Here is a 113,355-nt window from a genome sequence, read left to right as displayed (position 1 = left end):
GTGACGCGGACAGGATGATGGTGCGCTGGCCGAGGTAGACGGCTTCGTCGATGTCGTGGGTGACGAACAGTACGGTGACCCCGAGTTCGTGCCACAACCGCCGGATGAGGTCCTCCAGTTCGGCGCGGGTCTGGGCGTCGACGGCCGCGAAGGGTTCGTCCATGAGCAGGACCTTCGGCTCGAACGCGACGGCGCGGGCGATGGCGACGCGCTGCTGCATGCCGCCGGAGAGCTGCCAGGGGTGGGCGTCGTGGGCGTCGGCCAGGCCGACCACCTCCAGGGCGTGTTCGACGAGTTCCCGCTCACGGGCCTTGCCGAGCTTCTTGCGGCGCAGCGGAAGGGCGACGTTGTCGCGCACGTTCATCCAGGCGAACAGCGAGCGGCCGTACTCCTGGAAGACCACCGCCATGCCCGGAGGTGGCCCGCTGACCGGCCGGCCGTCCAGCATCACTTCGCCGCCGGTGGGGGTGAGCAGGCCGGACATGCACTTCAGCAGGGTCGTCTTGCCGCAGCCGGACGGGCCGACGAGGCACACCAGCTCGCCGGCATCGATGTGAAACGTCAGGTTCCGCAGTGCTTCGACGTTGCGGTTGCGTCCGGTGTAGGTCTTCTGCAGGTTGCGTACGTCGAGCATCGACGTCTCCTTGTCAGGGGGTGCGCTGGGCGCGGCGCAGGCCGTGGTACCAGGCCAGGACCCGGTTCTCGGCGAGCCGGAAGAGCAGTGACAGAACGAACCCGAGCAGGCCGAGCAGCAGCACACCGCTCCACATCTCGGGAATGGCGAACGACCGCTGGAACTGCACGATCGTGAAGCCCAGGCCGTTGCTGGCGGCGAACATCTCGCTGATGACCATGAGGATGATCCCGATCGACAGCGACTGCCGCATGCCCGTGACGATCTGCGGGCTCGCCGAGCGCAGCACCAGGTGCCACAGGCGGGCGGGGCCGTCGATGCCGTACGAGCGGCAGGTGTCGCTGAGCACCTCGTCCACGGCACGGACGCCCTCGACCGTGTTCAGCAGGATCGGCCACAGGCAGCCGCTGACGATGACGATGATCTTCATGGTGTCGCCGATGCCCGCGAACAACATGATCACCGGTACCAGCACGGGTGGGGGAACGGCCCGGAACAGCTCCAGGACCGGTTCCAGGACATCCCGTACGACGCGGCTCAGACCGACCAGCAGGCCCAGTCCGACCCCGGTGACGACGGCCAGGAGGTAGCCCGCGCCGAGCCGGAGCAGACTGGGCAGGACATCCGACTCCAGCCGCGCGCCCGTCCAGACCTCCCCGAATTTCTGCAGGATGGCGGACAGCGGCGGAACGTAGAAGTCGGTGCTGCCGGCGGTGGCGAACCACCACACGGCGAACAGGATCGCGGGCAGGCCCAGTACCAGCGAGACCCGCTTTCCCACGGTGAGGACGGTCGTCCGGAACATCCTTTCACCCCTCCCTGCGCACGGACGGGTGCCAGTGCAGCGCCCGACGCTCGACGGCCCGCGCCATGAGGTTGACGGCGACCCCCAGCAGCCCGGTGACCAGGACCAGGGCGTATACCTGCGGCACGGCACCGGAGGTCTGTGCGATGGCGATCTCGTGGCCCAGGCCCGGGGCTCCGATGACGAGTTCGGCGGTGATGGTGAGCACCAGCGCGACGGTGGCGGCCAGCCGCACACCCGTCATCACGTACGGCAGCGCGGTGGGCCACATCACGTACCGCACCCGCCCCCAGCCACCCAGCCGGTAGCTGCGGGCGGTGTCCTCGGCGACCGGGTCGACGTCCTGCGTCCCGGCCAGCACCTGGACGAGCACCTGCCAGAACGAGGCGTAGACCACCAGCAGGAGCACCGACCTCAGATCGGTGCCGTAGAGCAGCACCGCCACCGGGATCAGCGCCACGGACGGGATCGGACGCAGGAACTCGATCGTGGAGGCGGTCACCGCCCGCAGGACGGGCACGGAACCGATCACGATTCCGGCCACCAGCCCCGCCGCTACGGCGATGGCCAGGCCCAGGCCCCATCCGGTCAGGGTGTCACCGAGGGCGGTCCAGAAAGCGTCCTCGGCGAGCAGGTGCCAGAGGGCCCCGGCCATCTCCGAAGCGGGCGGAAGGTAGTCGCCGGACACCAGGCCGCTGTGCGGCAGCACTTGAAGGACCACCACCAGGCCGGCCAGACCGGCCAGGCCCCGCAGTGGAGCGGCGGCGCCGCCCAGGCGGCGCGGGTTTCGGGCAGCGCCGGGACCGGTGTCGGTCCCGGCGGGCTTCGTCGTCACGGACGCGGTTGCCGACGGTGTCATGAGAACAGCGCGTTCAGGTCCGGCTTCTTGCCACCGAAGATGCCGTCCTGCTCGCCGAGCGAGGCCAGCTTCCGCAGCGAGGCCATGTCGATCTCAGTCGGCCAGGTGGGCAGGGTGAGCTCCTTCAGCACCGGGCCACTGATCTTGGTGTAGCTGGTGAGCATCTGGCGTGCCTCGTCCGGGTGCTGGGAGGCGTATTCCAGTGACTCGGTCATGGCCGCGGTGAACTTCTTCACCAGGTCGGGCTTCTGCTGCAGGAGCTTCGTGGAGGTGAAGTACGTCGCCGCGGTGAGCTTCGGATCGGTCTCGGCGAACGGTGAGGCGACGACACGAGCGCCCTGGCCCTTGGCGATGGTCAGCGCGGGCTCGCCCATCCAGGCGGCGTCCACCTGTCCGCCGTCCAGTGCGGCCGGCATCTGGTCGAACGGCATCTCGACGAACTTGACCTTGGAGGGGTCGCCGCCGGCCTTGCGCACCGACTCGCGGACGGTGGTGTCCCCGATGTTCTGCAGGGTGTTGACCGCCACCTTCTTGCCGACGAGGTCCTTGGCGGACTTGATCGAGCTGTCCTTCTTGACGGCGACTCCGGTGACATCGGCCCCGACCTTGCCGTTGGTGGCCACTCCGTTGACCACGGACTTGATCGGCACGCCCTTGGTCTGGGCGATCATCAAGGAGGTGACATTGCTGAACCCGAACTGGAACTGATCGCTCACCACACCGGGGACGATGGCCGCACCGCCCTGCGCGGTCTCCATCTTCAGATCGATGCCGTGCTTGGTGAAGAAGCCCTTCTTCTGCCCCAGATAGAGCGGGGCGACATCCACGATGGGGATGACGCCGACCTTGACCTGCGTGGTCCCGCCGCCGGAGGAGGCCGAGTCACTGGCCCCGGACGACGAGGATCCACATCCGGCCGCGGCCGCGACCGTAGCCAACGTGATGGCAAGCCCGAAAACGCGCCTTTGCATAGGGCCCCTCCTGAGGGAGCAATGCGTGCGCCAAGCGCACAAAGTTTCGTGTGCCGAACACGACAGGCCGGACGCTAGGCCCCCGCCCGCACCGAGGTCAAGAGGCGGTACGGCAGCGGTTACGGAGGCTCGGCTTTCCGGCGTACGGCATCGGCGGACACGCGACCGGGACCCTCAGCATCCGGTTCGCGGGCCGGGCTACGCCGCCGTCAGAGGCAGCGGGGCGAAGACGTGGTGTTCCCAGATGCGGCGGGCCGCCTCTTCCGGGTACCTGGTGACCGCCGGATCGGCGTCGAGGAGTTGAACGAGGCGGCGCTCGGCGTCGTACGCGGGCCAGCCCGGGTCGCCCGTGGTGGCGAAGGCGGTCCAGGCGGAGCGGAAACGGGCGGAGAGCGCCTCGGTCTCGGGCGAGGGCACGGGCCCGGTCAGCATGGCGCCGAGGCCGCCGTACACACCGAAGGTCAGGGGCACGTCGAGTCCGTGAGGTCACCGTCGCGGGAGAGACGACCGCCGTCGTAGGCCGGGTCGTCGGCGGAGCCGAACTTGTAGGCGCCACCGTAGATCCACACCATCACCGGCCGTCGTGCGGCCGGGTCCGTCTCCGGTGTCCAGACGTTGACCGTCAGCCAGTCGTCACCGGCAGGAAGGCCGGCGGGGAGTTCCGCCTCGGGGCCCATCGGCTCCTGCGGGGGCGGCGGTCCGAACGCGAACGCCTCACGCACTCCGTCCCAGCGGTCCACCGGTCGCGGCGCCGCGAAACGCGCCGCACCCACCGGGGGCTGGGCGAACGGGATGCCCCGAAAGACCTCCAGGCCACCCTCGCGGCGACCGCGCACCGCGCCCGCCGCCGTCCTGACCTCAGGAAACTCGCTACTGCTCATCGATGACTCCTCAACGGACCGGCTGCCGGGCAGACGGTCCACGCACGGGATGCGAGTCGGGGGGACCGAGACGGAATACCGGTCGCTCCCATTGACACCGGCCGACCGTCGTCCGAGACTCATCTCGCTCTGAAGTGAACCATATTTCACCAGGCGAACCAGCTTGTCGACAGACTCGCGCTTCGAGGCCTCCACATCTCCAGGGACGCAGATGCTCTCTTCCCCCACGTCCGCCGCCTCGGCTCCCTCGCGCACGTTCCGCACGGTGTTCCCCGTGCTGGCTGGCCGCGAGTGCGGGCACCATCGGCAGTTGGACCAGGTTCGGCATGCTCGTGGGCGCGCTCACGGCCGGGCTGTTCTCCATCGGCTCGGCGATCTGCGCCACGGCGGGAGGGGCCGGACTGTTCGGGGCTGGGTCACCGGAGTCGGACGAACCGGCGCCGTCGTCGGTCCCTGGCTGATCGGCGCGCTCGCCACCAGCGGAAACGAGAGTTGGGGCTTCACCAATTTCGCACTGGCCGGACTCGTGGGCGCCGTCGCGATCTCCCTCACCGGAGTTGATGTTCCGACTCCCGTTCCCTCATTCCCACCCTGCACCCGACTCGAAGAGGAGTCAGGACAATGCTTCCGCGTACACGGCTGCACATACGGCGACCACGATCGAGACGCGTTCCGCTGGCGCTTGCGGCGGCCGCCGCAGGTGTGGCTCTGTTGATGGCCGCCGGCACCGCCGCCCCCGCCCCCGCACGAGCGGAAACGGATGTGGAGGTCATCAAGGACCTCGCCTACGCGCCCGCCCAGCCGGCCGGAACCCAGGGCCACCTGCTGGACCTATACGTTCCTCGGTCGAAGGAGCCGCTCCCGCTGGTCATCTTCACCAGCGGCTCGGGCTGGCTGGCCGACAGCGGTCGGAGCGGCGCCGACAAGGTGGCCGCCCAGCTCAACCCGCACGGATACGCCGTCGCGGGCGTGGCGATCCGCTCCAGCGGGCAGGCGCAGTTCCCGGCGCAGCTGCACGACATCAAGGGCGCCATCCGCTGGCTGCGCGCGCACGCGGCGGCGTATCACCTCGACCCGAACCGCTTCGCCATCATGGGCGACTCCTCCGGCGGCTGGACGACAGCGATGGCAGCCGTTACCGGGAACATCCCGGCGCTCGAAGGCGATGTCGGCGTACGGGGCCCCTCAAGCGCCGTTCAGGCGGCCGTGCCGTTCTACCCGCCTACGGACTTCCTTCAGATGGACGCCCACATGTTGGACAACTGCACGGAGTTCAACTCGGCGTTCGGGCTGACGGACTGCCACTCCGACGCCCGCTCCCCCGAGTCACGGCTCCTCGGCTGCACCATCACGGCCTGCCCGGACAAGGTCGCCGCGGCCGATCCGCTCAGCTACATCGGAGCCCGGCGCACCCCGCCGTTCCTGATCCTCCATGGTGAGCAGGACACGATCGTGCCCTACCACCAGAGCCGCATCCTCTACGACAAGCTGGCCGCCGCGGGCGACGACGCGCGCCTGATCTCCTTCCCGAAGGCCGGACACGGCACGGACTTCGCGATGCTCACCGACGACGCGACCCGCCAGGGTGCCTACCAGGAGAGTACGAAGAAAGGGCACAGCACACCGCCCCACCCGGTGACGCCGACGTGGCAGACGGTCCTCGCCTTCCTGGAGCAGCAGCTCGCCCGTCCTTCCCACTGAGGCGACCGCCCTTGCCGTCCGACGGATCGCCCTTCGTCGGACGGCAAGGGACGAAACGCTCCTGACGCGGCCGCCGAGGCGCGAGGCGATGACCCGATCGGCGAACTCGTGGGAAGCGTTCCGGAAGGGGGATCCGTCAGCGCACGCCCGCCGCGTCGAGCAGGGTGATCACCGTGGGCGCGATGAGCCCCGTCAGTTTGTCCGCGCCGATGCCGGCGCGCGCGCTGCCACCGTCGAAGACCAGACTGAGCTGCCGGGCCAGCAGACCGGGATCGCTCGCCCCGCCCCGCTCGGCCTCGGCACGGAAGAAGGCGGTCAGGTTCTCCTTGACCCCGTGGGCGACCCGACTGGCGGGGTGGCTCTGGTCCTTGAGCTCGATCTGCGCGGCCAGATAGGGGCAGCCGTAGAACTCGGGCGCGCCCGACTGTGCTTCCACCTGCCCGAAGACATGCAGGATCCGCTCCCGGGGGGAGCGGTCGTCGTCCGCCGCAGGCAGGAGTGCCGCCACATAGGTGGAAGTGCGCCGCTCCAGACTCGCCGCTATCAGTTCGTCCTTGCTCTCGAACAGCTGGTACATGGAGCGCTTCGACACTCCCGCCGCCTTGCACAGCGCCTCGACGCCGATGCCGACACCTTCCCGGTAGGTGAGCGTGGCCGCCGCCTCCAGCAGCCGCTCCCTGGGGCTTGGTTTCACTTCGGTGGTCATACCGCGAGGTTAACCCAAACAGAGACAAAAGAAAACCGATCGGTTTCTAGGGACGTGTGACACCCAGGGATGTGGCGAGGGTGGCTTGCGCTATGCCGGAGCCGCCATCTTCTCGGGCGTCGTCTCCACCGGGATGCGGTGCAGCCCCTTGCGGTCGTACCACCCCAGTACGCCGAGACCGAACAGTGCTGCCGCCACGAGGCCGGCCGCCATCATGACCCAGCCCCGCGTCAGGCCCGCGTCGCCCTGGGCGTCGTAGTAGAGGATCGAGCGGACACCACCGGTGATCTGCCGCAGGGGCTCGAACTCCGCGAGGAAGCGGTAGAAGCCGGGCAGCGCCTCGATGGGGGTGGTGGCGCCGGCCGTGGGTACCGCCATCCCGATGAAGACCAGCGTGACCACCAGCATGCCGGGCGTGCCGAAGACCGCGAGGAGGGTGAGCGCTCCGATCCCGGTGACGGCGACGGCGCACACCGAGTACAGCCACAGCAGGGGCAGATGGGAGGCGTCCATGCCCATGATGCCGACCGCGCCCGCCAGGACCAGTGTGCCCATCAGCAGGGACAGTCCGGCCACGAGGGTGCTGCTGATGGTGAGGGTCTGCACCCGGGTCGCCCGGATCAGCGGGCGGTGCAGGCGCAGCGGGCCCATGTCGTTGTGGGTGTAGCCGAGGGCGTGGTCGACCTGGCCGCTGATGACGTTGGCGGAGAGCATGCCGACGACCACGAGGGTGAGCGCGTAGTAGAACGCCGTCAGGCCCAGGCCGCTGTGCGAGTCGAGCGGGTGGCCGTCCTTCACCGTGACGGCGGCCGGGTCGGCGAGCAGGACGCGTGCCGCGGCGGGCAGCTTCGCCTGCTGGGCGCCGGTCTGCGCGGTCAGTTGCCTGCCGAGCTGGAGTGAGGCGTTCTCGGCCGCGGTCGTCGTCGCCGTCCGGGCCAGGCTGGAGCCGATGCTGCCGGCGGACTGGTTGGTCAGCACCGTCAGCGTCGGGCGGGCCGGGGTTCCGGCGGGCGCTGTGCCGGTCAGTGCGGTGGCGGACGCGGTGAAGTCGGCGGGCACGACGAGCGCGCCGAACAGCTTGCCCTTGCCGAGCTCCTCCTTCATCTCCTTCTGGTCCATCACCTTCCAGTCGATCTTGTCCCCACCGGTGGTGGACTTCTTGATCGACTCGGTGATCCGAGCCCCGAGGTTGACCTGCTTGCCGCCGACGGCGGCTCCCTTGTCGGCGTTGACCAGGCCGACCGGCAGCTTGGTCATGTGATCGACCGGGTCGATGTTGGCGCCGACGTAGAACACGGCGAACAGCAGCGCGAGGACGCCCGTGATGACGCCGTTGGCGATCCACAGAGGTTTGGCGCGCAGGACGCGGAAGGGGTGAATGCCACTCATGACGTACGTGTCTCTCGGTCGGTGGACGCGGAACGCTTGGCCGGGGGCTGCCAGCCGCCGGTGACTTCCTTGACGGGCTTGCGGGGGAAGCGGCGCCGGGCGTACTCCTGCGCGTGGGAGCCCGGAAGGACGTACAGGGTCTCCTTCTTTTCCTGGAGCGGTCGCAGCACGGTGTCCATGAACGACTTGCGATCACCCAGGTAGGGGCCGAGGACGTCCTCGCCGGCGGGGCAGACGGCCAGGCAGTAGCCGGACTTGTAGCCGGGGGGCGAGGACAGGCTCTGCCACATGGAGGCGCTCTCGGAGTCGGTGACCCGGGAGCGGTAGTCGGCGGCGCCCTCGCTGTCGGCCACGGTCTGTGCCCAGTCGGTGAACCCGCTCATGAACTCGCGGTAGTTGTGCGTGGTGCAGGCCAGGCCGCCGAAGGCGCCGTCCTTGGCGATGGCGCCGACCGGGCAGGTCGGGGTGGTCCAGGCTCACCGCGGCCGCGTCGTCCGCACCGGCCGCCAGGCACAGTTCGCGCAGCCAGGCCGCGTCGATCACCGCCGGCGGGCGCGCCGCGTCACCCGCCCTGCGCCGGGCGAGTACGGCCTGTACCGACGGGTGGGCGGCCAGCTTCGCCGGAAGCCTGGGACTCGGCGGTTGTCCCTCGGCGTCGCGCGCGGCGGTCATCCAGCACTCCTAGGAGTCTCGCAGGGAGACTCGCCCCCAGGGCGAGAAACTGATCAGTTTCACCACCGTAAACCGATCAGTTTTCCCACGCAAGCCCCACACTCGAAGGGGATTCCCGCCCCCCAGACCGACAGCGCGATGACCTCGAGGTCGGACGCGGAACCGGGTGCCGCGACCGGGTCCAAGATGCATGACGAAGCCCTCCGGCTCCGACCTCCGTTCCTCCGATGAGCTTGCGCCCGGAAACCGGTCGGTTTACTGTGATGAAAACCGAACGGTTTCCCCTTCTGGGGCGCTGGTGGAAGAGCTGTACGCCAAGCCGGCCAAGTAGGTCGCGGACCACAGCGGGGACCGTAGGCCCCTCACTCATTCGCAGTTCACGCACAAGGAGTCGGCGAGATGACCAGCCAGGAACCGCATCCCACGATCCACATCCCGGCGACCAGCAGCCACACCATCGCCCCGCGCGCAGGACGACACAGTCACGAGGGGACCCTGCGCTACCTCAAGGCAGGCACCGGTGCCCCCGTGGTCCTGCTGCACACCGTGCGCACCCAGGCCGAGCACTTCCGCTCCCTCATCCCGCTGATCGCGGACCACTACACCGTCTACGCCCTCGATCTGCCGGGAATGGGCTACTCCGAGATCGTGCCCGGCGCCTCCTACGACGAGCCGGCCATGCGAGCGGGTGTGGAACGCCTCCTCACCGAACTCGACCTGCACGACGTGACGTTGGTCGGCGAGTCCATGGGGGCGGTGCTCGCCCTGACCACCGCAGCCGATCTCCCCGAGCGCGTCCGGCGCGTCGTCGCGGTCAACACCTACGACTTCCGCGGCGGGATCGCCCGCTCCAGCCTCCTCGCCCGCGTCGTGGTCAGCGGAGTCCTCGCCCCCGGGGTGGGCCCGGTGATCGCCGGAGTGGAGCCCAAGCCCGCCCTCACCAAGATCCTCCAGGGCGGCCTGGGCGACAAGAGCACACTGCGCGAGGACTACGTGGACGAGCTGCTCCAGGTGGGCCGGCGCCCCGGCTACCCGACCGTCGCCCGGGGCGTGTATCAGGCCCTGCCCAGCCTCATCGCGGCCCGCTCGCGCTACCCCGAGGTCAAGGCACCCATCCACCTCGTCTACGGGGAAAAGGACTGGTCCCGCCCCTCGGACCGGGAGGCCAACAAGAAGCTGCTGCCCGCCGCCGACTTCACGCAGGTGCCGAAGGCCGGCCACTTCATCGCCCTGGAACGGCCCGACGTGCTGGCCGACCTGCTGAACGCTGTCGTGTGACGGCCCGCCCCGAAACCGCTGTGGTCACCCTCGATCGGGGTGTCGCGAGGGTAGGGCAGGTCGGTCTGCCGACGGTCGCCGATGTAGAACAGGTAGCCGAGGATGGGGACGCTGGCCCGCCTGCGTCCTTGGCCCAGGAGTTCCGCGACGGGGACGACGGTGGGTGTCTTCGCGTTCATGACGTCCGATTGATCTTCTCGATCAGTGCGGCGAGTTCCTCGCGCTCCTCGATGGTCAGGTCGGTCAGCGGCGGTCTGACCCGCCCGCCGTCGCGCCCGACGGCGGTGAGGCCGGCTTTGACGATGGAGACCGCGTAGCCTCGGGCGCGGTTGCGGATGTCGATGTAGGGGATGATGAAGTCGTTGATCATCCCGTAGACGGAGTCCTTGTCCTGGGCGCGGACCGCCTCGAAGAACCGCAGGGCGAAATGCGGGACGAAGTTGTAGATCGCCGAGGAGTAGGTGTTCACGCCCAGCTGCAGCAGGGGCAATGCGAAGGTCTCGGCGGTCGGCAGGCCGCCGATGTAGATGAGGCGGTCGCCGACCTTGGCGTACGTGCGGGTCATGCGCTCGATGTCGCCGACGCCGTCCTTCAGGCCGATGAAGTTGGGGTTGCGCTCCGCCAGTTCGGCGACTGTGTCGTCCTCCAGCACCGCGTTGGCCCGGCTGTAGACGATGACGCCGAGGTCGGTCACCTGGCAGACCGAGCTGATGTGCGCGATGAGCCCGGCCTGGCTGGCCTCGGTGAGGTAGGGCGGCATCAGCAGGATGCCGGCCGCGCCGGCGTGCTGCGCGGCGACGGCGTGAGCGGTCGCCTGGGCGGTGCCGCCGGTGGCCGGGGCGATGACCGGCACACGGGATCCGACCTCGTCGACGGCGCTGCGCACGACGTCGTCGATCTCCTGCGAGGTGAGCGAGAAGCCCTCGCCGGTGCCGCCGGCGGCGAACAGCCCGGCGACGTCGAAGTCGGCTTGCCATGCGAGATGGTCGCGATACCCGATCTCGTCGAAGGCGCCCTGGTCATCGAAGTGCGTCACAGGGAAGGAGAGCAGGCCGGTGGTCAATTGGCGGGCGAGTTCAGCAGGGGGAGTCAGCGTCACGCCGCCACGGTAAGAGCGGCCATGATGCCTGTCCAAGAGTGCTTACGCATTGTGTGATGCCGCTTCGGTATCGGTCGTCTCGCCGGCACGGGGCGAAATCACCGGCCCGCTCGGGTGCTCCCGCGGGGCCAGGTCCTCAAGCGCGGCCAGCACCTGCGCGAGGGCGGGATTGCGTGAACGCCGCGGCCACAGCAGATGCAGCTCCACAGGTCGGGGCACATGCGTGGCCAGCGGGATGAACGCGACATGGGGAATGCCGAGCAAGGTGGCGGAGGCGGGCACGAAGGCGACACCCCGCCCGGCGGAGACCAGCCACAGCATGGTGAGGATCTGACTCACGCTGTGCACCACCCGTTCCTGGGCCAGCGGGACCATGCTGACCATCAGGTCGTAGAAGTACCGGGCCTTGCGCTGCGAGTGGAAGATCAGCGGTTCGCCGGTCAGGTCGTCGGCGCGAGCGGGCCGGTCCAGGCCGCACAGCCGGTGCCCGGCGGGCACCGCCAGCAACAGCGCCTCCTTCTGGATCAGGCGCGAGTCGAAGTGTTCGGAGTCGAAGGGCGGGCGGGCGAGCCCGAGGTCGATGTCCTCACCGGCGAGGGCGGCGATCTGCTCGCGCGTCACCATCTCGAACAGCTCGATGCGGACCTCCGGCAGGCTCTGCTCCAGCCGGTTGAGGATGCGGCCGAGCATGCCGAAGGTCGACGCGGCGGTGAAGCCGAGCCGCACCACGCCACGGGAACCCGAGTGGATACGGCGGGCCAGGTCCGGGGCGGCCTCGGCGATCGCCAGGATGCGTCTGGCCTCCACCAAGAACGCCTCACCGGCCGGCGTGAGAGCCACATGCTGCTTGTCCCGCTCGAGGAGCTGCACGTCAACGGCCGCTTCGAGCTTCTGGATCTGACGGCTCAGCGGCGGCTGGGTCATGCGCAGTCGTGCCGCCGCCCGGCCGAAGTGAAGTTCCTCGGCAACAGCGACGAATCCCCGCAATTGCCCCAAGGTATACGTCATGCAAGGAAGGTATCAGCCCATGCGCTAACGGAGTTGGACAGGCATGACGGGCGGTCATAGGCTGCGCGACACCGCGGAGCGAGACCCAGATCACATCTCCACCCAACTCGCTTGAGGGAGACGCTCATGCACACCAGGCTTCGGTTTCACCGCCGCATGGCCGCGGTCGCTGTGTTCGCCGCCGTGATCGCGCTGCCCGGCTGCGGTGGCAACGTCGGGGATGAGGGCTCCAAGGACGAAGCCTCGTTCCCGGACAGGGCCATCACCCTGCTCGTGGGGCAGGACCCCGGCGGCAGCACCGACCTCATCGCCCGCGCGGCCGCCGAACCTGCCGCCGCCGACCTCGACGAGACCATCACCGTTGCCAACAAGCCCGGCGCCAACGGCGCCGTCGCCGCCAAGGAACTGGCCGGCGCCAAGGCCGACGGCCACACCATCATGCTCTTCGTGGGCTCGCTGGCCTACATCACGCCCTTGGCCGTATCCGCCGACGAAGCCGTCGACATCAACGACTACGAAGTCATCACCGGCCTGTCCCAGGACGACTACGTCCTGGTCGCGGGCCCCAAGTCCGGTTTCAAGACGGTCAAGGACATCGCCGACGCCGGCCGCTCGGTCAAGTACGGTACGACCGGCGTCGGCACGGGCAGCCACCTCAGCCAGGCGCTGCTGTTCTCCCAGGCGAAGGTGAAGGCGACCGCCGTGCCGTTCGACGGCGGAGCTCCCGCACTCACCGCCGTCCTGGGCGGTCAGGTCGACGTCGCCTCGATCCAGCTCGGTGAGGCCCAGCCCCAGATCAAGGCCGGGAAGATCACCCCTCTCGTCACCTTCGCGGAGAAGCGGCCCACGTACATGGCCGACATCCCCACCGCGGTCGAGGCCGGCTACGACGTCCCGGTGCAGCAGTCGCGTGCCGTCGTCGCACCTAAGGGCACTCCCAAGGAGGTTGTCGACCGGCTGCGGACGGCGTTCCGCAAGGCTTTCGAGGACAAGAAGTACCAGGACTTCAACACTCGGCGGCTGCTCACACCCAACGAGGTCGAGGGCGCCGAACTGCTCAAGCAGTGGACCGGTTCGCTGGAGAAGTACCGTGCCCTCGCCGACGAGTACCAGATCGACATGAGCGGGAACTGAGGACCATGTCCACCGAGACCCCGTCGACCGCCGGCGAACCCTCCGACGACACCCGGCCTCCGGCAGCGGGCATGGTGACCAACCTCGTCACGGCCACAGTCGTCGTGGTTCTCGGCGGCGCGGCGCTCGCCGGGGCATTGCACCTGGGCATAGGCAGTCCCTCGAAACCCGGGCCCGGCACCTGGCCGGCCCTGGTGAGCGCAGCACTGATCATTCTCGGCGTGCTCCTGGCCGCCGCTGCCCGACGCATGGACGACGCCGAGCAGTTCACCCGCACCAGCTTCCTGGTGGTCGTGGCGGTCGGGACCATGGTGGCCTACGTAGCGGTCATCAGCGTGATCGGCTTCGAGATCCCCACAGCCCTCCTGGCCTTCTTCTGGCTACGGATCCTGGGCCGGGAGAGCCTGCGGACCTCCATCGTCGTCAGCCTCGCCGCCACCTGCGCGTTCTACGCCCTGTTCGTCGGCGCGCTGAAGGTCACCATCCCGCACCTGTTCTGACCGCACACCACCACACGTTCGGGAGGAGCGTTGGACGTGTCCCCCGTGGTCAACGGCTTCGCCGTCGTCCTGGAGCCGACCAACCTGCTGTACTGCCTCATCGGTGTCGTCATCGGCATGCTGATCGGCGTCCTGCCCGGTCTGGGACCAGCCGCCACCATAGCCATCCTGCTTCCGATCACCTTGGGCCTCGAACCCGTCACCGCGATCATCATGCTGGCAGGCATCTTCTACGGCGCCCAGTACGGCGGCACCATCACCTCCGTACTGCTGCGCCTTCCCGGTGAAGCATCCTCCGTCGTCACCGTCTTCGACGGACACGCCCTCGCCCGCCAGGGCAAAGCCGGCACCGCCCTGGGCATCGCCGCCATCGGCTCCTTCGTCGGCGGCACCCTCGCCATCATCGCCCTCAGCCTGGTCGCCCCTCTGGTCGCCGAATTCGCCCTGGACTTCGGCCCACCCGAATACACGATGCTGGCGCTGCTCGGCATCCTGCTGGTGGCCACCGTCTCAGGCGGCGGCATGCTCAAAGCCCTCATCGCCGCCGCCGTCGGCCTGCTGCTCGCCACCGTCGGCCGGGACGGCTTCACCAGCGCCGAACGGTTCACCTTCGACAGCCTGTCACTCGCGGACGGCCTGGACTTCGTCCCCATCGCCATGGGCCTCTTCGGCCTGGGCGAGATCCTCTACACCCTGGAAGAACGCCACCGCGCAGCCCACGCCCCCACCAAGGTCGGCAACGTCTGGCCCAGCCGCTCCGACCTGCGCCAGTCCTCCGGCGCGATCGGCAGAGGCGGCGTCATCGGCTTCATCCTCGGCATTCTCCCCGGTGGCGGCGCGGTCCTCGCCTCGCTCGCCGCCTATGCCCTGGAAAAACGCCGATCACGCACCCCGGAGCGCTTCGGCCGCGGCGCCGTCGAAGGTGTCGCCGCACCCGAGACCGCCAACAACGCAGCCGCCACATCCTCGTTCATCCCGCTGCTGTCCCTCGGCATACCCGCCAACGCCACCATGGCGGTCATCTTCGGCGCCCTCCTGATCCAGGGCATCACCCCCGGCCCCCAGCTCGTCACCGAGCACCCCGAGCTGTTCTGGGGCGTGGTGAACTCGATGTACATCGGGAACATCCTTCTGCTCATCATGAGCATCCCGCTCGTAGGCCTGTTCGTACGCATCCTGCGCGTGCGCCCGAGCATCCTCGCCCCTCTCACCGTCCTCATCACCCTCATCGGCGCCTACACCGTCAACAACAGCGTGTTCGACATCGGACTCGTGGTCTTCTTCGGCGTCCTCGGATACCTCATGAAGAAACTCGGATTCGACCCCGGCCCACTCGTCCTCGCCTTCGTCCTCGGATCACTCCTGGAAAGCTCGCTCCGCCGCTCACTGCTGCTCTTCGAAGGCAACCCCGGGGGCTTCCTCACCCGCCCGATCTCGGGAACGCTGTTCGCGCTCTTCCTCGCCGTCGCGCTGGTGCCGGCCGCCCGGGCGATCTGGCGCAACCGCAGAGCCGACCCCCGACACAGCAAGGAACCGGTATGACCGTCCTCGTCGGCTAACTGCCCACCCCCGAAGGGGCCGCCGCGTTCTCGGCCGCCCTGGACGAAGCGGCACGACGACACGAGGCCCTCGTCGTCCTGAGCTCCCCGCGTCGGGCTGGCTGGTGGTGCTGGGTGTGTCTACCAGGCGGCCAGTGAGCCGTCGGTGTTTCGCCAGAGCGGATTGCGCCAGCGGTGGCCGCGTTCGGCGCCGGCGCGGACTGGCGCACGCCGGCAGTACCGGGAGGCCACTTGCACCTGTACCGGTAGGGCGGCGTTTCGGGGTCCTGGCAGCGTCAACCGGTAGTCCGGGGTTCAGGATCCGGTGCTGTAGCGGCTGAGCATGAGGGCGACGGCTTCGTCCACGATCGCGGCGTCGGTGGGGTTGGGCGGGACGAAGTCGGTCCGTACGAGCTGAGGCCACAGGAACTGGCTGCAGATCATGCCGAGGAACTGTTCGGCCACTGCGGATGCCGACTGCGGCTGTCCGTCGGCCGCACGGAAGTCGAGTGTGCCGGCCTGTGCTTCGGCGTCGAGGTAGTCGCGGAGCCGGTCGAAGAAGGGTCCGCGGTCGATGGCGAAGCCGGTGCCGACGATGTCGGCGAGTTCCGGCATCTGGGGCAGCTCGGTGATGATGAGGCGGCACAGCGCCGCCGTGCCCGGCCGTGCGACCAGGCAGGCGTAGTCGCGGCCGATGTGGTCCAGACCGTACCGGGGATCACCGGGCGGGGGCGGCGCGGCGTACTCCACGTCCAGCTGCCACTGTTCGGAGGTGACGGCCGCGAACAGCGCAGCCTTGGTGGGGTACCGCTTGAAGAGGGTGCCGGTGGAGACGCGGGCCTCCTTGGCGATCTGGGCGAGGGAGGTCTTGTCGTATCCCCGGGCGAGGAAGAGGTCGCGGGCGGCGCGGATGATGCGCGCGCGGTTCTCCTCTTTGATCTGTGCGTGATACCCGGTCTGGCACGCAGCGCCACCGCTTTCCGCTCGGTCACGGTCCGCCACCGACATACCCACGCCCCTCGCCCGTCTCCCGGCCGCATCCTCGCTGTCAGAGGACGGTCTGGCCTCCGTCCAGGATAAGGTCCTGGCCCACAGCGAAGGCGGAGGCATCGGAGGCCAGGTACACGACGGCTTCCGCGACCTCCTCGGGCGTGCCCATGCGACCCAGCGGGATGCTGGAGCTGATCGCGTCCAGAACCGCCGTCTGCTGCGCGGGGTCCTCGATCCCGAGCTTGGAGGCGGAGTACAGCGGGGTGTCCACCGGGCCGGGGCTGACCGCGTTGAACCGGATGCCGTGCGACCTGAGCAGGTCCGCGTTCCACGACCGCATCAGGGAGCCCAGAGCCGCCTTTGTCGCGGCGTAGGCGTTCGAATTCCCGTAGCCGCCGTGCGCGCTGTTGGACGCGTTGAGGATGACCGAGGACGGGTTGGCCAGCACGGGCACCAGGGCCTGCGTGAGGAAGAAGACGCTCTTGACGTTGATGTCGAAGAGCCGGTCGTAGCTGTCCTCCGTGTGGTCCTCGAACGGCCGCCAGTCCGAGACGCCGGCGTTCAGGAAGGCCACGTCCAGCTCCCCGAAGTGCTCACCCACCTGCTTGGCCAGGCCGCGCTGCGCATCGAGATCGCGTGCGTCGGCCTGCACCACCGGCACCTTCTCCCCGAGGATCTGCCGCGCTCTGTCGATGCTGGCCGGGGTCACGCCCGTGACCAGCACGTCGGCCCCCTCCGCAATGAAACGCTGCGCGGTCTCCAGACCGATCCCGCTCGTGCCGCCGGTGATGAGGGCGCGCTTGCCCGCAAGACGATTCATGGTCACTGTTCCTTGCCGAGTCGAAGGTAAGTCGATGGACTCACCATGGGAAAGTAACTCCCGCACCACCCGTAAGGCAAGTCGATCCACTTACCAATGGCGGCCTGGAGCGGTTTGGTCACGCCGGAGAGCCGCACGCAGGACGCCAGCGATGACAGCCGCCCGGAGGAGCCCGAGGCATTGGCCCTGCAGGGCGGACCGTCGCGCTGCCAAGCACTCGGGCCAGTTCCCGCCGGCGAGGGTGGCCCAGCGTTCGGCTGTCTTGGGGTGGATGCCGAGCAGGTCGGCGAGGACCATGGGCGGCAGGTCTACCAGTGCGTCCACCTTTGGACGGGCCGTGGGCCGCGCCGAGCGCGTCCGTCTACAACTTTCCCGTCCTGAAATCCGCGCTGCTCTTGAGGACCGCGGAGTCCATGGTCCAGTTCTCCGGCTGAACCCTCTCCCAGAGACTTCCCTTGCCGAGTTCCCTGCCCAACTGGTCTTCCCGGCGGAACCACTCCTCAGCGCTTCGGATCCTGTTGGGGTGGATTTCGTCGAGCAGGGCGTAGTCCCTGGTGATGATTCCGTGCTTCCACACATTCCAGAAGCCCGTGAAATTGTCACGGAAGCTCATCGTGCTCTTGTCGTTGGGGTCGGCATTGTATCCGGCAGGATGATCAGCAATATTCTTCAGGTCTGGACTGTTCCAATATGTTTCCAGATCCGTGTCGATGTACTGCGCAGGATGCCCGGTGACCTTCTCGAATGCCGCAGCCATATCGGCATACGTCATGTGCTCGATGGCGACTTCGAGGTCCATGCCATTGGCCCGCTCCGGGTGATCGAAGAGCCAGCGGACATAGAATCCGCAGTCTTCGAGCGCCACGTGCGGAACAGCTCCCTCACCCAGCGGGACTCGCCACGTGACGACACCGTCCTCGATACTGGGCGTCATGGGCGTGAGCGGCGAGATCACCATCTCGATGTAGGGACCTGACGTGAAGACCGCCGCTCCCATCCGGTCCCTGTTCTTTTCGTTCTGGAACAGCACCCATTCAGCCATGCGGCCTTTGCCGTCATAGTGGCCGGTGCGGAACCTGGAGTCATAGCCTGACTTCTTGAGGGCGTAGTCGAGATTTCCGTAGACGAAGAACTTGATTCCTTCTTCGATCGCGATCTCATAACTGCGGATGGTTCCAGTAGGTCTCGGTTTTCTCGCCGGTGTTGAACCCGTCGATATTGACGAACGCCCCGTCGCAGCTGCGAAATCCTTCGCGCAGCACGTCCTCGTCGGCGAATGACCCTTCAAGGATGGAGACGTTGCCGAGGGCGAGGAGTTCCTGGGCCCGGGGGGAGGTGGCATCCCGGGTGAGGACCCGGACGGAGTACTTCTTGTCTGCGACAAGAGCGCGGACGATGGGCATCCCTTGGGCACCTGTACCGCCGATGACGAAGATGGTGGAGGTGGCATGAGAAGACATGGTTTTTGACTCCAGAGGTTGAGTACGCACGCGATCAGCGCGCGCCGGGCGCGGCACGTTCGGGGCTGATCTCTGCATCAGCTTGGCGATCAACGGCGATGACCGGCCGACACTGTGCCGCTGTCCGTAGGCCACGAGACTCGGAAACCGATCGGTTTCCAGCACCGTACACCGATCGGTTTCCAGGCGGCAAGCCCCCGGCGCCGGCACTCAGGTGGCTCTCGTGGCACCCAGCGGTCTGATCGGGTTGGGGTTCCTGGACGCGCTGCACCACTCCGGCATGGAAGCCCGGGTGTGCACCGCCGCCGGCCTTGCATGACATCGGCGACCTGGCCTACGCCGGGCCGGACACCATGCGCTCAACCAGACCACCTGCGCGACACCTCAAGGCTCCCGGGTGCCATGGCAGCGTTGTCGAATCACTCACAGGTCAGAGGCCCCCCGTTCACTTGCGCCGATGAAACCGATCTGTTTCCCTATGCGGAAACAGATCGGTTTCCAACCGGTGCTCACCTATGACCAGCAACAAAGGGAAGAGTTGGTGCTTGTCGTGCTGGGCGTGGCGCAGCTCATGGTCACGCTCGATGCGACCGTCGTGAACATCGCGCTGCCCGAAGCGCAACATGACCTCGGTTTCAGTGACGGCAGCCGGCAGTGGGTGATCACGGGTTACGCCCTGGCGTTCGGCAGCTTGCTGCTGCTCGGGGGCCGCCTCGGTGACCTGTTCGGCCGACGTACGACCTTCGTGACCGGCCTGATCGGTTTCGCGGCCGCATCCGTCGTCGGCGGCGCGGCCGGCAGCTTCGAAATACTCGTCGCGGCACGCGTGGCCCAGGGCCTCTTCGCCGCGCTGCTCGCGCCCGCGGCGCTCTCGCTGCTCAGCGTGACCTTCACCGACCCGGCCGAGAGGCCGAAGGCGTTCGGCATCTTCAGTGCGCTGTCCGGTGCGGGCGCCGCGGTCGGACTGCTGCTCGGCGGCATGCTCACCGAATGGGCGTCGTGGCGCTGGGTGATGTACGTGAACGTCGTTTTCGCGGGCGTCGCGTTGGCCGGTGCGCTGCTGTTGCTGGCCAAGGCCGCGGTCACCGAGCGCCCCAAGATCGACATCCCTGGCACCGTCGTGGTGAGCGCCGCGCTGTTCGGCATCGTCTACGGGTTCGCGCACGTCGAATCCACCAGCTGGACCGACCCGGTCGCGCTCGGCTCCATGATCAGCGGCGTGGTGCTGCTAGCGGTATTCGCATGGCTGGAGCTCCGGGTCGCGCATCCGCTGCTGCCGCTGCGAGTCGTGCTGGACCGTACCCGAGGCGGTTCGTTCCTGGCCGTGTTCGTCCTGGGCATGGGGATGTTCTCGATCTTCCTGTTCCTGACCTATTACCTGGAGGCCAGCATCGGCTACTCGCCGATCGAGGCCGGCCTGTCCTTCCTGCCGATGGTCGGCGGCATCGTCGCCTCGTCGACCACTGTGCCTTCACTGCTGCTGCCCAAGGTCGGCCCGAAGGTCGTGGTCAGCGTCAGCTTCCTGGTCTCCGCATCCGGTATGGCCCTGCTGACGCAGCTCACGCTGAACAGCACCTACGTCGCCGACATCATGCCGGGCATGATCCTGTTGGGTCTCGGTATCGGTGGGGTGATGACCACCGCGTTCCAGGGTGCGACCGCAGGCGTGCACCACGAGGACGCGGGCGTCGCCTCGGCGCTGATCAACACCAGCCAGCAGGTGGGCGGCTCGATCAGCACGGCGCTGCTGACCACCGTCGCCTCATCGGCCGCGACCGACTACCTGTCCTCACACAAGCCCGGCGCGCTGACCGTGGCCCAGGCCGGGGTCGAGAGCTACACGGCCACCCTGGCGTGGGGCGCCGGGATCTTCGTGGTCGGCGCGGCACTCACGGCGCTCCTGATGCCGAATTCAGCTCTGGCGCCGTCGGAGGGCGAGCCCGTGATCGCCCACTGAGCCCGAACCCACCGAGGATACGCCCTGGTCACAACGCGTGGACTGCGGGAAACGCCCTGCTGCCTACGATGATTCGGTGTCCTCAAGGCACGGATCATCGCAGGTAGCGGGGATGGACGCCTTTTGTCCGCCGCAGCTGTGGCTGTACTCGGTGTGCGCCATCGCGGCCTCCGGGATCGGTGCGCTCCCCCGCCTTGCCGTGTTCGCCACGCCTGCTGGTGGTCACGTCGGTCGACCATGGGCGGCGCGAAGATCGCCCCGGAAAGGCGTCGAAAACCGATCGGTTTTCATTTCGTCGTAATCGAGTTAACCTCGCGGTATGACCACCGAAGTGAAACCAAGCACCAGAGAGCGGCTGCTGGAGGCAGCAGCCACGCTCACCTACCGAGACGGTGTCATCATCGGCGTCGACACGCTGTGCAAGGCGGCAGGGGTGTCGAAGCGCTCCCTGTACCAGCTGTTCGAGAGCAAGGACGAACTGCTCGCGGCGAGCTTGGAGGAGCGCTCCGCCGCCTTCGTGGCGACCCTCCTGCCCGCGGCGGACGACAGCCGCTCACCCCACGAGCGGATCCTGCACGTCTTCGCCCAGTTGGAGGAGCAGGCGGGTGCGCCCGACTTCCAAGGCTGTCGGTACCTGGCTGCTCAGATCGAGCTCAAAGACCAGAACCACCCCGCGAGCCGGGTGGCTCACCGGGTCAAGGCGAACCTGACAGCCTTCTTCCGTGCCGAGGCCGAACAGGGCAGGGCGAGCGATCCCGACCTGCTGGCCCGGCAGCTGATCCTGGTCTTCGACGGCGCCAGCGCCCGCGCGGGGATCGGAGCCGACAGACTGACCGGGCTGATCACGCCCACGGTGGCCACCCTGCTCGACGCGGCCGGCATGCACTGACGCGCCCCGTCTTCGGCAGGAGTCTCCGCGGGCGGACGGGGGTTGCTGCGGTCGCTGCCTTGAAGCCCTGCCAAGGCCATGGCCCTGAGCCTCACGACGACCTCCGCACCGCACTGGCTGTTGGGCACGCCGACGAACCCTCCCCCTCCGTCACCGTCCCGTCGATCCAGACGACGGCAACTGTCACTCCGGACGCCGGAGGCGCGCGGCTGCGTCCCCGCAGAACGGGGTTTCGAGCTCGACGGCGCGGGCCCGACCACCTCCAGCGCGGACGCCAACCTCAAGTCGCCCGAGAGCCCGGGATCTGGAGCCTGTGACTGCCGGCCGAGTGTCGCGATGCTCCGCAGCAGATCAGAGGTCGAGGACCAGGCGGTTGCCCTTGGCCCGGGAGACGCAGATCATCATGGTGTCGCCTGCGGCGCGTTCCTGGTCGTCCAGGACCGAGTCGCGGTGGTCTATCTGTCCGGACAACACCTTCGTCTCGCAGGTTCCGCAGATTCCCTCCTCGCAAGAGGTCATCACCGGCACACCGGCGGCTTCGACGGTCTCAAGAACGGACATGTCCTCAGAGACCAGCAGGGTCTTGCCGGACTGGGCCAGCTCGACCTCGAAGCTGCTCTGCGGCCCGGCGATGAGGTCCTGCTTCGGGGCGAAGCGCTCCAGGTGCAGAGATCCGCTCGGCCACTTCTCGCAACCGGCCTCGACCGCCGCGAGCAGCGGTTCCGGACCGCAGGCGTAGACGGCTGTCTTGCGTTGCGGCTTGCCGAGCAGCGAAGGCAGGTCCAGCAGCCCGTATTCATCCTGCGGCCGCAGGCTCACCCGGTCTCCGTAGGCTCGCTGCAGAGTCTCTCCGAACGCCATCGAAGCGCGGGTGCGACCCCCGTAGACGAGGCGCCAGTCGGCGCGGGTCGCGTTGACTGCTGCCACCATGGGCAGGATGGGGGTGATCCCGATTCCGCCCGCGATGAACAGGTATTTCTTGGACTTCACGAGCGGAAAGTGGTTGCGTGGCCCGCGAATGCGCACCGATTCACCTTCCGTGAGCACGTCGTGCACGTGGCTCGACCCGCCCCGGCTTTCCGGTTCGCGCAGCACCGCGACCTGAAAGCGGGACCGGTCCCCCGGGTCCCCGCACAGTGAATACTGCCGGACCAGGTCGGCTCGCAGTACCAGATCGATATGCGCTCCCGGCTGCCATTCCGGCAGCGGACGGCCCTCCGGGTGGCGCAGCGTCAGCAGCACGACGCCTTCGGCCATCGTTTCCTTACGTTCCAACACGAGGTCGAGCTCGACCTCGGTGCTGAGAGTGCTCATGATCCGCCTTTCATTTCTCGCAGTGATGTGCGGTGATGGGTTCTTTCCTGAGATGGGTTCTTTCCTGACCGATCAGGACGGGAAGCAGCGCCCGAAGTCGCGCAGCAGTCGGGGTGGGCCCTGCAGCTTGATCTGGCGACGCACCAGTGCCCACGCCAACAGCGACGGCTTGCTGAGGAAACGCAGCCAGGTGCGGGTGTCGGCGGTGATCCTGAGATCCGGCTCGCCGTGATGTCCGGCAGCGACATCGAGTTCGCGGTCGCGGATGGTCACGGTGATCTGCCGGGACTCGTCGCCGGTGAAGGTGAAGTGGTAGGTGGCGGACATGTCCTTGGCCTGTTCGCGCTGGAAGATCAGCGGCAGGCCTTCCACCAGGCCGTCGATGCTGTTCGCTCGCAGGCTCATGGCCACCTGCTTCGTGCGCTTGTTCGGGAACCGGTCGGTCACGTGCTGCTCGGCGTCGGAGCCCGGGACGACGTAGACGGTCTCTTCCTTGTCCATCAGCGGGCGCACGACCTGGGTCAGATGCGCCTTGCGGTTGTCCAGCCAGGGGCCGATGACGTCCTCACCGGCCGGGCAGACCGACATGCAGTAGGCCGCTTTGTAGTTGGCGCCGAAGGACAGGCTCTGCCACATGGAGGCGCTCTCGCTGTCGCTCACTCGCGCACGGTAGTCGTGGGCGTCGCGGCTTTCGGCGACCTGTTCGGCCCAGTCACCGAAGCCACCCATGAACTCGCGGTAGTTGTGCGTGTAGCAGGCGGAGAAGTTGAAGTGACCGTCGGAGGCGATCGCCCCGGTCGGGCAGGCCGTCACGCACAGCTTGCATTCCAGGCAGGGGTTGTACTCGATGGGCCGGGTGTATTCGCTGACCTCGGCGTCGATGAGGATCGTGCCCAGCAGGATGAAGTTGCCGAATTTCGGGTGGATGACGTTGCGGTGGATACCCATCTTGCCGAGCCCCGCCGCCACGGCGACCGGCTTGTGCGAGACGACCCACGCCTTCCTGGGGAACTTGTCCATCTCCATCGGAAAACCCATCGCGGGGTTGATGGCGCGCACGCCCATCGCTTCCAGCTCGCCCACCACATGCCGGCCGACCTCGTTGGTGTGGTCGCCGGTGTGATGGAACTCCAGGTTGGCGACCGAGCGCGCGGGAGTGCGGATGTTCTCCCGGTTCATTCGGGTCACGAAGCTGATCAACGTTCGGACACCCGGCAGCGCGGCGCTCAGGTCCTCTCGCTGGTCGGCGATGTCCGGCCGGTCGATCTCGACGAAGCCGACGTCGTCCGCACCTGCGTCGAGACACAACTGGCGCAGCCACGACGCGTCCAGCGGCTCGGCGGTCCGGGCGGCGGTGCGGTCGCGTCGGCGGGCTTGGACGACGGTGGGATGGTCTTCGAGCTTGTTCCTGGCCATCGAGCGTCACCTCACGGGGGCGGGATGCTTGCGAGTTTCATGAAGCAACTCGAACTCTAGACGCCCAGAGTTTCGTGAAGCAACTTGCCGGTCGAGCTGCGCCACTCGCAGCTACGGCAGCGGCAGGAGGGTGGGCTCCGGCGGTTCACGCCCTGCGGGCAGGGGTGGGAGATGCCGCTGGAGTTCGCCATCCGGTCGGCCGCACACCACCGCTTCCGCCACGAAGACGGAAGAAGGCCGGCTCACCGCGGCGTCGGCAAAGCCAAAGCTCGTAGCGGCGAGTCCGCCGAAGAACGTTCGGATGTCAGGCCGGCGAGTCGGTGAGTGCCGGGCCGGGAAGCAGATGAACGGCGTCCGGGCCCACCACCTGTCCGCAGTGGGTGCACACGAGCTGTTCCCGCACGTTACCTCCGCATCCCACATGGCTCGTGATCCGCGGAGGGCCGGCCGGATCGCCGACGTACTCATCGCCCCAATGCATCAAAGAAAGCACTGCGGTGAGCAGGTCCTTGGCCTTGCTCGTCGGCCGGTACTCATAGCGGGCAGGCCGCTCCTGGTAACAGACCCGCTCCAGCAGCCCGTCGTCGACCAGCTTGGAGAGGCGGTTGGTGAGTACATTGCGGGCGATACCGAGGCTGTCCTGAAATTCCTCGAACCGGCGCAGGCCAAGCTGCGCGTCGCGAATGATCAGCAAGGTCCAGCGCTCGCCCACGACCTCCAGAGTCCTGGCGATGGAGCACAGTTGACTGTCGTATGTTCGGCCCAGCATGCTGCGAATTTTACACGTTGCGTCAAGCAACTGACGGCTTCGAAGAGCGAGATCACTCACCCTCGGACATCCCGGCCGAGGTGATGGCGACGGCGAAGGTTCTCGCGGCGTGCTTCGCCGCCGGCGTCGGCGGGATCCTGCGGCCGGCGGGCTGAGCCGTTCCCTCCTGCGCGCCGTCGCCGGCAGGCGGGGGCGCGGGGAGAGTGAGCACTGCGGGCGCTGAGTCCGACGGCCCGGCCCCCCGCGGCGCGACTGGGATAGGGACGGGAACCCCATCGGCGTGGCGCCGGGCGCAGGAAACGGTATGTGCGGTGTATGGCTTCAGGGCTTGGTGAGGCCGTCGAGGACCGGTAGGAACCCGAGTAATGCTCTTGGCCGTAATGGGAGTCAGCCGGTCCGGCGAATGAGGGCCAGGTACATCGCGTCGGTCCCGTGCAGATGCGGCCACAGCTGCACGTCGGGCCCCTCTCCCAAGTCCGGTACGCCGGGCAGCAGCGGACGGGCGTCGAGGAGATCGGTCTCCGGGTGCTGCTTGAGCACGTCGGCGACGACGGCCCGGGTCTCGGCGAGGTGCGGCGAGCAGGTCGCGTAGCCGACGACACCGCCGACCCGCACCGACTCCAGGGCGGTGCGCAGCAGGCCGCGCTGCAACGGCGCGAACCCCTCCAGGTCCTCCGGCCGGCGCCGCCAGCGTGCCTCTGGGCGGCGCCGCAGGGCACCGAGCCCGGTGCACGGCACGTCGACCAGCACGCGGTCGAAGCTGCCGGGCCGCCAGGCCGGACGCGTCCCGTCCGCGGCGATCACCTGGTACGGCCCGGGGTTCCCCTCCAGCGCCCTGGCCACGAGCCCGGCGCGGTGAGTCTGCTTCTCGGAGGCGACGAGCAGCGCGCCCCGCTGGGCCGCGAGGGCACCGAGCAGCGCGGCCTTGCCACCGGGCCCCGCACACCCGTCCAGCCACCGCCGGTCGGGCCCGTCCAGCGGTGCGCCCGCGAGGGCGAGCGCCACGAGCTGGCTGCCCTCGTCCTGCACGCCCGCACGTCCGTCCCGTACGGCCGCGACGGCGCCCGGCTCACCGCCCTCGGTCAGCCGCACGGCGTACGGCGACCAGTGCCCCGGCACGGCGGCGTCCTCTTCGAGCAGTTCCTCGGCGGTGGCCCGCCCGGGCCGCGCCACCAGGGTGACCTCGGGCCGCTCGTTGTCGGCGCGCAGCAGGTCCTCGATGCCGGCGCGACCGCCGCCGAGGGAGTCCCACAGCGCCGACACGACCCACCGCGGATGCGAGTGGACCACGGCGAGATGGTCCTCCGGATCGTCGTCGTAGGGCGGCGCGACCCGCTCCAGCCAGCCGTCCAGATCGTGCTGCGCGACCTTCCGCAGCACGGCGTTGACGAACTTGGCGCGCCCGTCGCCGAGCACGACCCGGGCGAGCTCGACAGTGGCGGACACGGCCGCGTGCGTCGGGATCCGCGTCCCGAGCAGCTGATGCGCGCCGACGCTCAGCACGTCCAGCACCGGCGGGTCGACCTCTCCCAGCGGCCGGTCCACGCAGGCCGAGAGGACCGCGTCGTACGTCCCCTGCCGCCGCAGCGTGCCGTACACCAGCTCGGTGGCGAGCGCCGCGTCACGGGCGTCGAACTTCTCGGGTCCCTCCTTCTCCCGCGCCTTGCGCAACAGGGGCGGGAGAACGAGGTTGGCGTAGGCGTCCCGCTCGTCCACGGCCCTCAGCGCCTCGAAGGCGAGGATGCGGACGGGGTCCTTCTTGGGCCGCCGGTAGGGCTTGCCGGACGTACGGGGCCGACGGGGCTGGTCGCTCACGAAAAAGGTGCTCCGGGTGTGAGAAGAAGTGCGCCGTCCAGCCTACGCCGCCCCGGACGTGTCGCCGCGTCAGCCCCCGAGCCGCTCGCCCTCGGTGATCCGCACCCCGCGGGCCCAGTCCGCTGCCCGCATCGGCTTCTTGCCCTGGGCCTGCACCCAGAGCAGCTCGACGGCGTACGACCCGGTGCCGACGTACACGTTGTTCTTCCCGGCGGAGATCTGTCCCGGGGCGAGGTCCGTCCGGTCCGGCACGGGGGTGACCTGGATGAGCTTGAGCCGCTCACCGCGGAACGTGGTCCAGGCGCCGGGAGCCGGAGTGCAGCCCCGCACCATCCGGTCGACGCGCAGCGCGGGCGCGCTCCAGTCGATGTGGGCGTCCTCGACGTTGACCTTCGGGGCCAGGCTGACACCGTCGGCCGGCTGCGGTACGGCCTTCAGCGTGCCGTCCTCGATCCCGTCCATGGTCGCCGCGAGCAGCCCGGCACCGGCGAAGGCCAGCCGCGTCAGCAGATCCCCGCTGGTGTCGGTGGGCCGGATCTCCTCGGTGACCGTCCCGTACACCGGCCCCGAGTCGAGCCCCTCCTCGATCAGGAAGGTGGAAGCCCCGGTGATCTCGTCCCCGGCCATGATGGCGTGCTGCACGGGCGCGGCACCGCGCCAGGCAGGCAGCAGGGAGAAGTGCAGATTGACCCAGCCGTGCGCGGGGACGTCGAGGGCGACCCGGGGCAGCAGCGCGCCGTAGGCGACGACGGGGCAGCAGTCCGGTCCGATCTCCCGCAGCCGCTCCAGGAACTCGGGGTCCCTCGGCTTCGCGGGCTTCAGCACCTCGATGCCGGCCTCCTCCGCCCGCTCGGCGACGGGCGACGCGACGAGCCTGCGCCCCCGCCCGGCCGGTGCGTCGGGCCGCGTGACGACAGCGGCCACCTCGTGCCGCTCAGAGGCGAGAAGAGCGTCCAGAGCGGGAACGGCGACCTCGGGTGTACCGGCGAAGACGAGCTTCATGGGGTGGTGGGGGCCTCTCGGACGGGGGTCGGTGACGGGCAACGCCCAAGTCTATGAGCCCGGAACGGAAAGCCGCCGACGGTGCTCGGCCCCCACCGGGAGAGCCGGGCCACTCGGCGGAGAGTTACGGGTGCGCGCGGGTGGGAGAACAAAGCCGAAGGCCGAAGACCAAAGGCCGAAGGCCAAAGGCCGAGGCGCACGCCCCGCGCAAACAGGCGCACGCACATGCTCCCACGCCCCCACCCCGTGACCCGCGGAGCGAATCCGCGTTGGTCAAGACAGAGTTGACCACAACGGGCCGCGATCGCGGCCCATTCCTTTCAACGCCGGTTCGAGAGGCTTGTTCATGGCCGACCACGCAACCCACGACGCCCAGGCTCGGGCCAGCCTGCACTTGCTGGTGCGGGACATCGAGCGGGTCCGCCGGCAGGTGGACGCACTGCGCACACTCACCGCCCAGCTGGGCAACGTCTACCGCCCGCGCCGCTCCGGCCCCTCCACGGGCTTCGTCGTCTACGGACGCGCCCCCGCCCCGACGGTACGTCTCGCCCAGGAGCTGCGGGACAGTGTCGAGACCCTGGTCACGGCGGCCGTGGACTTCGACCGCTCACTCGGCTTCTCGTGGGACGCGGTGGGCTCCGCGCTCGGAGTCACCAAACAGGCGGTCCACCGCCGTTACGGCGCACGCCGGGCCACGGCCCAGCCGGCCGCGGCCGAGGCGGAGCGCACACCGGAGTCGTCGGGCCCCCGCACGGTCAGTGTGAACACCGGCCTCCCCACGGTCCCGGCGGCCCGCTCCATGCCCACCCAGCCGACGGCGGGCAGCCCGGCCCTCCGCGACGAGGCGAGGCCGACGGCCTTCCCCGGGCCCCGCAACGGCTGAGCCACCCCCCTGTCCCCTGCCCTCCCGGAGCACCTCCGGGAGGGCAGCGACGTATCCGGACGCTGCCGTCTCGGTGTCCTGCGAAAGCCGCCCCGCCGGACCCCGGCAGTGGCTCACCCGATGTCCGCCGGATCGATCCGCACCCAGACCCCACTCCCGCCGCTGCTCCCGCTCCCGCTCCCCCGCGCCATCCGCGCGGCCTGCGCGGCCTTCAGTGCGGCGGCCAGCGCCGCCCCCTTCCCCGGCGGCACCCGGACCAACGCCCGCTCCCACTGCTCCCCGGGCGGCGGCGCCCCGGCCCGCCGCGGTCGGCCCGCCGGGGGCACGGGCAACGGCACCGGCCCCAGCACTTCGGCCTCCGGCGGCAGCTCGGCCGCACGGAGGAACTCCGCCACCGCCTCCGCCGGCCCCGACACGGCGGCCATCCGCGACACCGGCGGAAACCCCAGCTCGGCCCGCTCGGCGAGTTCCCGCACCGCGTGACCGACGGGGTCCCATCGCACGAGCGCCTGGACGGGCCGCAGCGTCGGCTCGGCCACGACCACCACCGTGCCGCCGGCCGGCTGCGGCCGGACGAGCGACCCGGCCGCGATCCACCGCCGCAACGCGTCCTCCCCGGCCCGCAGATCGGGCCGCCCGAGCATGGCCCACCCGTCCAGCAGCAGCGCCGCCGCGTATCCGCCCTCGGCGACGGGCTCGGCCCCCGGCGTGCTCACCACCAGCGCGGGCGCCCCCGGCACGGTGTCGAGCACGTGTTCACGGCCCGAGGTCCGCACCGGGACGGCGGGGAAGGCCCGTCCGAGTTCCTCGGCGGTCCGCCGCGCGCCCACCACCGAGGCGCGCAGCCGGAACGCACCGCACTCCGGGCAGTGCCAGCCGTTCTCCTCACGACCGCACCACCCGCAGCACAACGCGCCGCCGTCCCGCGTTTCCAGCGGCCCTGAGCAGTGCCGACACCGCGCCGGCGCCCGGCAGTTGGCGCACGCCATGCGCGGCACATATCCCCGCCTTGGCACCTGCACCAGCACCGGACCGTGCCGCAGGCCCTCCCTGACGACCTGCCAGGCGAGGGTCGGCAGCCGGGCGGCCCGGGCGGCCTCGTCTCGTGCGAGGTCCCCGTCCCCGACGGTGCGGACGAGCGGAGCGGTGGCGCGTACCTGGTCGCGCCCGGCGACCAGCGGACGGGCCCACCCGCTCTCGACGAGCTGCGCGGCCTCCACCGTGCAGCCCCAGCTGCCCAGGAGGAAGCCGCACTTGTCCTGGGCGGCCCGCAGCAGCAGCACCTCACGTGCGTGGGGCTGCGGGGCGTGCTGCTCGCTGTGGCTGTCGTCCCCGTCGTCCCAGATGGCGGCCAGCCCGAGGTCCTGGACCGGTGCGAACATCGCGGCCCGGGTCCCGATCACGGCCCGTACGGCGCCCCGCCGGACCGCGAGCCACTGCGCGTACCGCTTCTCGGGCCCCGCGTCGGCGGTGAGCACCGCGTGCCGCCCCTCCCCCAGCAGAGCGGTCAGGGCGGCGTCGACCCGCGCGACCGCCCGCCCGTCGGGCAGGACGGCGAGCGCCCCGCGACCGGAGGCCAGCGTCGCCCCGACGGCCCGGGCCAGCTCCTCGCTCCACTCCGGGCCGGGCAGCGCGTTCCACACGGCCCGGGGCGCGGCGCCGGAGGCCAGCGACTCCAGGAAGGCCGCTCCCCGCTCGTACCGCTGCCAGGAGCCCGCCTCGGGCGCCGGGGGCGGCGGCAGCGGTGCGGGCGAGGGTCGCTGCTCGGCCCGGGCGTTGCGCGGCGGCACCGCGAGTTGCAGGACGTCGGCGAGGCTGCCCGCGTACCGGTCGGCGACCGCGCGGGCCAGCCCGAGCAGTTCCTCGCTCAGCACCCGCTCGGGCGACACGACCTGGGCGAGGGCGGCCAGCGGCCCGGAGTAGTCGGACTCGGCCAGCCGCTCGACGAGGAACCCGTCGATCAGCCCGCCGCCCTCGCGCCGCCCGTCCCGCACCCGGTGTCGCCCGGCCCCGAACCGGACCCGCACCCGCACGCCGGGCTGGGCCTGCTCGTCCAGTTCCTCGGGCACGGCGTAGTCGAAGTACCGGTCGAGATGGAGCACGCCCTTGTCGACGAGCACCCGCGCGACGGGCAGGTCCTTGGCGAGCGCGGCCCCCCGCCAGGTCCGCGGCTTGGCCCGGGGCGTCTTGGCCTTTCGCACATTCTCCCGGATGAGCGCGAGCTGCTCGGGCGGCGCACCTTCCGCGCCGCCGCCCGCCTGTCCGTTCTCGCTGCTCACGCTTGCATTCTTACCAAACGCCACTGACATCCGGCGGCCCCCGAGTACCCGTCGCCCGCACACCGGACGCACGACGAGGCCCGGCGCCCCGAAGGGTGCCGGGCCTCGCGAGGCAGCGCGGCGGCGCCGGGCCTGTGGCCCCGCCGCCTTGCCGGGACTTACAGCCCCGCGGCCTTGCGCAGCGCGTCCACGCGGTCCGTCCGCTCCCAGGTGAACTCGGGAAGCTCACGGCCGAAGTGGCCGTACGCCGCCGTCTGGGAGTAGATCGGGCGGAGCAGGTCGAGGTCGCGGATGATGGCGGCCGGACGGAGGTCGAAGACCTCGTCGATCGCCTTCTCGATCTTCTCCGTGTCGACCTTGGCGGTGCCGAAGGTCTCGACGAACAGACCGACCGGCTCGGCCTTGCCGATGGCGTACGCCACCTGGACCTCGCAGCGGGTGGCGAGACCCGCGGCGACCACGTTCTTGGCGACCCAGCGCATGGCGTACGCCGCGGAGCGGTCGACCTTGGACGGGTCCTTGCCGGAGAAGGCGCCGCCGCCGTGGCGGGCCATGCCGCCGTAGGTGTCGATGATGATCTTGCGGCCGGTCAGGCCGGCGTCACCCATCGGGCCGCCGATCTCGAAGCGGCCGGTGGGGTTGACCAGGAGGCGGTAGTTCTCCGTGTCGATCTTGATGCCCTCGTCGAGCAGCGCCTTGAGCTCCGGGTCGACGACGAACTCCTTGATGTCCGGAGCCAGGAGCGAGTCGAGGTCGATGTCGGAGGCGTGCTGCGAGGAGACCACGACGGTGTCCAGGCGGACGGCCTTGTCGCCGTCGTACTCGATGGTGACCTGCGTCTTGCCGTCCGGGCGCAGGTACGGGATGGTCCCGTTCTTGCGCACGTCGGACAGGCGCTTCGACAGGCGGTGCGCCAGGAAGATCGGCAGCGGCATCAGCGTCGGCGTCTCGTCCGTCGCGTAGCCGAACATCAGGCCCTGGTCGCCCGCGCCCTGCTTGTCGAGCTCGTCCTCGTCACCCTCGACACGGGACTCGTACGCCGTGTCCACGCCCTGGGCGATGTCCGGGGACTGCGCGCCGATCGACACCGAGACGCCGCAGGAGGCGCCGTCGAAGCCCTTCTTGGAGGAGTCGTAGCCGATTTCGAGGATCTTGCTCCGGACCAGCGTCGCGATGTCCGCGTACGTCTTGGTGGTGACCTCGCCGGCCACGTGCACCAGGCCGGTCGTGATCAAGGTCTCGACGGCGACCCGGGAGGTGGGGTCCTCGCGGAGCAGCGCGTCGAGAATGGTGTCGCTGATCTGGTCAGCGATCTTGTCGGGGTGACCCTCGGTCACGGACTCCGAGGTGAACAGGCGACGGGACACAACGCTCCCTGGGGTTGCAGCGGCTGCTGGCTGATCATTGGCGGACGGCGGGGGCTGCACCCGGCGCCGTCCGTGGAACAGTTTATCGGTCACGCTTCGGCCACGGTCCCCCCGTCTCGACACTCGGGAGTGCTGTGACCTGCGGCACGGGCATTCTGCCCAATGCCGAGCTGCGTTGGCCAGAGGCGCCACGCCCCGATCGGCCGGGTTTCACGGGGGCGCAGGGCGACTGAAACATCAGCGGAGGCGCTCGGCCACCAGGCCCCATACGGTTTCGGCCAGGGCTTCCTTGGGGCCGTGCGGCACCGCGGTCTCGCTGCCGTCGGCGCCGAGGACGACGGCCTCGTTCTCCTCGGAACCGAAGGTTCTGCTCTCCCCGACCTCGTTCACCACCAGCAGATCGCAGCCCTTGCGCTTGAGCTTCGCGCGGCCGTTGGCGAGCACGTCGTCGGTCTCCGCCGCGAAGCCGACGATCACCTGGCCGGGGCGGGCGCGCTCGGCGGAGATCTCCGCGAGGATGTCCGGATTCCGCACCAGGGTGATCGGCTCGGGCTCCTGGTCGTCCTTCTTCTTGATCTTCCCGGCCGCGTACACCGCCGGGCGGAAGTCCGCCACCGCCGCCGCCATGACCACCGCGTCTGCGTCGGCGGAGGCCTTCAGCACCGCCTCGCGCAGCTGCACGGCGGTGCCCACAGGGACGACGTCCACGCCGGCCGGGTCGGGCAGGGCGCTGTTGGCCGCGATCAGCGTGACGCGGGCGCCGCGGGCGGCCGCGGTGCGGGCGAGGGCGTAGCCCTGCTTGCCCGAGGAGCGGTTGCCGAGGAACCGGACGGGGTCCAGGGGCTCGCGGGTTCCGCCGGCGCTGACCACGACATGCCGGCCCTTCAGGTCGGGCTCGGTCACGCCCCGGGCCAGCACCCGGCGGCAGACCTCGAAGATCTCGTTGGGGTCGGGCAGCCGGCCCTTGCCGGTGTCGACGCCGGTGAGACGGCCCACGGCCGGTTCGATGACGAGGGCGCCACGGCGGCGCAGCGTCGCCACGTTCTCCTGGGTGGCCGGGTGCTCCCACATCTCCGTGTGCATGGCGGGGGCGAAGACGACCGGGCAGCGGGCGGTGAGCAGGGTGTTGGTCAGGAGGTCGTCGGCGAGGCCGTGGGCCGCCTTGGCGAGCATGTCGGCGGTGGCGGGGGCGACGACGACCAGGTCGGCGTGCTGTCCGATGCGGACGTGCGGGACCTCGTGCACGTCGTCCCACACCTCGGTGGAGACCGGGTTCCCGGAGAGGGCGGACCAGGTGGCGGCGCCGACGAAGTGCAGCGCGGAGGCGGTGGGCACCACGCGCACGTCGTGGCCCGACTCCGTCAGCCGCCGCAGCAGCTCACAGGCCTTGTACGCGGCGATGCCGCCACTGACCCCCAGAACGACCTTCGGCTTGTCCACGTCTCTCCCCGGACCTCGGCAACCGGCACACCGTACGACTCCATGACACACCACAGGCCCGGCAGTCGGCCTGCCGGGCCTGTGGAAAAGTCAGCGTCAAGCTGCAAATAGTACTTACTGCGCCGGGCCCTCGACGGCCTCGGACGTCAGCAGCCCCGCGTTGATCTCGCGAAGGGCGATCGAGAGCGGCTTCTCATGGACGTGGGTGTCGACGAGAGGACCGACGTACTCGAGGAGACCCTCGCCGAGCTGCGAGTAGTACGCGTTGATCTGGCGGGCCCGCTTGGCCGCGTAGATCACGAGGCTGTACTTCGAGTCGGTGGCCTCGAGGAGCTCGTCGATCGGCGGGTTGATGATGCCCTCGGGCGCGGAGATGGAAGAGGACACGCTCTACCTTCCGATGGATGGGAAAGATTCTGTCGGGGTGATCAGCGAGACCCGGAATCGATCAGCGATGGTCACACGACGTCCACCAAGGCTAGCAGCTCGCGAGCCACGTCCTCGACGGAGGTGTTGACCAGGGTCGTATCGAACTCCGGCTCGGCGGCCAGTTCGGTCTTCGCCGCCTGGAGCCGACGCTCGATCACCTCGGGCGGTTCGGTGCCCCGCCCGGTGAGTCTGCGCACCAGCTCCTCCCAGGAGGGGGGAGCCAGGAACACCAGCTGGGCCTCGGGCATCGACTCCCGGACCAGACGGGCGCCCTGGAGGTCGATCTCGAGGAGTACGGGCTCGCCCTTCTCCAGGCGCTCCTGCACGGCCGCACGCGGCGTGCCGTAACGGTTGCCCGCGAACTCGGCCCACTCCAGCAGTTCGCCGTTGGCGATCAGCTTGTCCATCTCGTCGTCGGTGACGAAGAAGTAGTGGACTCCGTGCTTCTCGCCGGGGCGGGGCTTGCGGGTCGTCGCCGACACCGAGAGCCAGACCTCGGGATGTTCCTTGCGCATATGGGCGACGACCGTGCTCTTGCCGACCCCGGAGGGGCCGGAGAGCACGGTCAGCCGCGGACGTACGTCCGGGGGCACGGGGGTGGTCCCCCGGGGTGTTGCAGCCATGCAGCGATTATCCAGCAATCCCGGAGTGCCCGGGACTCACTCCCCCGGACTTCCCGGTTCAGGAGCCCGTGCTGCCGAACTCACGCTCAAGGGAGGCGATCTGGTTGGAACCGAGACCACGCACGCGGCGGCTCTCGGAGATACCGAGTCGCTCCATGATCTGCTTGGCGCGGACCTTGCCCACGCCCGGCAGGGACTCGAGGAGGGCGGAGACCTTCATCTTGCCGATGACGTCGTTCTCCTGGCCCTGCTTGATGACCTCGTGAAGAGAGGCGCCGGAGTGCTTGAGTCGATTCTTGACCTCGGCCCGCTCCCGGCGAGCCGCGGCGGCCTTTTCGAGCGCGGCTGCGCGCTGTTCAGGGGTAAGGGGCGGAAGAGCCACGCCTACGTCACCTCGGATGTCGAACTGTCGGATACGGACCGGTGAGGAACCTAGTCGCCCCACACCTGGGGAGCTACGAGCAACACGCTTGCCCGTTCACTCTCGTCGGAGACTAGCGGGCAAGTCCGCCAGAGTCAGCGAGAACAGCGGAAAAGTCCTGGTCAGCCTTCATCTGAACGGACATTTAGGACATACTGCCCCGGATTTGAGGATGTATTCAGACTCAAGCGCGCCCCGGACCACTCATCGGAGGTCTCCGGAAGAGGTCAGGACGGCGCCACGGTGTGACGGATCTCCTCCGCGAAGCGCTCCGCTGCGTCACGCAGAGCGACCGCGTCGGGACCGTGGCGCAGCACTCCCCGGCTGACGTTCGGCACGACGTTGCGCACCGCCGCCCCGAAGACCCCGGGAAGATCGGCCGGCGTCGCCCCCTGGGCACCGATGCCGGGCGCCAGGAGCGGGCCGTTGATGTCCAGGTCGTACGACGACAGGTCACCGAGGGTCGCGCCGACGACCGCGCCGAAGGACCCCAGGGGCTCCTCCCCCGCGTTCTCGGCGGCGAGGTGGGCGAGCATCGTCGCTCCGACGTTCCGGCCGTCGGAGCGCACGGCGTGCTGGACCTCGCCGCCCTCCGGGTTGGAGGTCAGCGCCAGCACGAACAGCCCGGCCCCGCTCTCCCGGGCCAGCGCGACGGCGGGGCTCAGCGAGCCGTAGCCGAGGTAGGGCGAGACGGTGAGCGCGTCGGAGAACAGCGGCGCGTCCTTGTGCAGGAAGGACTCGGCGTACGCGGCCATGGTCGAGCCGATGTCGCCGCGCTTGGCGTCCATAACGACCAGGGCGCCGGCCGCACGGGCCTCGGCGACGGACTTCTCCAGCACCGCTACACCGCGCGAGCCGAAGCGCTCGAAGAACGCGCTCTGCGGCTTGAGCACGGCGACCCGGTCGGCGACCGCCTCGACGACCGTGCGGCTGAACCGCTCCAGCCCCGCCACGTCGTCGTTGAGGCCCCACTCGGCGAGCAGGGAGGCGTGCGGGTCGATGCCCACGCACAGCGGGCCGCGCTCGTCCATGGCCCGGCGCAGACGCGCGCCGAACGGCTCCAGGTTCATACGGAGGTCCTCACGTCGGCGCCCACCGCGTCGGCGAGCGTGGCGTACGGGCTGGTGCGCAGGCGCGCGGCGAGCCCCTTGTGGAGGGCGCGGGCGTAGAACGGCCCCTCGTAGATGAAGGCGCTGTAGCCCTGGACCAGCGTGGCACCGGCCAGGATGCGCTGCCAGGCGTCCTCGGCGTTCTCCACGCCCCCGACGCCCACCAGGGTGATCCGGTCGCCCACGCGCGCGTAGAGGCGGCGCAGGACCTCCAGAGAGCGTTCCTTCAGGGGCGCGCCGGACAGGCCGCCGGTCTCCTTGACCAGGGAGGGGTCGGACTTCAGGCCGAGTCCCTCGCGCGCGATGGTGGTGTTCGTGGCGATGATCCCGTCCAGGCCGAGTTCCACGGCGAGGTCGGCGACGGCGTCGATGTCCTCGTCGGCGAGGTCCGGCGCGATCTTGACCAGGAGCGGGACGCGCCGCGCGGACACCGCGCGGTCGGCGGCCTCGCGGACCGCGCTCAGCAGGGGACGCAGCGCCTCCGTCGCCTGGAGGTTGCGCAGACCGGGCGTGTTCGGAGAGGAGACGTTGACCACGAGGTAGTCGGCGTAGGGCGCCAGCCGCTCGGCGGACTTCACGTAGTCCGCGACGGCCTCCTCCTCCGGTACGACCTTGGTCTTGCCGATGTTGACGCCGACGACGGTCCTGAAGACGGGCGTCCGGGAGGCCAGGCGGGCGGCGACGCGGAGCGATCCGTCGTTGTTGAAGCCCATGCGGTTGATCAGCGCCCGGTCCTTGACGAGGCGGAACAGCCGCTGCTTGGGGTTGCCGGGCTGCGGCTCGCCGGTGACCGTGCCGATCTCGACGTGGTCGAAGCCGAGCATGGCCATGCCGTCGATGCCGACGGCGTTCTTGTCGAAGCCCGCGGCGAGCCCGAAGGGGCCGTGCATGCGCAGCCCGAAGGCCTCCGTGCGCAGTTCCTTGTGGCGCGGCGCGAGGGCGGCCGCGAGGAAGGTGCGCAGCACGGGCACGCGGGCGGCCAGGCGGATCCAGCGGAAGGCCAGGTGGTGGGCCTGCTCCGGGTCCAGCCGCTTGAAGAACAGACTGAAAAAGATCTTGTACATGGTGTCCTCACGAAGACATGGCGTCCTCACGAAGAGGGGGACACCGTTTCCGGTGTCCCCCTCTTCGGCTGCTAGTCGCGGGCCGCGGTCAGGTGTTCCGCGTGTTCCTGGAGCGATCGCACGCCCACGTCGCCGCGGTTGAGGGCGTCGACGCCCTGGACCGCCGCCGCGAGCGCCTGGACCGTCGTCAGGCAGGGCACGGAGCGTGCCACGGCCGCCGTACGGATGTCGTAGCCGTCGAGGCGGCCACCGGTGCCGTACGGGGTGTTGACGATGAGGTCGACCTCGCCGTCGTGGATGAGCTGGACGATGGTCTTCTCGCCGTTCGGGCCGGTGCCCTCGGACTGCTTGCGCACGATCGTGGCGTTGATGCCGTTGCGCTTGAGGACCTCGGCCGTGCCGGAGGTGGCGAGCAGCTCGAAGCCGTGCGCGACCAGCTCCCGGGCCGGGAAGATCATCGAGCGCTTGTCGCGGTTGGCGACCGAGATGAACGCGCGGCCCTTGGTCGGCAGCGGGCCGTAGGCGCCCGCCTGCGACTTGGCGTACGCCGTGCCGAAGACGGAGTCGATGCCCATGACCTCGCCGGTGGAGCGCATCTCCGGGCCGAGGACCGTGTCGACGCCGCGGCCGTGGATGTCGCGGAAGCGCGACCACGGCATGACGGCCTCCTTCACGGAGATCGGCGCGTCGAACGGCAGCTCGCCGCCGTCGCCGGTCGCCGGCAGCAGGCCCTCGGCGCGCAGCTCGGCGATGGTCGCGCCCAGCGAGATCCGCGCGGCGGCCTTGGCCAGCGGCACCGCGGTCGCCTTCGAGGTGAAGGGGACGGTGCGCGAGGCGCGCGGGTTGGCCTCCAGGACGTAGAGGATGTCGCCCGCCAGCGCGAACTGGATGTTGATCAGGCCGCGTACCCCGACGCCCTTCGCGATGCCCTCCGTGGAGGCGCGCAGGCGCTTGATGTCGAAGCCGCCGAGCGTGATCGGGGGCAGGGCGCACGCCGAGTCGCCGGAGTGGATGCCGGCCTCCTCGATGTGCTCCATGACGCCGCCGAGGTACAGCTCCTGACCGTCGTAGAGCGCGTCGACGTCGATCTCGATCGCGTCGTCCAGGAACCGGTCGACCAGGACCGGCCGGGACGGGCTGATCTCCGTCGACTCGGCGATGTACGCCTCCAGGCGCGTCTCGTCGTAGACGATCTCCATGCCGCGCCCGCCGAGGACGTACGAGGGACGCACCAGGACCGGGTAGCCGATCTCGTCGGCGATGGCCTTGGCCTCGGCGAAGGTGGTGGCGGTGCCGTGCTTGGGGGCCGGGAGGCCGGCCTCCTGGAGGACCCGGCCGAAGGCTCCCCGGTCCTCGGCGGCGTGGATGGCCTCCGGGGAGGTGCCGACGATCGGCACGCCGTTGTCCTTCAGCGCCTGCGACAGGCCCAGCGGGGTCTGGCCGCCGAGCTGGACGATGACGCCCGCGACGGGTCCGGCCTGCTGCTCGGCGTGGACGATCTCCAGCACGTCTTCCAGCGTCAGCGGCTCGAAGTACAGGCGGTCGGAGGTGTCGTAGTCCGTGGAGACGGTCTCCGGGTTGCAGTTGACCATCACGGTCTCGTAGCCCGCGTCGCTCAGCGCGAACGAGGCGTGGACGCAGGAGTAGTCGAACTCGATGCCCTGGCCGATGCGGTTCGGGCCGGAGCCCAGGATGATGACGGCCGGCTTGGTCCGGGACGCGACCTCCGTCTCCTCGTCGTAGGAGGAGTAGAAGTACGGCGTCTTCGCGGCGAACTCGGCGGCGCAGGTGTCGACCGTCTTGTAGACCGGGCGGACGCCCAGCGCGTGCCGGACCTCGCGGACGACGTCCTCGCGCAGGCCGCGGATCTCGCCGATCTGCGTGTCGGAGAAGCCGTGCCGCTTGGCCTCGGCGAGCAGGTCGGGCGTGAGCTCGGCGGCGGCCGCGAGTTCGTCCGCGATCTCCTTGATCAGGAAGAGCTGGTCGACGAACCAGGGGTCGATCTTCGTGTACTCGAAGACCTCCTCGGGCGTGGCGCCCGCGCGGATGGCCTGCATGACGGTATTGATCCGGCCGTCGGTGGGGCGGACGGCCTCGCGGAGCAGCTCGTCCTTGTCGCCGGGGTCGCCGACGAAGGTGAACTGGCTGCCCTTCTTCTCCAGCGAGCGCAGGGCCTTCTGGAAGGCCTCGGTGAAGTTGCGGCCGATGGCCATGGCCTCGCCGACCGACTTCATGGTGGTGGTGAGGGTGGAGTCGGCGCTCGGGAACTTCTCGAAGGCGAAGCGCGGGGCCTTCACGACCACGTAGTCGAGCGTCGGCTCGAAGGAGGCGGGGGTCTCCTGCGTGATGTCGTTCGGGATCTCGTCCAGCGTGTAGCCGACGGCCAGCTTGGCGGCGATCTTGGCGATCGGGAAGCCGGTGGCCTTGGAGGCGAGCGCCGAGGAGCGCGACACGCGCGGGTTCATCTCGATGACGATGACCCGGCCGTCCTCGGGGTTCACCGCGAACTGGATGTTGCAGCCGCCGGTGTCGACGCCGACCTCGCGGATGACGGCGATGCCGATGTCGCGCAGGGTCTGGTACTCGCGGTCGGTGAGCGTCATCGCCGGGGCGACGGTGATGGAGTCACCGGTGTGCACGCCCATCGGGTCGAAGTTCTCGATGGAGCAGACGACCACGACGTTGTCGTGCTTGTCGCGCATCAGCTCCAGCTCGTACTCCTTCCAGCCGAGGATGGACTCCTCCAGGAGCACCTCGGTGGTCGGCGAGAGGGTGAGGCCGGTGCCCGCGATGCGGCGCAGCTCCTCCTCGTCGTGGGCGAAGCCGGAGCCGGCGCCGCCCATGGTGAAGGAGGGGCGGACGACGACCGGGTAGCCGCCGAGCTCCTCGACGCCCCTGAGGACGTCGTCCATGGAGTGGCAGATGTAGGACCGGGCGGACTCGCCGTGCCCGATCTTCTTGCGGACCTCCTCCACGACCTCCTTGAACTGGTCGCGGTCCTCGCCCTTGTGGATCGCCTCGACGTTGGCGCCGATCAGCTCGACGCCGTACTTGTCGAGCGTCCCCGCCTCGTGGAGCGAGATCGCGGTGTTGAGGGCCGTCTGGCCGCCCAGGGTGGGCAGCAGCGCGTCCGGGCGCTCCTTGGCGATGATCTTCTCGACGAACTCGGGGGTGATCGGCTCGACGTAGGTGGCGTCGGCGATCTCCGGGTCGGTCATGATCGTCGCCGGGTTGGAGTTCACCAGGACGACCCTGAGGCCCTCGGCCTTCAGGACGCGGCACGCCTGGGTGCCGGAGTAGTCGAACTCGGCGGCCTGGCCGATGACGATCGGGCCGGAGCCGATGACCAGGACGGACTGGATATCGGTGCGCTTAGGCACGCTGGCCCTCCATCAGGGAAACGAAGCGGTCGAACAGGTAGGCGGCGTCGTGCGGACCGGCTGCCGCTTCGGGGTGGTACTGGACGCTGAAGGCGGGGCGGTCGAGGAGCTGGAGCCCCTCCACCACGTTGTCGTTCAGGCAGACGTGGGACACCTCGGCGCGGCCGAACGGGGTCTCGGAGACCTGGTCGAGCGGGGCGTCGACGGCGAAGCCGTGGTTGTGCGCGGTGACCTCGACCTTGCCGGTCGTACGGTCCTGCACCGGCTGGTTGATGCCGCGGTGGCCGTACTTCAGCTTGTAGGTGCCGAACCCGAGGGCACGGCCCAGGATCTGGTTGCCGAAGCAGATGCCGAACAGCGGGGTGCCGCGCTCCAGGACGCCCCGCATCACGGAGACGGGGTGGTCGGCGGTGGCGGGGTCGCCGGGGCCGTTGGAGAAGAACACGCCGTCCGGGTTGACCGCGTAGACGTCCTCGACGGTCGCGGTCGCGGGCAGCACGTGCACCTCGATGCCGCGCTCGGCCATGCGGTGCGGGGTCATGCCCTTGATGCCGAGGTCGACGGCGGCGACGGTGAACTTCTTCTCGCCGATCGCCGGGACGACGTAGGGCTCGGTGGTGGCGACCTCGGCGGAGAGGTTCGCGCCCTTCATCTGCGGGGCTTCCTGCACGCGCGCGAGGAGTGCGCTGTCGTCCTTCACTGCGTCCCCGCTGAAGATGCCCACGCGCATCGCGCCGCGCTCGCGCAGGTGGCGGGTGAGGGCGCGGGTGTCGATGCCGGAGATACCGACGACGCCCTGCGCCGCCAGCTCCTCGTCCAGCGAGCGCCGGGAGCGCCAGTTGGACGGCACGCGCGCGGGGTCGCGCACCACGTATCCGGAGACCCAGATGCGCTTGGACTCGGGGTCCTCGTCGTTGACGCCGGTGTTGCCGACGTGCGGGGCGGTCATCACCACGACCTGGCGGTGGTACGAGGGGTCGGTGAGGGTCTCCTGGTAGCCGGTCATGCCGGTGGAGAACACCGCTTCGCCGAAGGTCTCCCCCACGGCCCCGTAGGCGCGGCCGCGGAAGACCCGGCCGTCCTCCAGGACGAGTACGGCGGGAGTTTTGGCGGCTCCCCTGGTGGAGGTGGTCATCGTTCGGCGCCTTCCCTGGTGTTCGTTTCGATCATGGAGTTGATGGCCTCGACCCACTCGTTGTGTTCGGCCGCGTGGTCGGAGCGGAAACCGGAGTCGATCAGCCGGTCGCCGTGCTCCCAGGTGACGACGAGCAGGCCGCCCTCGGTGAGCACCTTGCCGGCGATGCCCTTGTCGAGCCGGGCCTCGCGCAGCTGTGCGGCCGGGACGAAGAAGTCGCTCGCCCCGGGGCGTACGACGTCCAGTCCGGCGTCCGTGAGGGTCAGCTCGGCGCGGCTGCGGGTGCCCAGGCCGTGCGCGACGATGCGGTCGAGCCACTGTCCGGCCGTGGTGGAGCCGTGGTAGCGGCCACTCATCGTCAGGCGCTCCGGGCCCGTGTCGCCGGGAGCCGCGGGCAGCTCGGGCAGGTCGCCCTGGAGCGTGCCGCGCCACTTCCAGCCCTCGCGCATCAGCCAGTAGACGAGCGCGACGAACAGGGCGAGGCCGACGACCCAGCCGATGCGGGCGGCCCAGTCGGTCACTTGCGCCGATTCCTTCTCGGCGGCCAGCAGCAGTACAGGTGTCACGTGAGCTTCCCGTCGACGAGCGTGGCCTTGCCCCGCAGCCACGTGTGCGTCACACGGCCCGGCAGCTCACGCCCCTCGTAGGGGGTGTTGCGGCTGCGCGAGGCGAAGCCCGCGGGGTCCACAGGGCCACGGTATGCCGTGTCGACGAGCGTGAGGTTGGCGGGCTCACCTGCCGAGACGGGACGGCCGTGGCCCGTGGCCTGTCCGATCTGCGCGGGCTTGAAGGACATCCGGTCGGCGACGCCGGCCCAGTCCAGCAGGCCCGTGTCGACCATGGTCTCCTGCACCACTGACAACGCGGTCTCCAGGCCGACCATGCCCATGGCGGCCGCGGCCCACTCGCAGTCCTTGTCCTCGTGCGGGTGCGGGGCGTGGTCGGTGGCGACGATGTCGATCGTGCCGTCGGCGAGCGCCTCGCGCAGGGCCAGCACGTCGCGCTCGGTGCGCAGCGGCGGGTTGACCTTGAAGACGGGGTTGTACGTGCGGACCAGCTCGTCGGTGAGGAGCAGGTGGTGCGGGGTGACCTCGGCCGTGACGGCGATGCCGCGGGACTTGGCCCAGCGGACGATCTCGACGGACCCGGCGGTCGACAGGTGGCAGATGTGGACGCGGGAGCCGACGTGGTCGGCGAGCAGGACATCCCGGGCGATGATCGATTCTTCGGCCACCGCGGGCCAGCCCCCGAGGCCCAGCTCGGCGGAGACGACGCCCTCGTTCATCTCGGCGCCCTCGGTCAGCCGCGGCTCCTGCGCGTGCTGCGCGACGACACCGCCGAAGGCCTTCACGTACTCCAGGGCGCGGCGCATGATCACGGCGTCGTGGACGCACTTGCCGTCGTCGGAGAAGACGGTGACCCCGGCGGCCGACTCGTGCATGGCGCCCAGCTCGGCGAGCTTGCGGCCCTCCAGCCCGACGGTGACGGCGCCGATCGGCTGGACGTCGCAGTAGCCGTGCTCCTTGCCGAGCCGCCAGACCTGCTCGACGACACCGGCGGTGTCGGCGACCGGGAAGGTGTTGGCCATGGCGAACACGGTGGTGTAGCCGCCGGAGGCCGCGGCCCGGGTGCCGGTGAGGACGGTCTCGGAGTCCTCGCGGCCCGGCTCGCGCAGATGGGTGTGCAGGTCGACCAGGCCCGGCAGCAGCACCTTGCCCTCGGCCTCGACGACCTCCGCGCCCTCGGCGGACAGCCCGCTGCCGCTCCAGTCGATTTCGCCCTGCCGGGCGGTGGCGGCGATGGTCCCGCCGTCGATCAGCACGTCCTGCGGCTCGCCGCCCAGCACCTTCGCACCACGGATCAGGATCTTGCTCATCGGTCTTACTTCTCCTCGGTACGGGTCTGGGTGACGGCGGGTTCGTTTCCGCCCAGCAGCAGGTACAGGACGGCCATCCGGATGGAGACTCCGTTCGCGACCTGCTCGACGACGGTGCAGCGGTCGGAGTCGGCGACCTCGGCGGTGATCTCCATGCCGCGGACCATAGGGCCGGGGTGCATCACGACGGCGTGCTCGGGCATCCGCGCCATGCGGTCGCCGTCGAGCCCGTAGCGCCGGGAGTACTCGCGCTCGGTCGGGAAGAAGGCGGCGTTCATGCGCTCGCGCTGGACGCGCAGCATCATCACCGCGTCGGACTTGGGCAGCGTGCTGTCGAGGTCGTACGACACCTCGCAGGGCCAGGTCTCGATGCCGACCGGCAGCAGGGTCGGCGGGGCGACGAGGGTGACCTCGGCGCCGAGGGTGTGCAGCAGGTCGACGTTGGAGCGGGCGACCCGGCTGTGCAGGACGTCGCCGACGATCGTGATCCGCTTGCCGTCGAGGTCTTGGCCGATCCCGGCGTCCGGGCCGATCAGGCGGCGGCGCATGGTGAAGGCGTCCAGCAGCGCCTGGGTGGGGTGCTGGTGGGTGCCGTCGCCGGCGTTGACGACGACCGCGTCGATCCAGCCGGAGTTCGCCAGCCGGTATGGGGCTCCCGAGGCGCCGTGCCGGATGACGACGGCGTCGACGCCCATGGCCTCCAGCGTCTGGGCGGTGTCCTTCAGGGACTCGCCCTTGGAGACGCTCGAACCCTTGGCGGAGAAGTTGATGACGTCCGCGGAGAGGCGCTTCTCGGCGGCCTCGAAGGAGATCCGGGTCCGGGTGGAGTCCTCGAAGAAGAGGTTGACGATCGTGCGGCCGCGCAGGGTCGGCAGCTTCTTGATCGGCCGGTCGGCGACCCGGGCCATCTCCTCGGCGGTGTCGAGGATCAGGACGGCGTCGTCACGGGTGAGGTCGGCGGCCGAGATGAGATGACGCTGCATCTGTCAGGCTCCGTAAGGCAGTTCAAACGGGAGAATCGGGGCAGACGGGCACGCGAGGGCGCGCACTGAGCCGGCGTACGGCAGGGGCGTACGCCTGAAGCGCTACTGGGCGGCCGGCTTGGCACCGAGCAGCACGGTGTCGCGACCGTCCTCCTCGGCGAGCTGGACCTTGACCGTCTCCCGCAACGACGTGGGGAGGTTCTTGCCGACGTAGTCGGCGCGGATGGGCAGTTCGCGGTGACCGCGGTCGACGAGGACCGCGAGCTGCACCGCGCGGGGGCGCCCGATGTCGTTCAGGGCGTCGAGGGCGGCGCGGATGGTGCGGCCGGAGAAGAGCACGTCGTCGACGAGGACGACCAGCTTGCCGTCGATGCCGTCACCGGGGATCTCGGTGCGGGCCAGCGCACGCGGCGGGTGCATGCGCAGGTCGTCGCGGTACATGGTGATGTCGAGCGAGCCGCACGGAACCTTGCGCTCGGTGATCTCCTCGAGCTTGTCGGCGATCCGCCGGGCGAGGAAGACGCCCCGGGTCGGAATGCCGAGGAGGACCACGTCGTCGGCGCCCTTGGCGCGTTCGACGATCTCGTGGGCGATGCGGGTCAGTACCCGCGCGATGTCGGGCCCTTCGAGAACGGGCCGGGCATCGGACTGTGAGCCGTGCTTGTCCATACGAAACGGACCTCCTTCTCCGCCTCACGGGACGGACCTTAAAGGACGTCGGGATTGCGCCATCCACGGTAGCAGGCCCTCGGTGCCACCCGGACGGCCCCCTTGGATCACCCACTCGGCCTAACTGAGTGCCGATACCACGGAAGAGTCGGTGCGGACCATTCGGCTTGACGCGGCAGAGTAACGCTGCGTAACCTCACAGTGAGTTACCAGCCGCGCGGCCTGGCACCCACGCCAGACGCGTCGACACAGTGCCGGGGAGCTATATGTCCAGCGAATACGCCAAACAGCTCGGGGCCAAGCTCCGGGCGATCCGCACCCAGCAGGGCCTTTCCCTCCACGGTGTCGAGGAGAAGTCCCAGGGACGCTGGAAGGCGGTCGTGGTCGGTTCGTACGAGCGCGGCGACCGTGCCGTGACCGTGCAGCGCCTTGCCGAGCTGGCGGACTTCTACGGCGTTCCGGTGCAGGAGCTGCTCCCGGGCACGACCCCGGGCGGTGCCGCCGAGCCGCCGCCGAAGCTGGTCCTGGACCTGGAGCGGCTGGCCACGGTGCCGGCCGAGAAGGCGGGCCCTCTTCAGCGCTACGCGGCCACGATCCAGTCGCAGCGCGGTGACTACAACGGCAAGGTGCTCTCGATCCGCCAGGACGACCTGCGCACACTCGCCGTCATTTACGACCAGTCGCCCTCGGTCCTCACCGAGCAGCTGATCAGCTGGGGCGTCCTGGACGCGGACGCGCGCCGCGCGGTGGCGACCCACGAGGAGGGCTGAGCGCTCCACGGGGGCCAGCAGAAACGTGCCGCCGGGGTGGCCGGAACCGTACGGTTCCGGCCACCCCGGCGGCGTTTTCGGGGGCCGGCAGCCCTCGCCGGTACGTGGGGCCCTCGCCGGTACGTGGGGAACGCCGGAGGGCCCGCAGCGGTCGTGCTGCGGGCCCTCCGGCGTTCTGTCTGTCTCCAGCGCTCCGTCTGCCTCAGACGTTCTGTCTGTCTCAGACCTCGTCGCGGCGGAGCGAAGGCTTGAGGTCCTTCAGCCGTCCGAGCAGGCCGTTCACGAACGAGGGCGACTCGTCCGTGGAGAACTCCTTCGCCAGCTGCACCATCTCGTCGAGCACGACCGCGTCCGGGGTCTCGTCGACCCAGATCAGCTCATAGGCGCCGAGCCGCAGAATGTTGCGGTCGACGACCGGCATCCGGTCGAGCGTCCAGCCGACCGAGTACTGGGCGATGAGCTCGTCGATGCGCTTCGCGTGCTGCGCGTAGCCCTCGACCAGCTCCATCGTGTACTCGCTCACCGGCGGCTGCCGGGTGTCGGCCCGGGAGAGCCGGACCCAGTCGGCGAGGACCGTGAGGACCTCGGCGCCGCGCTGGTCGCCCTCGAAGAGGATCTGGAAGGCGCGCTTGCGGGCCGTGTTGCGGGCAGCCACGGTTAGCTGTTCACCCGGCCGAGGTAGTCGCTGGTGCGCGTGTCGACCTTGATCTTCTCACCGGTGGTGATGAAGAGCGGGACCTGGATCTGGTGGCCGGTCTCCAGCGTGGCGGGCTTGGTGCCGCCGGTGGAGCGGTCGCCCTGGACGCCCGGCTCGGTCTCCTGGACGGTCAGCTCGACGGCGGCAGGCAGCTCGACGAAGAGCACCTCGCCCTCGTGCTGCGCGACCGTGGCCGTGAAGCCCTCGACGAGGAAGTTGGCGGCGTCGCCGACGGCCTTGCGGTCGACCATGAGCTGGTCGTAGGTCTCCATGTCCATGAAGACGAAGTACTCGCCGTCCATGTAGGAGAACTGCATGTCGCGCTTGTCGACGGTGGCCGTTTCGACCTTGACGCCGGCGTTGAAGGTCTTGTCGACGACCTTGCCGGAGAGCACGTTCTTGAGCTTGGTGCGCACGAAGGCCGGGCCCTTGCCGGGCTTGACGTGCTGGAACTCGACGACGGACCAGAGCTGGCCGCCTTCGAGCTTGAGCACCATGCCGTTCTTGAGGTCGTTCGTGGAAGCCACGGTTGCGGAATCTCCTGGACTGACGTACGACCCCGGGGCACGCACCTGCCTACAGGGCGAGCAGCTCCTTGGTCGTGATGGTGAGTAGCTCGGGTCCGCCATCCGCCTCTGGGCGGACGACGAGCGTGTCATCGATCCGGACACCGCCCCGGCCCGGGAGGTGGACCCCAGGTTCGACGGTGACCGGCACGCAAGCGTCCAGTTTACCCATGGCCGCGGGACTCAATTGAGGGTCCTCGTCGATTTCGAGCCCGACCCCGTGTCCGGTGAGAACCGTGAGGCCCTCGGTGTACCCCGCGGAGTCCAGGACCTGGCGGGCGGCACGGTCGACGTCACGGCAGGCGGCGCCGGGTACCAGGCTCTCACGTCCGGCGCGCTGGGCCGCGAAGACCAGGTCGTACAGCTCGATCTGCCAGTCGGCGGGGGCGGTGCCGATGACGAATGTACGGCCGATCTCACAGCGGTAGCCGCGGTACGTGGCGCCCAGGCAGACGGAGAGGAAGTCGCCCTCCTCGACACGCCGGTCGGTGGGCCGGTGCCCGGGCCGTCCGGCGTTCGGCCCCGTGGCGACGGAGGTGGGGAAGGCCGGGCCGTCGGCCCCGTGATCCACCAGGCGTCTTTCGAGTTCCAGGGCGAGATGGCGTTCGGTCCGCCCGACCAGGATGGACTCCAGCAGTTCGCCGAGGGCCTGGTCGGCGATCTCGGCGCCGATGCGGAGGCAGGAGATCTCCTCCTCGTCCTTGACGACCCGGAGCTGCTCGACGGCGCCGGCGAGGTTGGCCAGGCGCAGCCGGGGGGCGACCGAGCCGAGGGCACGGTGCCGGGCCACGGTGAGGTGGTGCTCCTCCACGGCGAGGGAGTCGGCGCCCTGGGCCGCGGCGAGGCCGGCGGCCGCGACGGCGGGGTCGCCGCCTCCGGCACCGGGCAGGGTCTGTACCAGCAGGGCCTCGTCGGGGCGCTCCTGTGTGGGGCGGTCGGCCGTCGGGCCGGCACACACCAGGAGGTCCTCGGTCTTGCCCAGCAGGAGAACGGCGCCGTGCGGGGCCGCGCCCGCGAGATAGCGCACGTTGGCGGGGCGGGAGACCAGCGCCGCCGCGCTGCCGCCCGCGTTGCAGTATTCCCTCAGACGCGTCCGGCGGGCCGCGTACACCTCTGACATGACCCGAGCCTACGAGCGACCGGGGGATGTCGCCGGTCGGGAGGGCCGAGTGGGGGTTGTCCGCGCGACGGCTGGGGGTGCGGGCCTGCGCTGACGCCGGGTGGTGGGTCGGGGCCGCGCCGGGGGGTGTCCGTCCTCGGAACGGCGCGATGGGGTCGGATACCGGCTAACCGTCCGTTGACGCGCCAACCGCTGCGGGCGGACACCCCCCGACACGTCCCCTTCCGTGCGTCGGCGGGTGCGGGCGCGTCTCGGCTCAGCTGCCGCGGGCCGCCGTGGCGGCTTGGCTGCGGGCCGCCGTGCCCGCTTGGCTGCGGGCGCGCGGTGGTCGCTCAGCTGCGGCAGGCCGCCGCACTGCGGGCGCGTCGTTGCCACCCTGGCTGCGGGACGGCCGCTGCACTGCGGCGCGCAGTGGGCCTCAGCTGCCGCACGCCTGCCGCACTGCGGGCGCGTCGTGGCCACCCTGGCTGCGGGCCGACCGCTGCGCCGCGGGCGCGCGGTGGTCGCTCAGCTGACGCAGGCCGCCGCGCAGTGGTCGCTCAGCTGACGCAGGCAGTCGTGCCGCTGGGGCGATGGGGGTCCCCCTGCCCGAGCGAAACCGAGAGCTTGAAGGAGGGTGGGCGCAGCGGCACGCCGCGTGCGCCGGGTTGCGGATCCACCCGGCCTCAGCAGCAGCGGCGAGACCCCTCACGCCGGTTACCCGCGCCTACCACTTCGGCGGACTCGCAATGGACCTGGCCAGGACATCGTCCAGTACCCGCGCCGTCTCCGGGACATCCAACTGCGAGTTGTCGATGATCGGCAGACCGGACCCGTACCACCCGGCCATCCGCCCATGGATACGGGCGACCTCCTCGTCCGTCAGCCGTCGATTGCCCGAGCGCTCCGCGTTGCGTTCCAGGACGATGTCCAGCCCGGGCAGGAGGACGACCGGCAGCAGGCCCGGCCCGACGTGCCGTTTCCAGCCGCCGAGGCCGACCACGGGCCGGTCGGGAAAGACCGCGTCGTCGAGGATGCAGGAGATGCCGTTGGCCAGGAAGTTCCGCGCGGCGAAACCGCACGTGCGGCGGGCGAGACGGTACTGCGCCTCGGAGTTGTCGTTCCACCCGGACTGCGGGTCGGCGAAGCCCGAGCGGACCCACTCGCGTACGTCGTCGAGGCTGATGTGGGCCGTGGGGACCCGGCGATGGTCCGCCCAGTACTTGGCGACGCTGGTCTTTCCGGCCCCCGCGGGCCCGATGAGCAGCACGGCGAGCGTCGTACCGGCCGGATCGGGGGCCGTCGTCGCGGGCGGCGCGCTGGGCATGGCGACCGGACCGCCGGGCGGCAGCGGCACATGGCCGGTGGTGTCCGGCGCCGGAGGGACGGAGACCCGCGGTGGTGGCGCGCCCGGCCCGGGCGGGGGCGCGGGATAACCGGGGGCCGGGGGCGGCGGGGGCACGGGCGCGGAGCCCTGGGGCGCGCCCGGGTGGTGCGGACCCGGGTGGTGTGCGGCCGGCGACCAGCCGACGGCCGGTCCGTGCCCCGGCTGGTGGGGCGGCGGCAGCGGAGAACCCACTGCGTGCTGCATCCGGTGCCACTCCGTCTCGTACAGGCGATGGGCGCTGAACAGCGGGGCGGAACCCGCTGCTACCGAACGGTACCGCCCCTGGCCAGTGTTGTGTGAACGGCCGGGGGCGGTCCGAAGTGCCCGGCCCCGTAAGGCCGTTTCGGGCGGAAGGCGCGCCCGGGTACTTACTGTCCGACTTCGCCGTACGCGGCGAGCAGCACGGCCGGGTCGGGTCCCTCCAGGACCGTGGGCTTGGCGAGACCGTCGAGGACGATGAAGCGCAGCAGATCGCCGCGGGACTTCTTGTCGACCTTCATGGTCTCCAGCAGCTTGGGCCACTGGTCGTGCCGGTAGTGCAGCGGCAGCCCGACGGATTCGAGGACGGTCCGGTGGCGGTCGGCCGTGGCGTCGTCCAGCCGCCCGGCGAGACGGCCCAGTTCGGCGGCGAAGTGCATGCCCACCGCGACCGCCGCGCCGTGCCGCCACTTGTAGCGCTCGTTCTTCTCGATGGCGTGGCCGAGCGTGTGGCCGTAGTTGAGGATCTCGCGCAGGCCCGACTCCTTCAGGTCGGACGACACCACGTCGGCCTTGACCCGGATGGAACGCTCGATGAGCTCGGCGGTGTGCGGACCGGCCGGGGTGCGGGCGGCCTCGGGGTCGGACTCGATCAGGTCGAGGATGACCGGGTCGGCGATGAAGCCGGCCTTGATGACCTCCGCGAGTCCGGAGACGTAGTCGTTGACCGGGAGGGAGTCCAGCGCGGCCAGGTCGCAGAGCACACCGGCGGGCGGGTGGAAGGCACCGACCAGGTTCTTGCCCTCGGCGGTGTTGATGCCGGTCTTGCCGCCGACGGCCGCGTCCACCATGGCCAGGACCGTCGTCGGGATCGCGATCCAGCGCACCCCGCGCAGCCAGGTGGCGGCCACGAACCCGGCCAGGTCCGTGGTCGCGCCGCCGCCGACGCCGACGATGACGTCGGTGCGGGTGAAGCCGGACTGGCCCAGCGCCTTCCAGCAGTAGGCGGCGACTTCGGCGGTCTTGGCCTCTTCGGCGTTGGGTACCTGGATGGCGACCGCCTCGTAGCCCTGCCCGGCCAGGTCGGCGCGCAGGGCGTCACCGGTCTCGGCCAGTGCCTCGGGGTGGACGATCGCGACCCGCTTGGCCTTGCCGCCGATCAACCCGGGCAGCTCGCCGAGGAGTTGACGCCCTACGAGGACCTCGTAGGGATCGGTGCCCGCCGTGCCGCCGACCTGGATCCGGGTCAGTGCCTCGCTCATGCTTCCTTCAACTCCAGTGCGTCCAGGGCGGCTCGGGTGACCTCTTCGGGGGTGCGGCCGTCGGTGGCGACCACGGCCGTGGCGACCTCCTCGTAGAGGTGCCGGCGGGCCTCCATCAGCTCGCGCCACTGCTTGCGCGGGTTGATGGCGAGCAGCGGCCGGGCCGCGTTGAGGCCCGTGCGCTTGACCGCCTCTTCGACGTCCATCGACAGGTACACCACGCGCTGCCCGGCGAGCAGCGCGCGCGTGTCCGGGTCGAGGATGGCGCCGCCGCCCAGTGCCAACACACCGTCGTGCCCGGCCAGTGCCTCGCGCACGGCCTGCTTCTCGATCGCACGGAAGGCGGGCTCGCCCTCCTCGACGAAGATCTCGGCGATCGTCCGGCCCTGCGCGGCGACGATGTCGTCGTCGGTGTCCCGGTAGCCGGTCCCGAGCCGCTCGGCCAGCTGCTGCCCGACGGTGGACTTGCCCACGCCCATCGGCCCGACCAGCACGATCAGCGGGTTCATCGGATGGCCAGGTTGTCGAGGTAGGACCGGACGTTGCGGCGGGTCTCGGCCACGCTGTCGCCGCCGAACTTCTCCGCGACCGCGTCCGCGAGGACGAGGGCGACCATGGCCTCGGCGACGATGCCGGCGGCCGGCACCGCGCACACGTCGGAACGCTGGTGGTGGGCGGCCGTGGCCTCGCCGGTGACGACGTCCACCGTCTTCAGCGCCCGCGGCACGGTGGCGATCGGCTTCATCGCCGCCCGCACGCGCAGCAGCTCACCGGTGGACAGCCCGCCCTCGGTGCCGCCGGAGCGGCCGGTGGCCCGCTTGATGCCCTCGTCGGTCGCGACGATCTCGTCGTGCGCCTTGGAGCCGGGGACACGGGCCAGGTCGAAGCCGTCGCCGACCTCGACTCCCTTGATCGCCTGGATGCCCATCAGGGCGGCGGCCAGGCGGGCGTCCAGGCGGCGGTCCCAGTGCACATGCGAACCGAGGCCGACCGGCACCTCGTACGCCAGCACCTCGACCACGCCGCCGAGGGTGTCGCCGTCCTTGTGGGCCTGGTCGATCTCGGCGACCATCGCCTTCGACGCGTCGGCGTCCAGGCAGCGCACCGGGTCCGCGTCCAGTTTCTCCACGTCCGCGGGCGTCGGGTACACGCCGTACGGCGCCTTGGCGGCCGCGAGCTCCACCACGTGGGAGACGATCTCGATGCCGGTCGTCTCCTTCAGGTACGACCGGGCCACCGCCCCGAGGGCCACCCGGGCCGCGGTCTCCCGCGCGGAGGCGCGCTCCAGGATCGGCCGGGCCTCGTCGAAGCCGTACTTCTGCATCCCGGCGAGGTCGGCGTGGCCGGGGCGGGGACGGGTCAGCGGGGCGTTGCGGGCGAGGCCGTCGAGGATCTCGGGGTCGACCGGGTCGGCCGCCATGACCTGTTCCCACTTCGGCCACTCGGTGTTGCCCACCATGATCGCGACCGGGGAGCCGAGGCTGAGGCCGTGCCGGACACCGCCGAGGAAGGTGATCTCGTCCTGCTCGAACTTCATCCGGGCACCGCGCCCATAGCCCAGGCGCCGCCTCGCGAGATGGTCCGCCACCATGTCCGTGGTGATCGGCACGCCGGCGGGAAGGCCCTCCAGCGTCGCGACGAGTGCGGGACCGTGGGATTCCCCCGCGGTCAGCCAGCGCAACCTGCTCAACGGTGCTCCTCAGTGTTCGCGGCATGCTTACTGCCCAGCGTACGCACCTCATCGCGTACGGCTACGGCCCGACCGGGTGCGCGGCCCCGTCCGGCACCATCGATCCTCCCATGCCACGCGGACGACTCCGATCCGAGTCCGGCTGGCGGACAGCGTCGAACGGCGGACTCGGTTGAGGCCGGGCGTCGAGAACAAGCCGAGCGAGCGTCAGAAATGCGCCAGAAGTTGCCGCCCGTAGGCCGGAAATCAGCTATCGGAGGGCTCTCCGGCCTCATATGTTCCTCGCGTCCCATTCCTTGATCCTCGATCCGGATCTGATACGTGAGGACCACTCACACCACCATGAGACACGTTCTGAGAGCAGTCGTCGCCCTCTGTGCCGCGCTGGGCATCTCCCTGGCGTTCACGGGCTCGGCACAGGCGGCGAGCAACCCCGTCACCGTCTGCGGTTCGGGTTACTACGTCCAGTCCTCCCACAAGCTGGGCCTCTACCTGGAGACCGGCGGACCGCAGGCGATCGTCTACCTGCTCTACAACGCCTCCACCGGCTACAACTGCGCGGTCACCGTCGTCACCGGCGAGCAGATCGGCAACCCCGTCAGCGTGGGCATCCGCGCCCAGGGCGGCACCTGGATCAAGGATTCGGGCAACTACAACTCCTACGCCGGCCCGGTGCGCGTGAAGGCCGCGGGCAAGTGCGTGCAGTACTCCGGCTCGACCCGCTGGTGGAGCTCCTCGTCGCCGTACACCGACGAGTACACGAGCCCGCTGGGCTGGTGCGGCTGACACGTCAGCCCCGCTGAGCGGCCTCCCGCATCGCGGTGAGCGGCGACCGTGCGTCGCCGGTGAACTGCCGGAACTGGAACACCGCCTGGTGGACCAGCAGGTCGAGGCCGCTCAGCACCTGTCCGCCCCGCTCCTCCCACGCCGCTGCGAGGGGCGTGGGCCAGGGCTCGTAGAGCACGTCGAACAGGGTGCCCACGCGCTCGGGCACCTGCTCGGCCAGCGCGTCCGTGCCCCCGGCGGGCGTCGTCGAGACGACCAGGGGTGCCTCGAAGGCACGGGCGGCGTCGGCCCACTCGGCGGGCCGGACGCGGACGCCGAGCCGCTCGCCCCACTGCCGCATCTCAGCCGCGCGCCGTTCGCTGCGCACATACACGGCGACCTCGCCCGTGCAGATCCGGGCCAGTGCCGCGAGAGCCGAGGACGCGGTGGCCCCGGCGCCCAGGATGGCCGCGCTCTCCGTCTTCTCCACACCGCGCTCGTGCAGCGCCGCCACCAGCCCGGGGATGTCGGTGTTGTCGCCGACCCGGCGCCCGTCCGGCCGGAAGACCACGGTGTTGACCGCCTCCACCGAGGCGGCCGTGTCGGTGATCTCGTCGAGCAACGGGATCACGGCCCGCTTCAGCGGCATGGTCAGCGACAGCCCTGCCCACTCGGGGCCGAGCCCGCCGAGGAATCCGGGCAGCGCGTCCTCGTCGATCTCGAACCGGTCGTACGACCAGTCGGCCAGGCCCAGCGCCCGGTACGCGGCGTTGTGCAGCCGCGGCGACAGGGAGTGCGCGATCGGGGAGCCGAGAACGGCTGCTCGGCGTGGTGCGGCCATCAGGTCTTCCTCAGTCGTTCCGCGATCAGTTGTTCCGCGAGGCGTTGAACTTGTCGACCAGCTTCTGGTGCTCTGCGTTGGTCTTGGTGAACTCGCTGGTCTTGCCGTCCAGCGAGATGAAGTAGTACCAGCCGTCCTTCGTCGGGTTGAGGGCGCCCTTGAGCGCCGCCTCGCCCGGGTTGTCGATCGGTCCGGGCGGCAGGCCCTTGTGGAAGTACGTGTTGTACGGGTTGTCGTAGTTCCGCAGCTCGCTCAGACTCAGATCGATCTTGCTCTGGTTCTTGATGTAGTTGTAGGTGGAGTCGAACTCCAGCATGCCGTTGGTCTGCGGATTCCCCGGCTTCATGCGGTTGTAGACCACCTCGGCCATCTTGCGGAAGTCGTCGTGGCTCGTGCCCTCGGCCTGGGCCAGGCTCGCGACGGTGATCAGCTGCCAGGGGTCTTCGAGTCCGAGGCTCCGGGCCTTCTTCTCCACGCCGAGCTTCTCGTACGTCTGGGTGGCCCGGGTCACCATGTCCTTCAGCACGTCCTCGGGCTTCTCGCCCTTGGCGATGCCGTAGCTGGAGGGGTAGAGGAACCCTTCCAGCGGGTCCTTGACGTTCTGATGGCCGAGCGCCCAGTCGGGCAGGCCGAGCTTCTTCCAGTCCTTCTTGGCGACCGCGGCGGTGGTGCCGTCCTTGACCTCGAGGCGCTTGTCGATGAGCCGGTAGATGTCGGCGTTGCGCTTGCCCTCGGCGATGATCAGGTTGTCGCGGCTCTCCGGGCTGAGCATCAGTTCGACCGCACTGTCGGCCGACATTTGCTTTTGCAGCGTGTACACGCCGTCCTGGATGCTCTTGCCCTGCGGGTTGCTCTCCTGCGCGGCCACGAACGCGTCGACGCTCTTGACGACCCCTGCGCTCTTCAGCACCTGGCCGATCTTGTAGCCGAGCGCTCCCTCGGGGATCTCGACGGTCACCTCCTGCCCGTTGCCGTCGCCCGCGTAGTCCGGGGCGTCGCCGAAACGATCCTGGAAGAACTGGTAGCCGAAGTAGCTGACGCCCGCCAGGCCGCCGCCGAGGACCAGGACGACCACCAGGCAGGCCATCCCGCTGCGGCGCTTCTTGGGCTTGCCGCCGCGTCCGCGCTGGTCGTCGCGCCGGCGGCGGTCGCCCGGCTCGTCGGCGTCGTCATCGTCGTCACCGCCCGCGAAGAAGGCGTGCTCACCCTGGTCGGGGCCGGGGTCCCAGTCGGTCTCCGGCTCGGGCTCGGCCCGCCGCCGGCCGGGCGGCTCCGGCGGCGGATACGCGTCGGGCGTGCCGTAGTAGTCGGACTGGCCCTGGCCGTACGCACCGGTTTGCTGACCGTACGGGTCGGCGGGGTCCCCGGGATACGAGACCTGCTGGTGCCCGCCGGTGGCCCAGCCGCCGTTGTCGTACTGCTGCTGGTGGTAGGCCGGGTCCTGCTGGTAACCCTGGTCCTGCTGATACCCCGGGTCGTGCTGGTTCCCCTGGTGCCCCTGCCCCGGGTACTGCTGATGCCCGTGGCCCTGTGCCGCGTACTGCTGCTGGTCGTACTGGTACTGCTGCTGCGCCTGACCGTATCCGGGCTGTTCGCCGGTGCCCCAGTCGCCGTACTGCGGCTGCTGCGGCTGCTCTGGATAGTGCTGCGGCTGGCCGCCGTAGGGGGAATGCTGACCCTGGTGGGCCTGCTCTCCTCCCCATCCGCCGTCCCCGTACAACGGGTCCTCCGGATGCCACGGTTCGGAGCCTTGGCCCCGGCCATACTCAGTCATCGATCCCCTAGAGCCGCGAGGCGGCGGTCACGCGGCTTCCGGCTCGGCTCCCGTCCCGCCTCTTGCTGTGCGGCGGCTGTTCGAACGCCGCCGCATCGCGCGGAACGTTACCGTATCGCGATCAGATGACCACTTCGACGCTTTCTCCGGGTGCTTCACCTGACACCCGTTCGGATTCAAGGGCCTGCTGCAGGATGATCACCGCCGCCGCCTGGTCGATGACGGACCTTCCCTTCTTGGACTTCACGCCCGAAGCGCGCAGTCCCTGACTGGCCGTCACCGTCGTCATGCGTTCGTCCATGAGTCTGACCGGAACCGGGGAGATCATGCGCGCCAGTTCCTGTGCGAAGCCCCGGACCTTGACCGCCGCTGGGCCCTCGCCGCCCTTGAGGGAGCGCGGCAGACCGACGACGACCTCGATGGGCTCGTACTCCTCGACGAGCTGCTTCAACCGCCGCTGAGCTGCGGGGATGTCGCGCCCCGGGACCGTCTCCACCGGGGTGGCGAGGATCCCGTCGGGGTCGCACGAGGCGACCCCGATACGGGCGTCCCCGACGTCGATCGCGAGTCGACGTCCTCTGCGCATCTTCCAGACCCGTTTCTTACTTGGCCGTCTCGGTGACCAGGCGCTCGACGGCGTCGACGGCGTCGCCGATCGCGGCCGGGTTCTGGCCGCCGCCCTGGGCGACGTCCGGCTTGCCGCCGCCACCGCCGCCGAGGGTCTTGGCAGCCGTACGGACCAGGTCACCGGCCTTCAGGCCGCGCTCGCGGGCGGCCTCGTTGGTGGCGATGACCGTCAGCGGCTTGCCGTTCGCCACCGTGAACAGGGCGACCACGGCGGCCCGGCCGCCCTGGATGCGTCCGCGCACGTCGAGCACGAGCTTGCGCAGGTCGTCGGCGGTGGTGCCGTCGGGGACCTGACCGGTCACGACAGCAATGCCACGGATGTCCTTGGCGGACTCGGCGAGGCCGGCGGCGGCCTGCAGGACCTTCTCGGCGCGGAACTTCTCGATCTCCTTCTCGGCGTCCTTCAGCTTGCCGAGCATGGCGGAGACCTTCTCCGGGAGCTCCTCCGGGCGACCCTTGATCAGCTCCTGGAGCTGGGCGACGACCGTGTGCTCACGGGCGAGGAAGTTGTAGGCGTCCACGCCGACGAGGGCCTCGATACGGCGCACACCGGAGCCGATGGACGACTCGCCCAGCAGCTTCACCAGACCCAGCTGCGCGGTGTTGTGCACGTGCGTGCCGCCGCACAGCTCCTTGGAGAAGTCGCCGATGGTGACCACGCGCACGCGCTCGCCGTACTTCTCGCCGAACTCGGCGATGGCGCCCTGCTTCTTGGCCTCGTCGATGCCCATGACATCGGCGCGCACGTCCAGGTCGCGGGCGAGCACCTCGTTGATCTTCTGCTCGACGTCGGTCATCACGGCCGTCGGAACGGCGGACGGGGAACCGAAGTCGAAGCGGAAGCGGCCCGGCTGGTTCTCGGAACCGGCCTGGGCGGCCGTCGGGCCGAGGGCGTCGCGCAGGGCCTGGTGGGTCAGGTGCGTGGCCGAGTGGGCGCGGGCGATGGCCTTGCGGCGGCGGTCGTCGATGGCGGAGTGGGCCCTGGCGCCGACGGTGACCTCGCCGACCTGGACGACGCCCTTGTGGACGTAGACACCCGGGACCGGCTTCTGGCAGTCGCGGACCTCGATGACGGCACCGGAGTCGGTCTTGATCTTGCCGGTGTCGCCGATCTGGCCGCCGCCCTCGGCGTAGAACGGAGTGCGGTCGAGGACGATCTCGACCTCGTCGCCCTCGGTGGCGGCCGGGGAGGAGACCCCGTCGACCAGGATGCCGACGACCGTGGACTCGCCCTCGGTGTCGGTGTAGCCGATGAAGTCGGTGGCGCCGGCCCGGTCGGCGATCTCGCGGTAGGCGCCCATGTCGGCGTGGCCGGTCTTCTTGGACTGGGCGTCGGCCTTGGCGCGCTCCCGCTGCTCCTTCATCAGGCGGCGGAAGCCCTCCTCGTCCACGGACAGCCCCTGCTCGGCGGCCATCTCCAGGGTGAGGTCGATCGGGAAGCCCCAGGTGTCGTGGAGCAGGAAGGCCTTGTCGCCGGGCAGGACGGTGGAACCGGCGGCCTTGGTGTCGGTGACGGCCGTGTCGAGGATGTTGGTGCCGGCCTTCAGCGTCTTGAGGAAGGCGTTCTCCTCGGCGAGGGCGACCTTCTCGATGCGCTCGCGGTCGGTGATGAGCTCGGGGTACTGCTGGCCCATCATGCCGATGACGACGTCGATCAGGTCCTTGACGACCGGGCCGGTGGCGCCGAGCAGGCGCATGTTGCGGATGGCGCGGCGCATGATGCGGCGCAGCACGTAGCCGCGGCCCTCGTTGCCGGGGGTGACGCCGTCGCCGATGAGCATGGTGGCGGTGCGCATGTGGTCGGTGACCACGCGCAGGGACACGTCCGAGGCGTGGGCGTCGCCGTAGCGGACGCCGGTCAGCTCGGTGGCCTTGGCGATGACGGCCATCGAGGTGTCGATCTCGTACATGTTCTGCACGCCCTGCAGAATCATGGCGAGGCGCTCGAGGCCGAGGCCGGTGTCGATGTTCTTGCTGGGCAGGTCGCCGAGGATCTCGAAGTTGTCCTTGCCGGTGCCCTCGCCCCGCTCGTACTGCATGAAGACGAGGTTCCAGATCTCCACGTACCGCTCGTCGTTGACGGCGGGGCCGCCCTCGGCGCCGAACTCGGGGCCGCGGTCGTAGTTGATCTCGGAGCAGGGGCCGCACGGGCCGGGGACGCCCATGGACCAGTAGTTGTCCTTCATGCCGAGGCGCTGGATGCGCTCCTTCGGCACGCCGACGACCTCGTGCCAGATGCGCTCGGCCTCGTCGTCGTCCTTGTAGACGGTGATCCACAGGCGCTCGGGGTCGAGGCCGTAACCGCCCTTGTCCTGGGGGCTGGTGAGCAGCTCCCAGGCGAGCTTGATGGCGCCTTCCTTGAAGTAGTCACCGAAGGAGAAGTTGCCGCACATCTGGAAGAACGTGCCGTGCCGCGTGGTCTTGCCGACCTCTTCGATGTCCGGCGTGCGCACGCACTTCTGCACGCTGGTGGCACGGGCGAAGGGCGGCTTGACCTCACCCAGGAAGTAGGGCTTGAAGGGCACCATGCCGGCCGGGACGAGGAGCAGAGTCGGGTCGTCCGCGATGAGCGACGCCGAAGGGACGACGGTGTGACCGCGCTCCTCGAAGAAGCTCAACCAGCGGCGGCGAATCTCAGCCGACTCCATCAGTGGTCCTCATTCCGGTTGTACGAATTCTTCTTGTACGTGTACGACGTCCTGTCGATGACGTACGTCTTCGGCTCTGTGCGGTTCTCGATGGCGGCGTACCGCCTGGGTGCGGGGAGTTCGGGGTCGACGGGGGCGTTGAGCCCGAGCGCGTCGCCCAGTTCGGCCTCCCGCTGGGCCATGTTGTCCCGGACGTCGAGCGCGAAGTCGACCGCGCGGTCCTTGAGCCGGTGGCCGGCCTCGAGCGCCTTGTTCCCCGCGGTTCTGGCGAGGCTCTCGGGCGTCAGCTGCTTCAGCTTCCGGTTGACCTTGGTGGTGGCCCACACTCCGGCGGCGACGCCGGTGGTGAACCAGAACGTACGGCGGAACATCGCTGGCTCTCAGTCCCTCTTCCCTCGGGCGCTGCGCCGAGAGACCGTGCGGCCCACGATCACGGTACGCCTCGACGCCTTGCCGGGCACGTCCTCCTTGCGGCCGCCGAGGGCCCGGCGCACGCCGTAGCCGAAGGCTGCGACCTTGACCAGGGGGCCACCGAAGGTGGAGGCGACGGTGGTCGACAGCGCGGAGGCGTTCGACGTGACCTCCTGGACGTCGGAGGCGATCGAGTCGACCCGGTCGATCTGGGTCTGCGCGGAGCGCACCGCCGCGGAGGCGTCGGCCAGCAGCGGGACGGCCTGATCGGTCACGTCCGCCACGAGCTTGGTGGTCGCCCTGAGCGTCTGGGCCAGCCTCGCCAGCGCGACGGCGAGGAAGGAGACCAGGATCGCCCAGAAGACGGCCACCAGGATTCCGGCCACCTCGCCACCGGACACTGTGTGCACCCGCTCCCTGAAAACGTGCCTGAACATCGAAAAAGTCGTGCGACGAGCCTATCGCGCCGGGGATGCGGCTCCGTACCGGATTACCGTCCGGGGACGGCGGATTCGCGAAAGCCCGCCGCCTCGCCCGCCCGGAGGGGCGGGGAGACGACGGGCTGGGTACCGCGTGCCTGCCGTGGATCAGCGGGCGTAGTACTCGACGACGAGCTGCTCGTCGCAGATCACCGGGATCTCCTTGCGGTTCGGCTCGCGGTCCAGGCGGAACGCCAGGGCCTTGAGGTTCACCTGGAGGTAGCGCGGGGTCTCGCCGTCGGGGGCGAAGCCACCCTCACGGGCGATCGTGAAGAGCGTCTTCTCCTTGGAGCGCTCGCGGACCTGCACCACGTCGTCCGGGCGGACACGGAAGGAGGGCTTGTCGACCTTCTTGCCGTTGACCGCGATGTGGCCGTGGACGACCATCTGGCGGGCCTGGTAGATCGTGCGGGCGATGCCCGAACGCAGAACCAGGGCGTCGAGACGGCGCTCCAGCTCGATGATCAGGGCCTCACCGGTCTTGCCCTGGACCTTGGAGGCACGCTCGTAGGCGCGGACGAGCTGGCGCTCGGACACGTCGTACTGCGCGCGCAGGCGCTGCTTCTCGAGCAGACGGACCTTGTAGTCCGAGTTCTGCTTGCGGCCACGGCCGTGCTCGCCGGGCGGGTACGGACGGGCCTCGAAGTACTTGACGGCCTTCGGGGTGAGCGCGATGCCGAGGGCACGCGACTTCTTGACCTTGGGGCGGGACTGGTTCGCCACTGTTTCTCGTTTCCTAGTGTCGGCTTGTCAGGGTTGTGGGAGGTCGCATCCGCAGCCGGGGAAACCCTCCTCGTCCTTGCGGACGGGGTGGGCAGCCGCTCCCCTGGTCTGGGCACATACGTGCAGCACGCGAGTGGCCCACCGACCGCTCCCGTCGTGCGACGGGTGGTGGTGGGCTGCCCGCGACACCGTTCGACGGTGCGCGACGCTCCTGGAGCCGGTCCCGGGGACTGTGCCCCTGACTGGCTCCGGCCGACTGTCCCGTTCTGACTGCACGGGACGCGGCACTCCGAACGAGTTTACAGGGTGCTCAGGACCGCTTTCGACCGAGGTTCTTCCGGGTCCACTCGACCGCGTCCGCGTAGCGGGCCTCCGCGCCGTGCCGGGTCGGCTCGTAGTACTCGCGGTCCTTCAGGGCGTCCGGGGCGTACTGCTGGGCGGCGATGCCCTCGGGCAGGTCGTGCGGGTAGACGTAGCCCTGGCCGTGGCCGAGCTTGGTGGCGCCCTTGTAGTGGCTGTCGCGCAGGTGCGCGGGCACGGGCCCGGCCAGTCCCTTGCGTACGTCCTCCAGGGCGGCGCCGATCGCCGTGGTCGCGGCGTTGGACTTGGGCGCCAGGGCGAGGGCGATGGTGGCGTGGCTGAGCGTGAGGGCGGCCTCCGGGAAGCCGATCATGGCGACGGCCTGGGCGGCGGCGACCGCGATGGGCAGCGCGTTCGGGTCGGCGAGGCCGATGTCCTCGCTGGCAGAGATCATCAGGCGCCGGGCGATGAAGCGGGGGTCCTCGCCGGCCTCGATCATCCGGGCCAGGTAGTGCAGGGCGGCGTCGACGTCGGAGCCGCGGATGGACTTGATCAGGGCGCTGGCCACGTCGTAGTGCTGGTCGCCGTCGCGGTCGTACTTCACGGCCGCCCGGTCGACCGTCTCCTCCAGGGTGGTCAGGCCGATCTCCGTCTCGCCCTTGTCGAGGGCGGCTCCGGCGGCGGCCTCCAGGGCGGTCAGTGCGCGGCGGGCGTCGCCGCCGGCGATGCGCAGGAGGTGGCTCTCGGTCTCCTCGGGCAGGGCGACGGCGCCCTTGAGACCGCGCTCGTCGGTCAGGGCCCGCTGGACGAGGCCCTTGATGTCGTCGTCCGTGAGCGGTTCGAGGGTGAGCAGCAGGGAGCGGGACAGCAGGGGGGAGATCACCGAGAAGTACGGGTTCTCCGTCGTCGCCGCGATCAGTGTCACCCAGCGGTTCTCGACGGCAGGGAGGAGGGAGTCCTGCTGGGCCTTGCTGAAGCGGTGGATCTCGTCGAGGAAGAGGACGGTCTCCTTGCCGAATCCGCCGGAGGCGCGGCGGGCGCCGTCGATGACCGCGCGGACCTCCTTGACGCCCGCGGTGATCGCCGAGAGTTCGACGAAGCGGGCGTTGGTGGCCTTGGAGACGACGTACGCCAGGGTGGTCTTGCCGGTGCCGGGCGGGCCCCAGAGGATCACCGAGGAGGGGCCTGCCGGGCCGGAGGCGCCCTCGCCGACCAGTCTGCGCAGGGGCGAGCCCGGCTTCAGCAGATGCCGCTGGCCCACGACCTCGTCGAGGGTGCGCGGGCGCATCCGCACCGCCAGGGGGCTGCTGGACGGCTCCTTCTCCTGGCGTTCTTCTGCTGCGGCGGTGAACAGGTCGGGCTCCACGCCAGAAACCCTAAATCACGGCACTGACAATGCCGCCGGGCCCCGGTGCTCCCGGCTCAGCTCATCCAGAAGTCCCACCAGCGGGTCAGGATCAGCATGCCGATGATGCCGATGTGCAGCACGGGCATGACCCAGGTGAACTCGCCGAAGAAGCTCTTGAGCCAGGGCGGGGCGGGCAGGAAGCCCGTGCGGATGTTGAACGACGTCACGTACCAGAACATGAGGATCGTCGCGACCCAGGCCAGGGAGCACCACAGGCACAGGGCGTTGATCCGGTACAGGGACTGGAACATCAGCCAGGCGCAGAAGACGACGCCGAACAGGCAGCCGGCGTTGAAGGTGAGCCAGTACCAGCGCGGGAAGCGGGCACGGGCGAGCAGGCTCACGCCGACACCGATCACGATGCCGTAGCAGACGAGGCCGAGCATCGGGTTCGGGAAACCGAAGACCGCGGCCTGCTTGCTCTCCATGACGCTGCCGCAGGAGACGACGGGGTTGAGGCTGCACCCGGGGGTGAACGTCTTGCCCTCGACCTTGGCCTCGAGGAGCTTGAACTTGTCGATCGTGATGACCCACGAGGCGAGCAGTCCGGCCGCGCCGGTGATCACCAGCAGCAGGGCGAGGGCCCGGCTGCCGCCCTCGGTGCGGGGCGCGACCTCGGCGCGCTCCGACTCGGGCTCCATGGAGACGTCCTTGACTGTCGTCTTGCTCATCCCGCCGATTCCGTCACTTGAGACCCGGACTGCTTCGGTCAGGGCCATTCTGCCGCACGAGGGCCTGTGTCCACCGTTCAGTGGACATAAGCGTGTCCACAAGGTCGTCCCTGAGGGCTGCGTTCCGGCCGACGCTCGTCGCATGAGAGCACACAGGTACGACCTCGCCGTGCGGGTGCGGGGGCTGCGCAAGCGGTACGGGGACGTGACCGCCGTCGACGGCATCGATCTGGGCATCCGCCGGGGCGAGGTGTTCGGCCTGCTCGGGCCCAACGGCGCGGGCAAGAGCACCACGGTGGAGATCCTCCAGGGCAACCGGGACCGGGACGCGGGCGAGGTGTCCGTGCTCGGGTCGGACCCGGCGACCGGCACGCGCGCGTGGCGGTCACGTGTCGGAATCGTCTGGCAGGACGAATCGGCGCCCGCGGAGTTGACGGTCCGGGAGACGGTGCGGCACTTCGCCGGCTACTACCCCCGGCCGCGGAACCCGGAGGAGGTCATCGGCCTGGTCGGTCTGGAGGCGAAGGCGGACAGCCGGATCAAGACGCTGTCGGGGGGCCAGCGCCGGCGTCTGGACGTGGCGCTCGGCGTGATCGGCGGTCCGGACCTGCTGCTTCTGGACGAGCCGACGACCGGGTTCGATCCGGCGGCCCGGCGGCAGTTCTGGTCGCTGATCCGCACCCTGGCCGACGAGGGCACGACCATCCTGCTGACCACGCACTACCTGGAGGAGGCGGAGGCGCTCGCGCACCGGCTGGCCGTCGTCGCGAAGGGCCGGATCGTCGCCGAGGGCGACCCCGGGGCGCTGCGGGAACGGTACGGCACCGAGGTCCTCGTCGAGTGGACCGAGCCGGACGGCACCCCGCGCAGGGAGCGCACGGGCACGCCGACCAGGACGATCGCCGGGCTCATGCACCGCTTCGACGGGGAGATCCCGGGGCTGGCGGTGAGCCGGCCCACGCTGGAGGACGTCTACCTCCGGCTGACCGGACAGCGGCAGGAGGACGCGCGATGACCACGACCGCCGTACGGGAGCGCGGTGCGGTCGGCGCCGGGGGGCTGCCGGGTGCCTGGGGGCTGGGGCTGCGGCGGGGTGGCCTGGAGATCAGGCAGTTCTTCCGGCAGCGCGACCAGGTGGTGTTCACGTTCGCCTTCCCGGTCGTCTTCCTGTTCCTGTTCGCGTCGATCTTCCGGGACGACGTGGCGGGCGCGGGCATCACCGCCTCGCAGCTCTACGTCCCGGCGATGATGGCCGCCGGGATCATGTCGACGAGTTTCCAGGCGCTCGGCATCTCGATCGCCGTGGAGCGGGAGGAGAAGGTGCTGCGCCGGCTGCGCGGCACACCGATGCCGCCGACGGCATACTTCCTCGGCAAGATCTGGCTCGTTCTGTTCACCGGTCTGCTGGAGACGGTGATCCTGCTCCTCGTCGGCACGACCGTGTACGACGTGGACCTGCCGTCCGACGCGGGCCGCTGGTTCGGCCTGGCGTGGATCTTCGTGCTCGGCATCACGGCCTGCGCCCTGCTCGGCATCGCGATCAGCTCGGTGCCGAGCTCCGCGAACAGCGCGAGTTCCGTGGTCGTGCTGCCCTTCCTGGTGCTCCAGTTCATCTCCGGGGTGTACATCGCCATCGGCACCATCCCGGACTGGATGCTGACCATCGGTGCGCTGTTCCCGCTGAAGTGGATGTGCCAAGGGCTGCGCGGGGTGTTCCTGCCGGAGTCGGCGCAGGTGCTGGAGCAGGCGGGGAGCTGGGAGATGGGACGCGTGGCCCTGGTGCTCGCCGCGTGGTGCGTCGGAGGATTGGTGCTGTGCCTGCTGACGTTCCGTTGGAAGGACCGGCGCGAGGGATGAGCGATGCCGCGAGCGCCTACCACTGGGAGCGCTCGTTCCGGCTCTGGGACACGTACTTCGCGCTGGTGTGGACGGCCACCATGGCCTATGTGCTCGCCGCGGAGTCTCCTGGCGTGCCGGTGCGCGCGGTGGCGGTGGCGCTGCTGGTCCCGCTGGTCCCGCTGTACGTGCTGGCCGGGCGCCGGCTGATCCAGGGGGATCCGCCCGACCAGCGGCAGGCGATCGCCTATCTGGCAGCGGCGCTGGGGCTGTTCCTGCCTCCGGCGGTCCTCGTCGGCGAGACGCGGGTGCTGACCTTCGCGCTGATCCCGCAGTGCTTCATGACACTGCGGTTGCGGTCGGCTCTGGTGGCGGTGGCCGTGATCAACCTGGTGCCCGTGGCGGGCTGGGCGCTGCTGTGGCGCCCGGATGCCCGGGACGTGGTCTTCAACGCGTTGTTCTGCCTGGTCACCCTGGTGTTCTCGGTGGCGCTCGGTATCTGGACCATCCGGATCATCGAGCAGAGCCAGGAGCGGGCCGAGCTGATCGCGGAACTGGACGCGAGCCGGCACGAGATCGGCCGGCTGTCCGAGGCCCACGGGGCGCTGGCCGAGCGGGAGCGGCTGGCCCGGGAGATCCACGACACGCTGGCGCAGGGGTTCACCAGTCTGGTGATGCTGATCCAGGCGGTCGAGGCGGAGCTGGACCACGACCTGCCCGAGGCGCGGCGGCACCTTCGGCTGATGGACGAGACGGCCCGGCAGAACCTCGCCGAGGCCCGGGCCCTGGTCGCCGGGGGCGCGCCCGCCGACCTGGACGGCGCGTCCCTGCCGGATGCGCTGGGGCGGCTCGCCGCGCGCCATGACGCGGCGCTGGAGGTGACCGGCCCGGTGCGCACGCTGCCCGCGGGCCCCGAGGTGGTCGCGCTGCGCGCCTGCCAGGAGGCGTTGGCCAACGCCCGTAAGCACGCGGGGAGTTCGGTGCCGGTGCGCGTGTCGCTGGCGTACGCCGACAACTCCCTGACGGTGTCGGTGCGGGACGACGGCAGCGGCTTCGACCCCTCTGCCGCCTGCGGCGGGTACGGTCTCGCGGGACTGCGGGCCCGGGCCGTGGAAGTGGGCGGAACCGCCGAGGTGCACAGCGCGCCGGGTGACGGCACGGTCGTGACCGTCCGGCTGCCGGTCGTGAGGAGGGAGACGCCGTGATCCGGATCGTCCTGGCCGACGACCATCCCGTCGTACGGGAAGGGCTGCGGGCGATGCTCAGTGCGGAGTCCGACCTTGAGGTCGTCGCCGACGCGTCCAGCGGGCCGCAGGCGGAGGCGCTGGCGGCTCAGTTGCGGCCCGACATCGTGCTGATGGATCTGCGGATGCCGGGTGGCGGGGGCGTGGACTCCATCGCGCGGATGACGCGGGCCGGGCTGCCGTGCCGGGTGGTCGTGCTGACGACGTACGAGACGGACCGGGACATTCTGCGGGCGGTGGAGGCAGGGGCGGCGGGTTATCTGCTGAAGGATCTGCCGCGTGCGGAACTCGCGGACGCCGTGCGGGCGGCGGCACGCGGCGAGACGGTCCTGGCCCCGTCCGTCGCGGCCCGGCTGGTGGACCAGCTGCGGACGAAGCCGGAGCGGCCACGGCTGTCGGAACGCGAGACGGCCGTGCTGCGGCTGGTGGCCGAGGGCTGCACGAACGCGGAGATCGGGCGTCGGTTGTTCATCGGGGAGTCGACGGTGAAGACGTATCTGCTGCGCGTCTTCGGCAAGTTGGGGGTGGACGACCGGACGGCGGCGGTGACGAGCGCGCTGCGGCACGGGCTGCTGGAGCAGTGACGAGGCGCCGGGCACCTCGGCAGGTGTCCGGCGCCTTCGCTCCTGGTCTGCTGCTAGGGCCTGTCGTTTGGATCACGCCGCAGACGCGGGGTCTGGCACGCGCATCTGCCGCGTTGTCGTCGGTTGCCGACTCCCCCACGCTCGGCTTCGCTCGCGCGGGCGGTGCCCCCATCGCGTCGACGCCCTCCTCCGCCTTGCAGCTGCACGCACCAGACCCCGCTCACCGGCGCTGAACAGCACGGTCGCTTTCCTGCGACCTGATCCAAACGACAGGCCCTAGCCGAGCCGCGCTTCCAGTTCCGCCACGATCTCGTTCACCCCGACCGCCGTCTGCTCGCCCGACTCCATGTCCTTGAGCTGGACGACGCCCTCGGCGAGGTCGCGTTCGCCGGCGACGATCGTGTAGCGGGCGCCGCTGCGGTTGGCGTTCTTCATCGCGCCCTTGAGGCCCTTGCCGCCGTAGGAGAAGTCGGCCGCGATGCCGTTCTTGCGCATCTCCGTGACCTTGGCGAACAGGACCCGGCGGGCCTCCTCGCCGAGCGGGACGGCGAACACACTGGTGGTCGCGGGGAGTTCGAGCTCGACGCCCTCCGCCTCCAGCGCCAGGACCGTGCGGTCGACGCCGAGAGCCCAGCCGACGGACGGCAGCGCGGGGCCGCCGATCATCTCCGACAGGCCGTCGTAGCGTCCGCCGCCGCCGACGGCGGACTGGGAGCCGAGGCCGTCGTGGACGAACTCGAACGTCGTGCGGGTGTAGTAGTCCAGGCCGCGCACCAGCTTCGGGTCGTCCTCGAAGGCGACGCCCGCCGCCGTGATCAGCTCGCGGACCTCCTCGTGGTACGCCTTGCAGGCGTCACAGAGGTAGTCGCGCAGCAGCGGCGCGTCCCCAAGCTGCTTCTGGACCGACTCGCGCTTGTCGTCGAGGACGCGCAGCGGGTTGATCTCCGCCCGGCGCAGGGTGTCCTCGTCCAGGTCCAGGCCGCGCAGGAAGTCCTGGAGCGCCGTCCGGTACACCGGGCGGCACTCCTTGTCGCCCAGGCTGTTGAGCAGGATCCGGAAGTTGCTCAGGCCCAGCGAGCGGTACGCCTGGTCGGCCAGGATGATCAGCTCGGCGTCCAGCGCCGGGTCCTCGGCACCGATCGCCTCGGCACCGACCTGGGAGAAGTGGCGGTAACGGCCCTTCTGGGGGCGCTCGTAGCGGTAGTACGAGCCGGAGTACCAGAGCTTGACCGGGAGGTTGCCCGCCTTGTGCAGGTTGGCCTCCAGAGCGGCACGGAGGACGGAGGCCGTGCCTTCGGGGCGCAGGGCCAGTCTGTCGCCGCCCTTCGTCTCGAAGGCGTACATCTCCTTCGTCACGATGTCCGTCGATTCGCCGACGCCGCGCGCGAAGAGTTCGACGTTCTCGAAGCCCGGCGTCTCGATGTAGCCGTAGCCGGAGTTGCGCAGCGGTGCGGCGATCGCCTCGCGGACCGCCAGGAACGTCGCGGAGTCCGGCGGGATCAGGTCGTACGTGCCCTTGGGGGCCTTGAAGGTGCTCACGGAAGGTCTCGTCACATTCCTCGTCGGGGAGCCTCGGCAGCGCCGTGCCCTTGGCGGTCTGCCGCCACCTGCCGCAGATACGGATTGGTGGCGCGCTCCTGGCCGATGGTCGTCTGGGGGCCGTGGCCGGACAGCACCACGGTCGAGTCGTCGAGCGGCAGGCACACGCGGGCCAGCGAGTCGAGCATCTCGGCCATGTCACCGCCGGGCAGGTCGGTGCGTCCGATGGAGCCGGCGAACAGCAGGTCGCCCGAGAACAGGATCGGCGGGATGTCCGCCGCCTCGGGCATGCCGAAGGTCACCGACCCCTTGGTATGGCCGGGCGCGTGCGCGACGGACAGCTCCAGGCCCGCCAGCTCCAGCTTCGCCCCGTCGGCCAGCTCCTTGACGTCGTCGGGCTCCCCCACGGTCAGCTCGCCCAGGAGCGGCATCCCGATGGAACGGCCTATTCCCTTCTCGGGGTCGCTCATCATGTACCGGTCGTCGGGGTGGATCCAGGCCGGCACGTCGTGCGCGCCGCACACCGGGACGACCGAGGCCACGTGGTCGATGTGGCCGTGGGTGAGGACGACGGCGACGGGCTTGAGCCGATGCTTCCTGATCGCTTCCTCGACGCCGTCGGCGGCCTGATGGCCGGGGTCGATGATCACGCACTCCTCACCGGCGGCGGGGGCGACGAGGTAGCAGTTCGTCCCCCAGGCCCCGGCGGGGAACCCGGCAATGAGCACGATCGTCCTTCGTTGTGTCGATACGGGCGGCTGCGGCTGCTGTCAGAGCCTACCGGCGCTGCCGATTCCTCAGCGAACCCATATACGGTACGGGGCACACGCAGGCGGTCGGCGCACAGGCCCCACGCGTACCGGTCGACGTTCGAGACGCATGAGGAGAGAACCCGGTGGTCAGCCAGGAACAGCGGCGGCGTCAGCTCGCCCGTGAGAAGTACTTGCGGCAGCAGCAGCGGCGCACTGATGCGCGACGCAAGGCCCGTATCCGCAACTCCGTGATCGCCTCGGTTCTCGGCGTGGTCGTGGTGCTCTCCGTGTCGGTCTACCTGACCAAGCCGTTCGAGGACGACGGCAAGAAGGAGAACGCGGGCGCGGAGGTCACCCCGAGCGCCTCGCCCAGCAAGGCCCCGGACCCGTGCGAGAAGCCGGCCGCGGGCAAGGTCAAGCCGGAGACCTGGAAGAAGGAACCGGCGATGACCATCGACGAGTCGGCGAAGTACACGATGAAGCTGGACACGACCTGCGGCGAGATAGACATCGCGCTGAAGGCGTCGGCGGCCCCGCACACCGTCAACTCGTTCAACTTCCTCGCCGGCAAGGGCTACTTCGACCACAGCAAGTGCCACCGGCTCACGAACCAGGGCATCTACGTCCTTCAGTGCGGCGACCCGCAGGGCACCGGCATGGGCGGACCCGGCTACACGATCCCGGACGAGAACCTGAAGGACAAGAGCCTCAAGGGCGGGGTGTACCCGGCGGGCACGGTCGCGATGGCGAACCAGTACAACGCCCAGACGAAGCAGGGCCGCAACAGCGGCGGCAGCCAGTTCTTCCTGGTCTACCAGGACAGTCAGCTGCCGCCCGACTACACACCGTTCGGGACGGTGTCCGAGGCGGGCATGAAGGTGCTCAAGAAAATCGCGGCCGCCGGAGCCCAGGCTCCCGACCCTCAGACGGGCAACACGGCGCCCAACGCGACGGTCGTGATCAACAAGGCCACGGTCGCGAAATCCTGACCCTCAACTGCGTAATTTCGGTCGCGCGGGATGCGGACAGGCCCCCCGCCGGTCGCCTATGTTGGCCGTGACGAAACTGTGGACGATGCCCGGGGGAGCTTCAGGCCCCTCGCAGGCATCATGTGGAGGAGGCGCTGTGAGCAGCGACCCGTGGGGCCGCGTCGACGAGACGGGGACCGTGTACGTGCGTACGGCCGACGGCGAGCAGGTCGTCGGTTCGTGGCAGGCAGGCTCCCCCGAGGAGGCGCTGGCCTATTTCGAGCGCAAGTACGAGGGCCTGGTTGTCGAGATCGGCCTCCTCGAGAAGCGAGTGAAGACCACCGACCTGTCGGCGAAGGACGCCCAGGCGGCCATCGACCACATCCGGGAGCAGGTCGACGCGCACCACGCGGTGGGCGACCTGGACGCCCTGCGGGTCCGGCTGGACAAGCTCACCGAGCTGGTGGAGGCGCGCCGCGAGGAGCGCAAGGCGCAGCGGGCGAAGCAGTCCGACGAGGCGCGCAAGGCCAAGGAGGCGCTGGTCGTCGAGGCGGAGGAGCTGGCGCAGTCCGACCAGTGGCGGGCGGCCGGTGAGCGGCTGCGGGCCCTGGTGGACACCTGGAAGGGTCTGCCGCGGCTGGACCGCAAGTCCGACGACGAGCTGTGGCACCGGTTCTCGCACGCGCGGTCGGCGTTCTCCAAGCGGCGCAAGCAGCACTTCGCGCAGCTGGACGCCCAGCGCGAGGAGGCGCGGCGGACCAAGGAGCGGCTGGTCTCCGAGGCCGAGGCGCTGTCGAACTCGACGGACTGGGGTGCGACGGCGGCGCGCTACCGCGAGCTGATGGCCGAGTGGAAGGCCGCCGGCCGGGCCCAGCGCGAGCACGAGGACGACCTGTGGAACCGCTTCCGCGGCGCCCAGGACGTCTTCTTCGCCGCGCGCAGCTCGGTCTTCGCCGAGCGGGACGCCGAGCAGGCGGAGAACCTGAAGCTCAAGGAGGAGCTGGCCGAGGAGGCCGAGAAGCTCCTGCCGATCACGGACCTGAAGGCATCGCGGGCCGCGTTCCGTTCGATCAACGAGCGGTGGGAAGCCATCGGTCATGTGCCGCGCGACGCCCGGCCCAAGGTCGAGGGCCGGATGCACGCCGTGGAGCGGGCCCTCCAGGAGGCGGAGGAGACCGAGTGGCGCCGGACGAACCCGGAGGCACGCGCGCGTGCCGAGGGTCTGACCGGCCAGCTCCAGGCCGCCGTGGACAAGCTGAGGGGCCAGATCGAGCAGGCCCGGGCGCAGGGCAACAACGCCAGGGCCGACAAGCTCGAGCGTGAGCTCGAGGGCCGCCAGGCGCTGCTGGACCAGGCGCTGAAGGGGCTCCAGGAGTTCGGAGGCTGATCAGCCCGTCGAAAGGGGGCCCGTACCTGCCGTACGGGCCCCCTTTCGCATGGTGCTACGGGCTGTTACGACCTGCTGCGCGCCGACGTCACCCGGTACACGTCGTAGACGCCCTCCACGCCCCGGACCGCCTTCAGCACATGGCCGAGATGCTTCGGGTCGCCCATCTCGAAGGTGAAGCGGGAGGTGGCGACGCGGTCGCGGGAGGTCTGGACGGCCGCGGAGAGGATGTTGACGTGCTGGTCGGACAGGACCCGTGTGACGTCCGAGAGGAGCCGGGAGCGGTCCAGGGCCTCGACCTGGATGGCGACCAGGAAGACCGAGGACTGGGTGGGCGCCCACTCGACCTCGAGGATCCGCTCGGGCTCGCGGGACAGCGAGTCGACGTTGACGCAGTCGGTGCGGTGAACCGATACGCCGCTGCCTCGCGTGACGAAGCCCATGATGGGGTCGCCGGGGACGGGCGTACAGCAGCGGGCCAGCTTGACCCACACGTCCTCGACGCCCTTCACGACGACGCCGGGGTCGGCGCTGGAGCGGCGTTTGCGACTGCGTCCGCGGGCCGGCGGGATCGACTCGTCGATCTCCTCGGTGGCGGCCTCCTCGCCGCCGAGGGCCTGGACCAGCTTCTGCACGATGTTCTGCGCGGAGACATGGCCCTCGCCGATCGCCGCGTACAGCGCGGAGATGTCCGCGTAACGCATCTCGTGCGCGAGGGTCACCAGGGAGTCGCCGGTCAGGATGCGCTGGATCGGCAGGTTCTGCTTGCGCATGGCGCGGACGATGGCGTCCTTGCCCTGCTCGATCGCCTCGTCGCGGCGCTCCTTGGAGAACCAGGCCCGGATCTTGTTGCGGGCCCGCGGCGACTTGACGAAGCCGAGCCAGTCGCGGGAGGGACCGGCGCCGGGCGCCTTGGAGGTGAAGACCTCCACCAGGTCGCCGTTGTCGAGGGTGGACTCCAGCGGGACCAGCCGGCCGTTGACCCGGGCCCCTATCGTGCGGTGGCCGACCTCGGTGTGGACCGCGTAGGCGAAGTCCACCGGGGTGGCTCCGGCCGGGAGCGCTATGACGTCGCCCTTGGGGGTGAAGACGAAGACCTCGTTGCGGGAGAGGTCGAAGCGCAGCGACTCCAGGAACTCGCCGGGGTCCTCGGTCTCCTTCTGCCAGTCGAGCAGCTGCCGCAGCCACGCCATGTCGTTGATGGCGTCCTTGTCCTTGCCGGAGGACCTGGGCGCGTCCGTGCGCACCTTGGAGGCACCGGCGACGGCTTCCTGCTTGTACTTCCAGTGCGCGGCGATGCCGTACTCGGCGCGGCGGTGCATGTCGAACGTGCGGATCTGGAGCTCGACCGGTTTGCCGCCGGGGCCGATGACCGTCGTGTGCAGCGACTGGTACATGTTGAACTTGGGCATCGCGATGTAGTCCTTGAACCGGCCGGGGACCGGGTTCCATCGCGCGTGCACCGTGCCGAGGGCCGCGTAGCAGTCGCGGACGGTGTCCACGAGGACGCGGATGCCCACCAGGTCGTAGATCTCCGCGAAGTCCCGGCCGCGGACGATCATCTTCTGGTAGACGCTGTAGTAGTGCTTCGGGCGGCCGGTGACGGTCGCCTTGATGCGGGCCGCACGCAGGTCCTGCTGGACCTCGTCGGTGACGATGGCGAGGTACTCGTCGCGCTTCGGGGCGCGCTCGGCGACCAGGCGGACTATCTCGTCGTACATCTTCGGGTAGAGGATCGCGAACGCGAGGTCCTCCAGCTCCCACTTGATGGTGTTCATGCCCAGGCGGTGGGCGAGCGGCGCGTAGATCTCCAGGGTCTCGCGCGCCTTCTTCTCCTGCTTCTCGCGCTTGAGGTAGCGCATGGTGCGCATGTTGTGCAGGCGGTCAGCGAGCTTGATGACCAGCACGCGCGGGTCCTTCGCCATGGCGACGACCATCTTGCGCACGGTCTCGGCCTGGGCGGCCTCGCCGAACTTGACCTTGTCCAGCTTGGTGACGCCGTCGACGAGCAGGGTGACGACGTCGCCGAAGTCGCGGCGCAGGTCCTCCAGGCCGTACTCGGTGTCCTCGACCGTGTCGTGCAGCAGGCCCGCCATCAGGGTGGCCGGGTCCATGCCCAGCTCGGCGAGGATGGTCGTCACCGCGAGGGGGTGCGTGATGTAAGGGTCGCCGCTCTTGCGCTTCTGGCCGCGGTGCCAGCGCTCGGCGACCTGGTAGGCGCGCTCGATCTGGCGGAGCGTCGACGTCTCGATCTTCGGGTCGTTGCTGCGCACTATCCGCAGCAGCGGCTCAAGCACCGGGTTGTAGGGGTTCGCGCGCTGGACGCCGAGACGGGCCAGGCGGGCGCGGACGCGGTTGGAGGAGCCGGTACGGGCCGGCTGGCCGCCTGCCTGGCGCACGGGCGGGGCCGGCTTGGGGCGCGCCTGCTCGGCGGGCTTGTCGACCGGCGCCGACTGGGCGTGCTCGACCGGCCCGCGGGTGTCGTTCTTCGCGTGGGGCGCGTTCGGCGCGGGCTTGGCCGCGGCTGCCGAGGCGGACTCGGGCTTGGCGGCGGTCAGGTGCTGGGCCTCGTCTGGCAAGAGGGCTCCTCGTGCGCGATCCGGGTCCCCCGGTCAGGCTCCGGAGACCCCATGGTAGCCATCCTGGACCCCAGGATCGCCTTCAGGCCAATGTGAGGACCGTCTACCGGAGAAACACCAGAGGCGGGCGCCGGATTTCTCCGGGCCCGCCTGCGCGGTGTCGTGCCGGTGGCATGGCGGTGTCCGCCGCGCTGCCGGGGGCTTACTAGACCGTGAGCAGCGCCTCCAGCGGGGCACCGTTCAGAGCCGGTTCCAGACGGGCGCGGCCGTTCAGGAAGCCGAGCTCCATGAGGACGGCGAGGCCGGCGACCTCCGCGCCGACCCGGCGGATGAGCTGGACCGAGGCCTCGGCGGTGCCGCCGGTGGCGAGGACGTCGTCGACGACCAGGACACGGTCGTCGGCGGTCAGGTCCTCGGCGTGCACCTCGATCTCCGCCGAGCCGTACTCCAGGTCGTATGCCTGGCCGAGGGTGGCTCCGGGGAGCTTGCCCGCCTTGCGTACGGGGATGAAGCCGAGGCCGGCGCGGACGGCGACCGGGGCGCCGAGGATGAAGCCCCGGGCCTCCAGGCCGACGACCTTGGTGGCACCGGTGCGCTCGGCGATCTCGGCGAGGGCGTCGGTGAGCGCGGTGAACGCCGCCGGGTCCGCCAGGAGCGGAGTGATGTCCTTGAACATCACGCCCGGCTCCGGGTAGTCCGCGACGTCCCTGATGCGGCTGAGCAGCAGCTCCCTGATGTCGGTCATCGGCGCTTCCCCGACGGACGGCCACGGCCGCGGGTGCGGGACGCGGGCTGGTTGCGGGGGCCGACGACCGCGGGTGCGGCGTCCTCGGGCTCACCGTCGTACGACTCGTCGGCGCCGTCGGCCTCGGTCTCGCCCTGGGCGCCGGACTGGGCCCGCTTGGCGAGGACACGCTTCCTGAGCGCCTTCATCTGCGGCTCGCGCTCCTTGAGGTCGGCGACGAGCGGCGTGGCGATGAAGATCGAGGAGTACGCACCGGCGGCGAGGCCGACGAACAGCGACAGCGAGATGTCGTTCAGCATGCCGGCGCCGAGGACACCGCCACCGATGAACAGCAGGCCCGCGACCGGCAGCAGCGCGACCACCGTGGTGTTGACGGAGCGGACCAGGGTGCTGTTGATCGAGCGGTTGGCGACGTCGCTGTAGGTCCAGCGGGTCTGCTTGGTGATGTCCTTGGTCTGTTCCTTGAGGCTGTCGAAGACCACGACCGTGTCGTAGAGCGAGTAGCCGAGGATGGTCAGCAGACCGATCACCGTGCCCGGTGTGACCTCGAAGCCGACCAGGGCGTAGATGCCGACCGTGATGGTGATGTCGTGGATCAGGGCGACGAACGCGGCCAGCGCCATGCGCCACTCGAAGGCGATCGCCAGGTAGATCACCACGAGGACGAGGAAGATCCACAGGCCCTGCCAGGCCTTGTTGGCGATCTGGTCACCCCAGCTGGGGCCGACCAGTTCGGCGTTGATCTGCTCCGCGTCGATCTTGAGGTCGTCGGAGAGCTTGTCCTTGATCTTGTCGGCCGCGCCGGTGTCGATGCCGGCCACCTGGATGCGCAGGCTGCCGTCGCCGAGCTTCTGGACGATCGCGTCGTGGCCGGAGGCCTCTTCCGCGTAGCTCTCCGCCTGGGACACCGAGGCGCTGGTGTTCTTCGGCGTGTTGAAGACGGCGCCGCCCTGGAACTCGATGCCCATGTTCAGGCCGCGGACCGCCAGGCCGACGATGGCCGTGATGGTGATCAGGATGGAGAGGCCGTACCAGATCTTGCGGTTCTTGACGAAGTCGTAGCCGACCTCGCCACGGTGCAGTCGGGCGCCGAGGGTGCCGAGTTTCGACATCTCAGGCCTCCTTGGTGTCGACGGGGGCGGCGGGGCGGCGGGTGCGGCGCAGCGGGGGCTTCGCACCCAGGCTCTTCGGGTCGAGGCCGGACCACTTGTGGCCGTTCGCGAAGAACGGGCGGCGGGCCATCAGCGTCAGCAGCGGCTTGGTGAAGAGGAACACGACGACCACGTCGAGCAGGGTGGTCAGGCCGAGCGTGAAGGCGAAGCCCTGGACCTTGCCGACGGTGACGATGAAGAGCACCGCGGCGGCGAGGAACGACACGAAGTCGGAGACCAGGATGGTGCGCCGGGCGCGCGGCCAGGCCCGCTCGACGGCGGGGCGCAGCGAGCGGCCCTCCCGGATCTCGTCACGGACGCGTTCGAAGTACACGATGAACGAGTCCGCCGTGATACCGATCGCGACGATGGCACCGCACACGGCCGGCAGATTCAGCGCGAAATTGATGGTCGGGCCGAGCAGCGCCATGATCGTGTAGGTCAGGGCGGCGGAGACCAGCAGCGAGAGGATCGCGATGAACGCCAGGCCGCGGTAGTAGAGCAGCAGGTAGATGACGACCAGCGCGAGACCGATCGCACCGGCGATCAGACCGGCCTTCAGCTGGTCACCGCCGAGCGCGGCGGTGACGGTCGAGACGCTGTCCTCCCGGAAGGTCAGCGGCAGCGCACCGTAGCTCAGCATGTTGGCGAGGTCCTGGGCTGACTGCTGGTTGAAGTTGCCGGAGATCTCCGCGTTGCCGCCGGTGAGCGCCTGCCGCACGTACGGGTCGGAGACCACGTCGCCGTCGAGGACGATCGCGAACTGGTTCTGCGGCGACTGGTTCTGGGCCAGCTTGCCGGTGATGTCCGCGAACTTCTTGGCGCCCCCGTCGGTGAAGTCCATCGTGACCGTCCAGCCCGCACCGGTCTGGGTGTTCAGGACGGCCTGGGCCTTGTCGACGTCGGTGCCGTCGACCTCGGCCGGGCCGAGGATGTACTTCTGCCACTGGCCCTGCGAGTTCTTGCCGCAGGCCAGGGTGGGCTGGGAGGCCTTGACGCCGTCGCCCACGGCGGAGCGGGTCTTCGCGTTGGTGCAGTCGAGCTTGGCGTACTGCTCCTGGAGCTTGCTCGCGTCGTCGGCGGCCGTGCCGCCGGACGCGGACGGGGAGGGGCTGGCCTTCGCCTTGTCCGAGGCGCTCGCGGACGGCGTCGCGTCGGCCTTCAGCGCGTCCGTGACCGCTCGGCCCTGCGTGGTGGGAGAGGCGGACGGGGAGGCGGAGCCCTTGTCGGTGGCCTCGGGCTTGTCGGTGGCCTTGCCGGACGGCTTGTCCGAGGGGCTTCCCGTGGGGCTCGGCGAGGGGCTGGCCGCGCCGGCGCCGCCGGAGACCTCGGTGGCGATGACCGGGCGGAAGTACAGCTTGGCGGTGGTGCCGACCTGCTTGCGGGCCTGCTCGGAGTTCGTGCCCTTGGGGATGTTGACGATGATGTTGTCCCGGCCCTGCGTCTGGACCTCGGCCTCGGAGACGCCCAGACCATTGACACGGCGCTCCATGATGGAGACGGCGGTGTCCATGTTGGTCTTGTTGATCGCCGCCTCGTTGCCGGCCTCGGGAACCGCCTCGAGCGTGATGCTCGTACCGCCGGCCAGGTCGATGCCGAGACGCGGTGTGGTGTGTCCCGAGGCGAACATCCCACCGGTGAGCGCCGCGATGGCGATCAGGATCAGGGCCAGCGAGCGCCCCGGCTTGCTCTGGGCGCTCGCGCTCCGGCCCTTTTTAGGTGTGGCCACCTTCTCGTACTCCCTCTCGGGCCGCCGCGCTCCGGATCGGCGGACGGGCGGCCATGACATGGTGTCGGGATTCCGTGCGAGCCGGTCGTGTCCCGGGGTGCGCGGGCCGGACCCGCGCACCCCGGGACGCGACTACTTCGCCTCGGAGTCGCCGTCGGTCTTCTTCGGCTCTTCGTCCGTCTTCGCCTCGCCGGCCGGAGCGTCGTCGGCAGGCTCGTCGGCCGTGTCCTTCTTGCCGAGGTCGACGGCCTTGTCGTCAGCGCCGGCGTCGGCGGCGGAGTCGTCGGTCTCGGTGAGGGAGGAGGCGTCGTCCGGGACGATGTCGGCGTCGGACTTCAGGTCGTGCTCGACGCCGTGGACGATGCGGTTGTACTCGTCGTCGGTGAGGACGGCACCGATGGAGTTCTTGGCGAAGAGGAGCTCGACGCCCGGGCCGGCGTCGACGAGGACGGTGTCCTCGTTCACCTCCTTGACGGTGGCGTACATGCCCCCGATGGTGCGGACACCGCTGCCGGGCTGCATTTGGTTCCGCATCTCCACGGCCTGCTGCTGCTTCTTCTTGGCCGACCGGGTCATCAGGAACATGGCCCCGATGAGCACGATGAACGGGAGGAGGGTCAGGAGACTCACGGGTCGGTACTTCCTTCACACGACCGCGCTGTGAGCGGCCAGATGGTTGGGGGTGTGTACGCCGCCGACAAAGGCGGCATCGGCGGAGTCTAAGCGAGTCCGCGCGCATGGAACAACGCTCAGCATGGCACCGGGGTTCCTGCTCCGGCCACTGGCCTCGCCGCCCCGGAGCGGTGACGGTGCCGTCACGCCCCGAACAGGTCCTGTTGTCCGTTTCCGGTGGTCTGGGAGCGGGGCGGGGTGAGGCCGAGATGCGCCCATGCGGCGGGCGTGGCGACCCGGCCGCGCGGGGTGCGGGCCAGCAGGCCCTCCCTGACCAGGAAGGGCTCGGCGACCTCCTCCACGGTCTCACGCTCCTCCCCCACCGCGACCGCGAGCGTGGACAGGCCGACGGGTCCGCCGCCGAACAGCTTGAGCAGGGCTTCCAGCACGCCCCGGTCGAGACGGTCGAGGCCGCGGGCGTCCACCTCGTAGACGGCGAGGGCGGCGGCCGCGATGTCCCTGGTGATCAGGCCGTCGGCCTTGACCTGCGCGTAGTCCCGGACGCGGCGCAGCAGACGGTTGGCGATACGGGGCGTGCCGCGGGAGCGGCCGGCGATCTCGGCGGCGCCGTCCGGCTCGATCTCGACTTCGAGGAGATCGGCGGAGCGGTGGATGACCCGCTCCAGTTCGGCCGGTTCGTAGAACTCCATGTGCGCGGTGAAGCCGAAGCGGTCGCGCAGCGGGGGCGGCAGCAGGCCCGCGCGCGTGGTGGCGCCGACCAGGGTGAACGGGGGCAGCTCCAGCGGGATGGCGGTGGCGCCCGGGCCCTTGCCGACGATGACGTCGACGCGGAAGTCCTCCATCGCCATGTACAGCATCTCCTCGGCGGGCCGGGACATGCGGTGGATCTCGTCGAGGAAGAGGACCTCGCCCTCCTGGAGGGAGGAGAGGATCGCGGCGAGGTCGCCGGCGTGCTGGATGGCGGGGCCCGACGTGATGCGGATGGGGGCGCCCATCTCGGCCGCGATGATCATCGACAGGGTGGTCTTGCCGAGGCCGGGGGCGCCGGAGAGCAGCACGTGGTCGGCGGTGGCGCCACGCGCGCGTGCGGCGCGCAGGACGAGGTCGAGCTGCTCGCGGACCTTCTCCTGGCCGATGAACTCGCCCAGGTCCTTGGGGCGCAGGGCGGCCTCGACGGCCTGGTCCTCACGGTCGGCGGACGCACCGACGAGCCGCTCGGCGGCATCGGCGTCGGTCGTGTCGTCCCAGTTCATGGAGTGTGCCTCGGAATCTCGGTACGGAGGTACGGACTGCTCGGACTAGCGGGCGCGGTTCAGGGTCTGCAGGGCCGCCTTCAGCAGCTGTCCCACCTGCGGCGTGCCCCCTGCGGCCTCGGCCTGCGGGGCGACGGCGGTCACCGCCTCGTCGGCCTCCCGGGTCGCGTAGCCGAGGCCGATCAGGGCGGCGTGCAGCTGGTCGCGCCAGCCGGCGCTGACGGCCGTACCCACGGCGGGGGCGCCGACCGGCTCGCCCAGGCGGTCCTTCAGCTCCAGGAGCAGCTTCTGGGCGCCCTTCTTGCCGATGCCGGGGACGGCGGTGAGCGCCTTCTCGTCGCCGGTGGCGACGGCCCGGCGCAGGGCGTCCGGGGTGTGCACGGCGAGCATCGACTGGGCGAGTCTCGGTCCCACGCCGCTGGCCGTCTGGAGCAGCTCGAAGGTCTGCCGCTCGTCGTCGTCCGCGAAGCCGTACAGGGTCAGTGAGTCCTCCCGGACGACGAGGGAGGTGTGCAGCTTGGCGGGCCGGCCCGTGCGCAGCGTGGACAGCGTGTTCGGCGTGCACTGGACCGCCATGCCCACACCGCCGACCTCGACGACCGCGGCGTCGGGGGCGAGCGCGGCGACGGTGCCGCTGACGAAGGCGATCATGCCGTACGGCCTTTCGTTGTGTGCAGGGCGACGGCCTGCTGGAGTCGGTTCTGCGCGGGGGCGCGCCAGATGTGGCAGATGGCGAGGGCGAGGGCGTCGGCCGCGTCGGCGGGCTTGGGCGGTGCGCCGAGCCGGAGCAGGCGGGTCACCATGGCGCCCACCTGGGCCTTGTCGGCCCGGCCGCTGCCGGTGACGGCGGCCTTGACCTCGCTCGGCGTGTGCAGCGCCACGGGGATTCCGCGACGGGAGGCGCACAGCAGGGCGACGGCGCTGGCCTGGGCCGTGCCCATCACCGTACGGACGTTGTGCTGGCTGAAGACGCGCTCGACGGCGACGAACTCCGGCCGGTGCTCGTCCAGCCACTGTTCGATGCCCTGCTCGATGGCGACGAGGCGGCGGCCGAGGTCCGCGTCCGCCGGTGTGCGGACGACGCCGACGCCGATCATCGTGAGCGGCCGTCCGGCGACGCCCTCGACCACGCCGACACCGCACCGGGTCAGGCCCGGGTCCACCCCCAGAACGCGCACGCGTCCTCCCTCTCGATCGCCTGTTCCTGCAGGCTATCGGGTGGCACCGACAACGCGACGGGCCGACGGAGTGTGTCCCGTCGGCCCGTCGGGTCCTGCGGAGCCCGTGGCGGCGTTACGCGCCGACCTTCTCCATGACCTCGTCGCTGACGTCGAAGTTGGCGAAGACGTTCTGCACGTCGTCGCTGTCCTCCAGCGCGTCGATGAGCTTGAAGATCTTCTTGGCGCCCTCCTCGTCCAGCTCGACCTGCATGGTCGGGACGAAGTTGGCGTCGGCGGAGTCGTAGTCGATGCCGGCGTCCTGGAGGGCGGTGCGGACCGCGACCAGGTCGGTGGCCTCACTGAGGACCTCGAAGGTCTCACCGAGGTCGTTGACCTCCTCGGCGCCCGCGTCGAGCACGGCGGTCAGCACGTCGTCCTCGGTCAGCTCGCCCTTGGGGACGATCACGACGCCCTTGCGGTTGAACAGGTACGACACCGAGCCCGGGTCGGCCATGGAGCCGCCGTTGCGGGTCATGGCGACGCGCACCTCGGAGGCGGCGCGGTTGCGGTTGTCGGTGAGGCACTCGATGAGCACCGCGACACCGTTCGGGCCGTAGCCTTCGTACATGATCGTCTCGTAGTCGGCGCCGCCGGCCTCCAGGCCCGCGCCGCGCTTGACCGCCGACTCGATGTTCTTGTTGGGGACCGACGACTTCTTCGCCTTCTGGATGGCGTCGTAGAGCGTCGGGTTGCCCTCGGGGTCGGCGCCGCCCATCCGGGCCGCCACCTCGATGTTCTTGATCAGCTTCGCGAAGAGCTTGCCGCGCTTGGCATCGATGACGGCCTTCTTGTGCTTCGTCGTGGCCCATTTAGAGTGGCCGGACATCTGCCTGTCTCCTTCGCGTAACCCATCTCAGCAACGAACGCAGGAATCCTACAAGGACTGGGCCGTCCGGTTCTCGCGCACCATGTCGACGAACAGGGCGTGCACGCGGTGGTCGCCGGTCAGTTCCGGGTGGAACGACGTGGCCAGAGCGTTGCCCTGGCGGACCGCGACGATGTGGCCGTCGTGCTCGGCGAGCACCTCGGCCCGGGCACCGACCGACTCGACCCAGGGGGCGCGGATGAAGACGCCCTCCACCGGGTCGCCCTCGACGCCCTTGACGTCGACGGCCGCCTCGAAGGACTCGTTCTGCCGGCCGAAGGCGTTGCGGCGCACGATCATGTCGATGCCGCCGACGGTCTCCTGACCCGAGCGCGGGTCGAGGATCTTGTCGGCGAGCATGATCATGCCGGCGCAGGTGCCGTAGACGGGCATGCCGTCCCGCACGCGCGCGCGGAGCGGCTCCATCAGGCCGAACAGGACCGCCAGCTTGGAGATGGTGGTGGACTCGCCGCCGGGGATGACGAGGCCGTCCGCCTCGGCGAGTTCTTCGGGGCGCCGCACCGGCCTGGCCACGGCATCGGCCGCGGCCAGGGCGACAAGGTGCTCCCGTACGTCGCCCTGGAGGGCCAGGACGCCTATGACAGGAGTGCTCATGGGGGTTACCAGCCGCGGTTGGCGTAGCGCTCGGTCTCGGGGAGGGTGTCGCAGTTGATGCCGACCATGGCCTCGCCGAGGTTGCGGGACGCGTCCGCGATGATCTTCGGGTCGTCGTAGAAGGTGGTGGCCTTCACGATGGCGGCGGCGCGCTTGGCCGGGTCGCCGGACTTGAAGATGCCGGAGCCGACGAAGACGCCCTCGGCGCCGAGCTGGCGCATCAGGGCCGCGTCGGCCGGGGTGGCGACGCCGCCCGCGGAGAACAGCACGACCGGCAGCTTGCCGAGCTCGGAGACCTCCTTGACGAGCTCGTAGGGGGCGCGCAGCTCCTTGGCGGCGGCGTACAGCTCGTTGTTGTCGAAGCCGCGCAGCTTGGCGATCTCGTTCTTGATCTGGCGCAGGTGGCGGACGGCCTCGACGACGTTGCCGGTGCCGGCCTCGCCCTTGGAGCGGATCATCGCGGCGCCCTCGGCGATGCGGCGCAGGGCCTCGCCCAGGTTGGTGGCACCGCAGACGAACGGCGTGGTGAAGGCCCACTTGTCGGAGTGGTTGACCTCGTCGGCCGGGGTGAGGACCTCGGACTCGTCGATGTAGTCGACGCCGAGGGACTGCAGCACCTGGGCCTCGACGAAGTGGCCGATGCGGGACTTGGCCATGACCGGGATCGAGACGGCGTCGATGATGCCCTCGATCATGTCCGGGTCGGACATGCGGGCCACGCCGCCGTCCTTGCGGATGTCGGCCGGGACCCGCTCCAGGGCCATGACGGCGACGGCGCCCGCGTCCTCGGCGATCTTCGCCTGCTCCGGCGTGACGACGTCCATGATGACGCCGCCCTTGAGCTGCTCGGCCATACCGCGCTTCACACGGGCGGTGCCGGTCTCGGGGGCCTGGGAGTTGGGGGACGTGGTGGACACGGGTGACCTCGCTACGGAAAGGGGGAATTCTGCAGCACCGAGGAAACGTGAGGGGACCAGGCCACAGCAAGGGCCAATGGGAACGCTGTGGATCCTTTTCCGGCGGACGGCCGGGGAACGGCGCGTGAACGGGGACTCAGGCGGCCCGGTCCGCCAGGGCCGTCGGAGGCTCGTCGTCCATTTCGAAGGCCAGGGGGAACGGGGCGTGGCCCGCCAGCCGGAACCAGCGGACCTTGCGGTGCCGGCGCAGGGCACGGGCGGCCCGTACGGCGTCGTTGTGGAAGCGGCGGGCCATCGGGACGCGCCGCACCGCCTGCGCGAGCTCCTCCGCGGCCTCCTCGCCCCCGGGCGCCTCCCGCACCGCCTCCACCTGCTGGACCTCACCGAACACGGCCCGCAACGCCTGGCTCAGCTCGCTCTCGGCGACCTCCCGCTGCTCTTCCACCGCCTGACGGGCGGCGTGCGCGGCCTCGTAGAGGACGATCGAGGCGGCCGGGTCGAGCACCCCGGAGGTGGCCAGTTCCTGGGCGACGGAGGCGCGGCGCAGCAGCTGTGCGTCGAGTGCGGCGCGCGCCGCGTCGATGCGCGCGTGCAGCCGGTCCAGCCGCCCGGCCGTCCAGCTCAGGTACAAGCCGATCAGCACGAGGGCGACGAGGATCCAGATGAGGGTTGCGGTCACGGCCCAGAGGCTACCGGTGCCCGCTCACACGGCCGGGTGCCCGGTCAGTCCCGGGCCAGGCCGAACCGCCCCCACAGCCCGCTGGTCCGCTCGTCCTCGGCCACCGCCGCCGCGCCCGCCGTCACCGTCTCGTAGACGGACAGGATGTCCGCGCCGACGGTCGACCAGTCGAAGCGCCGGACGTGGGCGCTGCCCCGCTCGCGCAGTTCCGCGCGGCGGCCCGGGTCGTCCAGCAGGCGCACGGCCGCGTCGGCCAGGGCGTCGGCGTCCTCGTTGGGGAACAGCTCCCCGGCCTCTCCCCGGTCCAGGACCTGGGCGAAGGCGTCCAGGTCGGAGGCGAGGACGGGGGCTCCGGCGGACATGGCCTCGACCAGGATGATCCCGAAGCTCTCGCCGCCGGTGTTGGGCGCGACGTACAGGTCGACGCTGCGCAGGAAGCGGGCCTTGTCCTCGTCGCTGACCATGCCGAGGAATTCGACGCGGGAGCGCAGCTCGGCGGGCAGGGTCTCCACCGCCTCCTCCTCGTCCCCGCGCCCGGCGACCAGCAGCCGGGTCTGCGGGCGGGCGGCGAGGATCTTCGGCAGGGCCCTCATCAGCACCGGCAGGCCCTTGCGGGGCTCGTCGATGCGCCCGATGAAGCCGACCGTGCCGCCCTGCCACTCGGCCTTGGGCTCGGCCTTGGCGAAGAAGTCGACGTCGACGCCGTTCGGGATCACCACCGCGTCCCCGCCGAGGTGCTCCACCAGCGTGCGCCGGGCGTACTCGCTCACCGCGATCCGCGCGCTGATCTTCTCCAGGGCCGCCTGGAGGATGGCGTACGCGGCGATCATGGCCCGGGAGCGCGGGTTGGACGTGTGGAACGTGGCGACGATCGGTCCCTGGGCGGCCCAGCAGGTCAGCAGGCCGAGCGAGGGCGAGGTCGGCTCGTGGATGTGGATGACGTCGAACGCGCCGTCGTGCAGCCAGCGGCGCACCCGGGCGGCGCTCAGGAAGCCGAAGTTCAGCCGGGCCACCGAGCCGTTGTACGGCACCGGCACCGCGCGCCCGGCCGAGACGACGTAAGGCGGCAGGGGGGTGTCGTCGTCGGCCGGTGCGAGGACGGACACCTCGTGGCCGAGACGGATGAAGTACTCGGCCAGGTCCCGGATGTGGAACTGGACGCCGCCCGGTACGTCCCAGGAGTACGGGCAGACGATGCCGATCCTCACGACGGCCCCTTCGCAGGGTCGAGGTCCGCGAGCCACAAGCGCTGCAGCATGTGCCAGTCCTCCGGGTGGTCGGCGATCCCCGTGGCGAAGGCGTCGGCCAGCGCCTGTGTCATGACAGACGTCTTCTCGGCGCGCGTGCCTGACCCGGGCACCTCGACGGGTGGGTGGACCCGGCCGCGCATCACGGGCGAGTCGTCGTACCAGAGGGTGACGGGCAGCAGCAGGGCGCCCGTCTGCTGGGCGAGCAGGGCCGGTCCGGCCGGCATCCGGGCCGTGTCGCCGAAGAAGCCGACCTCGACGCCGGAGGCGGACAGGTCGCGGTCGGCGACCAGGCAGACCAGGCCGCCGTCGCGCAGCCGCCGGGCCAGGGTGCCGAAGGCGGTGCCGCCGCTGTGCGGCAGGACCTCCATGCCGAGGCCCTCGCGGTAGGCGACGAACCGGTCGTACAGCGTCTCCGGTTTCAGACGCTCGGCGACCGTCGTGAACGGGATGCCGAGCTTCGTGGTGACCCAGGCGCCGGCGAGGTCCCAGTTGGCCAGGTGGGGCAGGGCGAGTACGACGCCCTTGCCGGCGGCCAGGCCCTCGGTCAGGTAGTGCAGGTCCTTGGCGACGAAGCCGCTCTCGATGCGTTCCCTGCTCCAGGCGGGGAGGCGGAAGGACTCCATCCAGTAGCGCAGGTACGACCGCATGCCGGCCCGCGAGAGTTCGGCGAGGCGCTCGGGGCTCGCGCCGGGCACCACGCGCGCGTAGTTGCTCTCCAGCCGCTGTATGCCCTTGCCACGCTGCTTCCAGGCGAGGTCGGCGATGGTCTGCCCGAGCCGTACGGCGACCGGCTCGGGGAGCTGCTTGACGGTGCTCCAGCCGAGTCCGTACAGCGCGTCCGTCAGCCGGTCCTGTGCGCTCACGTGGCCGCCTCGCTCCCGTGAGAGGCGTTCTCGTTCTTCTGCCCGCCCCCATTGTCGTCCCGCTCGGCGGCCGCGGTCGCGGCCTCGGCCTCGGCCTCCGCGGACTCGCGGCGGACCGTGACGACCCGCTGGATCAGCGTGACGAGGCTGCCCACGGCGACGATCCACAGGGCGACCGGCAGCAGGTACTGGATGCCCGGGACACCGAACGCGTGCAGGCCCGCGAGGCCGGCCGCCACCAGGGAGATCACCAGCCGCTCGGCCCGCTCGACCAGCCCGTTGACGGCGACCGGCAGGCCGATCGACTCGCCGCGGGCCTTGGTGTACGACACCACCTGACCGCTGGCCAGGCAGAAGATCGAGACGGCGCACAGGACGAGGTCGTCGCCCCCGCCTGCGTACCAGAGGATGAAGCCGCCGAAGATCGCGCCGTCGGCGACCCGGTCGAGCGTGGAGTCCAGGAAGGCGCCCCAGCGGCTGGAGCGGCCGAGCTGGCGGGCCATGTTGCCGTCGACCAGGTCGGAGAAGACGAACAGCGTGATCACGACCGTGCCCCAGAAGAACTCGCCCATGGGGTAGAAGACCAGCGCGCCCGCGACCACACCGGCGGTGCCGATGAGCGTGACGGTGTCGGGGCTGACGCCCCGCCGGATCAGAAACGCGGCGAACGGTGTGAGAACACGCGTGAAGAATGCACGCGCGTACTTGTTCAGCATGGCCTTCCCGAGGGTCGGTGTCGCCGTCTGGCCCCTGCTGGCCACCGGCTGGCCCATCGTAGCCACGCGCGCGTGCGGGCGACGGGCGGGACCCGAGGCCCGTGTCACGGCGCACCGGTGCGCGGGGCGGGGCGCGATCACGTCCTTCGTATGGACGCACCGTGACGGGAGTGGGAAGGTCGAATAACCGCGGGCGTCGCCGGAGCCGCACCGCACGCGGATCCCGCGTGTCCGCGCCCACAGTGACCTCACCGTGCACGGGAGGCAGGATCATGGGCGACAAGGCACAGACACACCCTGGGGCCGCCGGCAGGGCACAGGCGGCCGACCACCCCCAGTCCGTACGGAATGTGGTGCTGGTCGGCCACTCCGGATCGGGCAAGACCACGTTGGTGGAGGCCCTCGCGCTCACGGCGGGGGCAGTGAACCGGGCGGGCCGCGTGGAGGACGGCGGCACCGTCTCCGACTACGACGAGATCGAGCACCGGCAGCAGCGCTCGGTGCAGCTCTCCCTGGTGCCCGTCGAGTGGGACGGGATCAAGGTCAATCTCCTCGACACCCCCGGATACGCCGACTTCGTCGGTGAGCTCAGGGCCGGTCTGCGCGCGGCGGACGCGGCCCTCTTCGTCGTCTCGGCCGCGGACGGCGTGGACGGCTCGACCCGCATGGTGTGGGAGGAGTGCGCGGCCGTGGGCATGCCCCGGGCCATCGTCGTCACGCACCTGGAGGCGGCGCGCGCCGACTTCGAGGAGATGACCCGGATCTGCGCGGAGGCCTTCGGCGCGGACGACCCCGACGCGGTCCTGCCGCTCTACCTGCCGTTGCACGGCCCGCAGGCGCCGGACGGGCACGCTCCCGTGACCGGCCTGATCGGGCTGCTGTCGCAGAAGCTGTTCGACTACTCGACCGGCGAGCGCAAGGAGTCGGAGCCGGGCGAGGACCAGCTGCCACAGATCGAGGAGGCCCGCAACCGGCTGATCGAGGGGATCATCTCGGAGAGCGAGGACGAGACCCTCATGGACCGCTACCTCGGCGGGGAGCCGGTCGACGTCAAGACCCTGATCGAGGACCTGGAGCGGGCCGTCGCACGCGGGGTCTTCTTCCCCGTCCTGGCCGCCGCCCCCGCGACCGAGGGCTCCCGGCAGGGGCTCGGCACGCTGGAGCTGCTGGAGCTGATCACCCGGGGCTTCCCCACGCCGCTGGAGCACGAGACGCTGCGGGTGACGACGGTCGACGGCAAGCCGCGCGAGCTCAAGCCGTGCGACCCGGACGCGCCGCTGGTCGCGGAGGTCGTGAAGACCTCCTCGGACCCGTACGTCGGCCGGCTGTCGCTGATCCGGGTCTTCTCCGGCACCCTGCGCGCCGACCAGACGGTCCACGTCTCCGGGCACGGCCTGGCCGACCGCGGGCACGAGGACCACGACGTCGACGAGCGGATCGGCGCCCTGTCCACGCCGTTCGGCAAACAGCAGCGCCCGGTGTCGCACGTGATCGCCGGCGACCTGGCGTGCGTGGCCAAGCTCAGCCGGGCCGAGACCGGCGACACCCTGTCCGCCAAGGACGACCCGCTGCTCATGGAGCCGTGGCAGATGCCCGACCCGCTGCTCCCGCTGGCCATCCAGGCGCACAGCAAACCGGACGAGGACAAGCTCTCGCAGGGCCTGGCCCGGCTGGTGGCCGAGGACCCGACGATGCGGCTCGAACAGAACCAGGACACCCACCAGGTGGTCCTGTGGTGCCTGGGCGAGGCGCACGCGGACGTCGCCCTGGAGCGGCTGCGCAGCCGCTACGGCGTCCAGGTCGACGTCGTACCGCACAGGGTCTCCCTGCGTGAGACGTTCGCGACCAAGGCCGCCGGGCGTGGCCGGCACGTCAAACAGTCCGGCGGGCACGGGCAGTTCGCCATCTGCGAGATCGAGGTGGAGCCGCTGCCGGGCGGCTCGGGCATCGAGTTCGTGGACAAGGTCGTCGGCGGCTCGGTGCCCCGGCAGTTCATCCCCTCCGTGGAGAAGGGCGTAAGGGCCCAGGCAGCCAAGGGAGTTGTCGCCGGGTATCCGCTCATCGACGTACGCGTGACCCTCCTGGACGGCAAGGCGCACTCGGTGGACTCCTCCGACGCCGCGTTCCAGACGGCCGGGGCGCTCGCGCTGCGTGAGGCGGCGTCCGATGCGAAGATCCATCTGCTGGAGCCGGTGGCCGAGGTGTCGGTGCTGGTCGGCGACGACTTCGTGGGCGCCGTGATGAGCGACCTGTCGGGGCGGCGCGGCCGGGTGCTCGGCACCGAGCAGACACCCGGCGGGCGCACCCTGATCCGGGCCGAGGTGCCCGAGATCGAGATCGGCCGGTACGCGATCGACCTGCGGTCGATGACGCACGGCACGGCCCGCTTCAGCCGCCGGTACGCACGGCACGAGCCGATGCCGCAGCAGGTCGCGGACCGGATCCGTGAAGAGGAGCGCAAAGCCTCCTAGTTGGGGCCTGAGGGGGCCAAGTGGCCCCCGTGAGGGCTCCCTGAGAACAGGCGGGCGGTTCAAAGGACCGCCCGCCGACGGATGCCGGTGCCTGCGGATACGCTGATGACCTGATCAACAGGTGTGCGGAGCGCGGAACTCGGGAAGGCCGCTTGATGCGGAAGCGGCAGCGATGGGGGCGGCAGTGACGGACGGATTCGACTTCAGCCCAGGGGCCCAGGTGCCTCTGGCGGGTGCGAGCGGCCAGACCGCGGCGACCTACGCGCTGGCCGCGGCGGCGTACCGGGACGACGAGGTCGCCAAGATCCTGAAGGCCGACAACGAGTGGCACCAGTCGAAGGTGACCCCACCGCGCTCCTGGGCGAAGATCTTCCGCCCCAACTTCGGCGAGGCCTTCTCCCGCGCCGTCGTCGACCGCATGCTCGGCGCCGGGCGCAAGCCGGTCATCCAGTCCTTCGGCATCGAGCCCCAGGTCGTCGTGGAGCACTGTCTGGCGGCCCACCGCATCCGCCGCGACCGCGACAACTGGCTGTCGGCGGTCACGGTGATCTGCGGGGTGCTCTTCCTGCCGGGCTTCCTCGTGTGGCTGCTGGTGTTCACGCTGCGCACCACCATGGCCAAGCGCGAGGACAAGCGGGCCGGCGCCCTCGCCACGACCCTGCTGGTCGCCGTGGGCGCGCTCGCCGTGCTGTTCCTGATCCGCATGCCGTTCGAGGGATTCTGGGCCCTGTACGGGCGCGCGGCGGTCGTCATGCCGGTCGTCGGCTGGTTCTGGGCCAAGCAGATCTGCGAGCGGACCGCCCGGGACCTGCGGGAGCGCTGGTCGAGCCTGCTGTCGGGCGGCGGCGTGGGCGCCAAGATCCCCGAGGCGGTGCCGGGCAACCCCGGCGACGCGGCCGAGCAGGTCCGCAAGGAGCTGGCCCGTCTGGCCGCCGAGCAGCGGTCCAACTCGGTCTTCTACGCCGGGCCCAAGGGCATACTCGGCATGGGCACGCGGTGGGGCAGCTGGCAGCTGGCGGAGGAGCTGGTGTCCGCCGAGCCGGGCAAGGACTTCCACCCCTTCCGCAGCTGGGACGTCATCGTGGCGATCCAGGGCGGCCTGGGCATGCTGGAGCGCACGTCCATCAACACCGGCGGCTTCCCGAAGCCGTCCATCACGCACTGGATCGTCACACCGATCGGCGAGAAGGCGACGGAAGTGTCCCGGCCGAGCGGCGCGGACGTCGACGCGTACACGGTGCGGACGCACGCCATACAGGACATCTGCAACAAGCAGCAGTTCGGCAGCGGCGACCGGCACTATCTCGGTGTGCAGTGGACCCTGTGGGACGGCCACCTGGTCATCACGATGCTGATCACGGTGACGGTGCTGCACGACACGCTGCGCATCGAGGTCACCGGGCACGCGCTGGGGCCGGTCAACTCCCTGTTCAACGACAAGCCGGCGGCCAAGGAGAAGACGGTCCAGAAGGCCTTCCGCTTCTGGGAGACCCGCACCGTGAAGATGCCCCTGATCGACGCCGACGAGGTGGTACGGCTGGCCGCACGCGCCCCGCTGACCTGGTATCCGCCGCTGCTGAACTGGCTCGGCGGCAGCCTGACGCTTCCGGAGCCGTTCGGTCTGCGGCACGCGTGGGCGGATCAGCCGTGGCGGCACCGGTTCATGGCGGACGACGCGCTGCGGGCTGCGACGCCTGTGCTGCGGGTGGTGCACGCGGCGGCGTTGAAGGTGCTGCGGGAGAACGGGGTGGACGTCGAGAAGTTCGGGTCCAGGTCGGCGGCGCTCAGCGGGGCGGTGCAGGAGGCTTCGCCGAAGAAGGCGGATGTGTACGACGCGTAGGCCTCCGGCGGTCGAGCCGTTCAGCCGCGGGCCGGTGGGGGCTCGTGTCCCTGGGGGCTACGCCCCCGGACCCCCATCGGCCTGAACGGCCTCGTCCTCAAACGCCGGACGGGCTGGGAAGGCCCGACCTCGCCGAAATCAGCTGGTGGGCCAGGCCTCCGCCAGCATCTTCCGGGTGTCCGCCAGCAGCTGCGGCAGCACCCGCGTGTGTCCCACCACGGGCATGAAGTTCGTGTCGCCACCCCACCTCGGCACGATGTGCTGGTGCAGGTGCGCCGCGATGCCCGCGCCGGCGACCGAGCCCTGGTTCATGCCGATGTTGAAGCCGTGGGCGCCGGAGGCCGTGCGCAGGGCCGTCATCGCCTGCTTCGTGAGCTCACCGAGCTCGGCGGTCTCCCCCGCCGTCAGGTCGGTGTAGTCGGCGACGTGCCGGTAGGGCACGGTCATCAGGTGCCCGCCGTTGTACGGGTACAGGTTGAGCACCGCGTAGACCTGCTCGCCGCGCCGGACGACCAGCCCGTCCTCGTCGGACTTGGCCGGGATCGAGCAGAAGGGGCAGCCGTCGCCGGCGCCCGGGCCGGTCGGCTTGTTCTCACCCTGGATGTAGGCCATCCGATGGGGCGTCCACAGACGCTGGAACGCGTCCTGCGTCCCCACTCCCAGCTGCTGCTCCGGCTCACTCGTCATGCAGTGCAGCATATGGCGTCGAGCTGGGGGTACGGCAAAGGCCCCCGGGATCTCCCGGGGGCCCGTACGCGGTTCGGCGGGGGCGTGGTCGCGCCCTGCGATCAGACCTGCGCCCGCTCCTCGACGACCTTGAGGATCTTCGCGATGGCCTCGTCGAACGGGATGCCGTTCTCCTGGGAGCCGTCGCGGTAGCGGAAGGACACGGACCCGTGGGACATGTCCTCGTCGCCCGCGATGACCATGAAGGGCACCTTCTGCTTCTGGGCGTTGCGGATCTTCTTCTGCATACGGTCCGAGGAGGAGTCCACCTCGATGCGCAGGCCCTTCTTCCGGGCCGCCGCCGCGAACTTCTCCAGGTACTCGACGTGCGCGTCGCCGATCGGGATGCCGACCGCCTGGACCGGGGCCAGCCACGCCGGGAAGGCGCCCGCGTAGTGCTCCAGGAGCACCGCGAAGAAGCGCTCGATCGAGCCGAACAGCGCGCGGTGGATCATGACGGGGCGGGTCTTGGAGCCGTCCGCGGCCGTGTACTCCAGGTCGAAGCGCTCCGGCAGGTTGAAGTCGAGCTGGATGGTCGACATCTGCCAGGTGCGGCCGATGGCGTCCTTGGCCTGGACGGAGATCTTCGGGCCGTAGAAGGCGGCGCCGCCCGGGTCCGGGACGAGCGGGAGGCCCTGCTTCTCGGCGACCTGGCGCAGCGTCTCGGTCGCCTCCTCCCAGGCCTCGTCGGAGCCGACGAACTTCTCGGGGTCCTTGGTGGACAGCTCCAGGTAGAAGTCGTTCAGGCCGTAGTCGCGCAGCAGCTCCAGCACGAAGGTGAGGAGCTTGTCGAGCTCCTCGGACATCTGCTCGCGGGTGCAGTAGATGTGCGCGTCGTCCTGGGTGAAGCCGCGGGCGCGGGTCAGGCCGTGGACCACGCCCGACTTCTCGTACCGGTACACGGTGCCGAACTCGAACAGGCGCAGCGGCAGCTCACGGTAGGAACGCCCGCGCGCGTCGAAGATCAGGTTGTGCATCGGGCAGTTCATGGGCTTGAGGTAGTAGTCCACGCCCTCGTCGAGCTGCATGGGCGGGTACATGCCGTCGGCGTACCAGTCCAGGTGGCCCGAGGTCTCGAAGAGCTTCCCCTTCGTCGCGTGCGGGGTGTAGACGAACTCGTAGCCCGCCTCCTCGTGCCGCTTGCGCGAGTAGTCCTCCATGACCCGGCGGATGATGCCGCCCTTGGGGTGGAAGACGGCGAGGCCGGAGCCGATCTGCTCCGGGATGGAGAACAGGTCGAGCTCGCTGCCGAGCTTGCGGTGGTCGCGCTTCTCGGCCTCGGCGAGGAACTCCAGGTGCGCCTTGAGCTCGTCCTTGGTCGGCCAGGCGGTGCCGTAGATGCGCTGCAGCATGGGGTTCTTCTCGCTGCCGCGCCAGTAGGCGCCCGCGTTGCGCATCAGCTTGAACGCCGGGATCGCCCGGGTCGACGGCAGGTGCGGACCTCGGCAGAGGTCCTTCCAGCACAGCTCGCCGGTCTTGGCGTCCAGGTTGTCGTAGATCGTCAGCTCGCCGGCGCCGACCTCGACGTCCGCGCCGTCGTCGGAGGAGGCGGAGCCCTTGAGGCCGATCAGCTCCAGCTTGTACGGCTCACCGGCCAGCTCCTCGCGGGCGGCCTCGTCGGTGACCACACGGCGGGCGAACTTCTGCCCCCGCTTCTGGATCTCCTGCATCTTCTTCTCGATGGCCTTGAGATCCTCGGGCGTGAACGGCTTCTCGACGTCGAAGTCGTAGTAGAAGCCGTCCTTGACGGGCGGGCCGATGCCGAGCTTGGCCTCGGGGAAGAGCTCCTGCACGGCCTGCGCCATGACGTGCGCGGTGGAGTGGCGCAGGATGTTCAGACCGTCCTCGGAGGAGATCTCGACGCCCTCGACCTCGTCGCCCTCGGACAGGGCGTACGACAGGTCCCTGAGTTCGCCGGCCACGCGCGCGGCGATGATCGAGCGCTCGCCGGCGAAGAGCTCGGCGGCCGTAGTGCCCGTCGTCACCACGCGTTCTTCCCGCTCGGAATCGCGCTGGATGATCACACGGACGTCTGACACCGGTCTCTCCTGACTGAAGGGGGCCGCGGGCGCCATACCGGAGCGCACGCACGAGTAAGGATCGTACCGACCCGGGACCACCCTTCGCGAAATCAGTCCCCGCAGTCCCCTCCGCAGGCCTCCTCGAAGAAGGCCGCCACCCCGGCGTTCTCCTGGAGCGCCTTCATGAGGCGGTCCCGCTCGGCGTCGTCGACCTGCACCGGTACGACACCGTGGGCGCCGGTCAGGCGCCGGAAGCCGCCCCGGCTCTCCAGCCGTCCCTGGACCCGCACCGGCAGCCCGACGAGGTGGGCGTGCCCGGCGATGCGGTACGCCTCCTCGTCGAGGGTGATCCGGACGTCCGGTACGTCGGCCCCGGCCAGCACCCGCAGCCGTACGGTGCCCTCGCCGCGCGGCCCCGACCTGCGCATCCGTGTCACGGCTCCCGTGATCCGCACCGGTACGGCGGGTTCCTCGCGCAAGTAGCGGGCGCCCGCCTCGCGCAGCGCGGGCAGGTCGCCGGGTGAGAACTCGACGGGCTCGGCGGAGGCCGCGCAGCCCTCGGGCACACCGGCGGCCGGGGCCCACTCGACGGCGATCCGGGCGCCCTCCGTGCCCCGGACCAGCGCGACGAGGGCCTCGGTGAGGTCGTGGCTCACGCCCGCCTCGACCGCGGCGTCGAAGGCTTCCATGCCGCCGGTGGTGCGCTGGTAGTCGATGGCCTCGCGGGCCGCGTACAGGGCATGGTGGAGGCGGACGGCGAGGGGCCGGCCGCCTTCGACGGGCACGAAGGCGGTGAGCCGGCCGTCCGTCGCGGAGCCGACGAGGACGTGGTCCAGGGACGCGGCGGCGGAGCGCCGGTGCCGGGCGCCGTGGTAGCCGGCCCGGGCGCGGGTGGCGAGTGCCGCCGCGAGCAGCATCCGGCGGGCGGCGGTGCGCAGCCGGTCCTCGACGGTCCAGGGCGCCGCACCGGCCGGCCCGGCCGGGACCTCGTGCCACCAGCGGATCTCGTCGCTGGGGACGGCGAGGGAGACGAGGATCTCGCGGGCGGAGGGCGAGCCGCTGCGGGACAGGGCGAGCAGGGCCTCGCCGAGCAGGTCGTCGCTGTCGGGGAAGGCGCGGGTTTCGGGTACGAGGAGGCTGGTGCCGGTGCCGCCGGGGCCGGGCGGGGTCCAGCGCCCGTAGCGTCCCGGGGCGCCGCCGCGCCGCTGCCAGCCGTGCCGGCGGAGCAGGGCGCTGAGTACGGCCGGGTCGACGTCCGCGGGCTCGGCCGGAGCGGCGCTCCAGGTGGTGTCGACGGGGTGGGGCCGCACGGGCCTCAGTGGCTCCTCTGTCGGGCGGTGCGTCACGGTTTCCCTCCCGTCCCGACCCGCGTCATGATCTCGCACAGCGCCCGGTCGTCGAAGATGCGTGAAGTCGGTATGCGCACGGTGGTGCGGCGGCGGCCGGTGATCGGCTGGCCCGCGAGGTTGGTCCAGTAGCAGCAGTGCCTGAGGTCGAGCCGGTCGTGGCCGGCGCGCAGCCAGTCGTCCTGGGAGCGCGGCACCAGCATCACCACCAGGATCTTGTGCACCGACACGGGTGTGCGGGCGAGCTTCGCCAGGTGGTCGTTGTCGAGCGTGAAGGCGAAGGTCGGGCCCGGTGGGGCGGGCGGCACCTGGTACGTGGCCTTGAGCTGCACCTTGATGGTGACCTCGTCGTCGACGGTGTGCCCGGGGGCGCTGTGGCTGACGTGCCAGTCGATGCCGTTGTCGGGGAACGGCTGGGAGAGCGAGCAGCCGGCGGCCGCCGCGACGGCGTGCAGATAGCCGACCTGGAGTGTCTCCATGCAGGCGGTCGTGGCGAGGGTGCCGCGAGAGGGGGCCGTGCGCTCGGGCAGCAGCCCGCCCCGTTCGGGCTGCGCTATGGCCATGGCCAACAGCCTTCCAGAACAAGTGGATCCCCGTGCGGGCCGTTGAACTGCGCGGACCCGTACTCCTGTTGTCTCCTTCCGGCGTACGGCGCAAACAGCCCGGGTATCACCGGATCGGGCAGCGGACGGTGCGTCAACTGCCGAAGTGAACGAGGGGTTGTGTGGCTATGACGACGTGCTGGTACGAAGGCCCGCTGGCCGCCTTCGACACGGAGACCACGGGCGTGGACGTCGAGACCGACCGCATCGTGTCGGCCGCCGTCGTCGTCCAGGACGCCCCGGGCATCCGGCCGCGGGTCAGCCGCTGGCTGGTGAACCCGGGCGTGCCGGTGCCCGCCGAGGCGACGGCGGTGCACGGGCTGACGGAGGATCACCTGCAGCGCAACGGCCGGTGGCCGGCGCCGGTGATGTACGAGATAGCGGAGGCGCTGGCCGAACAGGCCCACGTGGGCCGCCCGGTCGTGGTGATGAACGCGCCGTTCGATCTCACCCTGTTCGACCGGGAGTTGCGCCGTCATCGCGCCTCGTCCCTGAACCGCTGGTTCGAGTCGGCCCCGCTGTGCGTGCTCGACCCAAGGGTCCTGGACAAGCACCTGGACCGCTACCGCAAGGGCCGCCGCACCCTGACCGATCTGTGCGCGCACTACGGCGTCGCCCTGGAGGGCGCGCACGACGCGGCGGCCGACGCCGTGGCGGCGCTGGAGGTCACCCGAGCGGTGGGCCGCCGTTTCGCGTCGCGGCTGGAGCGCCTCGCTCCCGGTGAGCTGCACACGCTGCAGGCGGTGTGGCACGCGGCGCAGGCCCGGGGGCTCCAGGCGTGGTTCGCGCGCAGCGGTGTGGAGGAGTCGGTCGACCCGGCCTGGCCGCTGCGTCCGGAGCTGCCGGCGGCGGCCTGAGCACCTGGTGCGGGCATGAAAAACCGGTCCGTCTGAGACGGACCGGCTGTTTCCGGTGGGCGATACTGGGTTCGAACCAGTGACCTCTTCGGTGTGAACGAAGCGCTCTCCCACTGAGCTAATCGCCCGGGAACGCACTGAACAATACAGGCCCCGGCACGTTTCCTTCAAACCGCTTCGAGGTGCCTGGCCAGTCCGCGCGCTCCCGCACGCATCATCAGCCGGTGATTGCCCCGGAAGACGGGCCGGCAGGGCACGGCGAGCCGCCGCAGCAGCGGTTTGCGGACGTCGACGACCTGGTCGTACCGCACGAGGGCCCCCGCCCCCCGAGGTGTGACCGTCCAGCGTGCCCAGCCCTCCATGTCACCGGACAGGGCGATCTCCAGCACGCCCGCCCCGGGATCACGTCGCACCTCCCGCGCCGTGAAGGTCATGTCGTAGGGCAGGACGGAGCGGATCCGGACCACGCCCGTCGTGTCGTCGAGCCGGGTGACATCCCGGACCTGGCGCCACCACCGGGGGTAGTCCTCGGCGCATTCCAGCGCCGCGTACACGGCGGCGGGCGGCGCGGGCAGGCTCCACAGGGTGCGGAAGCGGTAGTGGTTCCAGTCCATGACCGCAGTCTGCCCGCTCACGGTGCGGATGGTCTGAGTACGCGGCTGAGTATCCGCACTCATGCCGTACGAGGTGACGCGGACCACACTGCGAGGCATGACGCACCTTCCGCCCCCGGCCGAGGAGTTGCGGCTCCTCGATGCCGAACTCCGGCAACTGGACGCCCGACGGGCCCAGTTGCTGACCCGTCGCGCCTGGCTGGTCGCGGCCCTGCACCGCACTCAGCAGCCGTCACCCGCGGCGCCGTCGCCTGCCGCACCGCCCCGCCCGGAGGCCGCCGCGCCCAGCGTGCAGAACATGCTGCTGGTGCTGGGCGGTGTGCTGCTCACGCTCGCGGCGGCGGTGTTCACGCTGGTCAGCTGGGGTGACATGGGGATCACCGGGCGGGCGCTGGTGCTCGGCGCGGTCACGCTGGCCGCGCTCGCCGTGCCCGCGCCGCTGCTGAAGCGAGGGCTGCGGTCGACGGCGGAGTCCGTGGCCGGGCTCGGGCTCGCCCTGACCGTCCTGGACGCGTACGCGCTGCGCGAGGCCGCCCTCACCGGGACGGACGGTGCCGGGTACGCGGCTGCCGCGGCGGCGGTGCTGGCGGTGATCTGGTCGGCGTACGGCCTGCTGCCGGCCACGACCGCGCTGCGCCTGCCCCTGCCCTCCGCCCTGGCCGCGGCCCAGTTCCCCCTGCTGCTGTGGGCCCTGGCCGCCGATGCGGGTCCGTATGTGATCACGGCCGCGCTGCTGGTGACGGCCGGGCTCGATGCGGTGGCGGCGCTGCGGGTGACGGCCGGGTCCGTGCGGATCGTCGCGGTCGTCGGTGCGTACGCCATGGGTGGCTGGGGTGTCCTGGCCGCCGGCTGGTTGTCGTTTGCGGCTGACGGCCCGGGCGCCGCTGCCCGTGCCGGGGGGCTTCTCCTTCTCGCGGCGGTGATCGCGCTGGGTGCGGCCTGGCGGGTCCCGGGTCCGGGCGTACGGCACGCCCTCGGTCTCGCGGCGGCCTCGGGGCTGCTCACCGTGGGTGCGCTCGGCGGGGTGGCTCGCTTCGGCGTGCCGACGGAGTGGGCGGTTCCGGTTCATCTGGCCCTCGGTGTCGCCCTGTTGGCGGGTCTGCGGGCCGGGCGGCTGTTGCCGGACCCGGTGCGGCATGGGGCCGCCTGGGCCTCCGCGGTCGTACAGGCACTGGCTCTTGTGTGGGCGCTGCCCGTCGTCGCCCTGGTGGTGATGGGGCCGGCGGGCTGGTTGGGACGGGTGTGGAGCGGTGCGCCGTCGGACGCCCGGGCGGCGGTCGCCGTCGAGGCGCCCTGGCCGTCGGACGCGGCGGCGGCTCCCGTTGTGCTGCTCGCGGTCGCGGCCGTGCTCGCCTCGGCGGTCCGCGCGGAGCAGTGGCGCCCGCGAGCCCGGCTCGGTGCGCTGGGTCTGCTGTGGGCCGCGGCGCTGCTGCTGCCGGCGATCCTCGCGGTTCCCCACCTCGCGGGGATGTCGGTCCTGGGAGTCATGACGGCGGCCGCGCTGTACCTGGGCCGGACCACGACGTCCGGCACGCGGGTCACCGCCCTCGTCCTGGCCCTGGTCACGGCCGTCGACCTCACCCTGGTCTCCCTGGCTTCCCAGACCGCGACGCTGGTCGTGCTGTCCGTGCTGACGGCCCTGCCGGCCGCGGCCTCGTGGCGGGCGGGCCTCGCCCCCTTCACGGCTCCGGCCGCCCTCGTGTACGCCGCCGCCCTGGCCTCGGCGACGGGTGCCGCCGCGGACTGGCCGCCGGCCCGGACCGCCCTGCTGGTCCTGGCCGTGCCCGTGGCCGCCGCCCTGCTCGCGCCGCGTCTCGCCGCGTCCCGGGCGACGGTGCCGGTCGAGGCCGTGGGAGCCGCCGCCGGTCTGCTGGCCGTGGGCCTCGCGGTCACCGATCCGCCGCTGCTCGCCCTGGTGCTTGCGCTGTGCGGCGTCATCGCCGCAGGCACGGCCCTGCGTCCGGAGCGCCGCCCCGTCGGCTATGCGGCCACGGCCCTGTTCGTGCTGGCCGCCTGGGTGCGCCTGGCCGCGTGGGAGGTCGGCACACCGGAGGCGTACACGCTTCCGGTGACCGTTCCGGCGCTGCTCGTCGGTGCCCTGCGCAGGCGCCGCGACCCGCGGACCTCCTCCTGGACGGCGTACGGCGCCGGACTCGCCGCCACGCTCCTGCCGAGCCTCGTCGCGGCCTGGGCCGACCCGCACTGGACGCGGCCGTTGCTGCTGGGCACGGCGGCACTGCTGGTCACCCTGCTGGGTGCCCGGCACCACCTCCAGGCGCCGCTGGTGCTGGGCGGCTCGGTGCTCGCCCTGGTCACGCTGCACGAACTCGCCCCGTACGTCGTGCAGGTGACCGGCGCACTCCCCCGCTGGGCGCCTCCCGCCCTCGCCGGACTCCTGCTGCTCGCACTCGGGGCGACGTACGAGCAGCGGATCAGGGACGTCCGGCGGGTGCGGGAGGTGCTGGGGAGGATGAACTAGCCCTGGTACACGCGCTGTCGGGGCCTGTGCGGGTGTATGGGCGTATCGACTGCGGACAAGGCCCGTGATGTCATACGTTTTCCGATCGGCCGCCGGCGGCAGGCGACACGGTCGGGGGGGGAGGCATCATGACGGACCTGGAGGAATCGGCGGGGCGGGGCACGGGCGCCGAGGACCGGGGGACACTGGAGCACCTGCTCTCGGTGGTGGGGGCGGGAGCCGTGGAGTTGCACACGGCCCCGGCGGGACTGCGGACGAGCGTCAGCGGCGTCCATGTCCTGGACGCTCTCGAACCCGTGATCAGACCACGGGAGTTACTGCTCGCGGTCGGCGTCGACCCGCGCTCGGCGCATGCGGTCGACGTGGTGCGCCGGGCAGGCGAGGCGGGTGCGGCCGGTGTGGTGTTCGGCCCGGGGCGTCCGGAACCCTCCGCGCGGGCGTTGCAGCAGGCCGCGCAGGAGTGCGGCACGGCGGTGCTCTTCCGTACGGCCTGGTGCACCTGGGCCCAACTCGTGGGGGTGCTGCGGGCGGGGCTGGCCTCGGCGGGCGTTCCCCCGACGGCCGCGACCAGCGGCGTGCACCTGGGCGATCTGGACTCCCTGGCCGATGCGGTGGCGGCCCTGGTGGGAGGCTCGGTGACCATCGAGGACACGGAGTCGCGGGTGCTGGCGTATTCCTCCACCGAGGAGAACGTGGACGAGATGCGCCGACTGACCATCCTCGGTCGCCGTGTGCCGCCCTGGCGGGTGGCGGCCATGCGGGAGGCGGGGTTCTTCCAGGCGCTGTGGGGTGCGGGCGACGTGCTGCACCGGCCGGCCCACGGCCAGGACCCGGAGCGCCTGGTCGGCGCCGTACGGGCGGGCGGAGAGGCCCTGGGTTCCATCTGGGTGGCGGCGGTCGCCGGCCGCCCGCTGGCACCGAACGCCTCGGAGACGCTGCGCGCGGCGGCCCGGGCCGCCGCCGCCCATCTGCTGCATCACCGCACCCACAGCTCGGACAGCCGCCTGGTGGAGGACGCGGCTCGGGCGCTGCTGGAGGACCGCGGATCCGTCGAGGTGCTCGCGGAGCGGGCCGCGCTGCCGCCCCGCGAGCCCTGTGCCGTCCTGGCGGTGGGAACGGGGTCCGGCCGCCACGGCGACGACGACCCGTCCGGGCTGTACGGACTGCTGGCCCTGCACTGCGCGGCGCTGGGCCACCGAGTCGTGGTGGTCCCGGCGGGCGGCAGGATCCTGGTGCTGCTGGGCGGGCTGGAACGTGACCCGGGGGCGGCCGGCGGCCAGGTGACGCGGCTCGGGGAATCGCTGGCCGAACAGCTTTCGGTGACGATGGGCACGTCGGTCAAGGTGGGGCTCGGCGACGTGGTCCCCGGGCTGGCACGGGCACCCGAATCACGCCGGTCGGCCGAGCGGACCCTCCAGGCGCTCATCGCGGCCGCCGGGCCACGCACCGTCGCACGGAGCGAGGACGTCGCGGACACGGTGGGCATCCTCCAGGTCGTCGACGCCCTGCGCGAGGTGGCGCTGCCACCGCGGACCTCGGTGGCCCGGCTGAGGGCGTTCGACGCCGATCACAACGGCAGCTGCCTGGTGGAGACCCTGCGCGCCTACCTCGACCACTTCGGTGACGTGGCCGCCGCTTCGCGCACACTGGGCGTGCATTCCAACAGCCTGCGCTACCGGTTGCGCCGGATCACGCAGGTGTCGGGGCTGGACCTGGACAGCCCCGACGCCCGGCTGCTCGCCCAGCTCCAGTTGCGTCTGGACGCAGACGCCGACGGCGCACGCCCCTGAGCGACCGGCACCGAGGTGCGGCCGCTCAGGGGCGTGGGCCGTTTGGCCGCGGCCACCATGGCAGGGCCTCGCCTTCGTCGTACCGCACAACGCCCCCGCAGAACACGGGGGTTGTTGCGTTCAGCCGCCGTGGACGGGGCCCGTGTCTTTGACGACTCGACGAAGACGCCGTCCCGGCGCGGACAGCAGCCTGGTACTCCGCCCCGGGGCCGTCCCGGGTGCTGCGGGTAACCGGAGGACTCACCATGACCGGACCGACCCCTGCCGCCGAGCGGCGCGAACGGATCCTCCAGGAAGCGGTGCGGCAGGGACTGCTCGACGCCGAGCGGTCCCAGCTGGCCGCCTTCGTCGACCTCGACGGCGTCGCCGCGACGGTCGACTCCCTGCACCGCGCCTTCCCCTCTTCGCCGCCTGTGCTGCACGCGTTCGCCGCCAAGGCCAACTGCCTGGTGCCGGTGCTGGCGGAGCTGCGGCGGCTCGGCATGGGCTGCGAGGTGGCCACCGCGGGTGAACTGGCCCGCGCGCTGGCCGCCGGATTCGAGCCCGAGCGGATCGTCTTCGACTCGCCGGCCAAGACGGAGGCCGAACTGCGGCGCGCCCTGGACCTGGGCGTGACCGTCAACGCGGACAACTACCAGGAACTGGCCAGGATCGACCAGGCCCTGGGCGACCGCGTCCCGGTGTCGAGGATCGGGGTGCGCGTCAACTCCCAGCTCGGCGGCGGCAGCATCGCCGCGATGAGCACGGCGACGAGCACCTCGAAGTTCGGTGTCCCGCTGGCGGACCCGGGCAGCCGACGGCGGTTGCTGCGCGCCTACCACGACCACCCGTGGCTGACCTGGGTGCACACGCACGCCGGGTCGCAGGGCTGCCCGCTCGACCTCATGGCCGGCGGGGTCGCGCAGGCCGTGGCGTTCGCCGAGGAGGTCAACGCCTCCCTCGGACGGCGTCAGGTCGTCGGCATCGACATCGGCGGCGGACTGCCCGTCAACTTCGCCGACGACGAGACAGCGCCCACCTTCGCCACGTACGTCCGGCAGCTGCGTGCCCAGGCGCCCGCGCTGTTCTCCGGCGGGTACGAGATCGTCACCGAGTTCGGGCGTTCCGTCCTCGCCAAGAACGGGTTCACCGCCGCGTACGTCGAGTACACGAAGAGCATGGGCGGCCGGCCGATCGCGGTCACCCACGCCGGTGTGCAGGTGGCCACGCGGACCGTGTTCAACCCCGACGCCTGGCCCCTGCGCATCGAGGCGCATGACGGAAGCGGGAGGGCCAAACGGGGCGGACCGGTCCGCCAGGACATCGCGGGCCCCGCCTGCTTCGCCGGGGACCTGCTGGCGCGCGACCGCGCGTTGCCGCTCCTGGAACCCGGCGACCTCATCGCCGTCCCGGACACCGGCGCCTACTACTTCTCGACGCCGTTCCACTACAACAGCCTGCCCGAACCCGCTGTGCACGGGGTCCGGACGAGCGCTGACGGCGGTGTCCGCTTCGAACTCCTGCGTCCCGCGCAGGACCCCTGGGACGTGCCGGTGCCCGTCCCGGGTGGCAACGGCGCGCCCCCGCGGCAACGGGAGCACGAGCCCGCTCACGGCGTCGGGTAAGGAGCACCGAGGTGGCACAGGCCGACCGTCGAGGGCCCGGCCGGGACGGACCGCTCCTCAGTCAGCGCGCCGCGATCGTCTTCCTGCTGGCGGCCCTGGTCGGCATCGGTGCCACTGTTCTGGCGGCGCTGGCCGGCAACGTGTGGCCGGTCGCGGTGAGCGTCGGAGGCGGGGTGGTGGCTCCGGCCGTCCTGTTCTTCAACCAGATCATCGACTAGCCGAGCGGATCCCGAGGCCTCGCCACGGGATCCGCTCGTCCGGTCCCCCGCTACGGCATCCTGTCCCCGAGCAGCGCCAGGTTCTCGATCGCGGCGAGGCCGTACAGCGAGGTGTCGTTGGTGGACACCCAGGCCGCCTCGCTGCCCGGCACCAGGGTGACCGGGCCGCTGAGCTTCTCGGTCTTCCAGGGCGCCGACTCCTTGTAGCCGTCGGAGTTGTAGAACTTGTCCCACGCGCGCTTCGCGAGCTTCTCGTCGCCGGACTGGACGGCAGCGTAGGCGTCGAGGCGCGAGTGGCCCTGGAAGAGGATCAGGGAGCCGAAGTTGCTGCCGTAGCGGGCCGCCTGCTCGGCCTTGGTGGCGTTGAAGTAGCGGCAGTAGTCGAGGTACGCCTCCTTGAACTTCGGCACGTCGACGAGGTCGATGAGCTCGGCGCACAGCTCGTTGAGTCCGAAGACGGCCGACAGGTGCGAGACCTCCACCTTGGGCTGGGCTGCGACGGCGAACCTGCCGGTGTCCAGGTCGTACAGGCCGCTGCCCTGCACGAAGCCGTTGGGCTGGGCGGCGATGGTCTCCATCGTGGACAGCACGCGCGCCTTGGCCTTCTCCCACTTGGGGCCCTTGCGCTCCCACTCGGTCAGCCACGCCGAGACCAGGCCGCTCCAGTCGGTGCCGAAGCCGATCGACAGGGCGTGCCGGTCGGGCGTGTACGGCTCGGTGCGGATCTTGCGGAGCGGGTCGAGGGCGAGGAACGTCTCGTCGGAGTCGACGTTGGCGTGCATGAGATCGCCGACGCGTTCGTCCGCCGTGAGGAAGTAGTAGTAGCGCCGGTACGTGGTGTTGGCGATGCGCTGCTGCTTTGCGCTGTCGGCGAAGTGCTGCACGCCGTGCCGGGTGCCGAGGCCGGCCCACTTGCCCAGGTGGTAGACGTCGACCTCACCGGTGTGCCGGGTCATGGCCTCGGCGAAGCGGAAGATGTCCGAGCGGCCGCTTCTCAGGTACGCGTACCAGAGCCACAGGTCCGGCGACAGCTCGGAGTTGTCCCAGGCGTAGCCGCCGACGTCGTAGCGCCACTGGTGCCGGACGGTGTCGTAGGTGTGCATGATGTCGCCGTAGTCCCAGAAGCCGTACCACCGGCGCATCTCCACCTGGTCCTTGTAGTAGGTGAAGAGGAAGTCGAGGTGGTCCTCGATCTTGGCCTTGGCGGGGGTGGAGCGGTCGGGTTCGGCGTACAGGCCCTTGCCGAAGACGCCCGCCTTGATGAGCTGCCTGGGCGGGGCGGCGAGCTGCGGGAGCACCCGGACGGCCTCGACCTGCCCGGCGAGCCGCTCGGCGCTCGGGGTGGACTCGTTGGCCCAGAAGAGCAGTTCGGAGGTGCGGGCGATGCCGTACGGGGTGCCGAACTCGGGCTCGTAGTCCTCGTAGGTGATGTTGAGGCCCTCGATCTGCTCGGGGAAGGTGTCCTGGCCCATGCCGTCGTGGTAGAAGCGCATGTCCATGGGCTGGGCCTCGGGGGACCAGAGCCAGAGGGTGACCTCGGCCTCGTCGGTGTGGGCGTCCCGGATGTCGAGCTGGGCGGGGAACTTCTCCCAGAAGTCGCGCAGGCCGAAGGAGAATCCGCCGCTCACCCCGCCGACGTATCCGAAGCCGGAGGCGCGCCGGCCGCCGCCCGCCGCGATCCAGCCGTAGCCCTTCTTGGTGCGCTTGCGCAGGGTGAAGCCGTCGGCGGAGAGCTGGGAGAGGGTGTAGTCGCCCCACTCGGGGATGTACTGCAGCCGGGTGGTGACCCGCTGGTCCCAGGTGGCCGGGTCGGGCAGTTTCTTGCCCTCGTACTGCGCCGCCTGCACGGCCGCGCCCGGGTCCCGCCGCAGGCCGGTGATGCCCTTGACGGCCTCACGCAGCAGGCCGGTGCCCTCGCCGCCGATGCGGATGTGCCGGTCGTAGGACTCGTCGCGCATCGGCACGGTGAAGCGGACGCCGAGGCCGCGGATGAAGTCGCCGCTCGCCTTGCCGGGCTCCTGCTTCCCGTCGTAGGTGATGGTGTGCACCATGCGGAAGGAGTCGGCGCCCGCGTAGAAGTAGAGCCGGATGGAGAAGGGCAGCCAGCTGCGGCTGCCCTTGCGGTGCTTGCCGTCGATGCGGACGACCGCGCGGACCGGGCCCTCCTGTTCGACGGTGACCTTGTCGACGGCGCCGTCGAAGCGCTCGGTCCTGACCGCGCCCTGGTCCTCGTCCTCGAACTCGGGCTGGCGGATCAGCACGAGCCGGCCGTTCTTCGCGATCTCCGTCGAGCCCCGCCTGACCGACTTCACGATCGTGGAGCCGGACTTGCCGATCCTGGCGGTGATGACCCCGGTGGAGATGTCGATGGTGCCGCCGCTCTTGTCGACCGTGACCTTCTTCTCCGGCGCGGCGGGCGTCCCGGCGGTGAGGGTGAGCTTGCCGTCGCCCGAACCGACCGCGTGGGCGGTCCACTTGAGAGAGCCGTCGGGCCAGTAGGCGATCGGCCAGGACTGCACGGGTACGGCCTTGCCGTCCGCGTCCGTCAGCGCGAAGGTCTGGTCCTTCTGGTAGGCGCCCTTCGGCCAGGGGACGCCGACGGTGGAGCCGGGGGCCGCGCCGAGGCCGCCGTCCTCCAGCCAGTCGAGGGTCACCGGGTCGGCGTCGGCGGGCTCGGCTCCGGGGACGGCCTGCGCGTCCTGCGTCCCCAGAGCCCAGCTGAACTGGGCGGCGGCTCCGGCGACGGCGGCCGCCTTCAGGAGGGACCTGCGGGGGATGGGAGACATGGCGTTGCTGCCTTTCCTCGTCCGTGCGGGAAGCAATTCCGTACCCTGGTCAGGGGCATGACAGAGAGAGGTGCGGCGCCCGGGGCACCGGCCTGGCGGAGGGGCACCGCCGCTCAGCGGCGCCGGTACCGCTCCTCCACGGCTACGGCCGCCGCCGCGACGGCCCCGAGGACGGGGACCGCCAGCGGCGCGGCGAACCAGGCGGACACGACCACCACGGCCAGCCCGCCGATGATCAGGAAGGACCCGGCCGGGTCGAGCACGGTCCGGCGCCAGGCCGCCGCCAGCAGCGTCCGCCACCGGGCCTCCGGCTCCCAGACCGCCGCCGCCCGCAGCCCGGCCACGACCAGGCCGATCAGCGCGCACACACCGACGGCCCCGACCAGCGGCCCGCCCGGAATCCCCGCCCGGACCGCCTGGACGTCCACCGAGACCGCGGCCACGGCCGCCCACCCGGCGAGCCCCACGAGCCACCCGCCGCGCACGGCCGTACGGAAGTCCGCGACGAACTCCCGCCGGCCACCGCCCTCGTGCGCGGTGCGCCGCCGCAGGTGCCGCGCACCCGCGGCGAACGCGGCGGGGTACGTGACGACCCCCAGCGACGCCACCGCGATCCACACACCGGTCAGCAGGCACTCGGCGAACACCGCGAACCGCTCGGCCAGCAGCGACTCACCCCGTGCTTTCACCCGGGTCCCGGCCATGCTCACCTCAGCCCTTCAGACCCGACGTGGCCATGCCGTCGATCAGATAGCGCTGGAAGGCCAGGAAGAAGGCGAGCACCGGCAGGAGCGCGACCAGCGACATGGCGATCATGCCGCCGTAGTTGGCCACGGCGTCCTGGTCCACGAACATCTTCAGCCCCAGGGAGACCGTGTACTTGTCGGGCTCGTTGAGGTAGATCAGCGGGCCCATGAAGTCGTTCCAGGAGTTGATGAAGGTGAAGATCGCGCTGGTGATCAGTGCGGGCCGGCACAGCGGCAGCATGATCGACCAGTAGATGCGGAAGTGCCCGCAGCCGTCCAGCCGGGCCGCCTCGTCGAGTTCCTTGGGCATGTTGCGCATGAACTGCACCATCAGGAAGACGAAGAACGCCTCCGTGGCCAGGTACTTCCCGAGCAGCAGCGGTGTGTAGGTGTTGATCATCTCCATGTTGCGGAACAGCACGTACTGCGGGATCAGCAGCACGTGGTAAGGCAACAGGAGGGTGCCGATCATCAGCGTGAACAGCAGGTTGCGGCCCGCGAACCTGATCCTCGCGAAGGCGTACGCCGTCAGCGAGCAGGACGCCAGGATCCCGATCACCGAACCGACTCCGAGGAAGAGCGAGTTGTAGAAGAAGGTGGAGATCGAGATGTCGGCGATGCCGTCGGTGAGGCTGGTGTAGTTGGAGATGATCGGGTCGCCCGGGAAGAGGTCCAGGCTGCCGACGATGTCCTCGCTCTTCTTGAAGGAACCGCCGATGACCCAGATCACCGGGTAGAGGATCACCGCCAGGACCAGCAGGGAGCCGATGTGCCAGGCGAGGGATCCGGGCAGTTTGTGCCGCAGCCCGCCCGCTCGCGTCGAGGGGGCCGGAGTGATGTCGGTGGCCTGCGCGCTCATCGGGCGCCCTCCTCGTAGTGCACCCAGCGCTTCTGGGACCAGAACAGCACCGCCGTCACCAGGGCGACCGCGACGAGCAGCATCCAGGCCATGGCGGAGGCCAGGCCCATCCGGCTGTTCTCGAAGCCCTGGACGTAGAGGTAGCAGGTGTAGACCATCGAGCCGTCCGCGGGACCGCAGGCGTTGCCTCCGGCGCCGCCGCCGACGATGTACGCCGAGCTGAAGATCTGGAAGGAGTGGATCGTCTCCAGCAGGACGTTGAAGAAGAGCACCGGCGAGATCATCGGCAGCGTGATGTTCCAGAACCGCCGCAGCTTGCCGGCCCCGTCGACCTCGGCCGCCTCGTACAGCTCCCGCGGGACCTGCTTGAGGCCGGCCAGGAAGATGACCATGGGGGCGCCGAACTGCCAGACGGTGAGCGCCACCAGGCTGTAGATGATCATGTCCGGGTCGCCGGTCCAGCCGCCGACGTCGATCCCGAAGATCTTCTGCGTACGGTCCACTATCGCGTCGTCCGAGAAGATCGCCTTCCAGACGATCGCGACGGAGACGCTCGCGCCGATCAGCGACGGCGCGTAGAAGGCGGCCCGGTAGAAGGCCTGTCCGCGCCGCTTCTGCGCGAGGAGCAGGGCCACACCGAGGGCCGCGAGCAGCTTGAGCGGCGTTCCGACGACGACGTACCAGAGCGTCACCTGCACCGAGTGGCGCCAGCGGGGGTCGCCGAACATCTCGGAGAAGTTGTCGAGGCCGATCCACTTGGGGGCGTCGAAGAGGTTGTAGTCGGTGAACGCGAAGTAGAGCGAGGCGACCATCGGGCCCGCGGTGAGCAGCAGGAACCCGGCGATCCAGGGAGACATGAAGAGATAGCCGGCCAGGTTCTCCCGGCGCCGCCGCCGCTTGAGGGCGGCGGGGCGCCCGGGCTTCACCGGACCGTGCCGCGGCTCGGAGTCCTGGGACAGGCCCTCCATCGCAGGGGCGTGTGTCACGGTGGTTCCCATCAGCTGCCGAGAGCCGTCTTCGACTCGGTGAAGAACTGCTTGACGGCGTCGTCCACCGACCGCTTGCCCAGGGCCATCTCCTCGGAGATGCGCAGGAACGCGGCCTCGCAGATGTCGGCGCCCTCCGGGTGCGGGGTGATGGGCTCCAGGACGCCCGCCGCGACGAGGGACTGCTCGTACTCGGCTATGGCCTTGTTGACCGGGTCGGTCGGCTTGTACGCGTCGAACTGGGCCTGCGTCGCGGGCACACCCCGGTCGTAGCCCATGATCTTGGCGACCTCGGGGTCGTGCACCATGAAGTCGATGAACTGGGCGACCTCCTTGGGGTGCTGGGTGCGCTTGGAGGCGCTCAGCATGAGGGAGCCGAGGTACTGGCCGGTCTTCTTGCCGTCCGTCGTCGGGATGGGCGCCAGGCCGTACTCGCTCTTGCCCTCGGAGGTGTAGCGGACGGTGAAGTTGTCCCAGGTGAACTCGCCGCCGGCGAGCTCCGCCGCGACCGCCGACTTGGGCTTGATCTGCGCGACCTTCTTGGGGTCGGCGTAGACGCCCTCCTCGACTCCCTTCTTGGCCTTCGTCCACCACTCCTTCAGATCGGCCTCGGTGAAGCCGAGTCCGTCCTCGGTGAAGAACGCCTTGCCCTGCTGGCGCAGATAGGGGTCGTAGAGGTACATGACTCCGTACATGCCGCTGTCGCCGGCGCGGCCCGTCTTGTCGCGGATCTTCTTCATCGCCGCGTCGAAGTCGTCCCAGGTCCAGCCCTGCTCCGGCTTCACGCCCGCCCGGGTGAAGACGGGCTTGTCGATGACGAGGGCCATCGAGTTGGAACCGACCGGAACTCCGAGGAGCTTGCCGTCGATCTCGCCGAACTTCTCAAGCCCGGCGCGGAATCCGTCCATCCGGAGGTTGCCGGCCTTGACCTGCTCGCTGAGATCGAGCAGCACGTTCTTCGCGTCGTATTTGCGCAGGAACCCGATGGCATTCTGGAACACGTCCGGCGGATTTCCGCCGGAGGCCTGGGTGTTGAACTTCTTCCAGAAGTCGAGATAAGGCTGGAAGTCCGTTTTCACCTTGATCTTCGGGTACTTCTTCTCGAAGAGCGCGATGGTCTTGTTGATGCGCTCGGCGCGGTCCTCCGCACCCCACCACGCGTAACGGATCGTCACCGTCCCGTCCGCGGAGGTCCCTCCGTCGCCACCGCAGCCGGTCGTCGCGGCCAGCCCCAGCGTGGCCGCCGTGGCCCCGGCCGCCTTCAGAATCGTACGTCTCTCAACATTCCTGCCGTTCACCACGGTTGGCCCTCCCCGCACATCGTCCCGCTCGCATGAATCGTTTCAAGTAAGCGCTTGCTGGCACAAGTTACGGAGGGGCTGAGGGTGCGTCAATGATTCGGACAAGAATTTCTTACCGAGCGGGCCGGCGACGAGGCGGGGCACGCGGACGGTACGCCGGGCCTGCCGGGGTGATGTCACTGGTGAGGCCGGTGTGGCCGACGGGCCGAACGGGGCAGGACCGCCCGCACGGTTTTCGGGAGCGACCGAAAGACGACGCCGGGGCGGGTGGCGCGGGACCGGACGGAGGGTGACCGGTTTCCGCCCTTGAGGAGGGCGCCGGCCGGACGTCCGGCAACCGGGACGGGAGACACCCGCGCGGCCGCCCGGCACCGAACGACGGCGGCCCACCTGCGCAGTCGCAGGTGGGCCGCCGATCCGGGTGGGCGATACTGGGTTCGAACCAGTGACCTCTTCGGTGTGAACGAAGCGCTCTCCCACTGAGCTAATCGCCCGGACGCAGGAAGAACATTACCCCATGTCAGGGGGTGCCTGTGACCAGGAGACGGCCGGTATCGGCACCCCCGCCGCGGCTCACTGGTCCTTGATCTTCCACGGCATGACGATGCCGAACTTCCACACGTAGATACCGACCAGTACGGCCACGATCACCAGGCCGATGGTCGTCAGGATGATGTTCCGGCGCCGCACCTTGGGATCGAGGGCGCGCTGGGCGGCCTCCGTGACCTTCCGCTTGGTCCAGCGGAGCACGAGCTGGGCCCACACGAACTCGGTCGCCCAGATCGCCATGCCGCCGAAGATCACGACCCAGCCCGGACCCGGCAGGGGCAGCATGATGATGCCCGCCACGACGACCGCGAGCCCGATGATGAAGATGCCGACCTGCCAGCTCACATGCAGCAGGCGGCGCGCTTTGACGAATTCCGGTGCCCGCGAGCCGAGCGCCCGCTCCGGCTCGCCGCGTACCTCGTCCGTCCCCGTCTCGTCCGACGCCACCGCCACCTCGCCCGGCTCGTCACTCCCCGTATTCATAGGCCCAAACACTACCCGAGCGAAACCAGTCACCGGAATGGACGCACGGCGCGAACGATCTCTCGGCCGGAAGAGTTACGTAAAGGCACGCAAAACACTCAGAGGGGTTTACAACGGCACCGTAGGTGGCATGTCGATTTCGCCGACGTGCGAATCCCCGAGCGCACACTGAGCGAAAGGCCCTGGCGCTTATGAACACCACGGTCAGCTGCGAGCTGCACCTGCGCCTCGTTGTGTCGAGCGAGTCCTCCCTGCCTGTGCCCGCAGGCCTGCGGTACGACACGGCCGACCCCTACGCCGTGCACGCCACCTTCCACACCGGAGCCGAGGAAACCGTCGAGTGGGTGTTCGCCCGCGACCTCCTCGCCGAGGGACTTCACCGCCCTACGGGCACCGGTGACGTCCGCGTCTGGCCGTCGCGCAGTCACGGCCAGGGCGTCGTGTGCATCGCCCTGAGCTCACCGGAGGGCGAGGCGCTGCTCGAGGCCCCGGCACGGGCCCTGGAGTCCTTCCTGAAGCGGACCGACGCCGCCGTGCCGCCCGGCACGGAGCACCGGCACTTCGACCTCGATCAGGAGCTCTCGCACATCCTGGCGGAAAGCTAGGTCGAGGCGCTCACAAGGCAGCCCGGTGCCGTCGACTCGGGGAGACGGCTCGGGCCTGGACAACCGCATATGGGATACACCGGCGCCGGCACCGCGGATCTCGCGGGGCGGCGCCGGCTCGCGTGTGCAGCCGTTCGCGCGTGCCGCTGGACGGGCGCCCTCGGCGGCGGGCAGGACAGGCCTTCGCCGCCCGGAGGGCGGGCGGGAACCATGGTGTGCCCGGCGTCGTTGTATTCGAAGCCATGTGCGGGCATGAGGGCGGTCCGGCGGTGGTGGAGCCGTTACCATCGGCCAGCATCGGCGGGCGCCTGCCCGACCCCCAGGCCAGGGAGCGAATCGTGCTGATCACCCACGACACCCGGTGCGCCCTCGACACCGTGGTCGATCTGGTGAACACCGCACCGGAGGACGACACGGCAGCGGACGGGCTGCCGGACGTGGCGACCCTCGCGGACTTCGTACGAAACCACAAGATCAGCGATGTGGGAGTGCTCTCGGAGTTCGACCTCTCGGCGGTGCGGAAGATCCGCGGGCGGTTCGCCGCCGTCTTCGCCGCCCCCGACGCCCGGACCGCCGCCGGCCAGATCAACGAGCTGGTCGCCGCCGCCGGCACCACGCCCCGGCTCACGGACCACGACGGCTACGACTGGCACGTGCACTACTTCGCGCCCGGTGCCTCCATCGCCGACCACCTGGCCGCCGACTGCGGGATGGCCCTGGCCTTCTTCGTGGTCGCCGGGGAGCAGGAGCGGCTTCGGCGGTGCGAGGCGCCCGACTGCCGGAGGGCCTTCGTCGACCTGTCCCGCAACCGCTCGCGGCGCTACTGCGACAGCCGTACCTGCGGTAACCGCCTGCATGTGGCCGCGTACCGGGCGCGACGCAAGGAAGCGGCGGGCTGACCGCCACCGCAGGGGCGAGTGGCGGCGGATCGTCGATGCCGACGCGGACCCGGCGGGTGGCGCCGGGTACCGCGGGTACGGCTCACAGCAACAGCAGATCGTGCAACGAGGCCATGAGCAGCAGAGTCCCGATCACCGCAAGGAAGATCATGAGCGGTGGCTGGGATAGGGCGAAGAGGCAACCACGTGGCTCGTCCTGCCGGGGACGTGGCTCGTCCTGCGGCGGCGCGGGGTCGCTCTGTTCCGTCGTGTCCAGCATCTCGCGGCGATGATGGCGCAGTCGCCTGGCCGGACGCGATCAGCGGCCTCGTTCCGTGCGGGTGTGCGCCGATTCCGCGAGGTCCGGTTCAGGTTGTGATCACTTCCGCGCGCCCCGGGACTCACTGTGACGATTCGACCGGCGCGGGGCCGTCATATGCCGTGCTTCTTGAGGATGGCCTCGATGTCGCTGAAGTCGTCGTCGCCCC

General features: G+C 70.3%; 104 protein-coding genes, 2 tRNA genes and 1 pseudogene (2 of these 107 running past the window's edge). 25 read left to right on the top strand and 82 right to left on the bottom strand.

Features of this window, described 5'->3' with window-relative positions; all coding sequences use genetic code 11:
- From ACH4G3_RS33895 to ACH4G3_RS33870, 6 genes and pseudogenes are all read right to left on the bottom strand, one after another.
- Window positions 1-634, bottom strand: the 5' portion of a protein-coding gene (locus tag ACH4G3_RS33895; protein WP_397628062.1) for an ABC transporter ATP-binding protein. It extends 203 nt beyond the left edge of the window; the window shows 634 of its 837 coding nt (coding positions 1-634); the start codon lies at window positions 632-634; its stop codon lies beyond the left edge, outside the window.
- A 13-nt stretch (window positions 635-647) separates the two neighbouring features.
- Window positions 648-1,439: an ABC transporter permease gene (locus ACH4G3_RS33890; protein WP_397628061.1), complete on the bottom strand. Its 792-nt coding sequence runs from the start codon at window positions 1,437-1,439 to the stop codon at window positions 648-650.
- Window positions 1,440-1,443: 4 nt separating this feature from the next.
- Window positions 1,444-2,214 carry an ABC transporter permease gene (locus tag ACH4G3_RS33885; RefSeq protein WP_397628143.1) on the bottom strand — a complete coding sequence of 257 codons (771 nt, stop codon included), beginning with the start codon at window positions 2,212-2,214 and terminating at the stop codon, window positions 1,444-1,446.
- A gap of 80 nt (window positions 2,215-2,294) precedes the next feature.
- On the bottom strand, window positions 2,295-3,269 hold the full coding sequence (locus ACH4G3_RS33880; RefSeq protein WP_397628060.1) for an ABC transporter substrate-binding protein: 975 nt from the start codon (window positions 3,267-3,269) through the stop codon (window positions 2,295-2,297).
- A 198-nt stretch (window positions 3,270-3,467) separates the two neighbouring features.
- A complete protein-coding gene (locus tag ACH4G3_RS33875; protein ID WP_397628059.1) occupies window positions 3,468-3,740 on the bottom strand; it encodes a hypothetical protein in 273 nt (90 codons plus the stop codon).
- Between the two features lie 11 nt (window positions 3,741-3,751).
- Window positions 3,752-4,150 (bottom strand): annotated as a pseudogene (locus ACH4G3_RS33870) (carboxylesterase family protein); the annotation flags it as partial.
- A 714-nt stretch (window positions 4,151-4,864) separates the two neighbouring features.
- On the opposite strand from ACH4G3_RS33870, the gene ACH4G3_RS33865 reads away from it, so the two are divergent.
- Window positions 4,865-5,851: a prolyl oligopeptidase family serine peptidase gene (locus ACH4G3_RS33865; RefSeq protein WP_397628057.1), complete on the top strand. Its 987-nt coding sequence runs from the start codon at window positions 4,865-4,867 to the stop codon at window positions 5,849-5,851.
- Between the two features lie 136 nt (window positions 5,852-5,987).
- Here ACH4G3_RS33865 and ACH4G3_RS33860 read toward each other — a convergent pair whose 3' ends face one another.
- From ACH4G3_RS33860 to ACH4G3_RS33850, 3 genes are all read right to left on the bottom strand, one after another.
- The gene (locus tag ACH4G3_RS33860; RefSeq protein WP_397628056.1) at window positions 5,988-6,557 is read right to left on the bottom strand and encodes a TetR/AcrR family transcriptional regulator; all 570 of its coding nucleotides are present in this window, start codon (window positions 6,555-6,557) and stop codon (window positions 5,988-5,990) included.
- A 90-nt stretch (window positions 6,558-6,647) separates the two neighbouring features.
- Window positions 6,648-7,946, bottom strand: a complete 1,299-nt coding sequence (locus ACH4G3_RS33855; protein WP_397628055.1) for an SNG1 family protein — start codon at window positions 7,944-7,946, stop codon at window positions 6,648-6,650.
- Window positions 7,943-8,329, bottom strand: coding sequence for a hypothetical protein (locus tag ACH4G3_RS33850; RefSeq protein WP_397628054.1), 387 nt, complete (start codon window positions 8,327-8,329; stop codon window positions 7,943-7,945). The genes ACH4G3_RS33855 and ACH4G3_RS33850 overlap by 4 nt, the downstream gene beginning before the upstream one ends.
- A 688-nt stretch (window positions 8,330-9,017) precedes the next feature.
- Here ACH4G3_RS33850 and ACH4G3_RS33845 point away from each other — a divergent pair.
- A complete protein-coding gene (locus ACH4G3_RS33845; protein ID WP_397628053.1) occupies window positions 9,018-9,896 on the top strand; it encodes an alpha/beta fold hydrolase in 879 nt (292 codons plus the stop codon).
- A gap of 175 nt (window positions 9,897-10,071) precedes the next feature.
- Here the strand turns inward: ACH4G3_RS33845 and kdgD are convergent, their stop codons facing one another.
- Complete coding sequence (gene kdgD, locus ACH4G3_RS33840; protein WP_397628052.1) at window positions 10,072-10,995, bottom strand: 5-dehydro-4-deoxyglucarate dehydratase; 924 nt, start codon at window positions 10,993-10,995, stop codon at window positions 10,072-10,074.
- Window positions 10,996-11,037: 42 nt separating this feature from the next.
- Complete coding sequence (locus tag ACH4G3_RS33835) at window positions 11,038-12,003, bottom strand: LysR family transcriptional regulator (RefSeq protein ID WP_397628051.1); 966 nt, start codon at window positions 12,001-12,003, stop codon at window positions 11,038-11,040.
- Between the two features lie 126 nt (window positions 12,004-12,129).
- On the opposite strand from ACH4G3_RS33835, the gene ACH4G3_RS33830 reads away from it, so the two are divergent.
- Genes ACH4G3_RS33830 through ACH4G3_RS33820 form a run of 3 tightly spaced genes read left to right on the top strand, consistent with a single transcriptional unit; the run spans window position 12,130 to window position 15,179 of the window.
- A complete protein-coding gene (locus ACH4G3_RS33830) occupies window positions 12,130-13,137 on the top strand; it encodes a tripartite tricarboxylate transporter substrate binding protein (RefSeq protein ID WP_397628050.1) in 1,008 nt (335 codons plus the stop codon).
- 5 nt (window positions 13,138-13,142) lie between these two features.
- The gene (locus ACH4G3_RS33825; protein WP_397628049.1) at window positions 13,143-13,637 is read left to right on the top strand and encodes a tripartite tricarboxylate transporter TctB family protein; all 495 of its coding nucleotides are present in this window, start codon (window positions 13,143-13,145) and stop codon (window positions 13,635-13,637) included.
- Between the two features lie 36 nt (window positions 13,638-13,673).
- Window positions 13,674-15,179, top strand: a complete 1,506-nt coding sequence (locus ACH4G3_RS33820) for a tripartite tricarboxylate transporter permease (protein ID WP_397628048.1) — start codon at window positions 13,674-13,676, stop codon at window positions 15,177-15,179.
- A gap of 311 nt (window positions 15,180-15,490) precedes the next feature.
- On the opposite strand, the gene ACH4G3_RS33815 is transcribed toward ACH4G3_RS33820, so the two are convergent.
- The 4 genes from ACH4G3_RS33815 to ACH4G3_RS33800 all read right to left on the bottom strand — a co-directional run bounded on the left by ACH4G3_RS33815 (window position 15,491) and on the right by ACH4G3_RS33800 (window position 18,610).
- Complete coding sequence (locus tag ACH4G3_RS33815; RefSeq protein WP_397628047.1) at window positions 15,491-16,183, bottom strand: TetR/AcrR family transcriptional regulator; 693 nt, start codon at window positions 16,181-16,183, stop codon at window positions 15,491-15,493.
- Between the two features lie 40 nt (window positions 16,184-16,223).
- The gene (locus ACH4G3_RS33810) at window positions 16,224-16,985 is read right to left on the bottom strand and encodes an SDR family oxidoreductase (RefSeq protein ID WP_397628046.1); all 762 of its coding nucleotides are present in this window, start codon (window positions 16,983-16,985) and stop codon (window positions 16,224-16,226) included.
- A 361-nt stretch (window positions 16,986-17,346) separates the two neighbouring features.
- The gene (locus ACH4G3_RS33805) at window positions 17,347-18,123 is read right to left on the bottom strand and encodes an NmrA family NAD(P)-binding protein (protein ID WP_397628142.1); all 777 of its coding nucleotides are present in this window, start codon (window positions 18,121-18,123) and stop codon (window positions 17,347-17,349) included.
- Window positions 18,124-18,142: 19 nt separating this feature from the next.
- Complete coding sequence (locus tag ACH4G3_RS33800; protein WP_397628045.1) at window positions 18,143-18,610, bottom strand: NmrA family NAD(P)-binding protein; 468 nt, start codon at window positions 18,608-18,610, stop codon at window positions 18,143-18,145.
- Window positions 18,611-18,923: 313 nt separating this feature from the next.
- Between ACH4G3_RS33800 and ACH4G3_RS33795 the strand changes: the two genes are divergently transcribed.
- Both ACH4G3_RS33795 and ACH4G3_RS33790 read left to right on the top strand, forming a co-directional pair.
- Entirely contained in the window at window positions 18,924-20,402 is a 1,479-nt protein-coding gene (locus ACH4G3_RS33795) for an MFS transporter (protein WP_397628044.1), read from the top strand.
- 319 nt (window positions 20,403-20,721) lie between these two features.
- Window positions 20,722-21,291: a TetR/AcrR family transcriptional regulator gene (locus tag ACH4G3_RS33790; RefSeq protein WP_397628043.1), complete on the top strand. Its 570-nt coding sequence runs from the start codon at window positions 20,722-20,724 to the stop codon at window positions 21,289-21,291.
- A gap of 351 nt (window positions 21,292-21,642) precedes the next feature.
- Here the strand turns inward: ACH4G3_RS33790 and ACH4G3_RS33785 are convergent, their stop codons facing one another.
- The 5 genes from ACH4G3_RS33785 to fmt all read right to left on the bottom strand — a co-directional run bounded on the left by ACH4G3_RS33785 (window position 21,643) and on the right by fmt (window position 27,607).
- Entirely contained in the window at window positions 21,643-22,605 is a 963-nt protein-coding gene (locus ACH4G3_RS33785; protein WP_397628042.1) for a PDR/VanB family oxidoreductase, read from the bottom strand.
- Between the two features lie 72 nt (window positions 22,606-22,677).
- Entirely contained in the window at window positions 22,678-24,021 is a 1,344-nt protein-coding gene (locus ACH4G3_RS33780; RefSeq protein WP_397628041.1) for an SCP2 sterol-binding domain-containing protein, read from the bottom strand.
- A gap of 304 nt (window positions 24,022-24,325) precedes the next feature.
- Window positions 24,326-24,790 carry a winged helix-turn-helix transcriptional regulator gene (locus ACH4G3_RS33775; RefSeq protein WP_397628040.1) on the bottom strand — a complete coding sequence of 155 codons (465 nt, stop codon included), beginning with the start codon at window positions 24,788-24,790 and terminating at the stop codon, window positions 24,326-24,328.
- Between the two features lie 387 nt (window positions 24,791-25,177).
- Complete coding sequence (locus ACH4G3_RS33770) at window positions 25,178-26,605, bottom strand: RsmB/NOP family class I SAM-dependent RNA methyltransferase (protein ID WP_397628039.1); 1,428 nt, start codon at window positions 26,603-26,605, stop codon at window positions 25,178-25,180.
- A 69-nt stretch (window positions 26,606-26,674) separates the two neighbouring features.
- A complete protein-coding gene (gene fmt, locus ACH4G3_RS33765) occupies window positions 26,675-27,607 on the bottom strand; it encodes a methionyl-tRNA formyltransferase (RefSeq protein ID WP_397628141.1) in 933 nt (310 codons plus the stop codon).
- A 346-nt stretch (window positions 27,608-27,953) separates the two neighbouring features.
- On the opposite strand from fmt, the gene ACH4G3_RS33760 reads away from it, so the two are divergent.
- Entirely contained in the window at window positions 27,954-28,490 is a 537-nt protein-coding gene (locus ACH4G3_RS33760) for a hypothetical protein (protein ID WP_397628038.1), read from the top strand.
- Window positions 28,491-28,603: 113 nt separating this feature from the next.
- On the opposite strand, the gene ACH4G3_RS33755 is transcribed toward ACH4G3_RS33760, so the two are convergent.
- The 14 genes from ACH4G3_RS33755 to pyrR form a co-directional block, all read right to left on the bottom strand.
- Window positions 28,604-30,769 (bottom strand): primosomal protein N', encoded by a 2,166-nt coding sequence (locus ACH4G3_RS33755; RefSeq protein WP_397628037.1) that lies wholly within the window; start codon window positions 30,767-30,769, stop codon window positions 28,604-28,606.
- Between the two features lie 158 nt (window positions 30,770-30,927).
- Window positions 30,928-32,136 (bottom strand): methionine adenosyltransferase, encoded by a 1,209-nt coding sequence (gene metK / locus ACH4G3_RS33750; protein ID WP_243381336.1) that lies wholly within the window; start codon window positions 32,134-32,136, stop codon window positions 30,928-30,930.
- 237 nt (window positions 32,137-32,373) lie between these two features.
- Entirely contained in the window at window positions 32,374-33,576 is a 1,203-nt protein-coding gene (gene coaBC / locus ACH4G3_RS33745) for a bifunctional phosphopantothenoylcysteine decarboxylase/phosphopantothenate--cysteine ligase CoaBC (protein WP_397628036.1), read from the bottom strand.
- Between the two features lie 114 nt (window positions 33,577-33,690).
- On the bottom strand, window positions 33,691-33,963 hold the full coding sequence (rpoZ, locus tag ACH4G3_RS33740; protein ID WP_003988945.1) for a DNA-directed RNA polymerase subunit omega: 273 nt from the start codon (window positions 33,961-33,963) through the stop codon (window positions 33,691-33,693).
- 71 nt (window positions 33,964-34,034) lie between these two features.
- Window positions 34,035-34,628 (bottom strand): guanylate kinase, encoded by a 594-nt coding sequence (gmk, locus tag ACH4G3_RS33735; protein ID WP_356031987.1) that lies wholly within the window; start codon window positions 34,626-34,628, stop codon window positions 34,035-34,037.
- A 58-nt stretch (window positions 34,629-34,686) separates the two neighbouring features.
- On the bottom strand, window positions 34,687-35,010 hold the full coding sequence (locus ACH4G3_RS33730; protein ID WP_003977346.1) for an integration host factor: 324 nt from the start codon (window positions 35,008-35,010) through the stop codon (window positions 34,687-34,689).
- A 266-nt stretch (window positions 35,011-35,276) separates the two neighbouring features.
- Complete coding sequence (gene pyrF, locus ACH4G3_RS33725; RefSeq protein WP_397628035.1) at window positions 35,277-36,119, bottom strand: orotidine-5'-phosphate decarboxylase; 843 nt, start codon at window positions 36,117-36,119, stop codon at window positions 35,277-35,279.
- Window positions 36,116-37,222: a quinone-dependent dihydroorotate dehydrogenase gene (locus ACH4G3_RS33720; RefSeq protein WP_397628034.1), complete on the bottom strand. Its 1,107-nt coding sequence runs from the start codon at window positions 37,220-37,222 to the stop codon at window positions 36,116-36,118. The genes pyrF and ACH4G3_RS33720 overlap by 4 nt, the downstream gene beginning before the upstream one ends.
- A gap of 71 nt (window positions 37,223-37,293) precedes the next feature.
- Window positions 37,294-40,602: a carbamoyl-phosphate synthase large subunit gene (gene carB / locus ACH4G3_RS33715; RefSeq protein ID WP_397628033.1), complete on the bottom strand. Its 3,309-nt coding sequence runs from the start codon at window positions 40,600-40,602 to the stop codon at window positions 37,294-37,296.
- Window positions 40,595-41,737, bottom strand: coding sequence for a glutamine-hydrolyzing carbamoyl-phosphate synthase small subunit (carA, locus tag ACH4G3_RS33710; RefSeq protein ID WP_397628032.1), 1,143 nt, complete (start codon window positions 41,735-41,737; stop codon window positions 40,595-40,597). Before carA ends, carB begins: the two co-directional genes overlap by 8 nt.
- Entirely contained in the window at window positions 41,734-42,303 is a 570-nt protein-coding gene (locus tag ACH4G3_RS33705; RefSeq protein WP_397628031.1) for a PH-like domain-containing protein, read from the bottom strand. The genes carA and ACH4G3_RS33705 overlap by 4 nt, the downstream gene beginning before the upstream one ends.
- Entirely contained in the window at window positions 42,300-43,613 is a 1,314-nt protein-coding gene (locus ACH4G3_RS33700; protein WP_397628030.1) for a dihydroorotase, read from the bottom strand. The genes ACH4G3_RS33705 and ACH4G3_RS33700 overlap by 4 nt, the downstream gene beginning before the upstream one ends.
- Before the next feature lie 5 nt (window positions 43,614-43,618).
- Window positions 43,619-44,596 carry an aspartate carbamoyltransferase catalytic subunit gene (locus ACH4G3_RS33695; RefSeq protein ID WP_020272927.1) on the bottom strand — a complete coding sequence of 326 codons (978 nt, stop codon included), beginning with the start codon at window positions 44,594-44,596 and terminating at the stop codon, window positions 43,619-43,621.
- Window positions 44,597-44,698: 102 nt separating this feature from the next.
- Window positions 44,699-45,265, bottom strand: a complete 567-nt coding sequence (gene pyrR / locus ACH4G3_RS33690) for a bifunctional pyr operon transcriptional regulator/uracil phosphoribosyltransferase PyrR (RefSeq protein WP_020272926.1) — start codon at window positions 45,263-45,265, stop codon at window positions 44,699-44,701.
- A 266-nt stretch (window positions 45,266-45,531) separates the two neighbouring features.
- On the opposite strand from pyrR, the gene bldD reads away from it, so the two are divergent.
- Window positions 45,532-46,035: a transcriptional regulator BldD gene (gene bldD, locus ACH4G3_RS33685; protein ID WP_010046440.1), complete on the top strand. Its 504-nt coding sequence runs from the start codon at window positions 45,532-45,534 to the stop codon at window positions 46,033-46,035.
- 220 nt (window positions 46,036-46,255) lie between these two features.
- On the opposite strand, the gene nusB is transcribed toward bldD, so the two are convergent.
- From nusB to aroC, 7 genes are all read right to left on the bottom strand, one after another.
- On the bottom strand, window positions 46,256-46,690 hold the full coding sequence (nusB, locus tag ACH4G3_RS33680; RefSeq protein ID WP_020272925.1) for a transcription antitermination factor NusB: 435 nt from the start codon (window positions 46,688-46,690) through the stop codon (window positions 46,256-46,258).
- A gap of 2 nt (window positions 46,691-46,692) precedes the next feature.
- Complete coding sequence (efp, locus tag ACH4G3_RS33675; RefSeq protein WP_010046444.1) at window positions 46,693-47,259, bottom strand: elongation factor P; 567 nt, start codon at window positions 47,257-47,259, stop codon at window positions 46,693-46,695.
- Between the two features lie 49 nt (window positions 47,260-47,308).
- Window positions 47,309-48,418 carry an aminopeptidase P family protein gene (locus ACH4G3_RS33670; RefSeq protein WP_397628029.1) on the bottom strand — a complete coding sequence of 370 codons (1,110 nt, stop codon included), beginning with the start codon at window positions 48,416-48,418 and terminating at the stop codon, window positions 47,309-47,311.
- Between the two features lie 706 nt (window positions 48,419-49,124).
- Entirely contained in the window at window positions 49,125-49,988 is an 864-nt protein-coding gene (locus tag ACH4G3_RS33665) for a Pro-rich N-terminal domain-containing protein (RefSeq protein ID WP_397628028.1), read from the bottom strand.
- Between the two features lie 164 nt (window positions 49,989-50,152).
- Entirely contained in the window at window positions 50,153-51,244 is a 1,092-nt protein-coding gene (aroB, locus tag ACH4G3_RS33660) for a 3-dehydroquinate synthase (protein WP_354749454.1), read from the bottom strand.
- Window positions 51,241-51,753, bottom strand: coding sequence for a shikimate kinase (locus tag ACH4G3_RS33655; RefSeq protein ID WP_397628027.1), 513 nt, complete (start codon window positions 51,751-51,753; stop codon window positions 51,241-51,243). The genes aroB and ACH4G3_RS33655 overlap by 4 nt, the downstream gene beginning before the upstream one ends.
- Complete coding sequence (aroC, locus tag ACH4G3_RS33650) at window positions 51,750-52,934, bottom strand: chorismate synthase (protein ID WP_355860827.1); 1,185 nt, start codon at window positions 52,932-52,934, stop codon at window positions 51,750-51,752. The genes ACH4G3_RS33655 and aroC overlap by 4 nt, the downstream gene beginning before the upstream one ends.
- A gap of 342 nt (window positions 52,935-53,276) precedes the next feature.
- Between aroC and ACH4G3_RS33645 the strand changes: the two genes are divergently transcribed.
- Entirely contained in the window at window positions 53,277-53,720 is a 444-nt protein-coding gene (locus ACH4G3_RS33645) for a spore-associated protein A (RefSeq protein WP_397628026.1), read from the top strand.
- A gap of 4 nt (window positions 53,721-53,724) precedes the next feature.
- Here the strand turns inward: ACH4G3_RS33645 and ACH4G3_RS33640 are convergent, their stop codons facing one another.
- The 9 genes from ACH4G3_RS33640 to ACH4G3_RS33600 all read right to left on the bottom strand — a co-directional run bounded on the left by ACH4G3_RS33640 (window position 53,725) and on the right by ACH4G3_RS33600 (window position 63,581).
- Window positions 53,725-54,540 carry a shikimate dehydrogenase gene (locus ACH4G3_RS33640; RefSeq protein ID WP_397628025.1) on the bottom strand — a complete coding sequence of 272 codons (816 nt, stop codon included), beginning with the start codon at window positions 54,538-54,540 and terminating at the stop codon, window positions 53,725-53,727.
- Window positions 54,541-54,565: 25 nt separating this feature from the next.
- Window positions 54,566-56,314 carry an endolytic transglycosylase MltG gene (mltG, locus tag ACH4G3_RS33635; protein WP_397628024.1) on the bottom strand — a complete coding sequence of 583 codons (1,749 nt, stop codon included), beginning with the start codon at window positions 56,312-56,314 and terminating at the stop codon, window positions 54,566-54,568.
- A gap of 121 nt (window positions 56,315-56,435) precedes the next feature.
- Window positions 56,436-56,900, bottom strand: a complete 465-nt coding sequence (gene ruvX, locus ACH4G3_RS33630) for a Holliday junction resolvase RuvX (protein ID WP_397628023.1) — start codon at window positions 56,898-56,900, stop codon at window positions 56,436-56,438.
- A 16-nt stretch (window positions 56,901-56,916) separates the two neighbouring features.
- Window positions 56,917-59,589, bottom strand: a complete 2,673-nt coding sequence (gene alaS / locus ACH4G3_RS33625; protein WP_397628022.1) for an alanine--tRNA ligase — start codon at window positions 59,587-59,589, stop codon at window positions 56,917-56,919.
- A complete protein-coding gene (locus tag ACH4G3_RS33620) occupies window positions 59,589-59,960 on the bottom strand; it encodes a hypothetical protein (RefSeq protein ID WP_397628021.1) in 372 nt (123 codons plus the stop codon). Before ACH4G3_RS33620 ends, alaS begins: the two co-directional genes overlap by 1 nt.
- Window positions 59,961-59,969: 9 nt before the next feature.
- Entirely contained in the window at window positions 59,970-60,410 is a 441-nt protein-coding gene (locus tag ACH4G3_RS33615) for a DUF948 domain-containing protein (protein ID WP_040904142.1), read from the bottom strand.
- A gap of 177 nt (window positions 60,411-60,587) precedes the next feature.
- Window positions 60,588-61,202: a 30S ribosomal protein S4 gene (rpsD, locus tag ACH4G3_RS33610; RefSeq protein ID WP_010046470.1), complete on the bottom strand. Its 615-nt coding sequence runs from the start codon at window positions 61,200-61,202 to the stop codon at window positions 60,588-60,590.
- Window positions 61,203-61,512: 310 nt separating this feature from the next.
- Window positions 61,513-62,868, bottom strand: a complete 1,356-nt coding sequence (locus ACH4G3_RS33605) for a replication-associated recombination protein A (RefSeq protein ID WP_397628020.1) — start codon at window positions 62,866-62,868, stop codon at window positions 61,513-61,515.
- Window positions 62,869-62,924: 56 nt separating this feature from the next.
- Window positions 62,925-63,581, bottom strand: a complete 657-nt coding sequence (locus ACH4G3_RS33600; protein WP_397628019.1) for a vitamin K epoxide reductase family protein — start codon at window positions 63,579-63,581, stop codon at window positions 62,925-62,927.
- Between the two features lie 142 nt (window positions 63,582-63,723).
- Here ACH4G3_RS33600 and ACH4G3_RS33595 point away from each other — a divergent pair, with 142 nt between their 5' ends.
- The 4 genes from ACH4G3_RS33595 to ACH4G3_RS33580 are packed head-to-tail and all read left to right on the top strand — an operon-like array spanning window position 63,724 to window position 67,245.
- Window positions 63,724-64,596, top strand: a complete 873-nt coding sequence (locus ACH4G3_RS33595; RefSeq protein ID WP_397628018.1) for an ABC transporter ATP-binding protein — start codon at window positions 63,724-63,726, stop codon at window positions 64,594-64,596.
- Window positions 64,593-65,438: an ABC transporter permease gene (locus ACH4G3_RS33590; RefSeq protein ID WP_397628017.1), complete on the top strand. Its 846-nt coding sequence runs from the start codon at window positions 64,593-64,595 to the stop codon at window positions 65,436-65,438. Before ACH4G3_RS33595 ends, ACH4G3_RS33590 begins: the two co-directional genes overlap by 4 nt.
- The gene (locus ACH4G3_RS33585) at window positions 65,435-66,622 is read left to right on the top strand and encodes a sensor histidine kinase (RefSeq protein ID WP_397628016.1); all 1,188 of its coding nucleotides are present in this window, start codon (window positions 65,435-65,437) and stop codon (window positions 66,620-66,622) included. Before ACH4G3_RS33590 ends, ACH4G3_RS33585 begins: the two co-directional genes overlap by 4 nt.
- On the top strand, window positions 66,619-67,245 hold the full coding sequence (locus ACH4G3_RS33580) for a response regulator (RefSeq protein WP_397628015.1): 627 nt from the start codon (window positions 66,619-66,621) through the stop codon (window positions 67,243-67,245). The genes ACH4G3_RS33585 and ACH4G3_RS33580 overlap by 4 nt, the downstream gene beginning before the upstream one ends.
- A gap of 276 nt (window positions 67,246-67,521) precedes the next feature.
- On the opposite strand, the gene hisS is transcribed toward ACH4G3_RS33580, so the two are convergent.
- Both hisS and ACH4G3_RS33570 read right to left on the bottom strand, forming a co-directional pair.
- Window positions 67,522-68,784 carry a histidine--tRNA ligase gene (hisS, locus tag ACH4G3_RS33575; protein ID WP_020272905.1) on the bottom strand — a complete coding sequence of 421 codons (1,263 nt, stop codon included), beginning with the start codon at window positions 68,782-68,784 and terminating at the stop codon, window positions 67,522-67,524.
- An 11-nt stretch (window positions 68,785-68,795) separates the two neighbouring features.
- Window positions 68,796-69,512, bottom strand: a complete 717-nt coding sequence (locus ACH4G3_RS33570) for an MBL fold metallo-hydrolase (protein WP_397628014.1) — start codon at window positions 69,510-69,512, stop codon at window positions 68,796-68,798.
- A 167-nt stretch (window positions 69,513-69,679) separates the two neighbouring features.
- On the opposite strand from ACH4G3_RS33570, the gene ACH4G3_RS33565 reads away from it, so the two are divergent.
- Window positions 69,680-70,525, top strand: a complete 846-nt coding sequence (locus ACH4G3_RS33565) for a peptidylprolyl isomerase (RefSeq protein WP_397628013.1) — start codon at window positions 69,680-69,682, stop codon at window positions 70,523-70,525.
- A gap of 136 nt (window positions 70,526-70,661) precedes the next feature.
- Window positions 70,662-71,891, top strand: coding sequence for a DUF349 domain-containing protein (locus ACH4G3_RS33560; RefSeq protein WP_354749478.1), 1,230 nt, complete (start codon window positions 70,662-70,664; stop codon window positions 71,889-71,891).
- A gap of 65 nt (window positions 71,892-71,956) precedes the next feature.
- Here ACH4G3_RS33560 and relA read toward each other — a convergent pair whose 3' ends face one another.
- The 15 genes from relA to pgsA all read right to left on the bottom strand — a co-directional run bounded on the left by relA (window position 71,957) and on the right by pgsA (window position 87,163).
- Window positions 71,957-74,470: a GTP pyrophosphokinase gene (gene relA, locus ACH4G3_RS33555; protein WP_397628012.1), complete on the bottom strand. Its 2,514-nt coding sequence runs from the start codon at window positions 74,468-74,470 to the stop codon at window positions 71,957-71,959.
- 205 nt (window positions 74,471-74,675) lie between these two features.
- On the bottom strand, window positions 74,676-75,215 hold the full coding sequence (locus ACH4G3_RS33550; protein WP_397628011.1) for an adenine phosphoribosyltransferase: 540 nt from the start codon (window positions 75,213-75,215) through the stop codon (window positions 74,676-74,678).
- Window positions 75,212-76,327 (bottom strand): protein translocase subunit SecF, encoded by a 1,116-nt coding sequence (secF, locus tag ACH4G3_RS33545; RefSeq protein WP_397628010.1) that lies wholly within the window; start codon window positions 76,325-76,327, stop codon window positions 75,212-75,214. The genes ACH4G3_RS33550 and secF overlap by 4 nt, the downstream gene beginning before the upstream one ends.
- A gap of 1 nt (window position 76,328) precedes the next feature.
- Window positions 76,329-78,095 carry a protein translocase subunit SecD gene (secD, locus tag ACH4G3_RS33540; protein ID WP_397628140.1) on the bottom strand — a complete coding sequence of 589 codons (1,767 nt, stop codon included), beginning with the start codon at window positions 78,093-78,095 and terminating at the stop codon, window positions 76,329-76,331.
- Window positions 78,096-78,227: 132 nt separating this feature from the next.
- Window positions 78,228-78,725 (bottom strand): preprotein translocase subunit YajC, encoded by a 498-nt coding sequence (yajC, locus tag ACH4G3_RS33535; protein WP_397620836.1) that lies wholly within the window; start codon window positions 78,723-78,725, stop codon window positions 78,228-78,230.
- 185 nt (window positions 78,726-78,910) lie between these two features.
- On the bottom strand, window positions 78,911-79,981 hold the full coding sequence (ruvB, locus tag ACH4G3_RS33530; RefSeq protein WP_354749488.1) for a Holliday junction branch migration DNA helicase RuvB: 1,071 nt from the start codon (window positions 79,979-79,981) through the stop codon (window positions 78,911-78,913).
- A gap of 45 nt (window positions 79,982-80,026) precedes the next feature.
- Window positions 80,027-80,632 carry a Holliday junction branch migration protein RuvA gene (gene ruvA, locus ACH4G3_RS33525; protein ID WP_397628009.1) on the bottom strand — a complete coding sequence of 202 codons (606 nt, stop codon included), beginning with the start codon at window positions 80,630-80,632 and terminating at the stop codon, window positions 80,027-80,029.
- Window positions 80,629-81,159, bottom strand: a complete 531-nt coding sequence (gene ruvC, locus ACH4G3_RS33520) for a crossover junction endodeoxyribonuclease RuvC (RefSeq protein WP_354749493.1) — start codon at window positions 81,157-81,159, stop codon at window positions 80,629-80,631. Before ruvC ends, ruvA begins: the two co-directional genes overlap by 4 nt.
- A gap of 115 nt (window positions 81,160-81,274) precedes the next feature.
- Entirely contained in the window at window positions 81,275-82,027 is a 753-nt protein-coding gene (locus ACH4G3_RS33515; protein WP_397628008.1) for a YebC/PmpR family DNA-binding transcriptional regulator, read from the bottom strand.
- Between the two features lie 48 nt (window positions 82,028-82,075).
- The gene (gene pdxT, locus ACH4G3_RS33510) at window positions 82,076-82,681 is read right to left on the bottom strand and encodes a pyridoxal 5'-phosphate synthase glutaminase subunit PdxT (RefSeq protein WP_354749495.1); all 606 of its coding nucleotides are present in this window, start codon (window positions 82,679-82,681) and stop codon (window positions 82,076-82,078) included.
- Window positions 82,682-82,686: 5 nt separating this feature from the next.
- Window positions 82,687-83,598, bottom strand: a complete 912-nt coding sequence (pdxS, locus tag ACH4G3_RS33505) for a pyridoxal 5'-phosphate synthase lyase subunit PdxS (RefSeq protein ID WP_020270015.1) — start codon at window positions 83,596-83,598, stop codon at window positions 82,687-82,689.
- 136 nt (window positions 83,599-83,734) lie between these two features.
- Complete coding sequence (locus tag ACH4G3_RS33500; protein ID WP_397628007.1) at window positions 83,735-84,277, bottom strand: LemA family protein; 543 nt, start codon at window positions 84,275-84,277, stop codon at window positions 83,735-83,737.
- A gap of 44 nt (window positions 84,278-84,321) precedes the next feature.
- The gene (locus ACH4G3_RS33495) at window positions 84,322-85,485 is read right to left on the bottom strand and encodes a glycosyltransferase family 4 protein (protein ID WP_397628006.1); all 1,164 of its coding nucleotides are present in this window, start codon (window positions 85,483-85,485) and stop codon (window positions 84,322-84,324) included.
- Complete coding sequence (locus ACH4G3_RS33490; protein ID WP_397628005.1) at window positions 85,482-86,390, bottom strand: phosphatidylinositol mannoside acyltransferase; 909 nt, start codon at window positions 86,388-86,390, stop codon at window positions 85,482-85,484. The genes ACH4G3_RS33495 and ACH4G3_RS33490 overlap by 4 nt, the downstream gene beginning before the upstream one ends.
- Window positions 86,387-87,163, bottom strand: a complete 777-nt coding sequence (gene pgsA, locus ACH4G3_RS33485; RefSeq protein ID WP_397628139.1) for a phosphatidylinositol phosphate synthase — start codon at window positions 87,161-87,163, stop codon at window positions 86,387-86,389. The genes ACH4G3_RS33490 and pgsA overlap by 4 nt, the downstream gene beginning before the upstream one ends.
- 215 nt (window positions 87,164-87,378) lie before the next feature.
- On the opposite strand from pgsA, the gene ACH4G3_RS33480 reads away from it, so the two are divergent.
- Together ACH4G3_RS33480 and ACH4G3_RS33475 are read left to right on the top strand one after the other, a co-directional pair.
- Window positions 87,379-89,577: an elongation factor G-like protein EF-G2 gene (locus tag ACH4G3_RS33480; protein WP_397628004.1), complete on the top strand. Its 2,199-nt coding sequence runs from the start codon at window positions 87,379-87,381 to the stop codon at window positions 89,575-89,577.
- Between the two features lie 172 nt (window positions 89,578-89,749).
- The gene (locus ACH4G3_RS33475) at window positions 89,750-91,417 is read left to right on the top strand and encodes a hypothetical protein (protein WP_397628003.1); all 1,668 of its coding nucleotides are present in this window, start codon (window positions 89,750-89,752) and stop codon (window positions 91,415-91,417) included.
- Between the two features lie 138 nt (window positions 91,418-91,555).
- Here the strand turns inward: ACH4G3_RS33475 and ACH4G3_RS33470 are convergent, their stop codons facing one another.
- The 4 genes from ACH4G3_RS33470 to ACH4G3_RS33455 form a co-directional block, all read right to left on the bottom strand.
- The gene (locus ACH4G3_RS33470; RefSeq protein ID WP_390990597.1) at window positions 91,556-92,116 is read right to left on the bottom strand and encodes an HIT family protein; all 561 of its coding nucleotides are present in this window, start codon (window positions 92,114-92,116) and stop codon (window positions 91,556-91,558) included.
- A gap of 89 nt (window positions 92,117-92,205) precedes the next feature.
- On the bottom strand, window positions 92,206-94,182 hold the full coding sequence (gene thrS, locus ACH4G3_RS33465; RefSeq protein WP_397628002.1) for a threonine--tRNA ligase: 1,977 nt from the start codon (window positions 94,180-94,182) through the stop codon (window positions 92,206-92,208).
- A gap of 92 nt (window positions 94,183-94,274) precedes the next feature.
- Window positions 94,275-95,510, bottom strand: coding sequence for a hypothetical protein (locus ACH4G3_RS33460; RefSeq protein ID WP_397628001.1), 1,236 nt, complete (start codon window positions 95,508-95,510; stop codon window positions 94,275-94,277).
- Window positions 95,507-96,073 carry a DUF4365 domain-containing protein gene (locus tag ACH4G3_RS33455; RefSeq protein WP_354749512.1) on the bottom strand — a complete coding sequence of 189 codons (567 nt, stop codon included), beginning with the start codon at window positions 96,071-96,073 and terminating at the stop codon, window positions 95,507-95,509. Before ACH4G3_RS33455 ends, ACH4G3_RS33460 begins: the two co-directional genes overlap by 4 nt.
- A 167-nt stretch (window positions 96,074-96,240) precedes the next feature.
- Between ACH4G3_RS33455 and ACH4G3_RS33450 the strand changes: the two genes are divergently transcribed.
- The gene (locus ACH4G3_RS33450; protein WP_397628138.1) at window positions 96,241-96,969 is read left to right on the top strand and encodes a 3'-5' exonuclease; all 729 of its coding nucleotides are present in this window, start codon (window positions 96,241-96,243) and stop codon (window positions 96,967-96,969) included.
- A 56-nt stretch (window positions 96,970-97,025) separates the two neighbouring features.
- Here ACH4G3_RS33450 and ACH4G3_RS33445 read toward each other — a convergent pair.
- Window positions 97,026-97,097, bottom strand: a tRNA-Val gene (locus ACH4G3_RS33445).
- Between the two features lie 39 nt (window positions 97,098-97,136).
- Window positions 97,137-97,583, bottom strand: coding sequence for an SRPBCC family protein (locus ACH4G3_RS33440; protein ID WP_397628137.1), 447 nt, complete (start codon window positions 97,581-97,583; stop codon window positions 97,137-97,139).
- Window positions 97,584-97,644: 61 nt separating this feature from the next.
- Here ACH4G3_RS33440 and ACH4G3_RS33435 point away from each other — a divergent pair, with 61 nt between their 5' ends.
- From ACH4G3_RS33435 to ACH4G3_RS33420, 4 genes are all read left to right on the top strand, one after another.
- The gene (locus tag ACH4G3_RS33435) at window positions 97,645-100,062 is read left to right on the top strand and encodes an SCO7613 C-terminal domain-containing membrane protein (protein ID WP_397628000.1); all 2,418 of its coding nucleotides are present in this window, start codon (window positions 97,645-97,647) and stop codon (window positions 100,060-100,062) included.
- 128 nt (window positions 100,063-100,190) lie between these two features.
- Window positions 100,191-101,852 (top strand): helix-turn-helix domain-containing protein, encoded by a 1,662-nt coding sequence (locus tag ACH4G3_RS33430; RefSeq protein WP_397627999.1) that lies wholly within the window; start codon window positions 100,191-100,193, stop codon window positions 101,850-101,852.
- A 245-nt stretch (window positions 101,853-102,097) separates the two neighbouring features.
- Window positions 102,098-103,456: a type III PLP-dependent enzyme domain-containing protein gene (locus ACH4G3_RS33425; protein ID WP_397627998.1), complete on the top strand. Its 1,359-nt coding sequence runs from the start codon at window positions 102,098-102,100 to the stop codon at window positions 103,454-103,456.
- 11 nt (window positions 103,457-103,467) lie between these two features.
- Entirely contained in the window at window positions 103,468-103,674 is a 207-nt protein-coding gene (locus ACH4G3_RS33420) for a hypothetical protein (protein WP_031139070.1), read from the top strand.
- 50 nt (window positions 103,675-103,724) lie between these two features.
- Here the strand turns inward: ACH4G3_RS33420 and ACH4G3_RS33415 are convergent, their stop codons facing one another.
- The 7 genes from ACH4G3_RS33415 to ACH4G3_RS33385 all read right to left on the bottom strand — a co-directional run bounded on the left by ACH4G3_RS33415 (window position 103,725) and on the right by ACH4G3_RS33385 (window position 111,384).
- On the bottom strand, window positions 103,725-106,460 hold the full coding sequence (locus ACH4G3_RS33415; protein ID WP_397627997.1) for an exo-rhamnogalacturonan lyase family protein: 2,736 nt from the start codon (window positions 106,458-106,460) through the stop codon (window positions 103,725-103,727).
- A 113-nt stretch (window positions 106,461-106,573) separates the two neighbouring features.
- Window positions 106,574-107,164: a hypothetical protein gene (locus ACH4G3_RS33410; protein WP_397627996.1), complete on the bottom strand. Its 591-nt coding sequence runs from the start codon at window positions 107,162-107,164 to the stop codon at window positions 106,574-106,576.
- 7 nt (window positions 107,165-107,171) lie between these two features.
- Window positions 107,172-108,065 (bottom strand): carbohydrate ABC transporter permease, encoded by an 894-nt coding sequence (locus ACH4G3_RS33405; RefSeq protein ID WP_397627995.1) that lies wholly within the window; start codon window positions 108,063-108,065, stop codon window positions 107,172-107,174.
- Window positions 108,062-109,063, bottom strand: coding sequence for a carbohydrate ABC transporter permease (locus tag ACH4G3_RS33400; protein WP_397627994.1), 1,002 nt, complete (start codon window positions 109,061-109,063; stop codon window positions 108,062-108,064). The genes ACH4G3_RS33405 and ACH4G3_RS33400 overlap by 4 nt, the downstream gene beginning before the upstream one ends.
- A complete protein-coding gene (locus ACH4G3_RS33395) occupies window positions 109,063-110,352 on the bottom strand; it encodes an ABC transporter substrate-binding protein (RefSeq protein ID WP_397627993.1) in 1,290 nt (429 codons plus the stop codon). Before ACH4G3_RS33395 ends, ACH4G3_RS33400 begins: the two co-directional genes overlap by 1 nt.
- Window positions 110,353-110,774: 422 nt before the next feature.
- Window positions 110,775-110,846: transfer RNA gene (locus ACH4G3_RS33390), tRNA-Val, on the bottom strand.
- 79 nt (window positions 110,847-110,925) lie between these two features.
- The gene (locus tag ACH4G3_RS33385; RefSeq protein WP_397627992.1) at window positions 110,926-111,384 is read right to left on the bottom strand and encodes a TIGR02611 family protein; all 459 of its coding nucleotides are present in this window, start codon (window positions 111,382-111,384) and stop codon (window positions 110,926-110,928) included.
- A 191-nt stretch (window positions 111,385-111,575) separates the two neighbouring features.
- Here ACH4G3_RS33385 and ACH4G3_RS33380 point away from each other — a divergent pair, with 191 nt between their 5' ends.
- Together ACH4G3_RS33380 and ACH4G3_RS33375 are read left to right on the top strand one after the other, a co-directional pair.
- The gene (locus ACH4G3_RS33380) at window positions 111,576-111,989 is read left to right on the top strand and encodes an SsgA family sporulation/cell division regulator (RefSeq protein ID WP_004002642.1); all 414 of its coding nucleotides are present in this window, start codon (window positions 111,576-111,578) and stop codon (window positions 111,987-111,989) included.
- A gap of 338 nt (window positions 111,990-112,327) precedes the next feature.
- Window positions 112,328-112,888 (top strand): CGNR zinc finger domain-containing protein, encoded by a 561-nt coding sequence (locus ACH4G3_RS33375; protein ID WP_397627991.1) that lies wholly within the window; start codon window positions 112,328-112,330, stop codon window positions 112,886-112,888.
- An 82-nt stretch (window positions 112,889-112,970) separates the two neighbouring features.
- Here the strand turns inward: ACH4G3_RS33375 and ACH4G3_RS33370 are convergent, their stop codons facing one another.
- Window positions 112,971-113,147: a hypothetical protein gene (locus ACH4G3_RS33370; protein WP_306968595.1), complete on the bottom strand. Its 177-nt coding sequence runs from the start codon at window positions 113,145-113,147 to the stop codon at window positions 112,971-112,973.
- A 152-nt stretch (window positions 113,148-113,299) separates the two neighbouring features.
- A protein-coding gene (locus ACH4G3_RS33365; RefSeq protein WP_397620853.1) for a hypothetical protein crosses the window boundary here: on the bottom strand, window positions 113,300-113,355 show its 3' portion. Its footprint extends 382 nt past the window's final position; 56 of the gene's 438 nt are visible here — the last part of the coding sequence; its start codon lies off the right edge, out of view; its stop codon occupies window positions 113,300-113,302.

The organism is Streptomyces afghaniensis (genome assembly GCF_044327915.1).
Taxonomy (GTDB): Bacteria; Actinomycetota; Actinomycetes; order Streptomycetales; family Streptomycetaceae; genus Streptomyces; species Streptomyces afghaniensis.
Note: the sequence above shows the minus strand (reverse complement) of the source record. Positions and strands in the feature narration are given on the sequence as shown.

Bases quoted from the DNA above. Each gene is read 5' to 3' on its own strand.
- ACH4G3_RS33890 (WP_397628061.1), bottom strand. From the start codon at position 1,439: ATGTTCCGGACGACCGTCCTCACCGTGGGAAAGCGGGTCTCGCTGGTA.
- ACH4G3_RS33880 (WP_397628060.1), bottom strand. From the start codon at position 3,269: ATGCAAAGGCGCGTTTTCGGGCTTGCCATCACGTTGGCTACGGTCGCG.
- ACH4G3_RS33865 (WP_397628057.1), top strand. From the start codon at position 4,865: ATGGCCGCCGGCACCGCCGCCCCCGCCCCCGCACGAGCGGAAACGGAT.
- ACH4G3_RS33860 (WP_397628056.1), bottom strand. From the start codon at position 6,557: ATGACCACCGAAGTGAAACCAAGCCCCAGGGAGCGGCTGCTGGAGGCG.
- ACH4G3_RS33855 (WP_397628055.1), bottom strand. From the start codon at position 7,946: ATGAGTGGCATTCACCCCTTCCGCGTCCTGCGCGCCAAACCTCTGTGG.
- ACH4G3_RS33850 (WP_397628054.1), bottom strand. From the start codon at position 8,329: ATGAGCGGGTTCACCGACTGGGCACAGACCGTGGCCGACAGCGAGGGC.
- ACH4G3_RS33845 (WP_397628053.1), top strand. From the start codon at position 9,018: ATGACCAGCCAGGAACCGCATCCCACGATCCACATCCCGGCGACCAGC.
- ACH4G3_RS33835 (WP_397628051.1), bottom strand. From the start codon at position 12,003: ATGACGTATACCTTGGGGCAATTGCGGGGATTCGTCGCTGTTGCCGAG.
- ACH4G3_RS33830 (WP_397628050.1), top strand. From the start codon at position 12,130: ATGCACACCAGGCTTCGGTTTCACCGCCGCATGGCCGCGGTCGCTGTG.
- ACH4G3_RS33825 (WP_397628049.1), top strand. From the start codon at position 13,143: ATGTCCACCGAGACCCCGTCGACCGCCGGCGAACCCTCCGACGACACC.
- ACH4G3_RS33815 (WP_397628047.1), bottom strand. From the start codon at position 16,183: ATGTCGGTGGCGGACCGTGACCGAGCGGAAAGCGGTGGCGCTGCGTGC.
- ACH4G3_RS33810 (WP_397628046.1), bottom strand. From the start codon at position 16,985: ATGAATCGTCTTGCGGGCAAGCGCGCCCTCATCACCGGCGGCACGAGC.
- ACH4G3_RS33795 (WP_397628044.1), top strand. From the start codon at position 18,924: ATGCGGAAACAGATCGGTTTCCAACCGGTGCTCACCTATGACCAGCAA.
- ACH4G3_RS33790 (WP_397628043.1), top strand. From the start codon at position 20,722: ATGACCACCGAAGTGAAACCAAGCACCAGAGAGCGGCTGCTGGAGGCA.
- ACH4G3_RS33785 (WP_397628042.1), bottom strand. From the start codon at position 22,605: ATGAGCACTCTCAGCACCGAGGTCGAGCTCGACCTCGTGTTGGAACGT.
- ACH4G3_RS33780 (WP_397628041.1), bottom strand. From the start codon at position 24,021: ATGGCCAGGAACAAGCTCGAAGACCATCCCACCGTCGTCCAAGCCCGC.
- ACH4G3_RS33775 (WP_397628040.1), bottom strand. From the start codon at position 24,790: ATGCTGGGCCGAACATACGACAGTCAACTGTGCTCCATCGCCAGGACT.
- fmt (WP_397628141.1), bottom strand. From the start codon at position 27,607: ATGAAGCTCGTCTTCGCCGGTACACCCGAGGTCGCCGTTCCCGCTCTG.
- ACH4G3_RS33760 (WP_397628038.1), top strand. From the start codon at position 27,954: ATGGCCGACCACGCAACCCACGACGCCCAGGCTCGGGCCAGCCTGCAC.
- gmk (WP_356031987.1), bottom strand. From the start codon at position 34,628: ATGGCTGCAACACCCCGGGGGACCACCCCCGTGCCCCCGGACGTACGT.
- pyrF (WP_397628035.1), bottom strand. From the start codon at position 36,119: ATGAACCTGGAGCCGTTCGGCGCGCGTCTGCGCCGGGCCATGGACGAG.
- ACH4G3_RS33720 (WP_397628034.1), bottom strand. From the start codon at position 37,222: ATGTACAAGATCTTTTTCAGTCTGTTCTTCAAGCGGCTGGACCCGGAG.
- carA (WP_397628032.1), bottom strand. From the start codon at position 41,737: ATGACCACCTCCACCAGGGGAGCCGCCAAAACTCCCGCCGTACTCGTC.
- ACH4G3_RS33700 (WP_397628030.1), bottom strand. From the start codon at position 43,613: ATGAGCAAGATCCTGATCCGTGGTGCGAAGGTGCTGGGCGGCGAGCCG.
- ACH4G3_RS33695 (WP_020272927.1), bottom strand. From the start codon at position 44,596: ATGCAGCGTCATCTCATCTCGGCCGCCGACCTCACCCGTGACGACGCC.
- pyrR (WP_020272926.1), bottom strand. From the start codon at position 45,265: ATGGACAAGCACGGCTCACAGTCCGATGCCCGGCCCGTTCTCGAAGGG.
- bldD (WP_010046440.1), top strand. From the start codon at position 45,532: ATGTCCAGCGAATACGCCAAACAGCTCGGGGCCAAGCTCCGGGCGATC.
- ACH4G3_RS33670 (WP_397628029.1), bottom strand. From the start codon at position 48,418: ATGTCAGAGGTGTACGCGGCCCGCCGGACGCGTCTGAGGGAATACTGC.
- ACH4G3_RS33665 (WP_397628028.1), bottom strand. From the start codon at position 49,988: ATGCAGCACGCAGTGGGTTCTCCGCTGCCGCCGCCCCACCAGCCGGGG.
- aroB (WP_354749454.1), bottom strand. From the start codon at position 51,244: ATGAGCGAGGCACTGACCCGGATCCAGGTCGGCGGCACGGCGGGCACC.
- ACH4G3_RS33655 (WP_397628027.1), bottom strand. From the start codon at position 51,753: ATGAACCCGCTGATCGTGCTGGTCGGGCCGATGGGCGTGGGCAAGTCC.
- ACH4G3_RS33645 (WP_397628026.1), top strand. From the start codon at position 53,277: ATGAGACACGTTCTGAGAGCAGTCGTCGCCCTCTGTGCCGCGCTGGGC.
- ACH4G3_RS33640 (WP_397628025.1), bottom strand. From the start codon at position 54,540: ATGGCCGCACCACGCCGAGCAGCCGTTCTCGGCTCCCCGATCGCGCAC.
- mltG (WP_397628024.1), bottom strand. From the start codon at position 56,314: ATGACTGAGTATGGCCGGGGCCAAGGCTCCGAACCGTGGCATCCGGAG.
- ruvX (WP_397628023.1), bottom strand. From the start codon at position 56,900: ATGCGCAGAGGACGTCGACTCGCGATCGACGTCGGGGACGCCCGTATC.
- alaS (WP_397628022.1), bottom strand. From the start codon at position 59,589: ATGGAGTCGGCTGAGATTCGCCGCCGCTGGTTGAGCTTCTTCGAGGAG.
- ACH4G3_RS33620 (WP_397628021.1), bottom strand. From the start codon at position 59,960: ATGTTCCGCCGTACGTTCTGGTTCACCACCGGCGTCGCCGCCGGAGTG.
- ACH4G3_RS33600 (WP_397628019.1), bottom strand. From the start codon at position 63,581: ATGAGCAAGACGACAGTCAAGGACGTCTCCATGGAGCCCGAGTCGGAG.
- ACH4G3_RS33595 (WP_397628018.1), top strand. From the start codon at position 63,724: ATGAGAGCACACAGGTACGACCTCGCCGTGCGGGTGCGGGGGCTGCGC.
- ACH4G3_RS33590 (WP_397628017.1), top strand. From the start codon at position 64,593: ATGACCACGACCGCCGTACGGGAGCGCGGTGCGGTCGGCGCCGGGGGG.
- ACH4G3_RS33585 (WP_397628016.1), top strand. From the start codon at position 65,435: ATGAGCGATGCCGCGAGCGCCTACCACTGGGAGCGCTCGTTCCGGCTC.
- ACH4G3_RS33550 (WP_397628011.1), bottom strand. From the start codon at position 75,215: ATGACCGACATCAGGGAGCTGCTGCTCAGCCGCATCAGGGACGTCGCG.
- secF (WP_397628010.1), bottom strand. From the start codon at position 76,327: ATGTCGAAACTCGGCACCCTCGGCGCCCGACTGCACCGTGGCGAGGTC.
- ruvB (WP_354749488.1), bottom strand. From the start codon at position 79,981: ATGAACTGGGACGACACGACCGACGCCGATGCCGCCGAGCGGCTCGTC.
- ruvA (WP_397628009.1), bottom strand. From the start codon at position 80,632: ATGATCGCCTTCGTCAGCGGCACCGTCGCCGCGCTCGCCCCCGACGCC.
- ACH4G3_RS33515 (WP_397628008.1), bottom strand. From the start codon at position 82,027: ATGTCCGGCCACTCTAAATGGGCCACGACGAAGCACAAGAAGGCCGTC.
- pdxT (WP_354749495.1), bottom strand. From the start codon at position 82,681: ATGAGCACTCCTGTCATAGGCGTCCTGGCCCTCCAGGGCGACGTACGG.
- pgsA (WP_397628139.1), bottom strand. From the start codon at position 87,163: ATGGGCCAGCCGGTGGCCAGCAGGGGCCAGACGGCGACACCGACCCTC.
- ACH4G3_RS33480 (WP_397628004.1), top strand. From the start codon at position 87,379: ATGGGCGACAAGGCACAGACACACCCTGGGGCCGCCGGCAGGGCACAG.
- ACH4G3_RS33475 (WP_397628003.1), top strand. From the start codon at position 89,750: ATGGGGGCGGCAGTGACGGACGGATTCGACTTCAGCCCAGGGGCCCAG.
- ACH4G3_RS33470 (WP_390990597.1), bottom strand. From the start codon at position 92,116: ATGCTGCACTGCATGACGAGTGAGCCGGAGCAGCAGCTGGGAGTGGGG.
- ACH4G3_RS33455 (WP_354749512.1), bottom strand. From the start codon at position 96,073: ATGGCCATAGCGCAGCCCGAACGGGGCGGGCTGCTGCCCGAGCGCACG.
- ACH4G3_RS33450 (WP_397628138.1), top strand. From the start codon at position 96,241: ATGACGACGTGCTGGTACGAAGGCCCGCTGGCCGCCTTCGACACGGAG.
- ACH4G3_RS33440 (WP_397628137.1), bottom strand. From the start codon at position 97,583: ATGGACTGGAACCACTACCGCTTCCGCACCCTGTGGAGCCTGCCCGCG.
- ACH4G3_RS33435 (WP_397628000.1), top strand. From the start codon at position 97,645: ATGCCGTACGAGGTGACGCGGACCACACTGCGAGGCATGACGCACCTT.
- ACH4G3_RS33430 (WP_397627999.1), top strand. From the start codon at position 100,191: ATGACGGACCTGGAGGAATCGGCGGGGCGGGGCACGGGCGCCGAGGAC.
- ACH4G3_RS33425 (WP_397627998.1), top strand. From the start codon at position 102,098: ATGACCGGACCGACCCCTGCCGCCGAGCGGCGCGAACGGATCCTCCAG.
- ACH4G3_RS33415 (WP_397627997.1), bottom strand. From the start codon at position 106,460: ATGTCTCCCATCCCCCGCAGGTCCCTCCTGAAGGCGGCCGCCGTCGCC.
- ACH4G3_RS33410 (WP_397627996.1), bottom strand. From the start codon at position 107,164: ATGGCCGGGACCCGGGTGAAAGCACGGGGTGAGTCGCTGCTGGCCGAG.
- ACH4G3_RS33405 (WP_397627995.1), bottom strand. From the start codon at position 108,065: ATGAGCGCGCAGGCCACCGACATCACTCCGGCCCCCTCGACGCGAGCG.
- ACH4G3_RS33400 (WP_397627994.1), bottom strand. From the start codon at position 109,063: ATGGGAACCACCGTGACACACGCCCCTGCGATGGAGGGCCTGTCCCAG.
- ACH4G3_RS33385 (WP_397627992.1), bottom strand. From the start codon at position 111,384: ATGAATACGGGGAGTGACGAGCCGGGCGAGGTGGCGGTGGCGTCGGAC.
- ACH4G3_RS33380 (WP_004002642.1), top strand. From the start codon at position 111,576: ATGAACACCACGGTCAGCTGCGAGCTGCACCTGCGCCTCGTTGTGTCG.
- ACH4G3_RS33370 (WP_306968595.1), bottom strand. From the start codon at position 113,147: ATGCTGGACACGACGGAACAGAGCGACCCCGCGCCGCCGCAGGACGAG.